104 protein-coding genes, 1 tRNA gene, 14 pseudogenes and 1 other annotated feature (2 of these 120 cut by a window edge) are annotated in these 115343 nt (G+C 61.6%); of the genes and pseudogenes, 68 read left to right on the top strand and 51 right to left on the bottom strand.

The genetic code is table 11. The features are described 5' to 3' along the window. Nucleotides 1-709: the 3' portion of a hypothetical protein gene (locus G5575_RS04420; protein WP_164533254.1), read on the top strand. Its footprint begins 101 nt before the window's first position; only the last 709 of its 810 coding nucleotides appear in the window; its start codon lies off the left edge, out of view; the stop codon is at nt 707-709. Nucleotides 710-977: 268 nt separating this feature from the next. Then, nucleotides 978-1033: a sequence feature (sul1 is cis-regulatory element that is thought to sense ions involved in sulfur or methionine metabolism; They are found in Alphaproteobacteria), on the top strand. A gap of 59 nt (nt 1034-1092) precedes the next feature. Further along, a pseudogene (locus tag G5575_RS04415) lies at nt 1093-2552 on the top strand (SulP family inorganic anion transporter). 117 nt (nt 2553-2669) lie between these two features. On the opposite strand, the gene G5575_RS04410 reads toward G5575_RS04415, so the two are convergent. Further along, nucleotides 2670-4436 carry an SLC13 family permease gene (locus tag G5575_RS04410; RefSeq protein ID WP_164533253.1) on the bottom strand — a complete coding sequence of 589 codons (1767 nt, stop codon included), beginning with the start codon at nt 4434-4436 and terminating at the stop codon, nt 2670-2672. Nucleotides 4437-4604: 168 nt separating this feature from the next. Here G5575_RS04410 and G5575_RS04405 point away from each other — a divergent pair, with 168 nt between their 5' ends. Further along, on the top strand, nt 4605-5291 hold the full coding sequence (locus tag G5575_RS04405) for a DUF2270 domain-containing protein (protein ID WP_164533252.1): 687 nt from the start codon (nt 4605-4607) through the stop codon (nt 5289-5291). A gap of 187 nt (nt 5292-5478) precedes the next feature. Further along, entirely contained in the window at nt 5479-5655 is a 177-nt protein-coding gene (locus G5575_RS04400) for a hypothetical protein (protein ID WP_164533251.1), read from the top strand. 8 nt (nt 5656-5663) lie between these two features. Here the strand turns inward: G5575_RS04400 and G5575_RS04395 are convergent, their stop codons facing one another. Both G5575_RS04395 and G5575_RS04390 read right to left on the bottom strand, forming a co-directional pair. Further along, the gene (locus G5575_RS04395; RefSeq protein ID WP_164533250.1) at nt 5664-6029 is read right to left on the bottom strand and encodes a hypothetical protein; all 366 of its coding nucleotides are present in this window, start codon (nt 6027-6029) and stop codon (nt 5664-5666) included. A gap of 213 nt (nt 6030-6242) precedes the next feature. Continuing rightward, nucleotides 6243-6515, bottom strand: a complete 273-nt coding sequence (locus G5575_RS04390) for a hypothetical protein (RefSeq protein WP_164533249.1) — start codon at nt 6513-6515, stop codon at nt 6243-6245. Nucleotides 6516-6711: 196 nt separating this feature from the next. On the opposite strand from G5575_RS04390, the pseudogene G5575_RS04385 reads away from it, so the two are divergent. From G5575_RS04385 to G5575_RS04375, 3 genes and pseudogenes are all read left to right on the top strand, one after another. Beyond that, nucleotides 6712-7339, top strand: a pseudogene (locus tag G5575_RS04385) (tyrosine-type recombinase/integrase). 308 nt (nt 7340-7647) lie between these two features. Continuing rightward, a complete protein-coding gene (locus G5575_RS04380) occupies nt 7648-8646 on the top strand; it encodes a GntR family transcriptional regulator (protein WP_268904373.1) in 999 nt (332 codons plus the stop codon). Nucleotides 8647-8656: 10 nt separating this feature from the next. Continuing rightward, nucleotides 8657-9814 (top strand): ABC transporter substrate-binding protein, encoded by a 1158-nt coding sequence (locus tag G5575_RS04375; RefSeq protein WP_164533247.1) that lies wholly within the window; start codon nt 8657-8659, stop codon nt 9812-9814. A gap of 73 nt (nt 9815-9887) precedes the next feature. On the opposite strand, the gene G5575_RS04370 is transcribed toward G5575_RS04375, so the two are convergent. From G5575_RS04370 to G5575_RS19240, 3 genes and pseudogenes are all read right to left on the bottom strand, one after another. After that, entirely contained in the window at nt 9888-11675 is a 1788-nt protein-coding gene (locus G5575_RS04370; RefSeq protein ID WP_164533246.1) for a hydantoinase B/oxoprolinase family protein, read from the bottom strand. Next, nucleotides 11672-12235: a hydantoinase/oxoprolinase family protein gene (locus G5575_RS21465; RefSeq protein WP_328765831.1), complete on the bottom strand. Its 564-nt coding sequence runs from the start codon at nt 12233-12235 to the stop codon at nt 11672-11674. The genes G5575_RS04370 and G5575_RS21465 overlap by 4 nt, the downstream gene beginning before the upstream one ends. Nucleotides 12236-12330: 95 nt before the next feature. Continuing rightward, a pseudogene (locus G5575_RS19240) lies at nt 12331-13748 on the bottom strand (hydantoinase/oxoprolinase family protein); the annotation flags it as partial. A gap of 330 nt (nt 13749-14078) precedes the next feature. On the opposite strand from G5575_RS19240, the gene G5575_RS04360 reads away from it, so the two are divergent. From G5575_RS04360 to G5575_RS04310, 12 genes and pseudogenes are all read left to right on the top strand, one after another. Beyond that, a complete protein-coding gene (locus G5575_RS04360) occupies nt 14079-14609 on the top strand; it encodes a type 1 periplasmic-binding domain-containing protein (RefSeq protein ID WP_164533245.1) in 531 nt (176 codons plus the stop codon). Further along, complete coding sequence (locus G5575_RS04355) at nt 14602-15177, top strand: sugar ABC transporter substrate-binding protein (RefSeq protein WP_164533244.1); 576 nt, start codon at nt 14602-14604, stop codon at nt 15175-15177. Before G5575_RS04360 ends, G5575_RS04355 begins: the two co-directional genes overlap by 8 nt. Before the next feature lie 95 nt (nt 15178-15272). Beyond that, nucleotides 15273-16229, top strand: a complete 957-nt coding sequence (locus tag G5575_RS19235) for an ATP-binding cassette domain-containing protein (RefSeq protein WP_207632987.1) — start codon at nt 15273-15275, stop codon at nt 16227-16229. A 234-nt stretch (nt 16230-16463) separates the two neighbouring features. Continuing rightward, nucleotides 16464-16760, top strand: a complete 297-nt coding sequence (locus G5575_RS19230) for a hypothetical protein (RefSeq protein WP_207632986.1) — start codon at nt 16464-16466, stop codon at nt 16758-16760. Continuing rightward, entirely contained in the window at nt 16757-17749 is a 993-nt protein-coding gene (locus G5575_RS04345) for an ABC transporter permease (protein WP_164533243.1), read from the top strand. Before G5575_RS19230 ends, G5575_RS04345 begins: the two co-directional genes overlap by 4 nt. After that, a complete protein-coding gene (locus tag G5575_RS04340) occupies nt 17746-18981 on the top strand; it encodes a hydantoinase/carbamoylase family amidase (protein WP_328765830.1) in 1236 nt (411 codons plus the stop codon). The genes G5575_RS04345 and G5575_RS04340 overlap by 4 nt, the downstream gene beginning before the upstream one ends. A 153-nt stretch (nt 18982-19134) precedes the next feature. Further along, the gene (locus G5575_RS04335) at nt 19135-20004 is read left to right on the top strand and encodes an NmrA family NAD(P)-binding protein (RefSeq protein WP_164533242.1); all 870 of its coding nucleotides are present in this window, start codon (nt 19135-19137) and stop codon (nt 20002-20004) included. A 270-nt stretch (nt 20005-20274) separates the two neighbouring features. Further along, entirely contained in the window at nt 20275-21111 is an 837-nt protein-coding gene (locus tag G5575_RS04330) for a MurR/RpiR family transcriptional regulator (RefSeq protein WP_164533241.1), read from the top strand. A gap of 123 nt (nt 21112-21234) precedes the next feature. Next, on the top strand, nt 21235-22359 hold the full coding sequence (locus tag G5575_RS04325; protein WP_164533240.1) for an ABC transporter substrate-binding protein: 1125 nt from the start codon (nt 21235-21237) through the stop codon (nt 22357-22359). 51 nt (nt 22360-22410) lie between these two features. Beyond that, a pseudogene (locus G5575_RS21460) lies at nt 22411-24157 on the top strand (ABC transporter permease). Nucleotides 24158-24166: 9 nt separating this feature from the next. Continuing rightward, nucleotides 24167-25201 (top strand): ABC transporter ATP-binding protein, encoded by a 1035-nt coding sequence (locus G5575_RS04315; RefSeq protein WP_164533239.1) that lies wholly within the window; start codon nt 24167-24169, stop codon nt 25199-25201. After that, the gene (locus G5575_RS04310; protein WP_164533238.1) at nt 25198-25800 is read left to right on the top strand and encodes a histidine phosphatase family protein; all 603 of its coding nucleotides are present in this window, start codon (nt 25198-25200) and stop codon (nt 25798-25800) included. Before G5575_RS04315 ends, G5575_RS04310 begins: the two co-directional genes overlap by 4 nt. 218 nt (nt 25801-26018) lie before the next feature. On the opposite strand, the gene G5575_RS04305 is transcribed toward G5575_RS04310, so the two are convergent. Then, on the bottom strand, nt 26019-26576 hold the full coding sequence (locus tag G5575_RS04305) for a TetR/AcrR family transcriptional regulator (RefSeq protein ID WP_164533237.1): 558 nt from the start codon (nt 26574-26576) through the stop codon (nt 26019-26021). A 79-nt stretch (nt 26577-26655) separates the two neighbouring features. On the opposite strand from G5575_RS04305, the pseudogene G5575_RS22095 reads away from it, so the two are divergent. Continuing rightward, nucleotides 26656-27794 (top strand): annotated as a pseudogene (locus G5575_RS22095) (FAD-dependent oxidoreductase). 248 nt (nt 27795-28042) lie between these two features. Here G5575_RS22095 and G5575_RS04295 read toward each other — a convergent pair. The 17 genes and pseudogenes from G5575_RS04295 to G5575_RS04215 all read right to left on the bottom strand — a co-directional run bounded on the left by G5575_RS04295 (nt 28043) and on the right by G5575_RS04215 (nt 41536). Further along, nucleotides 28043-28723 (bottom strand): TMEM175 family protein, encoded by a 681-nt coding sequence (locus tag G5575_RS04295; RefSeq protein ID WP_164533236.1) that lies wholly within the window; start codon nt 28721-28723, stop codon nt 28043-28045. A gap of 30 nt (nt 28724-28753) precedes the next feature. Then, nucleotides 28754-29554, bottom strand: a pseudogene (locus G5575_RS04290) (aldo/keto reductase). 88 nt (nt 29555-29642) lie between these two features. Next, nucleotides 29643-30209: a type 1 glutamine amidotransferase domain-containing protein gene (locus G5575_RS04285; protein WP_164533235.1), complete on the bottom strand. Its 567-nt coding sequence runs from the start codon at nt 30207-30209 to the stop codon at nt 29643-29645. A gap of 38 nt (nt 30210-30247) precedes the next feature. Continuing rightward, nucleotides 30248-30550, bottom strand: coding sequence for a putative quinol monooxygenase (locus G5575_RS04280; protein WP_164533234.1), 303 nt, complete (start codon nt 30548-30550; stop codon nt 30248-30250). 70 nt (nt 30551-30620) lie between these two features. Further along, nucleotides 30621-30956 (bottom strand): zinc ribbon domain-containing protein, encoded by a 336-nt coding sequence (locus tag G5575_RS04275; RefSeq protein ID WP_164533233.1) that lies wholly within the window; start codon nt 30954-30956, stop codon nt 30621-30623. Nucleotides 30957-31019: 63 nt separating this feature from the next. After that, on the bottom strand, nt 31020-32174 hold the full coding sequence (locus G5575_RS04270; RefSeq protein WP_164533232.1) for a glutathione-independent formaldehyde dehydrogenase: 1155 nt from the start codon (nt 32172-32174) through the stop codon (nt 31020-31022). A gap of 475 nt (nt 32175-32649) precedes the next feature. Next, complete coding sequence (locus G5575_RS04265) at nt 32650-33813, bottom strand: zinc-dependent alcohol dehydrogenase (RefSeq protein WP_164533231.1); 1164 nt, start codon at nt 33811-33813, stop codon at nt 32650-32652. 11 nt (nt 33814-33824) lie between these two features. Beyond that, a complete protein-coding gene (locus G5575_RS04260; RefSeq protein WP_164533230.1) occupies nt 33825-34340 on the bottom strand; it encodes an SRPBCC family protein in 516 nt (171 codons plus the stop codon). A gap of 433 nt (nt 34341-34773) precedes the next feature. After that, nucleotides 34774-35181 carry a VOC family protein gene (locus tag G5575_RS04255; RefSeq protein ID WP_164533229.1) on the bottom strand — a complete coding sequence of 136 codons (408 nt, stop codon included), beginning with the start codon at nt 35179-35181 and terminating at the stop codon, nt 34774-34776. Nucleotides 35182-35332: 151 nt separating this feature from the next. After that, nucleotides 35333-36534 (bottom strand): annotated as a pseudogene (gene pcaF, locus G5575_RS04250) (3-oxoadipyl-CoA thiolase). Nucleotide 36535: 1 nt separating this feature from the next. Next, nucleotides 36536-37208 (bottom strand): annotated as a pseudogene (locus G5575_RS04245) (3-oxoacid CoA-transferase subunit B). Beyond that, complete coding sequence (locus G5575_RS04240; protein WP_164533228.1) at nt 37205-37927, bottom strand: 3-oxoacid CoA-transferase subunit A; 723 nt, start codon at nt 37925-37927, stop codon at nt 37205-37207. The pseudogene G5575_RS04245 and the gene G5575_RS04240 overlap by 4 nt, the downstream one beginning before the upstream one ends. Continuing rightward, a complete protein-coding gene (locus G5575_RS04235; protein ID WP_164533227.1) occupies nt 37920-38972 on the bottom strand; it encodes a 3-carboxy-cis,cis-muconate cycloisomerase in 1053 nt (350 codons plus the stop codon). The genes G5575_RS04240 and G5575_RS04235 overlap by 8 nt, the downstream gene beginning before the upstream one ends. A 159-nt stretch (nt 38973-39131) precedes the next feature. Further along, nucleotides 39132-39740, bottom strand: a complete 609-nt coding sequence (gene pcaG / locus G5575_RS04230) for a protocatechuate 3,4-dioxygenase subunit alpha (RefSeq protein ID WP_164533226.1) — start codon at nt 39738-39740, stop codon at nt 39132-39134. After that, nucleotides 39740-40486 carry a protocatechuate 3,4-dioxygenase subunit beta gene (pcaH, locus tag G5575_RS04225; RefSeq protein WP_164533225.1) on the bottom strand — a complete coding sequence of 249 codons (747 nt, stop codon included), beginning with the start codon at nt 40484-40486 and terminating at the stop codon, nt 39740-39742. The genes pcaG and pcaH overlap by 1 nt, the downstream gene beginning before the upstream one ends. Next, on the bottom strand, nt 40483-40869 hold the full coding sequence (gene pcaC, locus G5575_RS04220) for a 4-carboxymuconolactone decarboxylase (RefSeq protein WP_164533224.1): 387 nt from the start codon (nt 40867-40869) through the stop codon (nt 40483-40485). The genes pcaH and pcaC overlap by 4 nt, the downstream gene beginning before the upstream one ends. After that, complete coding sequence (locus G5575_RS04215; RefSeq protein WP_328765829.1) at nt 40862-41536, bottom strand: alpha/beta fold hydrolase; 675 nt, start codon at nt 41534-41536, stop codon at nt 40862-40864. Before G5575_RS04215 ends, pcaC begins: the two co-directional genes overlap by 8 nt. A 210-nt stretch (nt 41537-41746) precedes the next feature. On the opposite strand from G5575_RS04215, the pseudogene G5575_RS22090 reads away from it, so the two are divergent. Together G5575_RS22090 and G5575_RS04210 are read left to right on the top strand one after the other, a co-directional pair. Continuing rightward, nucleotides 41747-41875 (top strand): annotated as a pseudogene (locus G5575_RS22090) (LysR family transcriptional regulator); the annotation flags it as partial. 22 nt (nt 41876-41897) lie between these two features. Then, on the top strand, nt 41898-42677 hold the full coding sequence (locus G5575_RS04210; RefSeq protein WP_407924838.1) for a LysR substrate-binding domain-containing protein: 780 nt from the start codon (nt 41898-41900) through the stop codon (nt 42675-42677). A 27-nt stretch (nt 42678-42704) separates the two neighbouring features. Here G5575_RS04210 and G5575_RS04205 read toward each other — a convergent pair whose 3' ends face one another. The 4 genes from G5575_RS04205 to dctP form a co-directional block, all read right to left on the bottom strand. Next, complete coding sequence (locus G5575_RS04205; RefSeq protein ID WP_164533223.1) at nt 42705-43145, bottom strand: type II 3-dehydroquinate dehydratase; 441 nt, start codon at nt 43143-43145, stop codon at nt 42705-42707. A 10-nt stretch (nt 43146-43155) separates the two neighbouring features. Beyond that, the gene (locus tag G5575_RS04200) at nt 43156-44457 is read right to left on the bottom strand and encodes a TRAP transporter large permease (RefSeq protein WP_164533222.1); all 1302 of its coding nucleotides are present in this window, start codon (nt 44455-44457) and stop codon (nt 43156-43158) included. Next, a complete protein-coding gene (locus tag G5575_RS04195) occupies nt 44454-44972 on the bottom strand; it encodes a TRAP transporter small permease (RefSeq protein WP_164533221.1) in 519 nt (172 codons plus the stop codon). The genes G5575_RS04200 and G5575_RS04195 overlap by 4 nt, the downstream gene beginning before the upstream one ends. A 63-nt stretch (nt 44973-45035) precedes the next feature. Then, nucleotides 45036-46022, bottom strand: coding sequence for a TRAP transporter substrate-binding protein DctP (gene dctP / locus G5575_RS04190; RefSeq protein ID WP_164533220.1), 987 nt, complete (start codon nt 46020-46022; stop codon nt 45036-45038). Between the two features lie 227 nt (nt 46023-46249). Here dctP and G5575_RS04185 point away from each other — a divergent pair, with 227 nt between their 5' ends. After that, entirely contained in the window at nt 46250-46930 is a 681-nt protein-coding gene (locus tag G5575_RS04185; protein WP_164533219.1) for a GntR family transcriptional regulator, read from the top strand. On the opposite strand, the gene G5575_RS04180 is transcribed toward G5575_RS04185, so the two are convergent. Next, on the bottom strand, nt 46927-47796 hold the full coding sequence (locus G5575_RS04180; protein WP_328765904.1) for a shikimate dehydrogenase: 870 nt from the start codon (nt 47794-47796) through the stop codon (nt 46927-46929). The genes G5575_RS04185 and G5575_RS04180 overlap by 4 nt on opposite strands. 197 nt (nt 47797-47993) lie before the next feature. On the opposite strand from G5575_RS04180, the gene G5575_RS04175 reads away from it, so the two are divergent. The 3 genes from G5575_RS04175 (at nt 47994) to G5575_RS04165 (ending at nt 52660) form a co-directional block, all read left to right on the top strand. Then, nucleotides 47994-48665 carry a TetR/AcrR family transcriptional regulator gene (locus tag G5575_RS04175; protein ID WP_328765828.1) on the top strand — a complete coding sequence of 224 codons (672 nt, stop codon included), beginning with the start codon at nt 47994-47996 and terminating at the stop codon, nt 48663-48665. Nucleotides 48666-48751: 86 nt separating this feature from the next. Continuing rightward, nucleotides 48752-50623, top strand: a complete 1872-nt coding sequence (locus G5575_RS04170; RefSeq protein WP_164533217.1) for a bifunctional sugar phosphate isomerase/epimerase/4-hydroxyphenylpyruvate dioxygenase family protein — start codon at nt 48752-48754, stop codon at nt 50621-50623. 360 nt (nt 50624-50983) lie between these two features. Continuing rightward, nucleotides 50984-52660: a carboxylesterase/lipase family protein gene (locus G5575_RS04165; RefSeq protein WP_164533216.1), complete on the top strand. Its 1677-nt coding sequence runs from the start codon at nt 50984-50986 to the stop codon at nt 52658-52660. A gap of 250 nt (nt 52661-52910) precedes the next feature. Here G5575_RS04165 and G5575_RS04160 read toward each other — a convergent pair whose 3' ends face one another. Genes G5575_RS04160 through G5575_RS04135 form a run of 7 tightly spaced genes read right to left on the bottom strand, consistent with a single transcriptional unit; the run spans nt 52911 to nt 60288 of the window. Next, complete coding sequence (locus G5575_RS04160) at nt 52911-54272, bottom strand: M24 family metallopeptidase (RefSeq protein WP_164533215.1); 1362 nt, start codon at nt 54270-54272, stop codon at nt 52911-52913. Then, a complete protein-coding gene (locus tag G5575_RS04155) occupies nt 54269-55399 on the bottom strand; it encodes a GMC oxidoreductase (protein WP_207632985.1) in 1131 nt (376 codons plus the stop codon). The genes G5575_RS04160 and G5575_RS04155 overlap by 4 nt, the downstream gene beginning before the upstream one ends. Continuing rightward, the gene (locus G5575_RS19225) at nt 55342-55968 is read right to left on the bottom strand and encodes a GMC family oxidoreductase (RefSeq protein ID WP_207632984.1); all 627 of its coding nucleotides are present in this window, start codon (nt 55966-55968) and stop codon (nt 55342-55344) included. Before G5575_RS19225 ends, G5575_RS04155 begins: the two co-directional genes overlap by 58 nt. After that, nucleotides 55956-56345: a hypothetical protein gene (locus G5575_RS04150; RefSeq protein ID WP_164533214.1), complete on the bottom strand. Its 390-nt coding sequence runs from the start codon at nt 56343-56345 to the stop codon at nt 55956-55958. Before G5575_RS04150 ends, G5575_RS19225 begins: the two co-directional genes overlap by 13 nt. A gap of 3 nt (nt 56346-56348) precedes the next feature. Next, nucleotides 56349-57434 (bottom strand): ABC transporter ATP-binding protein, encoded by a 1086-nt coding sequence (locus tag G5575_RS04145; RefSeq protein ID WP_164533213.1) that lies wholly within the window; start codon nt 57432-57434, stop codon nt 56349-56351. Nucleotides 57435-57461: 27 nt separating this feature from the next. Beyond that, nucleotides 57462-58955 (bottom strand): M81 family metallopeptidase, encoded by a 1494-nt coding sequence (locus tag G5575_RS04140; RefSeq protein WP_164533212.1) that lies wholly within the window; start codon nt 58953-58955, stop codon nt 57462-57464. A gap of 31 nt (nt 58956-58986) precedes the next feature. After that, nucleotides 58987-60288, bottom strand: coding sequence for an ROK family transcriptional regulator (locus G5575_RS04135; RefSeq protein WP_164533211.1), 1302 nt, complete (start codon nt 60286-60288; stop codon nt 58987-58989). Between the two features lie 121 nt (nt 60289-60409). Here G5575_RS04135 and G5575_RS04130 point away from each other — a divergent pair, with 121 nt between their 5' ends. The 4 genes from G5575_RS04130 to G5575_RS04115 all read left to right on the top strand — a co-directional run bounded on the left by G5575_RS04130 (nt 60410) and on the right by G5575_RS04115 (nt 64883). Beyond that, nucleotides 60410-61678 (top strand): ABC transporter substrate-binding protein, encoded by a 1269-nt coding sequence (locus tag G5575_RS04130; RefSeq protein ID WP_164533210.1) that lies wholly within the window; start codon nt 60410-60412, stop codon nt 61676-61678. A gap of 70 nt (nt 61679-61748) precedes the next feature. Further along, nucleotides 61749-62654, top strand: a complete 906-nt coding sequence (locus tag G5575_RS04125; protein ID WP_164533209.1) for a carbohydrate ABC transporter permease — start codon at nt 61749-61751, stop codon at nt 62652-62654. After that, nucleotides 62654-63475: a carbohydrate ABC transporter permease gene (locus G5575_RS04120; RefSeq protein WP_164533208.1), complete on the top strand. Its 822-nt coding sequence runs from the start codon at nt 62654-62656 to the stop codon at nt 63473-63475. Before G5575_RS04125 ends, G5575_RS04120 begins: the two co-directional genes overlap by 1 nt. Nucleotides 63476-63773: 298 nt before the next feature. Further along, nucleotides 63774-64883 (top strand): MFS transporter, encoded by a 1110-nt coding sequence (locus G5575_RS04115; RefSeq protein ID WP_235935557.1) that lies wholly within the window; start codon nt 63774-63776, stop codon nt 64881-64883. Between the two features lie 170 nt (nt 64884-65053). Here the strand turns inward: G5575_RS04115 and G5575_RS04110 are convergent, their stop codons facing one another. Continuing rightward, on the bottom strand, nt 65054-65803 hold the full coding sequence (locus tag G5575_RS04110) for a helix-turn-helix transcriptional regulator (protein WP_164533206.1): 750 nt from the start codon (nt 65801-65803) through the stop codon (nt 65054-65056). A 197-nt stretch (nt 65804-66000) separates the two neighbouring features. Between G5575_RS04110 and G5575_RS04105 the strand changes: the two genes are divergently transcribed. Then, nucleotides 66001-66954 (top strand): epoxide hydrolase family protein, encoded by a 954-nt coding sequence (locus G5575_RS04105; RefSeq protein ID WP_207632983.1) that lies wholly within the window; start codon nt 66001-66003, stop codon nt 66952-66954. 515 nt (nt 66955-67469) lie between these two features. Beyond that, nucleotides 67470-68432, top strand: a complete 963-nt coding sequence (locus tag G5575_RS04100) for an ABC transporter permease (RefSeq protein ID WP_328765826.1) — start codon at nt 67470-67472, stop codon at nt 68430-68432. A 5-nt stretch (nt 68433-68437) separates the two neighbouring features. On the opposite strand, the gene G5575_RS04095 is transcribed toward G5575_RS04100, so the two are convergent. After that, on the bottom strand, nt 68438-69454 hold the full coding sequence (locus tag G5575_RS04095; RefSeq protein WP_164533205.1) for an ABC transporter ATP-binding protein: 1017 nt from the start codon (nt 69452-69454) through the stop codon (nt 68438-68440). A 64-nt stretch (nt 69455-69518) separates the two neighbouring features. Continuing rightward, on the bottom strand, nt 69519-69989 hold the full coding sequence (locus G5575_RS04090; RefSeq protein WP_164533204.1) for a CYTH domain-containing protein: 471 nt from the start codon (nt 69987-69989) through the stop codon (nt 69519-69521). A gap of 95 nt (nt 69990-70084) precedes the next feature. Between G5575_RS04090 and G5575_RS04085 the strand changes: the two genes are divergently transcribed. The 4 genes and pseudogenes from G5575_RS04085 to G5575_RS04070 all read left to right on the top strand — a co-directional run bounded on the left by G5575_RS04085 (nt 70085) and on the right by G5575_RS04070 (nt 73762). Then, nucleotides 70085-70753: a TetR family transcriptional regulator gene (locus tag G5575_RS04085; RefSeq protein ID WP_164533203.1), complete on the top strand. Its 669-nt coding sequence runs from the start codon at nt 70085-70087 to the stop codon at nt 70751-70753. A gap of 43 nt (nt 70754-70796) precedes the next feature. Beyond that, nucleotides 70797-71651 carry a metallophosphoesterase gene (locus tag G5575_RS04080; RefSeq protein WP_164533202.1) on the top strand — a complete coding sequence of 285 codons (855 nt, stop codon included), beginning with the start codon at nt 70797-70799 and terminating at the stop codon, nt 71649-71651. Nucleotides 71652-71675: 24 nt separating this feature from the next. After that, a complete protein-coding gene (locus G5575_RS04075) occupies nt 71676-72974 on the top strand; it encodes an ABC transporter substrate-binding protein (protein ID WP_164533201.1) in 1299 nt (432 codons plus the stop codon). A gap of 54 nt (nt 72975-73028) precedes the next feature. Next, a pseudogene (locus tag G5575_RS04070) lies at nt 73029-73762 on the top strand (tyrosine-protein phosphatase). Here G5575_RS04070 and G5575_RS04060 read toward each other — a convergent pair. After that, entirely contained in the window at nt 73759-74328 is a 570-nt protein-coding gene (locus tag G5575_RS04060) for a TetR/AcrR family transcriptional regulator (protein WP_164533198.1), read from the bottom strand. The pseudogene G5575_RS04070 and the gene G5575_RS04060 sit on opposite strands and share 4 nt — an antisense overlap. Nucleotides 74329-74473: 145 nt before the next feature. Between G5575_RS04060 and G5575_RS04055 the strand changes: the two genes are divergently transcribed. Genes G5575_RS04055 through G5575_RS04030 form a run of 6 tightly spaced genes read left to right on the top strand, consistent with a single transcriptional unit; the run spans nt 74474 to nt 80348 of the window. Further along, nucleotides 74474-75352 (top strand): metallophosphoesterase, encoded by an 879-nt coding sequence (locus tag G5575_RS04055; RefSeq protein WP_164533197.1) that lies wholly within the window; start codon nt 74474-74476, stop codon nt 75350-75352. An 11-nt stretch (nt 75353-75363) separates the two neighbouring features. Continuing rightward, nucleotides 75364-76653 (top strand): ABC transporter substrate-binding protein, encoded by a 1290-nt coding sequence (locus G5575_RS04050; RefSeq protein ID WP_164533196.1) that lies wholly within the window; start codon nt 75364-75366, stop codon nt 76651-76653. A 51-nt stretch (nt 76654-76704) separates the two neighbouring features. Beyond that, nucleotides 76705-77625, top strand: a complete 921-nt coding sequence (locus G5575_RS04045) for a carbohydrate ABC transporter permease (RefSeq protein ID WP_164533195.1) — start codon at nt 76705-76707, stop codon at nt 77623-77625. Beyond that, entirely contained in the window at nt 77615-78490 is an 876-nt protein-coding gene (locus G5575_RS04040; protein ID WP_164533194.1) for a carbohydrate ABC transporter permease, read from the top strand. The genes G5575_RS04045 and G5575_RS04040 overlap by 11 nt, the downstream gene beginning before the upstream one ends. Next, entirely contained in the window at nt 78490-79227 is a 738-nt protein-coding gene (locus G5575_RS04035; protein WP_164533193.1) for a tyrosine-protein phosphatase, read from the top strand. The genes G5575_RS04040 and G5575_RS04035 overlap by 1 nt, the downstream gene beginning before the upstream one ends. Then, nucleotides 79227-80348: an ABC transporter ATP-binding protein gene (locus G5575_RS04030; RefSeq protein WP_164533192.1), complete on the top strand. Its 1122-nt coding sequence runs from the start codon at nt 79227-79229 to the stop codon at nt 80346-80348. Before G5575_RS04035 ends, G5575_RS04030 begins: the two co-directional genes overlap by 1 nt. Before the next feature lie 93 nt (nt 80349-80441). Here the strand turns inward: G5575_RS04030 and G5575_RS04025 are convergent, their stop codons facing one another. Next, the gene (locus G5575_RS04025) at nt 80442-82667 is read right to left on the bottom strand and encodes a methyl-accepting chemotaxis protein (RefSeq protein ID WP_164533191.1); all 2226 of its coding nucleotides are present in this window, start codon (nt 82665-82667) and stop codon (nt 80442-80444) included. Nucleotides 82668-82981: 314 nt separating this feature from the next. Here G5575_RS04025 and G5575_RS04020 point away from each other — a divergent pair, with 314 nt between their 5' ends. Then, entirely contained in the window at nt 82982-83614 is a 633-nt protein-coding gene (locus tag G5575_RS04020; protein ID WP_164533190.1) for a tyrosine-type recombinase/integrase, read from the top strand. Here the strand turns inward: G5575_RS04020 and G5575_RS22085 are convergent. Together G5575_RS22085 and G5575_RS04015 are read right to left on the bottom strand one after the other, a co-directional pair. Next, the gene (locus G5575_RS22085) at nt 83564-83701 is read right to left on the bottom strand and encodes a DUF6538 domain-containing protein (RefSeq protein WP_407924849.1); all 138 of its coding nucleotides are present in this window, start codon (nt 83699-83701) and stop codon (nt 83564-83566) included. The two genes, G5575_RS04020 and G5575_RS22085, sit on opposite strands and share 51 nt — an antisense overlap. Nucleotides 83702-83816: 115 nt before the next feature. After that, nucleotides 83817-83906, bottom strand: a tRNA-Ser gene (locus G5575_RS04015). A 237-nt stretch (nt 83907-84143) separates the two neighbouring features. On the opposite strand from G5575_RS04015, the gene G5575_RS04010 reads away from it, so the two are divergent. The 3 genes from G5575_RS04010 to G5575_RS04000 all read left to right on the top strand — a co-directional run bounded on the left by G5575_RS04010 (nt 84144) and on the right by G5575_RS04000 (nt 85614). Continuing rightward, a complete protein-coding gene (locus G5575_RS04010) occupies nt 84144-84467 on the top strand; it encodes a hypothetical protein (protein ID WP_164533189.1) in 324 nt (107 codons plus the stop codon). A 53-nt stretch (nt 84468-84520) separates the two neighbouring features. Further along, nucleotides 84521-85177 (top strand): peptide-methionine (S)-S-oxide reductase MsrA, encoded by a 657-nt coding sequence (gene msrA, locus G5575_RS04005; protein ID WP_164533188.1) that lies wholly within the window; start codon nt 84521-84523, stop codon nt 85175-85177. 77 nt (nt 85178-85254) lie between these two features. Next, a complete protein-coding gene (locus G5575_RS04000) occupies nt 85255-85614 on the top strand; it encodes an MmcQ/YjbR family DNA-binding protein (protein ID WP_164533187.1) in 360 nt (119 codons plus the stop codon). On the opposite strand, the gene G5575_RS03995 is transcribed toward G5575_RS04000, so the two are convergent. After that, on the bottom strand, nt 85596-87071 hold the full coding sequence (locus G5575_RS03995) for a hypothetical protein (RefSeq protein ID WP_164533186.1): 1476 nt from the start codon (nt 87069-87071) through the stop codon (nt 85596-85598). The two genes, G5575_RS04000 and G5575_RS03995, sit on opposite strands and share 19 nt — an antisense overlap. Before the next feature lie 107 nt (nt 87072-87178). Here G5575_RS03995 and G5575_RS03990 point away from each other — a divergent pair, with 107 nt between their 5' ends. After that, nucleotides 87179-87370 carry a hypothetical protein gene (locus G5575_RS03990; RefSeq protein WP_164533185.1) on the top strand — a complete coding sequence of 64 codons (192 nt, stop codon included), beginning with the start codon at nt 87179-87181 and terminating at the stop codon, nt 87368-87370. 91 nt (nt 87371-87461) lie between these two features. Here G5575_RS03990 and G5575_RS03985 read toward each other — a convergent pair whose 3' ends face one another. Then, the gene (locus G5575_RS03985) at nt 87462-88139 is read right to left on the bottom strand and encodes a TetR family transcriptional regulator C-terminal domain-containing protein (protein ID WP_328765825.1); all 678 of its coding nucleotides are present in this window, start codon (nt 88137-88139) and stop codon (nt 87462-87464) included. Nucleotides 88140-88314: 175 nt separating this feature from the next. Between G5575_RS03985 and G5575_RS03980 the strand changes: the two genes are divergently transcribed. The 11 genes and pseudogenes from G5575_RS03980 (at nt 88315) to G5575_RS03930 (ending at nt 100738) form a co-directional block, all read left to right on the top strand. Beyond that, nucleotides 88315-89595, top strand: a complete 1281-nt coding sequence (locus tag G5575_RS03980; protein ID WP_164533730.1) for an aspartate aminotransferase family protein — start codon at nt 88315-88317, stop codon at nt 89593-89595. Further along, nucleotides 89595-91091 (top strand): CoA-acylating methylmalonate-semialdehyde dehydrogenase, encoded by a 1497-nt coding sequence (locus G5575_RS03975; RefSeq protein WP_164533183.1) that lies wholly within the window; start codon nt 89595-89597, stop codon nt 91089-91091. Before G5575_RS03980 ends, G5575_RS03975 begins: the two co-directional genes overlap by 1 nt. Nucleotides 91092-91104: 13 nt before the next feature. Then, a pseudogene (locus tag G5575_RS03970) lies at nt 91105-92357 on the top strand (Zn-dependent hydrolase). Beyond that, complete coding sequence (locus G5575_RS19970) at nt 92354-92851, top strand: endonuclease domain-containing protein (protein WP_328765824.1); 498 nt, start codon at nt 92354-92356, stop codon at nt 92849-92851. Before G5575_RS03970 ends, G5575_RS19970 begins: the two are co-directional and overlap by 4 nt. Continuing rightward, on the top strand, nt 92851-94302 hold the full coding sequence (hydA, locus tag G5575_RS03960; protein WP_164533182.1) for a dihydropyrimidinase: 1452 nt from the start codon (nt 92851-92853) through the stop codon (nt 94300-94302). The genes G5575_RS19970 and hydA overlap by 1 nt, the downstream gene beginning before the upstream one ends. 3 nt (nt 94303-94305) lie before the next feature. Then, nucleotides 94306-95103, top strand: a complete 798-nt coding sequence (locus G5575_RS03955; protein WP_164533181.1) for an ABC transporter ATP-binding protein — start codon at nt 94306-94308, stop codon at nt 95101-95103. 196 nt (nt 95104-95299) lie between these two features. Beyond that, the gene (locus G5575_RS03950; RefSeq protein ID WP_164533180.1) at nt 95300-96166 is read left to right on the top strand and encodes an ABC transporter permease; all 867 of its coding nucleotides are present in this window, start codon (nt 95300-95302) and stop codon (nt 96164-96166) included. Nucleotides 96167-96402: 236 nt separating this feature from the next. Next, entirely contained in the window at nt 96403-97272 is an 870-nt protein-coding gene (locus G5575_RS03945) for an ABC transporter permease (protein WP_407924848.1), read from the top strand. A gap of 16 nt (nt 97273-97288) precedes the next feature. Continuing rightward, nucleotides 97289-98266 carry an ABC transporter substrate-binding protein gene (locus G5575_RS03940; RefSeq protein ID WP_164533178.1) on the top strand — a complete coding sequence of 326 codons (978 nt, stop codon included), beginning with the start codon at nt 97289-97291 and terminating at the stop codon, nt 98264-98266. A 243-nt stretch (nt 98267-98509) separates the two neighbouring features. Beyond that, nucleotides 98510-99406 carry a tellurite resistance TerB family protein gene (locus tag G5575_RS03935; RefSeq protein WP_164533177.1) on the top strand — a complete coding sequence of 299 codons (897 nt, stop codon included), beginning with the start codon at nt 98510-98512 and terminating at the stop codon, nt 99404-99406. Nucleotides 99407-99625: 219 nt separating this feature from the next. Beyond that, nucleotides 99626-100738, top strand: a complete 1113-nt coding sequence (locus G5575_RS03930) for a Gfo/Idh/MocA family protein (protein WP_164533176.1) — start codon at nt 99626-99628, stop codon at nt 100736-100738. Here the strand turns inward: G5575_RS03930 and G5575_RS03925 are convergent, their stop codons facing one another. Further along, nucleotides 100739-101344 carry a hypothetical protein gene (locus G5575_RS03925; RefSeq protein WP_164533175.1) on the bottom strand — a complete coding sequence of 202 codons (606 nt, stop codon included), beginning with the start codon at nt 101342-101344 and terminating at the stop codon, nt 100739-100741. Nucleotides 101345-101438: 94 nt separating this feature from the next. Between G5575_RS03925 and G5575_RS03920 the strand changes: the two genes are divergently transcribed. Then, on the top strand, nt 101439-101876 hold the full coding sequence (locus G5575_RS03920) for an Rrf2 family transcriptional regulator (protein ID WP_164533174.1): 438 nt from the start codon (nt 101439-101441) through the stop codon (nt 101874-101876). 72 nt (nt 101877-101948) lie between these two features. Further along, complete coding sequence (locus G5575_RS03915; RefSeq protein WP_164533173.1) at nt 101949-102839, top strand: NAD(P)/FAD-dependent oxidoreductase; 891 nt, start codon at nt 101949-101951, stop codon at nt 102837-102839. 133 nt (nt 102840-102972) lie between these two features. Here G5575_RS03915 and G5575_RS03910 read toward each other — a convergent pair. Continuing rightward, nucleotides 102973-104008: pseudogene (locus tag G5575_RS03910) on the bottom strand (aldo/keto reductase). A 71-nt stretch (nt 104009-104079) separates the two neighbouring features. Here G5575_RS03910 and trhO point away from each other — a divergent pair. Beyond that, on the top strand, nt 104080-105117 hold the full coding sequence (gene trhO / locus G5575_RS03905) for an oxygen-dependent tRNA uridine(34) hydroxylase TrhO (RefSeq protein WP_164533172.1): 1038 nt from the start codon (nt 104080-104082) through the stop codon (nt 105115-105117). An 8-nt stretch (nt 105118-105125) separates the two neighbouring features. Here trhO and G5575_RS03900 read toward each other — a convergent pair whose 3' ends face one another. Then, nucleotides 105126-105704, bottom strand: a complete 579-nt coding sequence (locus G5575_RS03900) for a ferritin-like domain-containing protein (RefSeq protein ID WP_164533171.1) — start codon at nt 105702-105704, stop codon at nt 105126-105128. 147 nt (nt 105705-105851) lie between these two features. Here G5575_RS03900 and G5575_RS03895 point away from each other — a divergent pair, with 147 nt between their 5' ends. Genes G5575_RS03895 through G5575_RS03885 form a run of 3 tightly spaced genes read left to right on the top strand, consistent with a single transcriptional unit; the run spans nt 105852 to nt 107311 of the window. Then, a complete protein-coding gene (locus G5575_RS03895; RefSeq protein WP_164533170.1) occupies nt 105852-106220 on the top strand; it encodes a hypothetical protein in 369 nt (122 codons plus the stop codon). 37 nt (nt 106221-106257) lie between these two features. After that, nucleotides 106258-106722, top strand: coding sequence for a copper chaperone PCu(A)C (locus tag G5575_RS03890; RefSeq protein ID WP_235935553.1), 465 nt, complete (start codon nt 106258-106260; stop codon nt 106720-106722). A 1-nt stretch (nt 106723) separates the two neighbouring features. Further along, nucleotides 106724-107311 carry an SCO family protein gene (locus tag G5575_RS03885; RefSeq protein WP_164533168.1) on the top strand — a complete coding sequence of 196 codons (588 nt, stop codon included), beginning with the start codon at nt 106724-106726 and terminating at the stop codon, nt 107309-107311. A gap of 40 nt (nt 107312-107351) precedes the next feature. Here the strand turns inward: G5575_RS03885 and G5575_RS03880 are convergent. Then, nucleotides 107352-108604 (bottom strand): annotated as a pseudogene (locus G5575_RS03880) (NAD(P)/FAD-dependent oxidoreductase). 187 nt (nt 108605-108791) lie between these two features. Here G5575_RS03880 and G5575_RS03875 point away from each other — a divergent pair. Beyond that, entirely contained in the window at nt 108792-110111 is a 1320-nt protein-coding gene (locus tag G5575_RS03875) for a hypothetical protein (protein ID WP_164533167.1), read from the top strand. Nucleotides 110112-110293: 182 nt separating this feature from the next. Beyond that, a complete protein-coding gene (locus G5575_RS19220; protein WP_207632981.1) occupies nt 110294-111535 on the top strand; it encodes a hypothetical protein in 1242 nt (413 codons plus the stop codon). A 64-nt stretch (nt 111536-111599) separates the two neighbouring features. Here the strand turns inward: G5575_RS19220 and G5575_RS03865 are convergent, their stop codons facing one another. Continuing rightward, nucleotides 111600-112520, bottom strand: a complete 921-nt coding sequence (locus G5575_RS03865; RefSeq protein WP_164533166.1) for a LysR substrate-binding domain-containing protein — start codon at nt 112518-112520, stop codon at nt 111600-111602. Between the two features lie 94 nt (nt 112521-112614). Here G5575_RS03865 and G5575_RS20960 point away from each other — a divergent pair, with 94 nt between their 5' ends. After that, the gene (locus G5575_RS20960; protein WP_268904371.1) at nt 112615-112737 is read left to right on the top strand and encodes a hypothetical protein; all 123 of its coding nucleotides are present in this window, start codon (nt 112615-112617) and stop codon (nt 112735-112737) included. Nucleotides 112738-112782: 45 nt separating this feature from the next. On the opposite strand, the gene G5575_RS03860 is transcribed toward G5575_RS20960, so the two are convergent. Then, complete coding sequence (locus tag G5575_RS03860) at nt 112783-113634, bottom strand: extensin-like domain-containing protein (protein WP_164533165.1); 852 nt, start codon at nt 113632-113634, stop codon at nt 112783-112785. A 91-nt stretch (nt 113635-113725) separates the two neighbouring features. On the opposite strand from G5575_RS03860, the pseudogene lepA reads away from it, so the two are divergent. Beyond that, nucleotides 113726-115343, top strand: a pseudogene (gene lepA / locus G5575_RS20955) (translation elongation factor 4); it runs 186 nt beyond the window's last position.

Below are 115343 nucleotides of genomic sequence, written 5' to 3'. Positions count from 1 at the left end.
CGGCCTCGCCGTCTTCTTCGCCATCTGGCAGGGACCCGGCATTGTTGACGACTGGATGATCGCTCAAGATCCGGTCATCGTCGAAGACGCCCTGATCACCAATGGCGAATGCAGCATCAGCCGTGCCGTCTTCGTCGATTGCTCTGCCCATGTCAGCTATGAAGTTAAAGGCAAGGAGATCGAAAAAGACATCGAACTGATGTTCCTCGATTTCGGCTCCGGAGACTACGCTGTGGACGTCGTTCGCTCGGAAGCGCAGCCAGCCAAGGCTACGCTGTCGCTGGGCCTCGGCATGCTTTGGAACCGCACCATTACGGTCGCTGTCATCGTCGGTCTGCTTGCCGTTTTCGGCTTGGCGCTTTTTCGCTCAGGCCTCATCCAGGATCGCAATCGCCGCCTGGCGCGCCGCCCGTCCCGTTTGACGCCTGTTGCCGTGCCGGTGACGCAGATCAACAAGGTCGTGGGCGGCAGCGTGGTGCAGTATCAATATGGATTGGGCAAGAAACAGCAGCCGCTTTTGACCACCTCGCGCTTCCGCAAGAATGAAGGTCCTCTATGGCTGGGCAACGACGGCATGACGGCGCTGGCCGTCTTGCCGACAAATGCCAGCGTGCCGATCTTGCTCGACAATGATCTCGAGCGGCTCGACCTCTCCGCAAGCGAACGCGCCGAGGTTCAAGCCCGTCTCACGCCCCGTGAACCGGCCTAAAGTCCGCAACGAAGTGGAGAAAACTCGTGAGCCATAAGCGGTGTACAACTACCAGACCGTCATGGATGCGTCGGCTGTTCATAGCTGCGACTTCAGTCACTATAGGTCTCAGTGTAAGCGACGCGACTTCGGACCCAAATCGGGTCAGTAAGAGACGGACGTCTACATCTCGCCAAATGCTAGCATGACAGTACCACACTCGTAGCTGGGCATCGGGATCCTTCCCGGTTGATCAGATCAAGTCGCACGTTTATAGGTCGCTTACTCGACAGGACCCGGTGGAACTCCGGGTGGCTATTCCGGCCGCCAATCCGCCGGACCGCGCAAGGCTGTACGCGACAACGTGACCTCACAGGCACTGCGTGCACCGCGAGATTCCACATATGCAACTTTCCTCCCTGCGGCGCGACTGGGCCAGCAATCCTACACGCGAACTTCTGGCTGGCGCTGTCGCAACCTTTGCGCTGATCCCTGAAGTCATAGCCTTCTCCTTCGTGGCTGGCGTTGACCCGCAAGTCGGGCTCTTTGCGTCGTTCATCATCGGCATCACCATCGCTTTTGCCGGGGTCGACCGGCCATGATTTCCGCCGCCGCCGGATCGGTCGCATTGGTCGCGACTCCACTGGTCCATAGCCATGGCCTGCCCTACCTACTGGCGGCAGGCCTACTGGCTGGGTTGATCCAGGTGCTCTTCGGCATATTGCGCCTCGGGGTCCTGCTGCGTTTCGTTTCAAAGTCCGTGCGCACGGGCTTTGTTAACGCGCTGGCGATCCTGATCTTCGGGGCTCAGATGCCTCATATTCTTGGCGGCTCCTGGATGACTTACGTCGTGCTCGCAGCCGGCTTGGCCATCATCTACCTTGTCCCACGCTTAACGACGGCCATTCCCTCACCGCTGATCTGCATCCTTGTGCTGACTCTTATCTGCAGCGCACTGCAACTGCCGGTCGAGACGGTTGCCGACCTCGGCCACCTGCCGGATGGTCTACCTTGGTTCAACTGGCCTGCCGTGCCTCTAACCCTCGACACACTGCTGATCATCGGCGCACCGGCGCTTGCCATTGCTATGGTTGGGTTGCTCGAATCCATGATGACGGCCAGCGTCGTTGACGATTTGACCGACACGACGAGTTCGAAAAATCGCGAAAGCGCCGGGCTTGGCCTTGCCAATATCGCCTCGAGCCTGTTCGGCGGCATCGCCGGCTGCGGCATGATCGGTCAGACGGTTAGCAATGTGAAGTATGGTGGGCGTGGACGCCTGTCGACTTTGTTCGCCGGCGTTTTCCTGCTGGTCTTGATGGTGGCACTCAAGCCCTGGGTGTCACAGGTCCCGGTGGCAGCTCTGGTCGCAATAATGATCATGGTCTCCGTCGACACCTTCGACTGGTCATCGCTCCGCAGCGTGGTGATCCACCCAAAAATGAGCAGCGCCGTCATGGTAGTGACGGTTCTGGTGACCGTGTTCACCTCCAACCTGGCGCTAGGCGTCGCTGTCGGCGTGCTGCTGAGCGGCGTCTTCTTTGCTTCCAAAGTGTCACGTTTGATGAGGGTGGACTTGCATCGCGATGATGCTGAGGGCCGCATGGCCTATCGGGTCACCGGTCAGGTGTTTTTTGCTTCGGCAGATGCCTTCGTCGATGCTTTCGATATCGCCGCAGCCGATACATATTCGGTCGAGATCGACGTGTCCCACGCGCACTTCTGGGACATCACGGCAGTTGGCGCACTGGAGAAGGTGCTTCAGCGCTATCGGGCGCACGACATCATGGTGTTGGTCACGGGCTTGAACGCGGCGAGCTCGACGCTGATCGATCAGCTGGAAGCAACCGAACGGGTCGCCTGATAAGACTTGGTTTTCGGCGTGCTGCTGTACCGGCCAGGGCCGGCATGGCGAAGCCGGATGTCTGCTTTCGGCGAAAACCTGCACAGCGCAGACCTGTCATCGGACACCCTTCTGGAGCTACATCGGCCAGATCAACATCAGCATTGGAACGGCCACGAGCACCACCAAGATCGACAACGGCAGACCGAGCCGCCAGTAATCACCAAACCGATAGCCGCCTGGTCCCATCACCAGCGTGTTGCACTGATGGCCTATCGGGGTCAGAAAATCCGAGCCGGCTCCGATCGCCACCGCCATCAGGAAGGCTTCGGGCTGATAGCCCAGTCCAGACGCAAAGGTTGCGGCAATGGGCGCCATGACCAGAACAGTCGCTGCATTGTTGAGAAATGGCGTGACCGCCATGGCGGCGACCATGATCAGGGCCAATGCGCCATAGGCCGGCAGAACGCTTGCGGTACTGGAAAGCCAATCGGCAATTAGGTCCGTGGCGCCGGTCGTGCGCAGCGAGTCGCTGACCGGGATAAGGGCGGCAAGCATGATCAGGATGGGCGCGTCGAGGTGAGAATAGACCTCACGGATAGGGACGGTTCGAGTCAGCACCATGGCGACTGCTGCCGCAAAGAACGCGAGCGGCACTGGCACTAAACCCAACGCAGTGCTTCCCATGGCGATCGCGAGGATAACGACCGGCACCAAGCGATTGCGGAAGCTGCCGAGTTTGAGATTACGCTCGACCAACGGCAAGCAGTCCCACTGCCGCAGCAGTTCCGGCAGCTCGGCAAGATCGCCGCGAAGGACGATCACGTCGCCATTCCGGAATTTGATTTCGCCAAGCCGCTCGGTGAAGCGGCTGTCGCGCCGGCTTACGGCAAGCAGGTTCAGCCCTGTCATGTCGAACAAACTGAGTTCGCGTGCGCTGCGACCGATCAGGCTTGAATGTTCGCCAACGATCGCCTCGACCACGCCCGTTTCGACGGCCGCCGCCTCGGCATCTCGCCGTTCCGAGAAGGCCAAGCCACCTTGCGCAACGATCTGATCGAGCGCATCTGGTTCACCCTCGATCAGCAGCGTCTCGCCTTCCTTGATCGTGGCATCTGGGAGAGACAGGCGGCGTTTCCCCGCTTCCGACAGAATGCCGATGATCATGGCCTGTCCGCCACCAAGCTGCTGCACTTCGGCAACGGTTTTTCCAATGCTGCCCGACCCGGCAGGCACATGAACTTCTGTGGTGTAGTTCTTGATTTCGATGGCGCGATCCATCGAGCTCGTCTCTTGTGCACGCTCGGGCAGCAATCTGTAGCAAAGGGCCAGAAAGACGATTCCCACTGCCGCCAGTGCAGCCCCCACGGGAGTGAAGTCGAACATGGTGAACGGCACGCCGGTCAGTTCTTCGCGGACACGGGAAACAATGATGTTCGGCGACGTGCCTATCTGCGTCATCAGGCCACCCAGCAGCGACCCGAAGGACATGGGCATCAGGAACAGCGAAGGCGAAACGCCGGAGCGGCGTGCCATCTGGAAGGCGATCGGGATCATGATTGCGAGCGCGCCGATATTCTTGATGAAGGCCGAGAGGACGGTCACGACCAGGACAAGCAAGATGAGCTGCGCCCGCGGCGTGCTGATGTTGGGCGCAAAGCGCCGAACCGCCACCTCCATCACACCTGATCGTGCCACGCCTGCACTGACCACCAGGGCACTGCCGACGATGACGACGATGTCGTCTGAAAGTCCGGAGAAGGCGTCTTCCGGAGCCACAACGCCCGCAGCGACCGCGGCGAGCAGGGCCCCTGCTGCGACAAGATCATACCGCCATCGACCCCACACAAAAGCGATCATCATCAACAAGATAATGCCAAAGGCGAGTAGCTGTGGGGTGGTCATAAAGGGCTCCAGATCATCCACGCAACGTTGCTGGAGACCAAAAAGCTACCGGCCGTCTTGCCATTATTTTTGGATGTTTAAAGGTGATGAGCAACCTTCATTCAGATCGCGACTTCGACAGATGAGTTTGGCTGACATGCTCAGCAAATCCGAGCCGCCGAGTGCACCATGTCCGATGTCATACTGCCCGTAGCCACCCCGTCGCTGCCGACCAATTCGGTCGAGGCGACCAATGTCATGATCCACTACTATCGCGCCGAGATGACGCGGATGAACGCGTGGCGGGCACGTCTTGATCTCACCAGCAATTGGGCAATCACCGTGGTTGCCGGTCTCCTGTCAGTCACTCTGTCGAACCCGAGCGCCCACCATGGCCTCACCCTCTTTGCCATGGTGATCATCTTGCTGATGCTTTATGTCGAAGCGCGGCGTTACAGGTTCTATGATGTCTATCGGATGCGCGTCCGCCAGTTCGAACGCCACTATTTTGGACAGTTCTTCCAGGCAGATCCGCAAGGCGGGCCGGAACCCTGGCTCATGATGTTGGCGCAGGATCTGCGGCACCCAAAGTTCCGGATTACCCTGGCGCTCGCCTTACGCCGGCGGCTGCGGCGCAACTATGTCTGGATGTTCCTCATCCTGCTGCTTGCCTGGTTCTTAAAACTTGCCTCCCCGGATCTGCAGGACGGTGCACCGCTCGATCCTTCGAGATCACTTCAGACCATCGTCGACCACGCCGCCATTGGCCCTGTCCCAGGCTGGGCAGTGCTCGCCGGGGTCGTCGCCATCTACATTGGTTTCGCGATCGCCTGCTTCCGCATCAAGGACCGGAGTGCCGACGAAGTGCATGTTTAACTGGCTGCCGTGTTCGGGTGGGAAGCAGAGAGACCTCTTTTAGGGTACGTTTGCCGTAAGCGGACGGTTTGTTGACGACTAAGGATAACCGGAAACCAAGGTGCGTGGGACATACACAGCCACATTTCCCGATGGCCCGCTGACCGTGCAATTGGCACGTTTTGTTACAGGGGGCCGAGTTCCATTTATGACGGTGGGCACCTTTGCGACGCTCAGCGAAGCGAGTTCGGCAGGTCTTGCAGCCTTGAAGGCTATCATCGATCAGCCAGAAGCTGCAGGCTTCCTCCTTTTAGACGAGCGTGGCTGGGAGGTGGGCAACTGGACCTACTGGGATCAAGTTGCAATTGAGCTACTAGGCGATTGATCATGTCGTCAGCGAGGACGCCACCAATCGGCGGCTTCAGCAACCGACTGGAAGGGTAGTTCCCCTGCAGATACTGAGATGAGACCTCCATCCTGATAGGCAACGAGCAGGAAGGATGCCAAGCTGGCTCCACTCTCAACGTCACGGACTGCGCATTCAATTTGCTGCGCTAGTTGAGGTGCTGTATCAGCGACGACAAGATAGTGCTCCAGCACATCGCCATACAGCAGTTCAGACTGCGTCATCATATCCTCAGCTTCACCCGTTGCCGAGGTAACGTGCTGCACGCTGTCAACCGTGACTTTCCAGACTTGTAGGCGACTGGCTTCGATATGTTCAATTATTCCCGTAACAGCCCGGTGTAGGTATCGCATGGTTTAATTCCTGCCCAGTTCGAAACATCATGGCATACTGCTACAACCATTGACGGCTGCTACCTCGGGTTGCTGCACGCCTATTGCAATTGGCAACGTGCCTGAATGTAGAGCTTCCGCAATGGGGTAGGCAGGAGACCAGCGGCTTCGGGGTGGGATGCAGTCGGGCGTATCAGCTAAATATTGGCCGAAGCACTCTTTAAGCCGAAGCTATTATTGTAGGTACTTGCGTTTCCGGAAGAACCGCTCCTCAGCTTCCTTCTCCTTGCGCCTACTCCAGAACAAAAACGCCGAAATTCCAGCCATGAAGGCGCCCAGGCCGAAAAACGCCAGTATGGTAACGCCGAACCATAACGGCTTCTCCGAGCGTAGAATGAGTTCCCGAGAGTAGCGCTTGAGAGCGAAAACTTCGTCCGAGAGCAAGCCATGTACCGCATATCCGAATAGCAAAATGGCCATGCCTAAGAACAACAAGCCGCCACGCATGACGTCTCCTCGGTCACTGTCTCAACAATTAACGAACGGGTACTCTATCGCAATCACCAGCGAGCGATTGTGTTAATGACCGCTTTCGACCGTACGGAACAATAGGTTTAACGTCCGAAATGGGGTCGGCATCTGCCGCTGTTGAGCCTGCCATATTCGTTTCCTTCCCGGCCGCTTCGGCCGACGGAGAAATGTAATGGGTATCTCACAATACGACCCTGCTGCTACAGGGAGACCTGCTTGGAATGCCGGCAGGCAAATCGGCGCCAAACGCGCATTGAAGATCAGACAAATCTGGTCAGTCCGCTTCTTCCTCGACCGAGAGGGAAGGATGAGGGACAGAGCACTTTTTGACCTTGCGATCGACAGCAAGCTTCGAGGCTGCGATCTGGTGAAGATCAAGATCGGCACACTCGTGGCTGGACCTGATATTCGCTCGCGATCGATGCTGATCCAGCAGAAGACAGGCAGACCCGTACAGTTCGAGATCACTGCTGACACAAGGGCCAGTCTGCTTGCCTGGCTCGAGCGACGCGGCGGCACTATCGACGACTTTGCCTTCCCCAGCCTGCCCGATGGCCACTTGAGCACCCGCCAAATATGCAAGGCTGGTGGACGAGTGGGTCACGGCTATCGGATTGGCACCTGAGGAGTACGGCACCCATTTTCTGCGCCGAACCAAGGCGTCGCTCATCTATAAGGCGACAGGCAACCTTCGAGCCATTCAGATACTGCTTGGCCATAGCAAGATCGAGAACACAGTTCGTTACCTTGGCGTGGATGTTGACGACGCTTTGTCGTTGTCAGAGGCAACAGAAATCTGAGCAAAGAGACTTCGCCGGCAGCCGTTCGTGGTCCGTCGGCGAAGCGCCACATTACTGCTGGTTTGGCCCTCGTGGCGGTTCCTGAAAGCTGCCATCTCCAGCCGGTCCACCGAGGTAGGCTCGTCAAAGCCGCGTCTCGACATACGTTTTCACAAGTTTGAGGTTTCACTTGGCGGCAAGACGTGTGCGAAACATAGGTTGCCTTAATTGATCCTGCCTTTGCACGGAGCATTTAAGTGCGACGGTCCCAGTCATAGGATGATATGGCTGGGTCATATCGTTAAAGTGCTGCAGTCAGCTCCAAGTTCATGTCCAAAGCAAAACCTGCCGCCAGCAGATCCTACTACCAAATTGTCAGTGAGGCATTGCAAGCAAACATCGAAAGCGGCAATTTGCCTGCCGGTACGCGCTTGCTGGTCTCAGCAGTTGCCGACCGATTGCGGGTCAGCCGCCCACCCGTCAAGCGTGCTCTCGATCTTCTTGCCGCAGAAGGGCTGATCGCTCCCTTGAGCTCACAAGGGTATGTGGTCGGCGCCGCGAACGCACAGAGCGACCCGGTTAGGACTAACCTCCACGGTCTCTTGCTTCAACTACCTCCGGAGCTCGGTAGCAACCAAGGGCAGGTTAGCTGGGAGCGCATCTTTGCGGCCGTCGAGTCAGATATTCTGAATTGCATTCCCTTCGGTACATTCCAAATTTCCGAAGCCGGCATCGGCGACTATTTCGACGTCAGCCGCACGGTCGTGCGCGATGTGCTCTCGCGCCTCGATGCGCGCGGCCTGATCGGCAAGGACCGCAGTTCGCATTGGATCGCCGGCCCCTTCGGCGCCCGCATGCTGGATAATGCCCACGAAGTCCGCCGGCTGCTTGAGCCGGGCGCGCTGGTGGCCGCCCAACCGCAACTTGAGACCGCCATGCTGATCGAGGCGCGAGCGGCCATCGATGCCGTGCTTACCGGCAACGCAGCCCTCTCGTCGAAAACCCTTGAAGAGCTCGAAACCGATCTGCATGTCACTGCCCTGCGCACCCAGCGCAACAACTACCTTCAGCTAGCGGTGCAGCTCACCCAGATTTCGCTCGTGATCAACCGTCTATTCGACAACTATATCGGCATCCACCAGAGCGACGACATGCTGCGCGAGCACGCTTTGGTCTTCGATCATCTGCTGCTCGGAGATGGCGCAGGTGCCGCGGTTGCCCTCGGCCATCATCTGGACGCCGAACACGTAAGGACCCGTGCCAGGCTCAAGGTGCTTTCGGTTTTCGATGCCGCCGAAATCGCCCCCTACCTCACCCGCATTCACTAGCGAGCCGCACGTGTCCCAGCCTCTCAAGCTTCGCGTCATTGCCCGCAGCGAAGTCGTACCCCGCGCCGTCATGGAACAGGCAGCACACGATCTTCCGTTCGAGATCGAGTTCGAGTTGATCGATAGCGTCGCTGGCCTGCAGCGCGTCGTTACCAGCCCTCACACCTTCGATGTCTACCATCAGTGGCACACCGCCGATCTGATCTGGACTGCCCGCGCCATCCAGGCCATCGATCTGAGCCGCATCGAAAATGGCCAACTCCTGAAGCAACAGGCCCTTGCTCGCCGTGCAGATTCGCGCGCCTTTGGCTCGGTGTTCAACCAGCTGTTCGTGCAGCCCTCCGGCGCCCTGGGCCCCGTGCCCACCGAGCAAATCGTGATGCTGCCGCTTCAGCACGGCGTCGACACATTCGCCTTCCTGCCCTCCGCACTCAAGGAGTGGCCCGCCGGCACACCGCACAGCTGGGGCTGGATGCTGGACAGGCGCCTCCATGGCCGCGTCGCTATAATGAGCGAGCCGGTGCTCGGCATGATCGAAGCCGCACTTGCCGTGGAAGCCTCCGAAGGCATGACCTTTGCCGATGTCGGCAATCTCTCGATCGAGGAGATCGACATCGTCGCCGACATCCTCCTGCGCAAGAAGAAATTGGGTCACTTCAAGACCATCTGGAGCAATCACCACGAAGCAGCGCGCTCCATGCAGCGCGGAACGGTGCTCCAGTCGATGTTCTCCCCCGCCATCGCAACACTGCGCAGCCAGGGCCTGCCGGTCGTGCTTGCCGTGCCCCAAGAAGGCTACCGCGGCTGGCACGTCGATCTCTGCATCTCCTTCGCCGCGCAGGGCGAACAGCTGGAAGCCGCGTACGCTTATCTCAACTGGTGGATGAACGGCAAAGGCGGCGCCATCACCACAAGGCAAGGCTATTATTTCGTCTCGCCCGAACTGGTGCGCCCTCATCTCAGCACTGCCGAATGGGACTATTGGTACGCTGGGAAGCCCGCTGCCGAAATCCTCAACAGCCCTGCCGGCGAACCCAGCGTTGCCGTTGGCGAGATCCGCGAAGGTGGCTCCTACCTTGAGCGTATGTCCCGCGTCCGTGTGTGGAACGTCTTTATGGACGAGCACACTTATCTGGTGCGCCGCTGGCGCGAGTTCCTCGAAGCCTGAAAAAGCGGCGACAGCCGGCTGGAAGCCAACGGTCGCCGCCAGTGATCGCCTGTGGATAGAGGGGGTCAGTGCCTCAGGCGGAACGTAACTGGGCCGTGCGTGCCGCATCGACCTGACCAGCGGAAATCGCCACGCCGTAGTCTTTTTCCGCAGCCTCAGAGGACACCAAACCTTCAAGCACATCGAACAGCACAGATGCTGGATCGCGCTCGCGTGGATTGCCATAGCCACCGCCGCTCGGCCCGCGCGAAACCAGATGATCGCCAGCCTTGATCTTGTGATACGGCACCTTGGACACGAGATCTGTCTCCCCGCCCGCCTTGTGCAGCAATTTCAGCGACGCCGTATGGCCGTCCTCGCCGCCGTCATATCCCCAGGGCCGGTATTTGTGCCCGTCCCCTTCCACCGAAAATGCACCATCGGCGAGAAAGGTGAATTCGCGCACCGTACCGATGCCGCCACGATTGCGCCCTGCCGCCGTCGCGTCATTGCGCAGCTCGTAGCGGTCCACGCGGATCGGCAAGTGCGACTCAATATCCTCGATCGGATTGTTGCGGGTGTTGGCGAACAGGGTATCCACCGCATCCATTCCGTCCGAGCCATAGCGACCGCCATAGCTGCCTTCGAGAATTTCCATATGCACCCACTGCTTGCCCTCTTCCATGCCGGAAAAGGCCACGACCCGCAGGTTTCCGATACCCGCCGAAACCTGCTGCGGCACTGCCTGTGACAACGCTTTCATCACCGTGTCGGCCAAGGCATTGCCGGGGCAGAAACGGGCGATAACCGGCGCCGGGAAGATCGGGTTGGCAAGCGTGCCGCGCGGCGCGACAATGGTAATTGGCCGTATCAGTCCCTCGTTTTGCGGAATGCTGCCATAGGTCACGCTATCAAGAAGGATCGAGCGCAGCGTCAGCCAGATTGAAATATCGACCGTACCCACCAGTGGCATGTTGATCGGACGATCCGGGATCTGCGGCGCCGTCCCGGTCAGATCGACGGTAATGCTATCACCCGCAACCTTGAGCGTCACCGCGATCGGCAGGTCCTTACGCGCCGCATCCGCATCGTCGAGGAAGCCGTCGATAAAGGTCCTGGCCGCGTATTCGCCATCCGGCAGCGCCGCGATGGCGTCGCGCATCAGCCGTTCGGAGTAATCGAGCAGATCCTCAAAGGCGTCCATCACTGTCTTAAGGCTGTACTGGTTGACCAGCGCCAGGAACCGCTCCGCGCCGATCTGGGCCGTCTGCACCTGCGCTTCCATGTCGCCCACGACCAGCGCCGAGGCGCGGATATTGTCACGCAGGATCGACCATACCGCCTCGTTGCGCCTGCCGGCATCGACCACTTTGATGGCCTTGAATTGCAGGCCCTCGGCATAGGCGTCGACCGCATCGACGATGCCGGTACTCCCCGGCGTCGACGCGCCGATATCGAGGTGGTGCGCCGTGGTAACGGAAAACCCGATCAGCTCCTCGCCCAGAAATACCGGTACCGCGAAGCCCACGTCAGGGCCATGGCTGGCGCCACCATAGGGGTCGTTGTGCATGATGACATCGCCGGGCCGCAGCGTTTCGCCGCGCGTTTCCATCTGCTTCAAAATCCCGCGCACATAGCCCGGAATTGGACCCGATTGCAGCGGCGTCGACATCTTGCATTCGCACATCTGCCTTCCGGTGGCATCGGTCAGCGCCGTACCGAAATCCTCGCTTTCGCGGATGATCGAGGAATAGCTCATGCGCATGAGTTTGTGGCCCATTTCGATGGCAATATTTTCGAGCGCGCCTTGGATTACGGCGCCGGTAACGGGATCGACGCGGGTCGGTGCTGCAGCAGCAGTTGCGGTCAGGTTCTGGCTCATGCGACCTCTCCCAAGGTGATGATGATGCTTCCCGATGCGTCGACCACGGCGCTGGTGGCTGGCGGCATGACGGTGGTGGAGTCCTTTTGAAGAATGATGGCAGGTCCGACAAAAGCTTCGCCAACCGGCAGCGCCGTGCGGCGATACACCGGTGTCTCGAAGGTCTTGAGCTCGCCCCCGACCCGGAAAACGCTAGGTCCGGTACGCACCAGCGCCTCGGCCAGCGTCCCGCCCTTCGGCGCCTGCAGCTTGTCGATCTTGGGCATGCGGCCGATGCCGCTCACCCGCAGATTGACGATTTCGATCGGGCTAGCCTTGAATGCATGACCATACTCGGCGGCATGCGCCCGGTGGAACGCCTCGAACGTCTCCTGCATCCCCGCCTCGGTGACCTCGCCCTCGGGAAAGACGATGTTGAGCTCGTAGCCCTGCCCCACATAACGCAGGTCGCCGATCCGCTGGAACGACACGTCCTCGTCCGCGATCTTGTCGGCCGCAAACTGGGCGGAAAGCTCCGTTTCCATTGCTGCGATGTCGCTGTTGAGACGCCCGAGGTCCACCCCCCCGACACCTGGAACTGTGTTCGGGTCAGGTCGTATTTGAGATCGGTGGTCAAAAGCCCCATGGCCGATGTGATGCCAGGGAATGGCGGCACGATCACCGTCGGAATGTCGAGCATGCGGGCCACTTCCACTCCGTGCAACGGCCCGGCCCCACCAAACGCCACCAGCGCAAAGCTGCGCGGATCGATGCCCTTCTGCACCGTGCGAGAGCGGATGGCATTGGCCATATTGGCATTGATGATAGTTAAAATACCTTCGGCCGTCTCGTTGACCGGCATGCCCAACCGCTCGGCCAACCCGCGCACCACCGTGTCCGACGCTTGTTTGTCGAGCGTCATGCCACCGCCCAAAAGTCCTGCGCCGCCAGACGGCCAAGCACCAGATTGGCGTCCGTCACGGTCGGCTCGGTGCCGCCTCGCCCATAGGCCGCGGGCCCCGGCACAGCGCCAGCCGATTGCGGACCGACGCGGAAGGCGCCACCGCGGTCGATATGGGCGATCGATCCGCCACCTGCGCCGATGGTGTGGATATCGATCATCGGCGTCAGCAGCGGAAAACCGGCGATCGAGGTCGAACGCGCATCGGTTTCGGCAAAAACGCCATCGACGATGATGCCGATATCCGCGCTGGTGCCGCCAATGTCGAAAGTGATGAGACGGTTGAAATTGGTGAGGTCGCCGATCCACTTGCCGCCTAGAACGCCAGCGGCAAGGCCGCTCAAAAGCGTCAGCGTCGGCTTTTCAACCACCATCTTCGTGGTCGCGACGCCGCCATTAGAGGCCATTATGCGCAGGTCTCCCTGGACACCGATCTCGCGCAAGGCATTATCGAGATTGTCGATATAGCGATCGACCTTGGGCCCGATAAATGCCGCCAAAGCTGCGGTCGTAAAGCGCTCGAACTCGCGAAATTGCGGCGCGATGAACGAGGACGTGGTGACGAAAGCGTCGGGCATCACCTCCTGCACGATCGCCTTGGCCTCAAGCTCATGCGCCGGGTTGAGGTATGAAAAGAGGAAGCAGATCGCCACGGATTCAACGCCTTCGGCCCGCAGCTCTTCTGCAGCCCGACGCACCCCGTCGCGATCCAGCGGCTCGTGCTCTGCCCCGGTTGGCGGCACCAGGCGCCCACCGACAGTCTTGCGGAACTGACGGCGCACCAGCGGACGATGCTGCCAGGGCAGTTCCTGGATGATCGAATAATGCTCGACGCGCTGGTGACGGCCGATATGGATAATATCGCGGAAGCCTTCATTGGTGATGAGGCCGGCCTTGGCGCCTTTGTTCTCAAGCACCGAATTGGTCGCAGTCGTCGTGCCGTGAAACACATAATCGATGCTGGACGGGGCGACATTGTTGGCCGCACAGAGCTCGGTAATGCCCGTCATCACCCCGCGCGAGGGGTCGTCGGGCGTCGTAGACACCTTGTGGATGGCGATATCGCCACTGGTCATGTCGCAATAGACCAGGTCGGTAAATGTGCCGCCGACATCGACGCCGATGGTTTTCATCAAAGCTCTCCGCAACCCAATTTTGCCCAAGCGTTACGGTACTATGGATTCATAGTCCATATTTATGATGTGAGATTTTTAGAAGTTAGGCTTGCCGATTTTGCCAGAGTTACCCGTACACCATCGTCCAGTTCATGCTGCTTGGAAATGCGTCTAAGTCTGCCGCTATTATAAGCTCTGTGGACACAACCTGGGCAAGGTGGCGGATTAGGCGAACATTCCGTCGCGAACCTGGAAAAACACAGTTGACGCGCCGCAGGAAAGACGCTGTGAATTGTGGAATATGTATACCAGTGGCGGAAGCTTCTGGTTTGGAAGGGAACGAGGACAATGGGAAAAATTACAAAGCTCGCGGGTGCCACATTGGCACTGGGCCTGATGACGGCAGGCGCCGCTCACGCACAGGACGCCCTTGCGGCGGCACAGGCAGATCTCGAGAAATATACCGGTATTCCAACATTTACCGCGCCGGGCGAGTCATTCGACGCCAAGGCCTGTATGGCCGACAAGCGCATCCTTTCGGTGCCCGCATCAAGCGCTGTTCCCTTTGTCGCCACTATCGCCAACGCCATGTCGGCCATCGCGAAGGATGTCGGCTTTGAGTTCCAGATCTGGGAAAACCAGGGTCAGCCGACCCAGTGGGTGCAGGGCATCGAATACGGTGTCACCAACAAGTTCGACCTGATCGACCTTCTGGCGGGCGCCGATCCGCGCGTCCTCACCACCCAGATCAAGAGTGCCCGTGACGCTGGCGCCATCGTCACTGCATCTCACCTCACCGGCTTCGAGCAGGATGTTCCGGGCGGCCTCACCGCCTCGATCCCGATCGACTACAAGCAGGCTGGCAAGCTTTTTGGCTGAATGGGCCATCACCAAGACCGAGGGTAAGGCCAACGCTCTGGTACTGGTTACCAATGAAGTGCTTTCCACCGACTCCATGATGGCCGGCATCGAAGAAGTCTTTGCCGAACATCCCGAAAGCAAGTTCACCACCGTCAACGTCTCCATTCCTGACTGGGCCACCAAAATCCAGTCCAATGTGCAGTCCGCGATCATCGCCGATCCCACCATCAACTACATCCTGCCCATCTATGACGGCATGAACCAGTTCGTGGTCCCCGCCCTTACCATCACCGGCGCGTCCGATCGCGTGAAGATCGCCACCTTTAACGGCACCCCGTTCGTGCTCGATATGATCCAGAACGGTCAGGTCGAAATGGATGTCGGCGAAAACCTCGACTGGATTGCCTACGGTATGCTCGACGCGCAGATGCGCCTGGTATGCGACCTTGCACCAGTGACCGATCCAAAGATCCCCCTCTTGGTCTTTGATGCCGAAAACGCTGCCACGGCCGGCACCCCGGCTGAAACCTCCAAGGGTTACGGCGATGCCTATGTTGCCGGCTACAAGGAGCTGTGGCAGCTTTGACGCTTCCCTCCCCCACACCGAGCGGGTCGCCTCACGGCGGCCCGGACAGCGCTGTACGTGTTGAAGGCCTATCCAAACACTTCGGAACCACGCGCGTGCTGTCCGACGTCACCTTGGATGTCGCGCGCGGAGAGGTGCATGGCCTGCTTGGTCAAAACGGTTCGGGCAAGTCTACGCTGATCAAGATCCTTGCCGGCTTCCACGCGCCCGACACGGGCGCCCGCCTCTTCGTCGGTGGCCAACCGGTGACCCTGCCGCTGCCAGCCGGCGAATTCCGCAAGCTCGGCATTGCCTTCGTGCACCAGCACCTCGGCCTTATTCCCTCCATGACGGTGCTCGAAAACCTGCTCGTTGGTGAACACGCGACCGAGTCGCGCTGGCGCATCGATTGGCGCGGTCAGGCCCGGCGTGCGAAAGGCTTGTTCGCGCGCTTTGGCCTGTCCCTTGATCCCGCCGCGCCCGTCGAACAGCTGAGTTCGGTGGAACGCGCTCTTCTTGCCATCCTGCGCGCCTTCGATCAGCTCGAACAGGCACAGGGCACACTGACCAATCTGCTGATCCTCGACGAGCCTACCCCCTTCCTGCCAGCCAAGGATGTCGGTCGGCTGTTTGATCTCGTCCGCGCCATCGTCGCGCAGGGCGCAAGCGTCATCTTCGTCTCCCATGATATCGACGAAGTCAGCGAAATCACCGATCGCGTCACCGTGCTGCGCGATGGTCAAGTGGCCGGTTCGCTTGATACCCGCTCCGCAGCAAAATCTCAGATCATCGAACTGATTGTCGGCCGTTCCGTGGATCTCGCGGCGATGCGCCCGCCGGCTCGCACGTTTGGTGATGAAGTCGCCATCATCACCGGCCTGCGCGGCGGTGCTGTCAAAGACTTTTCCCTGCGCGTCCGTGCTGGTGAAGTCGTTGGCCTCACCGGCCTCATTGGCTCGGGCTATGACGATGTGGTCAGCCTCTGCTTTGGGGCCGAACAGGCTCAGGCCGGCTTTCTCACCCTTTCCGGCACCGAGCGCGATCTGAGTCAGGCCACCCCCACCAGTCTGTAAAAGACGGCATTGTCTTCATCCCGGGCGATAGGCTCGCAGCCGGCGTCGTGCCGACTCTCAGCGTCGCCGACAACGCAACGCTCCCCATTCTCTCACAATTCGGCGGCGGCCGGCTGATGTCGCGCCGCGCCATGCGCGATCATGCGGCAAAGCTCAACACAGCCTTCGACGTCCGTCCCGCCGACCCCACAGCATTGATGAGCGCGCCTCTCCGGCGGCAACCAGCAAAAGGTGGTGCTCGCCAAGTGGTTTCAGCTCGATCCCAAACTGGTGCTGCTCGAAGAGCCGACGCAAGGTGTCGATATCGGCGCGCGTGAGCAGGTCTTCGGCGAAATCCGCCGCATGGCCGACCAGGGCGCCGCGATTATCTGCGCCAGCTCCGATCATGAGCAGCTGGCCGCCATCTGCAACCGCGTCGTCGTCCTCGGCCGTGGCCGGCAGGTCGCCGAACTCGAGGGCGCTGCCATTTCCAAATCGGCCATCGCCGAAAGCTGTTACATAACCGAAAAAGCCGGAGCCACGCTGTCATGACCCAAATCTCAGCGCCTCCCGCTGCCGGCCAGAAAAAGCAATGGGTCGAATGGGGCGAGCGCTATGGCCTTGTCATCGCCTGGCTCGTCGTCATCGTCTTCTTCAGCATCCTGCGGCCAACGACATTCTTCAGCTGGGCCAATTTTTCGACCATCTTTGGCTCCCAGGCCGTCCTGGTCGTCCTGACACTCGGTCTCATCGTCCCGCTCACTGCCGGCGACTATGACCTTTCCATTGCCGGCAACTTGACGCTGAGCGCCATGGTCATCGCCGTCCTCAACGTCTATTTCGGCTGGCCCATCGCCGCAGCCGCGCTCGCCGCGGTGGCTACCGGTATCGTCATTGGCGCGGTGAACGCGGCGATCGTCCTCTATTTCCGCATCAATTCGTTGATCGTGACCCTTGGCATGGGCACCTTCCTCCACGGCATCACGCTTTGGATTTCTAATTCCAACACCATCAGCGGCATCGACTTCGCCATCACCAATGCGGTGATCGTCACCCGCCTCTTCGGCATCCCCCTCGCCTTCTACTACGCCTTGGTGATTGCCGCGATCATCTGGTACGTCTTCACCTTCACGGCCGCGGGGCAGCGCCTGCTGTTTGTTGGCCGTGGCCGCGAAGTTGCGCGCCTATCCGGCATCCGCGTCGATCAAGTGCGGGCTGCGACCTTTCTGGTGTCGGGTGGGCTTGGCGGCGTCGCCGGCGTCCTCGCCGTCGGCTCGCTCGGCGCCGCCGACCCCAATTCCGGCCTGACCTACCTGCTCCCCGCCTTCGCCGCGGCCTTCCTCGGCGCCACCAGCATCACGCCCGGCCGCTTCAACCCGGTCGGCTCGGTGATAGCCGTCTATTTCCTCGTCACCGGCATTACCGGCCTCTCGATCCTCGGCATCAGCACCTTTGTGCAGGACCTCTTCTACGGCGGCGCGCTGGTGATCGCCGTCTGTCTCTCCCAACTCGTGCGCGGCCGCCAGGAGCAGCAATCGTGACCTCCATTACCATCGACCTGGCTCTCGTTGAATCCATGATCATGGAAATGGGTGCCATCGGCGCCCATAGCGGCACCGGCGTCTGGCGCACCGTCTATTCGCCGGAATGGGTTGAGGCCAACGACCTTTATGCCCGATGGCTGGAAGACGCAGGACTCACGGTCAGCCGCGACGCGGTGGGCAATGTCTGGGGCAAGCTCGAAGGCACCGCAGGCGGTGCCTCCATCGTCTCCGGCTCCCACATCGATACGCAATGCCCCGGCGGCCGTTATGACGGCACTTTGGGCGCCCTAAGCGCCCTCATCGCTCTGCGGGTATTGAAAGCCCAGTTCGGCCAACCTAAGCGCACGCTCGAAGCCGTTTCGCTCTGCGAAGAAGAAGGCAGCCGTTTCCCTACCGCCAACTTTTGGGGCTCACGCGCTATCACCGGCGCCATCCAGCAGGGCGACGCCGACAACACCCTCGGCTTTGACGGCACCTCCATCGCCCAAGCCATGCGCGACGTCGGCCTAGACCCCAGCATTGTTGCCTCTGCCCAACGCCACGACATCGAAAGCTTCGTCGAACTGCATATTGAGCAGGGCCCGATCCTAGAGCACGCCGACCTGCCGGTCGCGGTTGTCAGCGCCATTACCGGCCTGCGCCACTACCGCGTCAAACTGACCGGCGAGCAGAACCATGCCGGCGCTTTCCCAATGGATCTGCGCCGCGATCCGATGGCCGGCTTTCTCGAAATCGGCAGCGGCGTCATCAACACCGCCCACCGTCTCGGCCGTCCCGCCGTCACCACCATTGGCCGCGCAGAAGTCTTCCCCAATGGCGCGGCCGTCGTGCCACGCGAAGTCCACTTCACCATTGACGTCCGTCATCCCGATCCAAAACAGGGCGAAGAGCTTTATAAGCTCCATGAAAAGCTGATGCGCGAAGTCGCCTCTCGCCGTGGCCTCGAGATCGAATGGGAAATCGGCATCGACAAGGTCCCCTGCCTCAGCGACCCCAGTCTCGTCGCAACCTTCCGCGACGCCGCCGCCGATCAGGGTGTGCCAACCCTCACGATGGCCAGCGGGGCTGGGCATGACACCCAGCAGATGGCCAAGATTGCGAAGACGGTAATGATCTTCGTGCGCTCGGAAAAAGGCCGCAGCCACACGCCTGAAGAATTCTCGACTGTCGACGACATTGTCGCTGGTATCAAAGTACTCGCGGCTGGCCTTCACAAGCTTGCTTACTGATCCTTCAAGGACCGCCTCTATCTTTGGCCTTACACCAACAAGGCTGCACTGCCTTGAAAGCAGACGCTGAAATGGGCAGTTGTTCGGCAACGGCGAGAATGTTCTGAGCTGTCGGGCAACGCATTTCTTCAGGCAATCGGTGGGGTTGTTATCGTGATCAATGGAAGCGGGCAGATCATCGCCCTGGCCGGTGCTACAGGGGATCTAGGGCGCCGGATAGCCAATGCACTTACTGCACGGGGTGCGACAGTGCGCGCCTTGCTGCGCACCGGTACTCCCGAAGGCAAACTAGCGGCGGTACGTCGAAGCGGAGCTACGCCCGTTGTGGTAGACTTCGACAACTCCACCGCTCTTCAAGAAGCCTGCACTGGCGCCGCCTGCGTCGTTTCGGTGCTCAACGGCCTAGAACCGGTCATTATTGGCGTACAGACACAGTTGTTGCAAGCAGCGGTTTCGGCCGGTGTGCCGCGCTTCATGCCGTCAGATTTTTCGCTAGATTTCACCAAGACGCGTCCCGGCGACAATCGCAACATGGACCTGCGCCGCGCCTTTCAGGGCAGGATCGACGCCGCTCCCATAAAGGCTCAATCGGTTCTCAACGGCATGTTTACCGATCTCATCACCGGACAAGCGCCGATCATCATGCACAAGCAGCGTCGCGTGCTCTACTGGGGAGATGTTGACCAAAAGCTGGACCTAACAACAAAGGACGACGTAGCTGACTTTGCCGCTGATGTAGCGCTTGACGCCCAGGCACCGAGGTTCTCACGCATCGCCGGCAGCGCGGTCAGCACACGCGAGCTCGCGGCGATCATGACGCGGCTTACAGGTACGCCTTACAAGCCGTTCCGACCGGGTGGTCTTACCATGTTCAGCGCAGTGATTGCGCTGGTGCGCACCCTGACGCCTCGGAGTGACGATGCCTTCCCAGCCTGGCAGGGCATGCAATATATGCGCGATATGCTCAGCGGTCGCGGCAAGCTCTCTCCGCTCGATAACAATCGCTATGGCAAGACCGATTGAATTTCAGTTGAGGACATCCTCGCTAGCGCCATTTCTAAGCGCTAATTGCGATCCAGCAATATCCGACCTGATCATGTGCCGGGAGCTATGAAAGGCTTCCGGCACAAAGCGTCCGAGGGGCGTCCATCGCAGACGATCGACGATTTTCCAGATCGCCCCGAAAGCAGGCGCAGCACGAAGCGTGCTTTAGATGTTGCAGAAAAACTTGCATTGACTATTTACCTTGCAATATATCTTGCATGATGTAAGCTGTGGACATTGGAGGAACCCATGTCCGTTCTAGAACGCGTCAAGGAGGCAGCGGAAACGCTGACGCCCGCAGAGCAGCAGCTGATCAAGCAGGTGATTGCCAGCCCGCGCGATATTGCGCTGGGTACGGCAAGTGGCCTAGCACAGCGCATTGGCGTGCATGAGGCGACGGCCTCCCGGCTGGCCAAGAAGCTCGGCTATGCGAACTATGCCGAATTCCGTGCCGCGATCCAGGAAGAATTTATCGTTCGCACTGATCCGGCCACCCGTGTCCGCAACACATTGCAGCAGACCAGCGAAGCCGGGCTGATCACCGATCTGGTGAGCCGGGAGATTGAGGCGCTGGCTGGGCTGCAGCGCTATGTCGACGACGCAAAATTGCATGCCGCCGCCCAGGCCCTACTCAAGGCGCGTCGCATCTATGTCTTTGCCCGCGGCAATGCCGAAGCGCTTGCCGTGCTGATTGATCGGCGCCTGCGCCGCATGGGCCGCGACACCATCATGCTGGCCGGCGAGGGCCGCGACCTCGCCGAACAGGTGCTGGGCATGGACGGCGATGACGCCATCGTCGCCTTCGCCTTCCGCCGCCAGCCCACCCACTATGCCGCGCTGCTCAACCACGCCCGCGCCAAACAGGCGACTTCGGTGGTTATCTCGGGCAGCGTGGGTCCATCTCTGGTACCGGCGGCCGAGCACCTGCTCTTCGCCCCGCGCACCGGTTCGCAGGATGCGTTCCAGACGCTCACCGTTCCCATGGCCATCTGCAATGCGCTGGTGCTGGCCATGGCCACGCAAGATCCCGACGCTTCTCTGCAATATCTTGAAACCTTGGGACAGCTCATCGACGCTTTCAACTGACAGGCGTGCAGGGGAGAAAATACGCACGCCTTGTTTCTGCAAGTTCACATGCATGTCGCATCCATCGTGCAAACGCATGTGCATCCATAAGGCGCATGAGGCGCCGTTCCTGAGGAGGATTTGATGGACAAAAAGACTTTGCTGCTCTCTACGGCCCTTGTGGCCATGGCTTTTCCGGCCCTGGCGCAGGACCAGGACCTCAATGCGCTGACCGCCGAGGAACTGCTGCCGCTGGCGCAGGCCGAAGGCACCGTGACGGTCTACGCCTTCACCAGCCGCATCGCCGCTGTCGAGACGGCCTTCGAGGCGGCCTATCCGGGCATCGACATGGTCAGCCACGACATGTCCTCGACCGAGCAGATCACCCGTATCAAGGCCGAAGCCAGCGCCGGCATCGCCAGTGCCGACGTCGTCTACATCTCCGACGCCCCGGTGGTCTTCGACGAGCTGCTCGGCCCCGGCCTTATTACCCACTATGTACCGCCGCGCGTCGCCGACCTGCTCGACCAGAACGAGAAGGAACCGCTTCTCGCCCAGCGCCTGTCGACAAAAGTGCTGATGTATAACGAGGAAGCCAATCCCGATGGTGCCCCGGTCAGCAATTTCTGGGAGCTCACCACACCCGATTGGACCGGCCGCGTCATCATGGTCGATCCGCTGCAGCGTGGCGACTATCTCGATCTGATGACCGAAATCGTGCTGCGCTCGGACGAAATGGCCAGCGCCTACGATGCCCAGTTCGGCGAGCCGATCGCACTCGACGACGGCATCGAGAACGCCGGCCAGCAGTTCATCGTCGACCTTTTCGAAAACGACCTGATCCTCGTCTCCTCGACCGACGACGTGAACGCCGCTGTCGGCGCGCTCGGTCAGGACAACCCGCCGGTCGGTTTCACCTCCTATTCGGATCGTCGCGACAACGAAGATGAGGGCTGGGCCTTGCAGGTTGCCAATGACGTGACCCCGTCCAACGGCATCATCTTCCCGGCCGTGCTCGCCGTGTCATCCACTGCGACCCACCCAGCTGCCGCGCGCCTCGTCATCGACTTTCTGATGGGCGACGACAGTGAAACCGGTGGTGAAGGCTTCGCGCCGTTCTACGTAGCGGGTGATTATGCCACCCGCAGCGACATAGTCAGCCACCCCGATGCCGTACCGCTCGATGAATTCGCCGCCTGGTCGATAGACCCGGCCGCGACCGCCGAAATCCGCCAGGATGTCGGCGACCTCGTGCTCTCGCTGCAATAACCTTCTCCCACGGCTCCCGGCCTTGCGCCGGGAGCTTAGAGGAATTTCATCATGTCCCTTGCTTCAGCCCGCCCCCTGGTGCGGCCCTTCCGGCTCGATGGCCGGTTGGCGCTAAAACTCTTCGTGCTGGCCATTCTCGGCTTCCTCATCGCCGCGCCGTTGCTGCGCATCCTGTTCGAAACGCTCGCCCCCGATGCCATCGTGGCTTGGAGTGACGTCACCTCCGGCCGCCTGTCGAAGAACCTGCTCTGGTTGCCACTCGGCAACACGCTGATCCTCGGCGTCGGCGTTGCCTGCGGTTGCGTGCTGATCGGCGGGTTCCTCGCCTGGCTCGTGGTCATGACCGACGTGCCGTTCCGGCGCACCATCGGGCTGATGGCGACGTTGCCATTCATGATCCCGAGTTTTGCGACCGCGCTGGCCTGGGGCTCTCTGTTCCGCAATTCCCGTGTCGGCGGCCAGACCGGTTTCCTTGAAGGCCTGGGTCTTGCCGTGCCCGATTGGCTGGCCTGGGGCATGGCGCCGACGCTGATCGTGCTCATCGCCCACTATAATTCGCTGGCCTTCACCGTAATTGCCGCGGCCCTCGCCACCGTCAATTCCGACCTTGTCGAGGCCGCACAAATGGCCGGCGCAAAGCCCGGGCGCATCCTTATGGGCATCGTGCTCCCGGTCGCCCTGCCGGCGGTGATCGCCGGGGCTTCACTGACGTTTGCCGGGGCCGTGTCCAACTTTGCTGCTCCCGCTTTGCTTGGCCTGCCGGTGCGCATGCAGACAATGGCGACACGCCTCTATGGCCTCATCGAAGTCGGCCAGACCGCCCGCGGCTATGTCATCGCCATTCTCCTGATCGTTGTATCGGCACTGTTCCTATGGTTGGGCAACAAGGTCATTTCCGGCCGCCGTTCCTACGCCACCATCACCGGCAAGTTCGGCCGCGCCAAGCGGTTCGACCTTGGCGCCGCCCGCCTGCCGCTCTTTGCTGCGGCTGCCGTGATCTGTCTTCTGACGACGGTCGTTCCGGTCGCGATCCTCATCGCCTCCTCGCTGGCCCCGTCGTCCTCGGCGCTCTTTTTCCAACTGGACGCTGCACTACTGGACCGGCGCCTCCGATCCCTCCATCGCCCAGGGCCAGGCCGGCATCTTCTCCAACCCGTTCATCGTCTCGGCCACAGGCCTCACGATGGGCCTTGGCGTCGCCGTGGCGATCACCACGACCATTATCGGCCTCATCGTCGCCTTCGTTCTGGCGCGCGACGGCAAAGGACCGCTGGCCGGGATTATAAACCAAGTCAGCTTCCTGCCGCTGCTGGTGCCTGGCATCGCCTTCGGCGCTGCCTATATAGCGCTCTTCGGCTCACCCATCGGTCCGTTCCCGGCGCTTTACGGAACCTTCGCGCTACTGCTCATTGCCGGCACGGCTTATCTTCTGCCATTCTCTGTGCAGACAGGCCGCGCCGTCATCCAGCAGGTCTCCGGCGATCTCGATGAAAGCGCTCGGATGACCGGCGCCGGTTTCCTCCGCCGCCTAACCGCCATCACCGTGCCGCTGGCGAGCCGCGGCCTCGCCGCCGGCGGGCTGATCGTGTTCGTGAAGATCATGCGCGACCTTTCGCTGGTGGTGCTCCTCTTTACCCCGACCATGCCCGTGCTGTCGGTCCTCGCCTACCGCTATGCCTCCGAGGGCTTCACCCAGTTCGCCAATGCCATCACCGTCGTGATCCTCGTGATCTCGATTGCTGCGACCCTGCTTGCCAACCAGTTGCAGGCCAAGTCCCAGCCCTGGCTCAAAACGTAAGTACCCGCCATGATCAGCATCCGAAATCTCGTCAAATCCTTCGGCGCGGCCAACGCCGTCGACGACATCTCCTTCGCCGTGCCGGAGGGCGCCTTTCTCGTGCTGGTCGGCCCCTCGGGCTGCGGCAAGTCCACCATGCTGCGCATGCTGGCCGGGCTCGAGCAGCCCAGCGGCGGAAAGGTACAATTCGGCGACAAGGTCGTCTCTGACGGCGCGAAAGGCTGGACGATCGATCCAGCCCAACGCGATACTGGTCTGGTCTTTCAGTCCTATGCCCTCTGGCCGCACATGACCGTCGCCGGCAACGTCGATTGGCCGTTAAAGGTCGCTGGCCTCAGTAAGCCCGACCGGCAGGCTCGCGTCAGCGAGGTGTTGAAGATGCTCGGCATCGAAGCCCTCGGTGCCCGTTATCCGAACGAGATCTCTGGCGGCCAGCAGCAGCGCGTCGCCATCGCCCGCATGATCGCGCCGCGTCCCTCGATCCTGTTGTTCGACGAGCCGCTCTCCAATCTCGATGCCAAGTTGCGCGTCGAGATGCGCACCGAGCTTCTCCGCGTCCACCGCGCCACGGGCGCAACTTCGGTTTACGTAACCCACGACCAGGTGGAAGCTATGACCATGGCTACCCATGTGGCTGTGCTTAACCACGGGAAGGTCGAACAGTTCGGCACGCCCGAGGCACTGGTGCAGAACCCGGCCACCGGCTTTGTCGCCACGTTTGTCGGGACGCCGCCGGCTAATCTCGTGCCGGTATCGGCCCTACCGCCGACACTGGCCTTCGACCTGCCGCCCGGCGCCTCGGCCATGTACCGGCCTGAAGACCTGTCTGTCACCGGGATACCTGTCGAAAACAGCCTCGCCTTCGATTTTGCCGAAGCCAGCCCGGTCGCCGGCCGCACCATGCTGACAGGCACGCAGGGCGCGCTCCGCATCACCGCCGTCGTCGACGCCGCGCCGCGTTTCACCGTGGGCGATAAGGCGCATTTCGTGCTGCCACAAAGGCCCGCCGCTCTGTTCGGTGCCAACGGGGAGCGCCTGTCATGAAGCGTCTGCTCCTGGTTCGTCACGGCGAGTCCGAATGGAACGCGGTGCGCCGCCTGCAGGGCCAGGCCGATATCGGTCTCTCCGAAAAAGGCAAGGCCCAGGCTCGCGCGCTCGCTGCCACGGTCGAACAGCTCGCCCCCGATCGGGTCATCACCTCCGACCTGCGACGCGCTCGTCAAACCGCCGAGCTTCTGGGTTTCCCCGAAGCGACACATGAGCCCGGGCTGCGCGAGGTCGATGTCGGTGACTGGACCGGGCTCGAAATCGCCCACATCATCGCCGACGAGCCCGAAGCCTATCGGGGCTGGCGCGCCGGCACTTTTGCGCCGCCAGGCGGCGAGATCTGGGCAGATTTTGCCGTCCGCACCGCGGCGGCAACCCGCGCTGCCACCGCTAAAGCCGATCGGCTGCTGGTCGTATGCCACGGCGGCGTCATTCGCGCCCTGCTGCAGACCCTGCTGGGGCTCGAGCCGCGGCGCATCATTCCGGTCGGCCCGGGCAGCCTCACCATCCTCGCCAACAAGCCGAACGAAAAGGACATGCGTCTTGAAGTGTTCAATTTCGCGCCGGGAGGTCCAGTGCTTGATGCTCCAGATTAGGATCGGCATTCGGCCTGCAATCCCGTTCTGCTCAGCGCCCCATTCCGGCCATTCAACCTGTCCTTCCGGTTTGCTGAAAGCCGAAATCGAATGCCCGTTCATCGGATCGCTGGATTGACGTGAAGAGCTGCCGGTTTCTTTGTTATAGGGTTAAAGTGCTCTGTAACTTTACCAGGGTCGCGAAGGTGCAGCCCTAGAATGTGTATCACCCAGAGAGATTAAGCTGCGAGCGGCGCGAACAGGTAGCGCTGGATTGTTTCTCCGATCATGCGATGCGTTGACGCCCGCGTCAGCTCGTTCGATTTCAAGCTCAGCACATAGCGGCAATAGGCCAGCCCCAGCACCTGCGTTGCCACAAGGCTGGCCCGTTGCGCCGCTTCCCCATCGCCCGCCAGCATGGCCACCAGCGGCCGTACCTGGCTGTCAAATATGTCGGCAACGCGCGCCGCTGCCGCCGGATGGGTCGCTGCCGTCCGCACCAGCACGCGCAGCAGGTCGTCTGCTGGCTCGCCTTCCCAGCGGCGAAAGAAGTGCTCCACTAGGCGCGCCCCGATCTGCTCCTGCGGCACTGCGCTGAGATCGGGCAGTTGCAGGTCGATCGCCACCGCTCGCGCAAAAAGGTCTTCCTTGCCACCGAAATAGCGGCTGATCAGGGCGACATTAACCCCCGCATCATCGGCGATCTCGCGGACCGTGGTCAGCTCGAAACCCTGGTCGGCAAAGCGGCGGCGCGCCGCCAGCAACAACCGCTCTTGAGTCGCTATCGCGTCCCGCATCATAGCCTCCATGTAAACCCCTGTTGACTTATGAGCCGCGGTAAATGTAATCAAGCGTTTACATGCGGAGGGTGAAGCCATGACCGAGCAAACGGATGTATTGATTGTCGGCGCCGGTCCCGCAGGCCTTGCCACGGCTCTAGGCCTTGCCCAGGCAGGGGTGGCATTTCGCATCGTCGATGCCTTGCCAGCAGCGCAGAACACCTCCCGCGCCGCCGTTATCCATGCGGCAACCCTCCAAACGCTTGGCCGCCTTGGCGTCGCCGACAGCCTGATCGCGCAGGGCATAAAGGCACCTGATTTCCGTGTCCGCGACGGCGATCGGGTGGTGCTGGAAGTCAACTTTTCCGTCCTCGGTGGCGGAAGTCCCTTTGCCCTGATGATCCCCCAGGACGAAACTGAAGCCATCCTCGCCGCGCGGTTGCAGGAGATGGGCCACGACATCCTAAGGCCCGCCCGTCTCACGCAGCTGGATCAGCGCGCTGACGGCGTACTAGCCACTCTCGACCAGCTAGGCGAGCAACACAGCCTTCTGGCACGCTTCGTCGTTGGTGCCGACGGCGAAAAAGCTTTGTCCGTGCCCAAGCGGGCATTACCTTTCCGGGCTCCACCTACGGCTCCTTCATGCTGGCTGACGTCCACATGGATTGGCCCATCGGCCAGCACGAGATAGGTCTTTTCTTTGCCGCCCAAGGCACCCTGGTCGTCGCCCCGATGAGCCGCCAGCGGTACCGGGTGGTCGCCCAACTGGCCGATGCGCCATCCACTCCCACCGTTGCCGACGTCCAGCGCGTCATCGACCAGCGTGGCCCCACCAGTGGCGCCCGCGTGAATAAGGTGCTGTGGGGGTCGCGCTTCCAGGTCCACCACAAGCTGGCCGACCGCTTCCACGCCGGACCCTTTCTCTTGGTCGGCGACGCCGCCCACGTGCACAGCCCGGCCGGTGGTCAGGGCATGAACCTGGGCCTGCGCGACGCCGAAGCCTTGGCCACAGCGCTGGCAGCTTGCCTCAACGGCAACAAGGACGCGCTGGACGCCTACGCTATGGAACGGCGCGCCGTTGCCAAACAGGTGCTGGAGCGAACCGACCGGCTTACTCGTATCGCTACGCTTCGCTCGCCCGCGCTGCATTGGCTCCGTGACACCATTCTTTCCACAGTCGGCCACGCTCCCGCTGTCCGTAAGCGCATCGCCATGATGCTAGCCGGCTTTAGCTAAGCGTTTGTTCGTCGGCAACGCGCCCAGTCCAGCCGCTCAGACCGCATTTTGCATTGCCCGAGAGCTGCCGGTCAGCTTAGGTCGCCGCTACGTCAAAAACGGGGTGGAAAGCGGATCGTCGGCTTTCCCTGCTGAGCTCGTCGAAAAGCGGACCATACAATTAGCTCGGGCTAAATTGAGGCAGCTCGTGCGTGCCCGTTGACTGCACAAAGGCGCCGATCGGAGCAAACATTCTGTAGCTACTCTTCTTAGGTCGTAGCTGCATTTGGCTCCCGCCCTGGTCTGTAGCGAGGTTTGGGCTGCGGCAGGAGGAACCATGCCCCGCACAGGAGACAGAGAGCAACGCCGACGCGTGGCGCTACGGCAGTCACTGGAATGGAAGCAATTTGGATCAGCGTTGCAAAGCCATAGCGACGCATCATCTGCTTGAGGAAACCTGGGTCCAGCCGTTGGTCCATAACCCGTCGTCCGCCGGACATTCCATAGAACCACTTGATCATCCAGGTACACGCGGTCAGGGCCAGGCCGCTAACGAGGATCACCGAGGCACTGGACTCAAATTCGGTGCCGATGTGAAAACACCAAATGCGGATCGGATACGGCACAACGACGATTGCCAGCAGGAACAGGAGATTGGCCGCGCTCAAGCCGTGATCACTTTTGGCAAAGATTCTGCCGGAGTAGTGGTGCTGCAGCCAGTAGGCGCCGATAACGCCGTAACAAACAAAGAGAGCGAGATGCTCGCGCCATTGCTCTGCTATCGCATCAGTTAAGCTTGCAAAACTTGCAGGCCCCTCTGGTGACCCTGGAACCTTGATCTCGACGATCAGCAAGGTCAACGCAATTGCAAAGACTGCATCGCTAAACCCTTCAAAGCGGCCAAGCCCGCGTTCTGCGCCAAGGGTTTTTCCGCTAGAGTGCTCAGCCATTTCATTGTCCTCCGATTGCTGGTCATTGGCCTAAAGCATCGGCAGCTGACGCGGCGTGGGACCAATTGGGAAAGCGGCGTCAATCCGATCGAGTTCTGCGCCTGTTAGTTGCAGGGCACATGCACCAGCATTGTCGGCAGCGTGTTCAGGGCTGGACGCCTTTGGGATTGCAAAAGGGGCTCGCGTCGCGTGAGGAACCGTAGCGCTACCTGGCGCGCGGTGGCGCCATGGTTTTCGGCGATCTCCGTCAGGACGCGACCACCCAGCGTGTGCGGGCCTGGGAAGCGGCCATGGCCGAGAGGGCTATAGGCGACGACTGCGACGTCTCGCTCTTCGCACCAAGGCAGCACGGCGTGCTCTATGGCCCGCTCGCCCAGATGGTAGAGAACCTGGTTACAGGCAATCTTCCCATCGCCGCCGGCATTCCATGCGTCCTCGAGATCAGGCACATCAAAATTGCTTACGCCCAGGAAAGGATCTTGCCCGCCTCGCGCAGCCGCTCGAAGCTCTCAAAGGTCTCTTCAAGGGGTAAGACCCGCGCCAGTGGAGAAGATAGCAATCGAGCCTGTCGGTCCCGAGTCGCTTGAGCGAACGCTCGCAGGCAATAACCGTCCCCTCTCGCGATGCATTGCTGGGCAAAACCTTCGACACGAGGAAAACCTCGTCACGCCGTCCCCTGATCGCTTCTCCCACCACGATCTCGGCATCGCCATACATCTCAGCAGTGTCGATATGGCTCATGCCAAGATCGAGGCCGCGGCGGAGCGCGGCAACCGCGGAGGGCCGATGGGCGTCATCGATATACCAGGTCCCCTGCCCGATGACTGACACCCCGCGCGGTGCAGCTCCGAAAGGCCGCTTTCCATTCGATCAGATTGGGAGACCGATGTCGGCCTGGGTGCTGAATTGTCGTCGGTTCTCATTCGGTCGCCGCCTGTCTGGATGACCCACCGGTGCTCAGCACCTTGATGAATTCGCGGTTGAAGGCTGGGATATCGTCGGGTTTGCGGCTTGTAACGAGTACCCCATCAACGACGGCTTCCTCATCGACCCAGTCCGCCCCCGCATTCTTCAGATCGGTCTTGAGCGATGGCCAGGACGTCAGGCGCCGACCGCCGGCAGCGCCCGCTTCGATCAGTGTCCAGGGACCGTGGCATATGGAGGCGACCGGTTTGCCGGCATCGAAGAAGGCTTTAACGAAAGCGACCGCTTGCTGGTCAATTCTCAGCTCATCCGGATTGATGACACCGCCCGGCAATAAAAGCGCATCGAACTGATCGGGCTTTGCTCCGTCGAGCGGTATGTCGACAGGCAACTGGTCGCCCCATTCCGTGAACTTCCAGCCGCGCACCTGCTTGTCCTTGGGTGAGACGATAAATGTCTCAGCCCCCGCATCGTCGAGTGCCTTGCGCGGCTCGGTCAGTTCGACCTGTTCGAACCCATCGGTCACGAGGATAGCGATCTTCAACCCGTTGAGGTCAGTCATAGTTATGCTCCTTTAATCGGAAAGAGTTTGATCGACCGCTATCCGGGGAGTTTGGCAGCCAGGACGTCGATTTTCTCGATGGCTGGCGGCTCCGAAAACAGCTCGGACGCCTTCTCCTTGAGGGCCTTTGCGACGTCGCCGGCGAGGTGCGCCTGCCGACCCGTTTCGTCGGGAAAGGCATCGAAAATGCCGAAGGTCGACGGGCCCATGCGGATGGCGAACCAGGCTGTCGTGGCCGGCTCCTGATCGACTATGGGCAGGCCGCCGCGCAGGAAACTTTCGACATCGCCTTCCCGGCCCGGCTTAGCTTGAAAACGGACGTACAGCGCCTTGGTTACCATGGTAGGTCTCCTTGCATCGTAATGACATTCGGTTTGAACCCCTGGCGTTTCTCGCAACCCCTGGCGGCACTCATCGTCCGCTAGGAGCACGCGGACCGCTTGACGCGAAAACCCGGCCTGAGTTTGCCAAGGCACCGGGGAGGGGCGCGCGACGCGCACAACACCCGCAACCGGCTGGATGAGCCGCTTTCGGGGAGCCTTGGCCGATGATGTCGATCCCAGCAAAGGCAGCGGGTCGCTGGACACCACTCAGGCCAGCTATCGCCGGCGCCCTGCCGAAGGTTCGGGACGCTGCTGCGCCACAGTCAGGGCAGGCTATTGGCGCCAGGAACTCTGCCATTGCGCGCATCGCGGTAAATGGACCGCAGTCTGAACAGGCGTAATCAATTGGGCATGTTTTCTCCATGAGTGGGTAAAGTTCAGGAGGGGCGGGATCACGCCGAAGACGGCGCCTCACCCGCCAGCTTGGTTAATGGGCGGTCTTGAGGACCACCTTGGTCCACCCGTCATCGCGCGCATCGAAGTGCTGGTACGCGTCGGGCGCCTCGTTCAGCGACAGCTCATGGGACACAATGAAGGACGGCTTCGCTCGGCCATTGGAAATGAGGTCGCGCAGCTGACGGTTGTACGCTTTGACATTGCATTGACCGGTGCCGATGCTTTGGCCTTTGAACCAGAACAGTCCGTGGTCAAAAGCGATCTGCCCCTCCTGGTAGAGCGGGTCCTGAGCTCCCGGGTCCTGCGGCACGTAAACCCCCACAACCCCAATGCCACCCGTGAACTTCACCGACTTCACCAAGTCGTTCATGGTCATATCCGGATGTTCTTCGCCATCAGGGTCATGGGCTTGGTATCCGACACATTCGCAGCCCCGGTCCGCGCCGACGCCCATTGTGAGTTCCATCACCTGATCCACTGGCGAAGCCTTGGAGTCGTCAATGGTCACAGCCCCGATCGAGGCGGCCAGCTTTAGTCGATCCGGATGGCGATCCACCACCATGACTTGGCTGGCGCCCTTGATCATTGCTGAATGGGCGGCCATCAGACCCACCGGCCCCGCTCCATAGATGACCACCGATTCCCCAGGCCGGAGACCCGCAAGTTCGGTACAGTGCCAGCCTGTCGGGAAAATATCTGCCAGCATGACATAGTCGTTCTGCCGCTCCTCGGCATCGGGCGGCAGTTTTAGGCAGTTGTAGTCCCCATAGGGCACCCGCAGCAGATCCGCCTGCCCACCGCGATACGGCCCCATGTCAGCAAATCCGTAAGCGGCGCCTGCCATGTTCGGCATGACGCTCTTATCGGCGGTCGTAAGGCAATATGCGCTGAGACCGCGCTCGCAGTTCTTGCAGAACCCGCAACCGATATTGAAAGGGATCGCGACCCAGTCGCCGACCTCGATCCGGTCCACTGCGTTGCCCACCTCGACGACCTGTCCGAGATTCTCGTGTCCAAACACGCTACCGGGTTTGAAGTCGGTTCGCCCCTCGTACATGTGTAGGTCGGAGCCACAAATGTTGGTACTCGTGATCTTGACCAGCACGTCGGTCGGCTTCTCGATTGTCGCGTCGGTCACATTTTGTACCGCCACGTCGCGGGGGCCGTTGTAGACAACTGCTCTCATAATGGTCTCCTCGACTAGAGTTAGGATGCGTTGGACCGGGCGCCGCTGCATCTTCCATCCCATTCTCAATGCGTTAATGAGACAGGGCTATGCGGGCGATACCTAGGTAACTTTACGTGCTGGAAGGGCATTGCACCGGGTCTGCTAAGGTCAACGGTATATCGCTGTGTCGCCAGAGCCTTCAGAACCGCCCAACATGGGCGACAACGCTGCTGCTATCTTCAACATAGTGGATACGGAAGGCGAGACCTGGGTGACCCCACGGGAGATCATCGTAAGTCGCTCGAGTGAAGATACTGAAGCCATTCATCCGCTTCGCAGAGTGATGCGACCGATCGCCTTCCAACTACTTTTGTGTTCTCGGCGTGCCAAGGCAACTTTGGGTAGAGCTGCCAACAACGTGAATGGCCGGTAGGTGGGTTGCTGACGGGCGGTTTTCGCCCGCTTGGCATCTCAAAGGGTGTTGGTCATATTGCTACGGCACAAAGACTGACCTGAGGCAGCCATCCTCCTTGTGCTTGAACATGTGGTACCCCTTCGGACTGTCCTCTAGCGAAAAGCGATGGGTGGCCAGGGCTGCTGGGGTGAGCTCGCCGCGTTGCGTGTATTCCAGCAGGCGGTCCACATAAGCCTGCCCGTGCTGCTGGGCCGTCCGCACCGTGATGCCCTTGTTCATGATCAAACCGAGCGGGAATTTATCCATCACACCGTAGACACCAAGGATTGACAGTGTCCCACCCTTGCGTACCGCCAGCATGGCCTGTCGCAGCGCTGCCCCACGATCGGTCTCCAGGTGCAGTGCTTGCTTCACTCCATCATAGACCTTCTGAACGCCGGTGCCGTCCGCCTCCATTCCCACAGCATCAATGCATGCATCGGGACCACGGCCTCCCGTGAGTTCTTGCAAGGCTTCAATGACATCGACCTTGGTGAAGTCGAGCGGAATGGCGCCGAATGCCTCGGCCTGGGCAAGGCGTTCGGGATATTTGTCGATGGCAATCACGCGCTCTGCGCCTAGGATCATGGCGCCCTGCTGCGCCATCAAGCCGACGCCGCCGCAGCCCCACACCGCGATGACGTCGCCCTGATGAATGTTGCAAAAATCTGCGCCCATGAAACCAGTTGGCGCCGCGTCGGAAATGAACAGGGCTGCGTCGTCCGCCACTCCATCCGGGACCAGGAAGCAATCCGTATCGGCAAAGGGCACGCGCACATACTCGGCATGCGCACCGGAATAGCCTCCGAAGGCGTGTGAGTAGGCATAGATGCCTGCCGTCGGGTAGCCCAGCAGCGGCTCCTGCAATTCCGGCTTTGGATGGGTGGTATCGCATAGCGAATAGAGGTCGTGTTGGCAGTACCAACACTTCCCGCAGGAGATAAAGGAGGGCACCACGACCCGATCGCCTCGCTTGACCTTCGTCACCTCACGTCCGACGTCGACAATTTCGCCCATGAATTCATGACCCAAGACGTCGCCCTCGCGCATCGTGGGTATCAGCCCATCGATCAGATGCAGGTCCGAACCGCAGGTTGTCGACAGCCGAACCTTGAGGATCACGTCGCTTGGGTTGATGATTTCCGGATCGGACACGGTCTCGACGCGAAGGTCGTTGACCCCATTCCAGCACAATGCTCGCATTTGATTTTCTCCTAATGGTCCGTTCCGCCATTGCGGCCGGCAGGTTGGGGGTCTGTGCGGGCAATCTCGCCGGTGAGTGCCAAGGCGCGAAAGCGGTACAAGGCGGTGCGGACAATCTCGCGGGGGACGATGTGAAACATCTTGCTGATAGCCTTGCCAACGATCCCGCCGGGAGGGTCGAACCGGACATCGAGATAAAGCTCCGTCCCGCGATCTCCCGGCGCCGGCCGCATCGTCAGCACGCCCTGGTTTGCCACGTCGGCCTTATCGAGGGTCGACCAGCTGAGCTCGTTGGGGCTGTTCGCCTTCGTCAGCGTCTGCCATCGGTACTCGCCTCCAGCCGGACCCTTGGCGACCCACTCGGCCGTTCGGTCACCTACCACCCTGACGTCAGCAAAGTGCGCCCAGATGCGGCTCTGGGTTTCGGGGCGCAGCCACAGGGCGTGCAGGTCCGCAGCCGGTTTACCGATCGTGATGGACGCATGGGCGTCGGCTTCCAAGTTTGCGTCAGATTCAACGTCGCTCATCTGCAGTCTCCGTTGGCTGGTCATCACCCCTGTGCGACAGGCTTCAGGGTTGCCGCAGCGGCAGCTCTCCTGGGTTTACGCAAACCCTCTTACCGGGAACGGCACTGCCGTTTGCACCCGGATGATGCGTAAGGAACTTCACGAGGGAAAAGGTCACCAACAGATCGGCACATCAGTTGAGCGTAAAATTACGCCATTTTCCGCAACTATGACCATTGGACGGACTGGGTCGGAGCTGCGGCCGTTCGCCTGGCGGCAGCGCTTAAGCCGGCCGAGCGCCGACCAATACCCGTTAACCGGCATGGCAACAGTGATAGAACCTAGGCGGCCAAGAAGGAGTTCATCGTTAGTGGATGATGGCAGATTCCAGTAGGGTCCGCACTGAGCTGTAATGGCCACTGTTGGGTCGGAAGACGCTCAGTACTGTGGGCAACTACTTTGTTGAACCATTGTCCGCAACTGGTCCGATCAGGTCCCATCGGTTGCTGTAAAGGTCCTCAAATACAGCAACCGTACCGTATGCCTCATGTCGGGGCTCTTCAACAAAGCGCACCCCTCTTTCGCGGTAAGATGCGTAATCGCGCTCAAAATCATCGGTTTCAAGGAAAAGGAATACTTGGCCTCCGCTTTGCTCACCAATGGCAGCCTTCTGCCGACCATTAGCGGCTTTGGCTAGAAGGAGCCCAGTGGAAGTGCTTGAAGGCGTCACTACAACCCAACGCTTTTCATCCGAGATCCGGATATCTTGCTCGAGTGTGAAGCCAAGCAGATCTACATAAAAGCGAATTGCTTCATCGTAGTCAGCTACGAGTAGAGCGGTTAGGGTGAGGCGTCGGTTCATTCTGTAGCTGAGCTGAGGTACTGATCCCTCACTCTATGGATGCTTTCGGCCATGCTGAAACAAGCCTTCATTGATAATGAACGGTCGGCTGCTGACCGGCACCTTGGGGGTGGGAAGCGGACTGGAAGCTATGGAGCCTCAGCCCCCGAGTTCACACCCTCTCCAAGGCCATCGCGATCCCCTGCCCCACGCCGATACACATGGTCGAGAGGGAGCGCTTGCCGCCGGTCAAAGACAGCTCCAGTGCGGCGGTACCCGTAATTCGGGCGCCTGACATGCCAAGAGGATGACCCAAAGCAATCGCGCCGCCGTTGCGGTTAACGCGCGCATCTTCGTCGGCAATGCCGAGTCGGCGGAGTGTGGCGAGACCCTGGCTAGCGAACGCTTCGTTTAGTTCGATGACGTCGAAATCGGCTTCAGTCAAACCCAGCCGCGCCAAGAGCTTTTGCGTTGCCGGCGCCGGGCCCATGCCCATGATGCGCGGCGGCACGCCGGCAGTGGCGCCGCCAAGAATGCGGGCAATCGGGGTCAGCCCATGGCGCCTGGCGGCGGCTTCGGAAGCGATGATCAGCGCCGCAGCGCCGTCGTTGACGCCCGAAGCATTGCCCGCCGTCACCGTGCCGTTCGGAAACAGCGGTTTAAGTTTTGCCAGCGTTTCCACCGTCGTGCCGGCGCGCGGATGCTCGTCCCTGTCGACGATGATCGCATCGCCCTTGCGCTGCGCGATGCTGACTGGCGTGATTTCGCGCGCCAGCCGGCCATTCACTTGCGCGGCGACGGCCTTCTCCCGGCTGCGCACGGCAAAGGCGTCCTGCGCTTCGCGGCTGATGCCATAGTCCTGCGCCACGTTTTCACCGGTCTGCGGCATGGAATCGGTGCCGTGGAGCTTGTCCATCAGCGGATTGACGAAGCGCCAGCCAATGGTGGTGTCGTGAATTTCGGCATGGCGCGAGAACGCCGTTTCCGCCTTTGGCATGACGAAGGGTGCACGCGACATGGACTCCGTGCCCCCGCGAGCATCAGATCCGCCTCGCCCGACCGGATCGCCCGCGTGGCGGTGATCACCGAATCCATGCCCGAGCCGCAAAGCCGGTTGATCGTCATGCCCGTTACCCCGACCGGCAGACCCGCCAGAAGCGCGCTCATGCGCGCCACATTACGGTTGTCCTCGCCAGCCTGGTTGGCGCAGCCAAAGATCACGTCGTCCACCGCTTCCCAATCCACCCCGCCATTGCGCGCCATCAGCGCCCTGAGCGCTATGGCGCCAAGATCATCCGGTCGCACGGAACTCAATGCCCCGCCGAAGCGGCCGATGGGGGTGCGTATATAATCGCAGATGAAAACCTCGGTCATCTCAAACCTCCGGGGCGACCAGGTCGCCGATTTGATCAGGCAATACCAGTTCTGCCCCGGTCACCGCCTGCAATTGCTCGACGCTCATCGATGGCAGTTTTTCGCGCAGCACGAAGCGTCCACCTTCGATGTCGAGCACGGCAAGGCTGGTATAGACCCGCGTCACGCAAGCTACCCCGGTCAACGGCAGCGAACAGCGCTTGACCAGTTTGGGCTTGCCGTCCTTGGTCACATGATCGGTGATAACGGCGACGCGCTTGGCGCCATGCACCAGATCCATCGCCCCGCCCACCGCCGGCACGCCCTTCGGCCCGGTCGACCAATTGGCGAGATCGCCGGTCTCGGCCACTTCATAGGTGCCAAGGATCGCCACATCGAGATGCCCGCCGCGCACCATGGCAAAAGCTATCGGCATGGTGGAAAAATGCGGCGCCCGGCTTGAGGGTGATCGCCTTCTTGCCGGCATTGATGAGGTCCCAGTCCTCCTCGCCCGCCGGCGGCGCCTCGCCGAAATTGAGCACGCCGTTTTCGGTGTGAAAGATCGCCTGCCGACCCGGCGGCTGGAACTTTGCCACCATTTCGGGAAAGCCGATCCCTAGGTTCACATAGGCGCCGTCCTCGATATCCTGCGCCGCGCGCCAGGCGATCTGCGCGTTGGAGAGTTTCTCGCTCATGCGTAGGCCACCCCGTCGCGCATCAGCGCCTCTTCCTGTTTCGCATCGGCAACCTCGACGACGCGGTTGACGAAAATACCCGGCGTCACCACCTGTTCGGGATCGATCTCCCCCGGCTCCACAATGCGCGCAGCCTGCACGATGGTGAGCTTGGCCGCCGCCGCCATCAGGGGCGAAAAATTGCGCGCCGCCTTGCGATAGGTGCAATTGCCCATGGTGTCCGCCAGCTCTGCCTTGAGCAGCGCCGCATCGGCCTTGAGCCAGCGCTCCTGCACGTAATGGCGGCCCTCAAACTCGGCTACCGGCTTGCCTGCGGCAACATCGGTGCCATAGCTCGCCGGCGTATAGAATGCCGGGATCCCCGCCCCACCGGCCCGGATACGCTCGGCCAGCGTGCCCTGCGGCACCAGTTCGAGCGCGATCTCGCCGGCAAGGTACTTTTCGGTGAAGGCCCGCGGATCGGCCGAGCGCGGAAACGAGCACACCATCTTGGCGACCATGCCGGCATCGATCATCGCGGCAATGCCGATGCGGCCATTGCCGGCATTGTTGTTGACCACGGTCAGGTTTTTCGGGCCGCCCGTCGCCTTGAAACGGTCGATCAAGGCATGGATGAGCTCGATCGGCGCGCCGGAGCCGCCAAATCCGCCCACCATCAGCACCATGCCGTCCTCGATCCCGGCCACCGCGGCCGCCAGACCGGACACTGTCTTATCCATCGGACTTGTCCTTTGTTTCGCCCAGCCGCAGCTGCGCAAGCAGCCGGTCGGCGAGAATCAAACTTGCGCCGGTCGCCACCAGCATCTGTGGCAGCACCAGCCATTCCAGCGTCCAGGCCGCGCCCGATCGCTCGTTTTCATGCACCAACGCCTGAGCCAGCGTGCCTGACAGCCCGGCATTGAGCCGTGCCAGCGCCACCAGCACCTCGGCATTGACCGGGTTGGACTTGTGCGCCATGGCCGAGGATCCGCCGCCGCCCATGAGGAGCAGCGCGCCCACTTCGTTCTGCGCCAAAAGCGTTACGTCCGCGCCGATCTTGCCCAGCGAGCCGCCGATCAGCGCCAGCAGGCCGCCCAGGGCCACGATCGGATCGCGCGTCGCCTGCCAGGGCTCCGCCACGCCGAGATCGAGCCGTCGCGCCATGCCCGCAGCGATCGCATCGCCATGCCCCTCGAAACTGGCGCGGTCGCCCACCGGCCCGCCCAGCTGCACCACCAGCAGGCCCTGTCGCATCGCCAGGAGGCTGCGCAGATGGCGCTTCAGCGGCTCCGCCCAACTCATCAGCTTGGCGTTCCATGTCGTGGGCAGCGCCACCTGCATCCGGGTATGCGCCATGAGCGGCACGCCTGCCCAATCGCGGCGCAGGGTTTCGAGCCGGTCGAGCAGCGCCCCGAGACGGCGTTCGTAAAGGTCGAAGGTCTGCGCGAGCTGCAACATTAGCGCGGTATCGATGACGTCCTGGCTGGTGGCGCCGCGATGCAGCGCCGCCCGATGCGGCTCGGCAACTGCTGCCCGCAATTGCCTGACCAGCGTCGGCACCACGACGCCATCCTGCGCCATGCCCGCCTCGAGCGCGGCCCAGTCCGGCTCGAAACCATCCAGCGCCACGCCGATCGCGGTGGCGGCTTCTTGGGAAATCCAGCCCGCCTCGGCACTGGCCTCAGCCAGCGCCCGCTCGAACTGGAGCATTCCGCCCAGCTGCGCCGCGTCGGAAAGCACGGCCTCGATTTCGGAATCGCCGGTGAGGGCGGAGAGAAGGGTCATTGGTCGTCCATTTTTAAAACACCAACCGGCTACGGCTCCCTCCCCCATGAGGGGAGGGGTTGGGGGTGGGGGTCCATCGGTGGCCCACTCAACCACCCCACCCTCGGTCCCTCCCCTCAAGGGGGAGGGAGGCGCATACCTCATCGTCAGTGACAGCACTCAAATATCGAAAAACACCGTTTCGCCTTCGCCCTGCAGCACGATGTCCATCACATAGCGTCCGCCCTCGTCCTTGCGGGCGATCAGGGTTTCGCGTCGGCGCGGATCCATGATCTTGTTGAGGACGAAATCGGTGGCGTTGGCTTCTGCTTCGTCGGCGAAATAAAGCCGGGTCTGGAGGCCGATATTAATGCCGCGCGCCACGATCCAGAGCGACACATGCGGCGCCTGTTTGCGGCCGTTGGGCCCGTCGACCGGACCCGGCTTGACGGTATCGAAACGGTAGGTGCCGTCCGGCTGCGTCGGCTGGCGACCCCAGCCGGTGAAACCATGTCCCTGCTCGCGCGTCCGGGGCCCGGCGAAGGTTCCATCCGACTGCGCCTGCCAGATTTCGATCACGGCATCGCCCACCGGCGATCCGGCGCCGTCGATCACGCGACCGGTCAGCGTGATCCGTTCGCCCGCCGTATCGTCGGCCAGCATGGTCAGCCCCAGATCGACATCGCAGACGCCGGTGATTTCACAAAAGTTCGGCGTCATGCCGATATGGACGTATGGGCCCGCCGTCTGCGACGGGGTTTCCTTGAGGGTCGGGGTCGGGTGCAGCATCAGTTCCCCTCCAGCTTGTTTTCGAACATGGTCGAGCGGCGGCCACGCAACACGATATCGAAGCGATAGGTCAGCGCATCCATCGGCACCGTATTGTGGCGATCGAGCCGCGCCGTGAGCTGGTCGATGGCGGCCTTGTCGGGGATGGTCGCGACGATCGGGCATTGCCAGATCATCGGGTCGCCCTCGAAATACATCTGGGTGATCAGCCGCTGCGCGAAGGCATGGCCGAACACGGAAAAATGGATATGGGCCGGCCGCCAGTCATTGCCGCCATTGGGCCAGGGATAGGCGCCGGGCTTGACGGTGCGGAACGAATAGAACCCGTTTTTGTCGGTCAGCGAACGCCCGAAACCACCAAAGTTCGGATCAAGCGCGGCCAGATAGCCTTCCTTTTTGTGGCGATAGCGGCCACCGGCATTGGCCTGCCAGTATTCCACCAGTGTATTGGTTACCGGCCGGGCGTTTTCATCCAGCACCTGCCCATAAACCACCATGCGCTGCCCGATGGCGTCGGTGCCGTCCTGGCTGTAGTTGCGGATCAGGTCGTTATCGAGCGGGCCGAAGGTTTCGTGCCCGAAGGTGGGCCCGCTCATTTCGGACCTGGTCGGCCCCAGCGCCAGAAGACTGTGCCTCGGGGCGCGAAAGGTGGTCGATTTATAGCCCGGCGTATCCGCGGCCGGATGCCAGGCGCGATCGCGCTGGAACAGCTGCCCATCGGCGCCGGGAAGAATGATGCCGCTCATTGCCCAGCCTCCTCGCGCCTGGCCAGTTCCTGCCTGGCGATCCGAAACGCGCCATTGGCCGCCGGCACCCCGGCATAGACGGCCACATGCAGCAGCAATTCCTTGATGTCCTCGGCGGTGGCCCCGGTATTGGCGGTGGCGCGCACATGCATGGCAAATTCTTCCTCGTGACCCAGGGCGGCGAGCAGCGCCAGGGTCAGCATGGAGCGTTCGCGCTTGCTCAGGCCCGGCCGCGACCAGACTGAGCCCCAGGCGCCCTGGGTGATAAAGGTCTGGAAGTCCTCGTCGAACGCGGTCTTGCGCGCGGTGGCGGCATCGACATGAGCGTCGCCCAGCACCGAGCGGCGCGTCGCCATTCCGGTTTCAAACAAAGTCTCAGCCATGAGCGGCCCTTTCGATTAAGCCATCGATCAACCCGGCCAATCGCTCCGGCTGCTCGATTGATGGGATATGACCCACGCCCTCGAGCACTTCGAGACGCGCGCCGGCAATTGCCAGGCAATTGCGCACCAGATCAAGCGGCGCCGCCCTGTCCTCGCTTCCGGCAACCACCAGGGTCGGCGCCTCTATGCTGGCGATGGCCGTGGAGAGATCGGCATCCCGCAAGGTGGCGCAGGTGGCGGCATAGCCCTCGGGATCGGTGTGCTGGAACAGGTTGCGCCAGCCGGCCAGCGCGTCGGGCTGCTCCTGCCGGAAGGCGGGGCTGAACCAGCGCTCCATGATACCATTAGCCATTGGCTTGAGCCCCTCGCGCCGCGCCGTTTCGATCCGGGCGCTCCAGAGCGCCGCACCGCCCATTCGTGGCGCGGTGCAGCACAGGACGAGCCCCGCCACCCGTTCGGGCGCGCGCAGGGCGAAACCCTGGGCGATCAGGCCCCCGACGGAGACCCCGACCAGCACCATGCGCTCGATGCCCGCATGGTCGAGCAGGCCGGCAAGATCGTCGAGATGATCGTCGAGGGCATATTCTCCCGCTGGCGCATCGCTAAGGCCATGACCGCGCTTGTCATAGCTCAGGCATCGGTAACGGTTATCGAAACGCTCGACCACCCCTCCCAAATCCGGGCATCGGTCCCAAGCGAATTGACAAACACCAAAGCCGGCGCGCCGTTGGGGCCGCTCAGGCGATAATGCAGCACATTGCCATTGATCCGCGCAAAATTCATGCCTGGATTTTAGGGTGCTGGCGGGGTGGCTGTAAAATGATATGTCCATGGACAATTATAACCGTCAAGTTATAGGACAAGGCACCACGTCTCCATGACCCGCATCATCGATCCTCGCATCCGTCTCCGTCACATCGCCTGTTTCCTGGAAGTCGCCCGCCTGCGCTCCATGGCGGGTGCGGCCGCGGCGCTGAGCATCAGCCAGCCCGCCGCGACCAAGACGGTGCAGGAGCTTGAGCTGCTGCTTGGCAATCAGCTGTTCGACCGCTCCCGGCGCCGGCTGGCTGCTGACCCCGTTCGGCGAGACGTTTTTCCGCTATGCCTCGACCAGTCTTGCCGCCCTGCGCCAGGGGATCGATGCGGCACGCGGAGCCAAGGAAACCGCCATCGTGCGCGTCGGCGCCCTGCCCACCGTGTCGGCCCGCATCCTGCCCGAAGCGGTGCGCGACTTCACCGCCGAGGCAACCGGCGCTACCACCCGCATCATCACCGGCCCCAACGGCTATCTGCTGTCACTGCTGCGAACCGGCGATGTCGACATCGTCCTCGGCCGCATGGCCGAACCGGAGGCCATGCTGGGGCTTTCGTTTGAACACCTTTATTCGGAGCGCATCGTTCTGGCGGTGCGCCCCAACCACCCGATCCTTGCCCGGACCGGCTTCAACCTGCCCATGATCGAGGCCTATCAGCTGCTGGTGCCGACACCCGATTCCGTCATTTATCCGGTGGTGCAGCGCATCTTCTTTGCCAGTGGCGTTTCAGAGCTGCGCGACGAGATCGAAACCGTGTCCAACGCCTTTGGTCACGCCTATATTCGCCAGACCGACGCCATCTGGATCATTTCCGAAGGCGTGGTCAGCAACGAGGTCGCCGAGGGACGCCTCGTGCTGCTGCCGGTCGATACCAGCCAAACCCTGGGCCCGGTGGGGCTCACCACCCGCACCGACACGACGCCAAGCCTTGCCACTACCACCTTCATGCAGGCGGTGCGGCAGGTGGCGGTGCAAAGCCAGGCTCGTCAATAACGGTTCATGGCCACGGAAAGCAGGGGATCAGGCCTGCCGCTGTTCCACAAGGTCCAGCAGCGCCCGCACGGCCGTCGCGTAGCCTTTGGCGCCAAGACCGGCCATGACCACATCGGCGCGCATCGACACATAGGAGCGATGATAGATCGGCTCGCGCTTATGGATATTGGAGATGTGAAACTCGATCACCGGGCCTTCGAACATCTTGAGGGAATCAAGCAGTGCAAGCGAGGTGAAAGTGAAGGCTGCGGGATTGATGATGATCCCGGCGCCGTCGTCGATCGCCTCATGCACCCAGTTGATCAGCTGCTCTTCGCTGTTGGTCTGGTGAAAGACGATGGAATGGTCACCAGCCGCCGACCGGCAGAGGTCCTCAACCTCCGCCAGCGTAGTAGTGCCATAGATATGGGGTTCGCGCTTTCCCAATCGGTTGAGGTTGGGACCATTGAGCACGTAGATGGGTTTCATTTTGCTGTCCTCAGCCCCCGTAGCCAAAGGTGCGCGGCAGCCAGAGCACGGTTTCGGGCACAAAGGTGAAGAGCATCAATGCCGCGAGCAACGCCAGGAGGAAGGGGAACACGTCGCGTACCAGTTCGCGCATGTTGGAACCCGATATCCGCGTCATGATGAAGAGCAGGAGACCGAAGGGCGGCGTGATCAATCCCAGCATGATGTTGACAACGACCACGACGCCGAAATGGACCATGTCGATGCCGAGCGCCTGTGCCGTGGGGATCAGGATCGGAACAATGACGAGCAGGATCGTCGTGCCTTCAAGAAGACAACCCAGGATCAGCAGCAGGATATTGGCCGCGATCAGAAAGGTCAGAGGATCGAGATCCCAGGCAACCAGAAGAACGCTGAGGCTGCGCGGAATGTTTTCGATTGTCACCACATAGTTGAGCACCAGCGCGCCGGCGATCAGCATGCCGATCGAGGCGGTGGTCTTGGCGCTGGTCAGGAGGGACGCGTAGAATTCACGCGCACTGACACTGCGATAGATGACGACGGAGACGACAAGGGCATAAAGCGCGGCAATTGCGGCGGCCTCGGTCGGGGTGGTGATGCCGCCATAGATGCCGACCATCAGCACGGCAGGCATCAGCAGCACGGGCAGCGCTTCCCAGGTCATGCGCGGGATTTTGCGCAGCGGCGTGGGTGGCTCCACCGGGAAATTCTTCATGCGGGCGGTGACGGCGATCTGCACCATCATGACGCCGGCCATCAGCAGGCCAGGCACGATGCCGGCGAGGAACAGATAGCCAATGGAAGCGTCCGAGATCAGGGCATAGAGCACCATGGGGATGGACGGCGGAATGATCGGACCGATGACCGCGGTAACCGCTGTGAGGGCGGCGGCATAGCTCGGCGTATATTTGCCGTCCTTGGTCATCATGTATTGCATCATCTTGCCCGAGCCGGCGGCATCGGCCACGGCGGAGCCGGACATGCCGGCAAAGACGATCGATTGCAGTACATTGACCTGTGCCAGCCCGCCACGGAAACGGCCGACCAGCGCATCGCACCACTTGAGCAGGCGCTCGGACAGTGAACCCGAATTCATGATTTCGGCCGCAAGGATAAAGAGCGGCACGGCCAGCATGATGTAGTTGGAATACATGCCGTTGAGCAGTTGCTCGGCGACGATGCCCATGTCCTGCCCGCGCATCAGCAGGTAAATGATGGAACCGGAAATCATGGCCAGCCCCATGGGCAGACCGAGGACAGCGAGGACAATGATGATGCCCAGGGCCAGCGAGAATGGGAGTGAAAGCATCATACGCCCGACGTTACTATGGTGGGGTCCGCATTCCTGTCGGTCTTGCCCCAAATGGCGCGACAACCGATCCAGAACTGGCGGATGATCACTGCCACGGCAAACACAGGATAGATGATATAAAGGTAGTCGAAGCGGATCTTGAGATAGGCGGTTTTCTCGACCTTCATGAAGAGGACGTAGTCGATCACCGCCGGCAGTGAGATGGCAAAGAGCGCGATGACGATGATCGCCGTCACCACTGCCATGGCTCGATAGAGCCGGGGGCCGGCCGTACCATACAGGAGGTCAAATCTGATTTCCTCGTAGTCGCGCACGACAAACGCCGTTCCGAACAGGACCAGCCACACCCATAAGATGACGCTGATTTCATGCGTCCAGCCGATCGGAAAATTGAGCAGGTAACGGAAAACGATCTGCAGGATGAAGACGGCAAACATCAGCGCCAGCATGGCAGCAAGGATGTTTTCGGCGCGACGGTGCAGCCAGGCACCGACGTCGGTCAGGCGAGCGAACATGAGGATATCTCCGGCATCGAGAACCCGGCGCACCATAGCATGGTGCGCCGGCGTCGGATCAGCCTAGAGGGCGCCGATCTGTTCGAGAATGCCTTCCGGCCAGGAGGCGGCAAGATCGGATTCGAGATACATCTGCTGCGCATTGGCGCGGAAAGCCTCGACATCTGGTTCATAGACCTTGAGTCCAGCGCTTTCGAATTGGGCAAGCAGCTCTTCTTCGCGATCGACATGGGCCTGCTGGCTGAAGTCGATGGCAGCGTCGGCTGCGGCCTGGACTTCGGTCTGCTGTTCGGGCGTCATGGCGTCCCACGCCGTCTTGGAGACGACCAGTAGATCATAGCCGACCAGATGCGAGGTCAGGACGATCTGGTCCATGACTTCGTAGAACTTCATGTTCTCGACGTTGGGCAGCGGATTGTCCTGGCCGTCGATCGCGCCGGTCTGAAGGCCGGTATAAACCTCGGCATAAGCCATGGGTGTCGGATTGGCGCCGAGCGCCGTGCCCAGGAACTGCCAGGCATCGCCACCCGGCATGCGCAGCTTGACGCCGGCCATATCGGCGGGCGTGTTGATTTCCTTGTCGCCGCGCAGACCGACCTGACGAATGCCGAAATAGGTCGGCCCCAAGATACGGACGCCGAGCTGATCTTCGGCCATCTGCTTGTACTGAGCACCGAGTTCGCTGTCGAAGAATGCACGCAGGTGCGCGGCATCACGGAACAGATAGCCCGAGGTCAAGAGAGACCATTCTGGGATCTGGTTGGAAATGTCTTGCGGAGCGATATTGCCCATTTCCAAATTACCGCGCTGCAGCGCCACAAGTTCGGTGCCCTGCTTGAAGAGATTGCCTCCAAAATAGGGCTCGACGGTGAAGTCGTCCGAGATTGCCTCGGAGAATTGCTGCATCATCTCGGCGCGGATGTCCTGCTCGGAGAACACGGCTGAAAAACGCAGCACAGGCTTGTCCTGGGCAAAGCCGGGCACGATGCCGGCCATCATCAGGGCAACGGTGCCAAGCAAAGCTGCCCGGCGGCCGAAACGGAAATTCATGGTATCCTCCTCATGGGGCGCAGCCCTCTTCGCTCGCATCGCGAGCACTCCCAAAGTCCGCGGGTCTTGTTGCCCACGCGCTTCACAACTTTGTACGAAACGGTTCGTACATGTCAACGCATGATTATGCGGGGCCCGAAGCTGACGCTAGAGTGCGGCCGCCATCTTCGTATGTCAATATAGCTTTTATCCGATGATCTCGATATCATCTGGTGAAGAGGACATAGATGACCGATCTTTATGGTGAGACCGTTGGTGAAGCGGCGTTCCGGCGCGTACGCGACGACATCGTCCAGGGCGTGCTCCGTCCGGGCGACAAGCTAACTCTTGAGCGGCTGAAACAGCAATATTCCGTGGGCGTCGGCACCCTGCGCGAAATCCTGACGCGGCTGTCCAGCGAGGCATTCGTCATTGCCGAGCCGCAACGTGGTTTCGAAGTCGCGCCCGCGACGGCCGAAGACCTGCGCGACTTGGGCGCCCTGCGGCTGCTCCTCGAAAATCACGCGCTGGCGCTGTCCTTTGCGGCGGGCGATCTCGAATGGGAAGGCCGCATCGTGTCGGCGCATCACAAGCTCGCCGCCATCGAAAAGCGGCTGCTGGTGGGCGACAGCAACCGCACGCTTGAATGGATCCGCTACGATCGCGATTTCCATGAATCGCTAATCTCGGCCTGCGGTTCGCCGGCCTTGATGAACGTGCATTCCTCGCTGTTCGATCGCTTCGTGCGCTATCACATGCTGGCCGGCAGCTTCCGCGGCAAGCCCGTCGCCGACGACCATCTGGCGCTGCTGCAGGCCGCTCTCGCGCGCGACGCGGCCGAGGGGCAGCGCCTCCTTGCCACCCACATCAACAAGGGCATCGAGCATGTGCTGGCGTCCGGACGCATCGAGCCGCGACGCGTGCTTTAAGCCGCGGCGTGGAAATGGGCCGTCATCGCCGAGCGGTCCGGCGCGATGCCGGTGAAAAGTTCGAAGGCCTTGACGGCCTGATAGACCGCCATGCCCATGCCGGCCAGCGTACGGCATCCCAGGGCCCGCGCCTGCTGCAGCAAGGCGGTTTCAGGCGGAAAATAGATGACTTCCGCCACCCAAAGGTCGGGTTGCAGCAATCGAGCGTCAAAGGGGAGGCCCGGGAATTTATCCATTCCCACGGGCGTCGTGTTGACGATGCCGGCGACACCGGCCAGCGCACCGGAGGAGTCTGTCCTAAAGGACACAATGTCGCCGAAGCGCTGGGACAACCTTTGCGCCAGCGTTTGCGCCCGATCGGCCTCGGTGTCGCAGATGGTGAGGCGTTCGACACCCAGCGTGAGCAGGGCATGGCTGACCGCGGCCCCTGCCCCGCCGGCGCCGAACTGCGCCACGTGCCCTAGATCAACGCCCGGCAGTCCTTCTCGGAAACTTTCGGCAAAGCCCCAGGCATCGGTATTGTGACCGACACGCTGCCCCTGCCCCAGGACCACCGTGTTGACGGCGCCGATCCCGTCCGCCTCCGGCGACAGATGTTCAAGCAGCGGGATGACGGCCTGCTTGAACGGATAGGTGACGTTGAGCCCGACAAAGCCGAGCGCCTGCGCCAGTTCTAGAATGTCCGGCAAGTCGCTGTCGTCGAGCCCGAGGGCATCGAAATCGATGAGTTCATATGCATAGGGGAAGCCGATCCGCTGTCCCTCGAGCTCGTGCATGCGCGGGGTGCGCGAGGCCTGAATGCCGCGACCGACCAGCCCGACGATAACCTGGCGGGTGGCGGCAGAGCCGAAGCGACGGGCTTCGATCCGGCTGGTCAGATGCCGATGCGCGCGCTCAAGCCTGCTTGCGTCCACGATGATCTCATCCCCGTAACGAAGCGCTTTATGGCGCTCACATCTTGTCATTGCCACCTGCCCGTCATTAATGGAACGGCCGCAACAGCGGATAAATGTACGAACTGGTTAGTTTAGTCAATCTCCGGGCGAAGGAGAAGGAGCGGTGCGTGGCGTCTCAGGCAGGAAAATCCGAGGGTAATGTGCGCACGCAGGATCCGGAGGGCACGCGGCAGAACATTATCGAGGTCGCAACCGAAGAATTCGCGCTCAATGGCCTGTCCGGTGCGCGAATCGACGAGATCGCCGCCCGCACCCGTGCCTCGAAGCGCATGATCTACTACTATTTCAACGACAAGGAGGGGCTTTACCTCGCCGTGCTCGAAAATGCCTATCGACTGGTGCGCGAAGGCGAAAGCAAGCTCGACGTCGATGGGCTTCCGCCCCTCGACGCGTTGAAACAGCTGGTGGAATTTACCTTCGACCATCATCACAAGCATGAGGATTTCATCCGCATGGTGATGATCGAAAACATCCACCATGCCGATTATATCGAGCGCTCCAAAGTGATCCGGCAGCTCAACGGCACCGCCATCAAAACCATCGAAGCGCTTTATGAACGCGGCGTCGACGAGGGGACGTTTCGACCGGGGCTCGACCCGCTGGAGCTGCACTGGCAGATCAGTGCGCTGTGCTTTTTCAACGTGTCCAATCGCGCAAGCTTCACCAAGCTCTTTGGTCGCGATCTAGGGACCGCGGAGGCGCAAGACTCGCTACGCCGCCATGCTGTCGACATGGTGCTTCGCCATGTGGTGCGCAGCGAAAAGCTGCCGCAGAGCTAACTCCATTCGACAACGTCTCGCTTGACCATTCAATGCGTTCGTCCACATAATGTACGAACTAGTTCGTTATCATAAGGATGATCCGGATGAGGACCTCGATCGCCACGGTTTCGATCAGCGGCGACCTCAGCGAAAAGCTCACCGCGATCGCCGCGGCGGGTTTTGACGGGGTTGAGATTTTCGAGAACGACTTCCTGACCTTTGGCGCCAGTGCCCGCGACGTCCGGCAGATGGCCGCCGATATCGGGCTCGACATTACGCTGTTCCAGCCCTTCCGCGATTTCGAGGGCTTGCCGGAGCCCCTGCGCAGCCGCGCCTTCGAGCGCGCCAAGCGCAAGTTCGCCTTGATGAACGAGCTGGGCACCGACCTGATGCTGGTGTGCTCCAACGTTTCGCCGGCGGCGCTGGGCGGCATCGACCGGGCAGCGGCCGACTTCCGGAAATTGGGCGAGCTTGCCGCGCAGTCGGGCGTCCGCGTGGGTTTTGAAGCGCTGGCATGGGGGCGTCATGTCAACGACCATCGCGACGCCTGGGAAATCGTGCGCCGGGCCGATCACCGCAGCGTCGGCATCATCCTCGACAGCTTCCACACCTTGTCGCGCAAACTCGATCCCGGCTCGATCCGCGCCATTCCGGGAGACAAGATCTTTATCGTCCAGCTTGCCGATGCGCCGCTGATCGACATGGACCTGCTCTATTGGAGCCGCCACTTCCGCAACATGCCCGGCGAGGGCGATCTGCCGGTGGTCGATTTCATGCGCGCCGTCGCGGCAACCGGTTATGCCGGGCCGCTATCGCTCGAGATCTTCAATGACCAGTTCCGGGGCGGTTCGCCGCGCGCCATTTCCGTCGATGGGCGCCGGTCGCTGGTTTATCTCATGGACCAGGTGCGGCGCCTCGAGCCCGACCTTGCCATCACGGTGCCCGAAATGCCGGAGCGCATCGAGGTCGAACGGGTCGAATTCGTGGAGTTCGCCGCCGACGAGACCGAGGCCGCCCACCTTGTCGGCATGCTGACCGCCATGGGTTTCATCCTTATAGGAAAGCATCGCTCCAAGGCCGTATCGCTTTACCGGCAGGGCCGCATCAATATCGTCATCAATACCGAAAACGACGGCCTCGCCTATTCAAGCTATGTCGCTCACGGCACCTCGGCCTATGCCATCGGCCTCAAGGTCGGAGACGCCCTTGCCACCATGGAGCGGGCCACGGCCCTTGGGGCGTCACCCTTCACCCAGCCGGTGGGAGATGGAGAACTGCAGATCCCGGCGATCCGCGGCGTAGGCGGCGGGGTGATCTATCTTCTCGACGACAGCCCGGAACTGGGTCGGGTGTGGGAGAAGGAATTCAACATCGATCCGGCAATCGCCATCCAAGGCGCCGGGCTGACGAGTGTCGACCACGTGGCGCAGACCATGAACTACGATGAGATGCTGACCTGGGTCCTGTTCTATCGATCGATCTTTGCGACGCAGAAAAGCACCCTGGTCGATGTGCCCGATCCCTCCGGCCTTGTTCGCAGCCAGGTCATCGAAGACCGGAGCGGCAATCTCCGGCTTACACTCAACGGGGCTGAAAACGGCCGCACTCTGGCGGGTCACTTCGTCAACAAGACGTTCGGCTCCAGCATCCAGCACCTGGCTTTTGCCACCGGCGACATCTTTGCCGCCTCGAAAGCCATGCAGCTCGACGTGCTCAAGGTCAGCGACACCTACTACGACGACATCGAAGCCCGCTTCGGCCTCGACGCCGATTTCCTCGAGCGGCTGAAGGCCGGCAGCATCTTTTATGATCGCGACGACGCGGGCGGCGAGTTCTTCCAGTTCTACAGCCAGGGTTTCGGCGAAGGGTTCTTTTTCGAGATCGTCGAACGCCGGGGTGGCTATAGTGGCTATGGCGCGCCCAATGCGCCATTCCGCATCGCGGCACAAAAGCAGGCACTGGTGCGAGGGCTATAGTTTCCGTGTCTAAACGTGGAGCGCCGTCGTCAGAATAGTGCGGTTCATCGGAACCACTGCGCCGGAACAGTGACCAGGTCCGGAAACAGGATCAGCAGGAACATGAAGGCGAACTGGACCAGCGGCAGCGCCTCTCCCCTGCTGGAAGCCCATCAGGGCGGCACCTGGGGGAAACGGGGATAGCCGGCTTTGCGCGGCATTGAACAGCCTCCTGGGCGTGTCAAACCGCGGACATCCGCATTTTGCCCTTGAATGTACGAAATAGTTAGTTCAGCATCGTTGAGTGGCAGGGAGGCGCCTGATTGCGGACGTAACAGCCTGAGGCCACACAATAAGGACCACAGAACGAGGAGATATTCTGTGACTTTTCAAGGTGCTAAGATTTTGAGAACGCCGGCCATCAGCCGGCTGGCCCTGGCCGTAGCGACAACGCTGGCCGTCAGCAACGTCCAGGCGCAGGTGGTTGATCCCATCGAGCCGATCAAGACCAATTCGGGCCTTGTGGCCGGTCAGGTCCTCGAGCCCGGTGTCAAAGCCTGGCTGGGCATTCCCTTCGCCAAACCACCGACACAGGACCTGCGCTGGCAGCCACCGCAGCCCATTTCCTGGGACGGCACCTGGAACGCCGACAGGCTTGGTCCTGAATGCATCCAGGACCTGCGTCCGCACAACATCAACCACTATTTTGCCGAAGAGCCAACCTCGGAAAACTGCCTCTACATGAACGTCTGGGCGCCGGAAGACGCCACCGCAACCTCCAAGCTGCCGGTCGTGGTGTTCATCTATGGCGGCGGCGGCACCGTCGGATCGAGCGGCATCGACACCTATGCCGGCCAGGAAATAGCCAAAAAAGACGCCATCTTCGTCAATTTCAACTATCGCGTCGGCATTCTGGGCTTCATGGCGCATCCGGAACTGAGCGCCGAGCAGGACGGCCATTCCGGCAATTACGCCTATCTCGACCAGAACGCTGCGCTCAAATGGATCAACGAGAACATCGAGCAGTTCGGCGGCGATCCGGAGCGCGTCGTGATTATGGGGCAGTCGGCCGGCGCGCGCGCCGTAACCGAGCAGATCTACAGCCCGCTATCGGCAGGCCTGTTCAGCGGCGCCGTCATGTCTTCGGGCTGCACCTGGGACATTGCGGGCACCTCGCTCGAAGACGGAGAAAAGACCGGCCTCGAAGTGCAGGCGGCACTCGGCGTCGATAGCCTAGAAGCCATGCGCTACGTTCCGGCCGACAAGATCCTTGCCATCCAGAACGAAACCCAGCTCGGCGTCAGCCGCTCCGGCATCCGCACCAGCGGGGTCATCGATGGCTATTTCATGCCAAAGAGCCAGGCCGAAATCCAGGACGCCGGCGAAATGAACGATGTGCCGATCATCGCCCATTTCAATCGCGACGAAGCCAGCACGCCATTCTCGGCGGCCAAGACGGTCGCGGAATACGAGGCACTGGCGAGCGAACTCTATGGAGAGAACGCCGAAGCGTTCCTTGCAACCTTCCCCGTCGCCAGCGATGACGAGGTTGCCGACCAGACGACCGCGATCGCCCTCGCCAATCGTCACGCCAAGAATGCCGTGGGCTGCGCGGAGATCCAGAGCGAGGTCAACGAGTCTCCCGCCTTCATCAGCATGTTCAGCCGCAAGCACACCTTTGGCGGCTTCGACTATGCCGATATCGACGAGTCCACGGTGGGCGCATACCACACGGCCGACATTCCGTTCTGGTTCGGCACGCTGGAGGCCTTCAACAAGTTCCACAACGGCCGCAACTGGAGCGACGACGACCGCGCCTTGTCTAACGACATGATGGACAGCCTAATCGCCTTCGCAAGCACCGGAAACCCGGCTACGGAAGCGGTGGCCTGGGAGTTATGGTCGGCCGAAAACCAGATGATGATGGAATTTGCCGACGGCGCCGAACTGGTTTCGGTCAACCCAAAAGGGATCGACTGGCTCGCGGCCAACCCCATCCCAACTGCCCCCGCCGTCCCCGCCCCGGGTCGCATAGAAGGCGTCGGCCCCCGCGACTGACAGCATGTTGGGGCTGGCCTCGGCCAGCCCCAACATGCTGTTGCTGAACGTCCGCTTTTGGCGAACAGGACAAGGGTCGCCAATGGCCGAGATGGGGTGGAAAGCAGACGGTGCGCCTGAGAGACCATTTGGCGCACGCGACCGCCTATGAAGACCTGCGGTCGCTCTTTCGGCTCCATTGATTTTGCGTACTCACACCCAAGAGATCGGAATGGACAGGGGACGAACCCCTGCCCATCTTTGAACCGATCTACGAACGCACGATCACATGATCGGATTTGAGCCAAAGTGGGGGTAGGCAGAGCTGGATGTTCGAGAGTGGCATCAGGTGCTCGCCCAAGTCCACGCCGATCGTGTTGCGGAGGAAGACGCGGCGCGCCTGGATACGGGCCCAAGTCTCCGGATGCTTGGCGGCTAGGTCCGCGCGCAGCGTTGCATCGGCAACGGCAACGGCATCTTCGCAATTGAGAGCCTTGCCCGCTGGAATGGGGCCTGGAATGACATCGACCTGGAATACCATGCCGGAGGCCAGTGCTTCGGATGACCCGGGGCGGACCGGGGAGTGGCTCCACTCATCGTAGCTGACGAGATGGCCGGGATTGAGCGCAGGTTTGAGATTGGCTTCGGCCAGTTTGTTGACCACGGCATCATGCAGGTCGCCGCCGGTCGTACCGATATTGGCAGTCTCGTACCAGGTAACGAGGGCATCGAAGTAGGACGCAGCAATGCCCACGAAGCTATCGTCAATATCGTCGAGCATGCCGGCGCGCGAACTCAGGCCGCCCCAGTAGCCGACGGCGGTGGTCACGCCATCGCCCTTGCCGAGGACGCGGGACCCGGCACTATTGAGGCCGTGGATGGCGTAGCTGGCATTTCCCGAGGCGAACATGGAATGGGCGCTGAGCGGTTCGCCGGCATAAAGGAAATTGCGGGCTGCCTCGATTTCGCGTTCGCCCGGGCGCGCCTTGGTGACCACATTCCAGACCGAAGCCGAGGCGCGGGTGGATGCCCATTCGAAAGCGGCAATCTGGTCGGCGTCGACGATTGTCCGTGACCCGTTTTGAGGATGCATGAAAATGGCTGTTTCATCGGACAGGCCATCCGGGCCGCCAATGATGCGTGCCAGAACCACAACCATGTAATGGGGCATGATGAATCCGGCACGACCATCGTCCCATTCATCGGCGCCGAGATATTTCCAGCCAACGATGCCGACCCTATCGCCGGACTTTATCCCGGCATCCCGCAGGACGGCTTCAAGATTTGGCTTTTTCGAACGGTCCTGAGCCATCAAGCTCAAGGTCTGACTAAGCATGACCTCGAGATTTGGCAAGGGCGAGATGGCGGTAAAACTCTCCGACTCATTGCCGGTGACGACGATCCGTCGGCCATTGGGGCCGAGCAGGAATACCGCTTCCTCGAAACGAGGATCAAAGCCAGTCAGGTGTAGGATATTGGCATTGTGCTCCCGGTCGGCATAGACGAAGAGCCAGGTCTTGCCTGCGCGGGCATAGACATCGTCGCAGCGGGCGGCGAGGGTCGCGGCCGGAATTTGCGGGCGGACCAGAGGGACGCCGAAATCTGGGATGGCTACGGATTGCAGATGGCTCATATATGGGTCTCCGATGCGGGCTGGTGATCCAGCCGGTTGAGCAGGTGATCGGCGCAGCGGAAGGCCAGCGCCATGATGGTCAGAGCAGGGTTGAAGGCGCCGTTTGTCGGGTGCAGCGACCCATCGGCGACATAGAGATTGCTATGGCCCCAGACACGGCCATGATAATCAGTCACCGAGTTTTTGGGGCTGGTCCCCATGCGACAGGTGCCGGCCTGATGCTGATGAGAAGACAGCCGCGGGGCAGGCGTGTAGCCCCAAATGCGCGACGCACCGGCAGCCGAGAGCCAGGCTTTTGCCTTGCCGAGAATGACGGCGGCCGTGCGGCTGGTTTCGCCATGAACGACGCCGGAAAGGCGCGCAACGGGACGGCCCCATTTGTCGGTTACGGCTGGGTCGAGCTCCACCCGGCAGGCCGGATTGGGTATTTCGTGGACCGGCCCCTTGATTGCAAGAACGTGGCGATAATGCTGGCGCATGAAATCATGCGGCGCTTGGCCCCAGCGCGGCATGTCCGGCGGCAATGCCAGTTCCCAAAAAGCAGTGGGCGTCATGATGAAATCGTCGGCCAGCATGGCGCCACCGATGACGCCGGGCAGCCCATGAGCGAAATCGGTCGTCGCGATCGTCACGCCGGGACCCTTGCCGCCATGGACCTGACGATCGAATAGTCCATAGGCAGTCGGATAGGTGTGACCTTGGAGATTGCGTCCAACTTGGTCCGTATTGTTGCCCAGTCCCTTTGGTTCGCTGGCATTGGCGGACAACAACAATAGGCGCGCCGTCTCGATGGCGCCTGCCGCAACAACGACGATATCTGCCGTGACCGTTGCGGCGTGGCGCATGCCGGCTTGGTCCCAAAGCAAGGCAACACCGGTCACGCGTCCGGCTTCTTCTGTCGTTATGCGATCGACCAGCGTTTCGGCTGAGACATGCAAGCGCCCGCTCGCCAAAGCCTTAAGGATCACTGTGTTCTGCGTGCCGTTTTTGCTGTCGCTTGGGCAGGCGAAACCGGGACAGCTCGCGCATTCGATGCAGGCATCGCGACCGTCATGGGGCTGCGAATTGATCAGCATGGGCGGCTGTGTCGTGCTGAGCCCCAGGGTGCGGGCCGCTTCGGCAAGCACCTGAGCGGCCCCATGTCGGGGCAAGGGGGCATGGGCAGGTCTACACTGCGATGCCCCTCATGCGGCAGGGTGCCGGAGGGGCCGCACACACCGATCGTTTGCTCGGCCAAGCCATACCACGGCTCGAGATCGGCATAGGTGATCGGCCAGTCTGCAAGGCTCGATCCATCCGGAATCCCATAGCGGCTCGCCATGCGAAAATCATGGGGATGGAAACGCCAGGCCTGGGCGCCATAGACCAGGGTGCCGCTTCCGATGCAGGCAGCATTATTGCCATAGGCGATGGTGTGGGGCGCCGTGGCATGTTCAACGCCATCCGGCGTGACGACGATACGCGGACCGTCATCGGCGTCGGGACCGGTATTGTGGCCATAGACTGCATTCCGGTGATTGCGCAGATGATCGCGGTGCCCACTATTGGCATAGTCGAGCCAGCTGCCGCGCTCAACCAGCAGCACGTTCCGCCCGCCAAGGGCCAGCTGGCTGGCAACGATGCCGCCCCCGGCTCCTGCGCCCACGACCACCACGTCATAATGGCGGGTAAAGTCCGGCCTCCTTACAGGGGCCACAGGTGCATTGCGAGGACCTTCCGGGCCTTCGGGGAGGCGGTGCTCATAACCAATTTCTTGCCACGACAGAGCATCGGGATTTCCCCGTTGCCCGGATCAGCATAGATGGCCTCAGCGGCCCAGCGGGCGAGGAGGGCAAACCAGTCCAAGTGCGTGATGGTCTGAAGCGCGGCATCGAGCTCGGCATCGTCCAAACTGCCAACGTCGTGCTCAGCCAGGAAGGCATCAACACCGATCGCAACGCGCTGTGCTGCGGAGGGATCGGCCGCAATTCGGCCGGCAACATAGTCCGGCACGCCCATGGCACGGCTGTTTAACACCGGATCGGGCGCGATTCGGTCTAGCATTCTCAGCAGTGCCGGATCGCCGCTCTTCATAACTTAGACCAGCACCAGGTCGGTTTCGGGATCCAGCAGATGGACACGGTTCATGTCTACCGAAAGCCTCAGTTTGGCTCCGCTGCGGATTGAGGATTGCGGCAAGAGACGCGCTACCGTGGGATCATTGCCGAGGTCGAAATGGACCAAGGTCTCCATGCCAAGAGGCTCCACCAGCCCGGCCGTGATATCGATGGCGACCGGGCCCTGGTCGAGCGCGAAATGCTCGGGACGGATGCCTAGCAGAGCAGGCTTGCCGGCGAGCTTACGGAAAAGGTCGACCCTATGCGCTGGAACGACGAGGCTTTGCCCGTCGGACAGGCGCAAGCTCAACGCCTCGCCGCTGTCCTCAATGCTGGAGGGGAAGAAATTCATGCCCGGCGAGCCGATGAATCCGGCCACGAACCGGGTTGCCGGTTTGAGATAGAGTTCCTCAGGCGGCGCGATCTGCTCGATGGCGCCCTTGTTCATGACCACGACACGGTCGGCCAGCGTCATGGCCTCCACCTGATCATGCGTCACATAAACGGTGGTAGTGGGAATGCGTGCATGCAACGCCTTGATTTCGGTACGCATCTGCACGCGAAGCTTTGCATCGAGATTGCTCAGCGGCTCGTCGAACAGGAACACGGACGGATTGCGGATCAACGCGCGCCCCATAGCGACGCGCTGGCGCTGGCCACCCGACAACTGCCGAGGCTTGCGGTCAAGCAACTCGTCGAGCCCCAGCACTTCGGCGGTGCGCTTTAAGCGCTCGGCGATGTCCGATTTGGGCACCTTGCGCAGCTTGAGACCGAAAACGATGTTTTCGGCCACGCTGAGGTGGGGATAAAGCGCATAGTTTTGGAAAACCATGGCGATATCGCGCTCGCCCGGCTGCAGGTCGTTGACACGCTTGCCATCGATGCGGATTTCGCCGCCGGTGACGGTTTCGAGCCCCGCGATCATTCGCAAAGTCGTGGATTTGCCGCAGCCCGATGGTCCCACGAGCACGATGAACTCGCCCTCGGCGATTTCGAGGTCGATGCCATGCACCGTAACAGTCTGGTTATAGGCCTTCACGACCTTGTCGAGGGTAACACCGGCCATGGCTGGTTCCTGTTCCTGATACGCGGTTTAAGATGCGTCGCCGTAGATGTTGCCTTCCGGCGTCCACTCGAAGTCACGATCGAGTGGCCATGTGGGGCGCGGCAGGCGTTTCCATTCGAGGCGGGCCATGTCGAGCTGCGAGGTGCCATCGCTCAGCAACAGGATATGGCGCGCCATGATGTCTTCGAGCCGGGGGTGCAGATAGCCCAGCTTGACGACATAGATCTTGTGGGCCACCGGATCGATGCCCATGGCCTGGAAATGCTCGGGTGTAGTGATCCCGATGGGCTGGGCGTGGAAAGTCGCGATGACATTGCCGATCCGCACTTTCGCCCAAGCCGCGTCCTTGGACCGATAGGGCTGGAACCCACCAAGGTCGAGCTCTTCGCCGCAGGCCTCGACGCGCGCAATGACCCTGCGTGCCGTCTTCGGGCGCGACAGATGTTCTTCGCCCAGGATCAGCTCGACATCAGCGCCAACCCCGGCTGCGTTGAGTTTCGCCACCGTCTCTGGCGCGGTAATGCCGGCGACAATGATGTCCTCATTGGCGCCTAGATCGAGAGCCGCCTGAAGCACCGTGGTCAGCTCACCAGCGGCGCCGGCCGTGGTGTTGTCCCCCGAATCGGAAACATAGACCGGCCGCTGCGGGCTGTTCAACGCGCGTTCTAGGCCTTCGGCGACTTCTGCAGTTTCCATGCGAAGAATGAACTGCTCATGCGCATCCCAAATGCTGCGCGCCAGCTTGACCGCCTGTTCTTGGGCCAGTTCGGCGCTGTCTTCCGAAACCGCAAAGGCTGTGCATTTGGTCCATGGCCGGTCGTTCCAGGCGAAACCGACGAGGATATTGGCTTCCATCATGCCTGGAACTGCATCGAGTTGAGGCAGGCTGCCATAAAGCTCCCGCGCGGGGCTCGCGGAGGTGACCGCGGTTTCGCCGGGAATGAGGATGGGAAGGCTGACCGCGGCCTTTTTGGGCTTGATGCCGGTACGGATCACCTTGATCAATTGCTCCGCCGCGCGGTAGCCGGTCGATTTGTCATCGCGGTGTGGCGCCGTTCGAAGCACCGAAAATACCGTTCCTGCTGCCAGGAGCTCCGGCGTCATATCGCCATGCAGGTCCAGCGCTATGCCGATCGGCATGTCAGGGCCAACCAGCTCACGGATTGCGCCGACGAAATCTGAATCCGCATCGGCATCGAGCCCCTCGACCTCCAGGGCCCCGTGGTTGACCACCAGCACGCCATCCAGCGCTTCGGTCTTGCCGATCAGCTCGAGCGTCCGGCTCTTGACCAGGTCGTAGGCCTCGGCCGTCATGATGCCACCCGGCAAGGCCGTCGCCCAGTAAAGCGGGACTGGCTCGACATCGCTGTCCTCCGCAATGCGCTGCAGCATGCCCCGCACCATCCAGACGTCGTTTTCCAGCATCTGCTTGGCATCGAAATGCTGCAGCGAGCCGGGACCCGTCACCGCTGGGGAAGACAACATGATTTCGATCGAGAGGCCAACGATGGCGATACGCATTGAGATGGTTTCCAGAAGGATGTTCGAGTTCTTAGGGCAGGATTTGCGAGCCGGCAGCGTGCGTTACGCCATCGAGCGCCAGTGCGATGCCGCTGAGGCGGGGACCGCCCACGCCGGGCTCGGCAAATTTGACGATGCCTGCCTTGTACATGGCAGGGTGTGCTAGCCGGCGCAGCGCCTTGTCCACCGCGCCCGACAGATAGGGCGCCGCGGTCGCCAGGTCTCCGCCAAGCAAAACCAGCGGCGGGTTGAAGATGTTGATGAGGCTGGAAATGGCCGAGCCCAGAACTTCACCGGCATGGTCTAGCACGTTGAGCACGATCGGGTCGCCCGCTCCGGCCATGTCTATGATGTGTTCGAAGGATGCCGGCCGGTTCTGCCCGAGCCGCGATATCTCCTCGATCAGTGCGGAGTCGCTGAGATAGGCCGAGAGGCATCCTGCCGCCCCACAGGTGCAAAAACGCCCCTGTGGCACGATCTTGATATGGCCCAGTTCGCCTGCGAGGCCTCCGGCTCCCTTATAGATGGTGCCGTCGAGGAACAGCCCGCCCCCGACACCGGACCCAGAAAACATGTAGATGAAATTTTCGAGGTCGACGCAGGCCCCGAACATGTTCTCGGCCATCGCCGTGGCCTGCCCGTCGTTACCGACATAGACCGGTGCCGTACAGGCTTGGGTCAGGCGATCGAGAATATCGACGTTGCGCCAGCCGAGGGCCGGTACGTGGACGAGTGCCCCATCCATATCCACGAGGCCGGGCAGCGACACGCCGATACCCAGCACGCGCGCCTCCGATCCGGCCATTTGAACGAGATCATCGACGCCGTGCGCGATTACTGTCTCAACCCCGGCGAGTTGACCATCGAACGGCAGCACCCGCTCAGCCAGCACGGCGCCGTCGAGGCCGCAAGCTACAAAGATGAGCTCATTGGCCTCCACCTCGACGCCGACGAGAAGCCCTGACCCGGGTGCAATGATGAGGCCTTCGGACGGCCGCCCTCGTCCCGAGGCTGAAACCTTCGCCCGTCTTTCGACCAGACCCTGCTCGATGAATTCGTTGACTATGGACGACACTGTCGACTTATCGAAGCCGGTCCGCTCGATGATTTCGCGCTGTGACACATCGGGCTGGATGCGGATGCGATGAAAAATTGCGCTGGCGTGATAACGACGCAAAAACGACCGATCCACTCCCAGCTCCCTTTTTCTATAATAGAGAAAAATAGACATGTTCTGCAAGCCCAGGTCAATGGGTGGAGTATACCTGCAGAAAGTTTTTAGTGGTGCAGGGGCATAAAACACCTTAATTTCTCTGAGTTTGGAGCTGCTCAAAAAAATCGCATGGCGAAGTTTTGCTCAAGCAGTTGACTCTATCGTTCAGCTGGTTCAGATTTTTTCTTGTTGAAAGATTATTTTCACGAGGGAAAAGGCCGTCGGCCACAAAGGTAGGGAAATGAAGAAATCCAATATGCTGGCCGCGTTCGGCCTTGCGCTGCTTGGCGCGACATCTGTGCAGGCACAGGACAATCTGGAAGTCTGGCACTACTACGCTGCCGGTTCGGAACTGGCCGGCATGAACGCGCTGATCGATGCGGCAAACACCTCAGTCGACGATGCCAACTTCACCGGCGTGGTCATCCCGGGCAATGTCGTAGAACTGCGCCGCCAGTTGCAGACCGCCTTTCTCGGCGGCCGTCCGCCAGCAGCCTACCAAAGCTCAATGGCCTATGAGCTAAAGACCTTTGCAGATGGCGGTCAGCTTCATCCACTGACCGACGCCTGGGCCGCCATCGATGGCGATGCGATCTTTCCCGAAGGCGTGCAGCGCGTCGTTAAGGTCGATGGCGTGCCCTACGGTATCCCGTTTGATCTGTCGTTGATCAACAACGTGTTCTACAACAAGGAAGCCTTTCAAAAGGCCGGTGTTGCCGTACCGACCGACTGGGACAGCTTCACAGCGGCCTGCGACGCCCTGCGGGACGCTGGCTACCAGCCCCTCGGCAATGCCGGCGGCACCTTCTGGAGCCTCTACAACTTCTACGCCGCCCTGGTCTCGGTCGTCGGCGAAGACGGCTACTACCAGATCGCCCGCGGCGAGCTTGGGTTCGACAGCCCCGAATTTGCCGAAGCGCTCGATCTTTACCGTGACCGCATGGTCTCCTGCTATGCCCAGAACTGGAGCGGCAAGACCTGGACGCAGACCGCCGACGACCTGATCAACGGCAATACCGGCATGTTCATGATGGGCATCTGGGCTGCCGGCTACATGGATACCGCCGGCTTTAAGGCCGGTGAAGGGTTCGACATGTTCCAGGCCCCCGGCACCGTCGGCAAGTCGATCTTCCAGATGGACGTCCTGGCTGTTCCCGAAGGTCCCTCGGTTGCTGCTGCCGACGAGTTCATCAAGGCCATTACCACTACGGACGGCCAGGCTGCCTTTGCCACCCTTAAGGGGTCGCTGGCACCCAACATTAATGTCGACCCTGCGGTCTACGGCTATGCCGGCGCCACCTTCTCGCGCCAGTTCTCGGAAGCTTCGGCCAACAATGCCGTGCTGCCAAACCTGTTCTTCCTGCTGCCAACCGATCTCGGCACCGAATTCGGCGTACAGATCGAGCGCTTCGCAATCGATCCCTCTGACACTGTAAAGGCAGAGCTGATCTCCACCCTTGAAGGCCTGCGCCAGGAAGCCCTAGCAGAAAGCGCCTTCATCGCCTGGTAAGCTCAGCCTCACGAGGGGCGGCGCTCTCCCGACGCCGCCCCTTTTCGTTGCCGTCCCGCGAGCAAAGCCGATGAATCTGTCTCCACACCGTCTCTCCCGAACCGACTGGACGCACATCGCCTTTTTGGCTTTGCCGACGCTGCTGTTCGTCACCTTCTACGTCTACCCGGTTATCTCAAGCATCCACCTGTCGCTCCATGACTGGAACGGCTTTGCGCCCAAGATGCGCTTCGTAGGTCTCCAAAATTACCAGGTGCTGATCGGCCAGCCACGCTTCCTTCATGCGGCTCTCAACAACATCATCTGGGTCGCCTTCATGCTGATCGTGCCCACCGGGCTCGGCCTGCTGCTGGCAGCTATCCTTGATCGCGGCATTCGCGGCGAACAGGTCTTTCGCATCATCTTCTTTTTGCCCTTCACCATTCCGGCCGTTGCAGTCGGCGCCATTTGGCGCTGGATGTACGAGCCCGACAATGGGTTGATCACCACTGTTCTCAAGCTGCTCGGGCTCGGGAGCTTTGCCCAGAACTGGCTTGGTGACCCAAATGTAGTCAACCTGTCGCTGATGGGCTCGGTGGCCTGGTGGACTACGGGCTTTGCGTTCCTAGTTTTCTTTGCCGGCCTGCGCAATATTCCTACCGAATGCATCGAAGCGGCGCGCATCGAAGGCGCGACGCCCTGGCAGGTGTTCTGGAAGGTCAGCTTTCCGTTGCTCTGGCCTTCCACCATCATAGTGCTCGGCATGTCGGCCATTGACGCCATGCGCCTATTCGACGTGGTCTGGGCAATGACCAAGGGCGGCCCTGCCTATTCTTCAGAAGTGCTGGCCGTGCAGATGTACGATCTTGCCTTCGGCCGCTTCGACATGGGGCGTGCTGCCGCTGTTGCGGTCTATCTCTTCATCATCGCCGGCGTGATCATCATGCCCTACATCATCTATATGTCCCGGCGGGTCCAGGACAGCGAGGCCGATTGATGAGCAGTTCCATCGAGCAGCGCCAGACCATCCTGACGCGCACCGTCCTCATCGGCATGTCCATCGTCTTCGTGACGCCGTTGATCGTCGCTTTCCTCACCTCGTTCAAATCACCCGCCGAAATCACGCGCGTGATGACGCTGCCGACGCAGATTTACTGGGAGAACTACGCCATAGCCTTCGGTCGAGCCGGCCGCACTTTCCTCAATTCGTTGCTGATCACCGCCCCGGCCGTTGTCCTGTCGCTGCTGATCGGCGCCGTCGCCGGCTATCCCCTCGCCTATATGCGTGGCACCGGCGGCAAGCTGGTTTATTTCATCCTTTTGACCGGCATGCTGGTGCCGTTCCAGATCGTGCAGATCCCGCTCTTCTTCCTCGTGCAGCGGCTGGGCCTCTACGACACAATCCCCGGCATGTGGCTGGTCCACACCGCCTACGCCGTTCCGTTCTGCACCTTCTTCATGCGCAACTTCTTCGCGTCGGTGCCCCGCTCGATGTATGAGGCGGCGCTGATCGATGGTTGTGGTCCGGCAACTTATTTCTGGAAATTGCTGCTTCCCGCATCGGGCTCTGGCCTTGCCGCGCTGGCCATCATTCAGAGCCGCGCTATCTGGAACGACCTGCTTTTCGCTATCACTCTGACGACCAGCGACAATGCCCGCCCGGCAACCGTAGCGATTGCCGGCTTTGCCAGCAGCCTCCAGGTTGAATACGGCCCGCTCATGGCATCGACCATAGTGTCGGTCCTGCCGGTTATGGCCGCCTATCTACTGTTCCAGAAGTCCTTCGTCCGCGGCCTGCTCGGGGGCGCGGGAAAATGATCGAGACCAAGCAGTTATCGACATATGGGCGGCAGCATTGCGAAGCCACGTCGTGATGGCCGTCGTGTGCCGAGAGCGTCAATGCCGTTCTGTTGACCAGGACCCACCGAACGGACCCGGCAGGGGTGAACGGAACGGGAGAAATTGGCTCCGGACGCGGATGGGAAAATCCGGGCCACGTCTGATGACTGCAGCCCATTTGCCTGTAGGCTAGGGTCAGGGACGAGGGAGACATGTGGGATTGCGATTGCTCACGAGGCTCGACCGGGCAAGATCATCCCCAGCCATGGCGACGCGCATGATCTTCCTGCTCGCTGGCATCGGCCTGGCCAGCTGGGCACCGCTGGTACCCTATGCCAAACAGCGACTGGGGGTGGACGACGCCCAATTGGGTCTGATCCTGCTCTTTCTGGGGCTAGGGTCGATTATCGCCATGCCGATGGCCGGAACACTGGCAGGCCGCCACGGCTGTCGCAAAGTCATCGTAACCGCCGCCTTGATAGTTGCCGCCACGCTGCCTTGTCTGGCCTTATCGGATTCCTTTGCGGTATTGGCTGTGGCTCTGGCGGTCTTTGGCGCCAGCATCGGCTCAGTCGATGTGGCGATGAATATCCAGGGCGCCAATGTGGAACGGGACATGGACCTCAATCTCATGTCCGGCTTCCACGGCCTGTTCACGCTTGGTAGCATCATCGGCGCCGGGGGTATGAGCCTCGCTCTCTACGCCGGCGCATCGGCCCTGCTGGCGACATTTGCGATCAGCGCCATACTGGTCGCGCTCCTAGCTTTGGCGGCGCCTCAGCTCTCCGTCGAAGCGGGTGGTGACAAAGCACCCATGGTCGTGATGCCCAGAGGGCAAATTGTGGTCATAGGCTTCTTGTGCTTTGTGATGTTTCTTGCCGAAGGTGTCGTCCTCGACTGGGGTGCGCTGTTCCTGATCCGCACCCACAATGTCGCCGTCGCACAGGCGGGTATTGGTTATTCTGTTTTTGCCATCGCCATGACGATCGGCCGGCTCACCGGCGACGCCACCGTGAGTCGGCTGGGCGGTACGCCCACCCTGGTGATCGGTAGTCTTCTGGCTGCCGGTGGATTTGCCCTCACAGTCATCGCCCCGTCAGAATGGTTGGTCCTCGCCGGCTTTGCTGCAGTGGGACTAGGCGCGGCCAACATTGTCCCCGTTCTGTTTTCTGCCGCCGCTCGCAATGGTGATATGCCTGCTAACCTCGCGATCTCTGCTGCCGCCACGCTGGGCTATGCCGGAATACTGGTCGGTCCAGCAGTCATAGGGCCGCTCGCCAGCCAGGTCGGACTGTCTGGTGCCATACTGATGGTGGCGGTTCTAGTTTGCCTTGTTGGCCTGCTCGGCCCAAACGCCGCAAACGAACGGGGCGGCTTCTCCAAATAGGTCTATCTGGCAAGCCCTGCTATTCGTGCGGGCGTTCCGGACTATCTTTATCGCCGGCAGGCGAATGCCGGCGATGGAGATCAAAACCAGCAATGAATCGACTGCCGCTCAGCGGCTTCGGGGTGGGAAGCGGAAAGGCAGCTTTTGGGAGAAGCAGAGTTGAAGCGGACTCAATCCGCCTTGGGCGTGTCCGTACGCAATAGCTGCATAAGTTCTCGCTGTGACCGTACATCCAGACGCTTGTAAATGGCCTTCTGGTGGGTCGCGACGGTTTGGACCGAATTGCCGAGCCTTTGCGATATGGCGTCGCGATCCAGTCCTTCCCCCAAAAGGACGGCCACCTCCCGCTGGCGGCTCGTCAAACCAGATAATTCAAATTTCTGTCGACCTAAGCTTTCGAGGAACCAAACGCGTTGCTCCAGTACCCGAAATGCGTAAAAGCAAAGCGCTCGCAGTCGGTCTATCCGTGGTTGCACCGCAGCCTCAAAGGCAGGCCCTGCCATGCTTGATCCAAGGTTGAAACCGCCGAAATCGCGGTGACGTTTAGTCTGAACAGGGATGGCAATGCCCGACCGCCAACCGGCCTGTGCGGTAAGTTCAACGAAAGCGTTTTCTTCGCGGGTCAACACTGCTCGCCGCAGGGAGAAGTCCGCGCCAGCAAGCGTTACGCCCATCGTATTGCAGCAGTATTTGAGGAATGGATCGTGCTCCGCACCGGCATAAAACTCTGCTGGCAAGTTGGAGCGATGCAAGTTGGAGCGATGGAAGAGTGGCGTGCCCGGACGTTGCCAAAGAAAAATATAAAAATCCAAGCCTTCCGTGCTGATGATGTCTTTGAACGTGCGCCAGAACATCCTCTCGGTACGGGAATGATCAAGACGGTCGAAATCGGTGCTCGCTGCCATGACCGTTCGCACCATCCAACTACTCCCGATGTGAAGAAACCTATCCCATCTGTGGTATTTCAAGCGCTTTTTAGCAACGGTTATTTGCGATCCCGCTTCTGGAGTAAATACCCCGCCGCACCGGCGCCATCAACTTGCTGAATGCAAACCCTTATCGTGCGCGAAGCCACGCCGAATACCAACCGCGACGCGAACAATCGGGAGAATATGCCTTGCCTGAGATCAAGCCATTCAAGATCAGTATCCCGCAGCGCGACATCGACGATCTCACTGCCCGGATCGCGCATGTACGGCTCCCTTCTGCACTGCCCGGCGATGAATTGCAGACCGGCCTGCCCGTCTCCGAAGTCGCACGCCTCCTCGATCTTTGGTCACAACATGATTGGAGAGCAACTGAGACGCGGCTCAATAAAATTCCTCAGTTCCTTGCTGAAATTGATGGGCAGGACATCCACTTTTTCCATGTGAAGTCTGCCCATGCCGGCGCCACGCCGTTGATGCTCATTCATGGCTGGCCAGGTTCGGTTCTGGAATTCGAGCACCTTATCGGTCCCCTGACCGACCCGACCAAGCATGGCGGCAGCAGCGAGGATGCCTTCGATCTCGTGATTCCTGCTCTGCCTGGTTTCGGGTTTTCGACGCCTCTAAACAGCGAGGGGTGGACCACTACACGCATCGCAACCGTATTTGCCGACTTGATGAACAGCCTGGGCTACGAAAGCTATATGGTTCAAGGAGGCGATATCGGTGCAGGCGTAGCGCCGGAAATGGGCCGCGTTGCACTGGAGCATGTTATTGCCGTCCATGTGAACGGAGCCTTGGGCGGCTTCGTTTCGGAGGTCGACGAGAAGCAGAAGGCCAAACTGACCCCGTTTGAACAGGACCGGCTGCGCCGTGTTGGCGAATTCATGCAAAAAGAATTTGGCTACATCTCCTTGCAAAGCACCCGTCCGGGCCTTGTCGGCGAAATGCTTGTTGATAGTCCGGCCGCCCAATTTGCGTGGATCTACGACAAGCTGCAGGCGTGGAGTTGGCCAGAAGAAAAACCCGCAGCCGAAATTCTTGGCAGCGAGTTTGTTTTCGCCAATGCCTCGCTCTACTGGTTCACCAAAAGTGCAGGTTCGGCAGCTTACGTCGGATATGCGCAACAAGGACTGGCAGGCTGAAAAGCCAAGGAATTCTGGTGTTCCCACAGCGGCCATCCAGTTTGCCCACGACATCGGACTGCGCTTCGCGGCCGAGGAAGAAAACACCATCGTCCGATGGATCGATATCCAAGATCGTGGGGGCACTTTGCGGCGCTCGAAGAGCCGCAGACATTAATTGACGATCTAAGGGCGTTTCGCGCCGAAATTGCTAATTAGCTTGGTGGGGCTTGGCGGCGGTTTTGCCAGACGTGATTTGTTGACAAGGGCAGTGACGATCAGCCGGCCAAGCGGCAGTGCGGCCAGGCAGTCGACCGCGATCAAGACCACCCGAGCGCCTTCTAGTTACATTAGCGTTTCTGCGCCACGGCAGCTTTTGGGTAGAGCTGCCAACACCGTGAATGGCCGCTTTTGGGGTCGTCTGACATCGAAACATCTACCGAATTCCATGGAACGTTCGCTGTCAGGTGTTACGAGTTAATAGCGGAGATCTGCTTCCACATCGCTATCCTTGTTTCCATGTCGAGAAAGGTGGCGTGGCGCTCCAGAATGGCTTGCCGCAGATGGCCATGCTGTCGCTGATCATCGCCACCATCGCGCTGGCCGGGATCGCAACGCAGTCTCTCGCCGCCAGCCGCACCGACCAGCCGATCACGACCGGGATGCCGGCGCGCTTCCAGCTCAGACCTTGGTCCTGGCCCGTCGGATTGTTCGCCCTGGCGCTGATCGGGACGCTCACGGTCCTGCCGCTCCTGGCTCTGGTCACGACCTCGCTGGTTCCAGCCTATGGCGTCCGGCTCAGCCTGACGACGCTGACGCTCGACAACTATGCGGAGGTTCTGTTCCGCCAGGCATCGACGATCCGTGCCTTCGTCAATTCTTTCTACCTGTCAGCCCTAGCAGCGCTGGTGCTTGCAATATTGGCCATCCCCGTGGGCCTCAGCCTCCGCAGCTTGCCCTTCCGCCTGCGCCAGGCACTGAATGGCTTGATCGATCTCCCCTACGCACTGCCCGGCATCGTCCTCGCCGTTGCCTGCATTCTCCTGTTCCTGCGGCCGCTGCCGCTGATTGGCAGCCTATACAACACGCCCTGGATCATTCTTATCGCCTATCTCATGCGGTTCGCCGCGCTAGCCCTGCGCCCTGTCGATGCCGCCCTTGGCAATATCCCGCCGCAGATGACCGAGGCAGCTGCAGCTGCCGGCGTCGGCTCGTTCCGGCGTCTTGTCACCATAACCCTGCCGCTTGCGGCACCAGCGGCGACGGCAGGCGCCTTGCTGGTCTTTATGAGCGCCTACAACGAGCTGACGGTTTCAGCCCTCCTCTGGTCCAACCGCAACGAAACCCTTGGCGTCATACTGTTTTCGCTTGAAGAAGCGGGCCTTTCGACGCAGGCCTCCGCCATCGCTGTCATCACGGTAGCGGTTGTCGTGGCCCTACTGCTGCTGCTCGACCGCCTGAAGGACAGACTGCCCGCCAATGTCTTGCCCTGGCGGTAACCCGCCTAGCGTGGCACGATCCAGGCGTCGTCGATCGCAATGCTGATGGCGGAGCCGATCTCTACCCTCTCCGCGAGATCAGCGATCAGCATGGCGCCGTCGTCGAGGCGCAGCATCGTCTCGTAACCGGTTCCACTATAGCGCCGGCGCTCCACCCGCACCGGCAAGCCATCGGATGTGGTCCGTATCGCGTGCGGCCGGACCAGAAGCTGTTGCCTTCCCTCACCGACGCCACGTACGGAAAAATCTATCGGCCCCAGCCTTGCCATCCCGCCGCGAACATCGGCCTCAATCACCCTACCATCGCCGACGAAGCCGGCTACCATCGCATTTGCGGGCTCTGCATAGATCGTTTCGGGGCGCCCAGACTGCTGGATGCGCCCACCGTCGAGCACCACCACCGTGTCCGCCAAGGCCAGGGCCTCGGACTGGTCGTGCGTCACAAAGACGATAGTGGCGCCGGTGCGCTGGTGAATATCGGCAAACACATCGAGCATCGAAGCGCGCAAATGCACGTCGAGATTAGCAAGCGGTTCATCAAGGAGGATGAGCTTGGTGCCATTGACCAGGCATCGTGCCAGGGCAACGCGCTGCCGCTGTCCACCCGACAGCGAATCCACATGCTGATCGCCAAAGCCACGAAGCGCGACCATGGCCAGGGCCTCGTCTACACGGGCGCGGATCGTCTCCCGCGAAAGCCCCAGACCCTTGAGTGGATACGCGACATTGCCGGCGACACTCATATGCGGCCAGAGCGCATAGGACTGAAAGACGATCCCCACAGACCGCTTCTCTGGCGGCACCGAGTGCTTCCCATCCGCCATCGTCACGCCGTCGAACACCACGGCGCCGGTGCTGGGTTGCTCGAACCCGGCAATCAGCCGCAAAAGCGTCGTCTTTCCGCAGCCTGAAGGACCAAGCAAAGCGGTGAACGAGCCGGTCGCGAGAGAGAGCGAAATGTCGTTGAGCACAAGGCTGTCGCCGAAGCTTTTGCTCACGGCCTTAAGTTTAACGGCGGTCATTTGCCGCCATTAGGTCGTCAACATGACTCTTTGGCGACAAAGCTGTCACCTGCGCCCAAATTGCTCAGCGCTGCTCCTCGGCAAGCTTGGCTGCAAGGGTGCTCGAGCTATAAGTGCGATCCAGCGTGATCTCGCGATCCACCCACGAAGGCAAAACAAGCTCGTGCTGTTCGCTGGGCAGTTCCACATCGGCAGTCACCAGCCCGCTCAGCGAGCCGCCAAACTCATCTACCTGCCAGACAAGACCATTTGCCTCCACCTCGTGTCGCCGCTTCTGCAAGGGTGGCGCCATCGAGAACTCGGCGATCATCGCTTCGGCCTCGTCCTGCGAGAGATCGATATGGTATTCGCTACGCGAAATCCCCTTGCGCTGTCCCTTGAAAGTCAAAGTCGCGGCATTGTTGCACATCCGGATGCGAGCCTTGCCCATTTCGAAACGAGCGATCAGATGATCGGTGATCGCCAGCGTCGTCCGTGCCTGCCCGCGCCAGCCGTCGCCAACCACCAGAAACTTGCGTTCGATCTCCAGGGCCACGATCTACCTCTTGAAACACTCGATTCAGATGCGGCCGGAACCTATAACAAGGGCGCAGCTCTCGCACCCGCCGGACCGGAGCGGTAAAAGATCGCATGAATAAGACCAACACCGCCGAAAGACTGAAAATTGCCTGCGAAGAGCTGCTGCGAGCATCTGCGCGTCCGGAAGCCGTCACGGTGCGCAGCATTGCGCAGCTTGCCGGCACCAATGTCGGCGCCATCAGCTATCACTTCGGCAGCGTTGAACAGCTGATCTACTCGGTAGCGGAACGGGTCTACCTCCGCCTCAACGCCGAACGCCTCGCCCTTCTCCACACTGCGGTGCAACGCAGCCACCCTGGACCGGCGAGGGTCGAGCACCTGATTACCGCCCTTGTCGGACCTTCGATCCGCTGGAGCCTTGATCCGCAATCGGATTATGCGGTCCTTCGCCACATCACCACCATTGCGCAAGCCAGCGACAACCCTGAAATCTTCCGCTCGATGATCGAGGATATCGATCATCATCGCGTCTTCATCCCTCACTTTGCCCGCATTGCGCCATGGCTGAGCGATGTGGAGATCGGCTTTCGCATGTCCTGCCTCCTGGGCATCCGCTCGCAGATGACTCGCAACAGGAGCCGCACCGAGCAGCTGACCAACCATCAGCTTGACCTCGGCAATGCGGATGTCGTGCTAGCCCAGGTGATCGCGGCCGCGGCGCCGATGTTTACGACGCCGCCCGGCAATTCAAACGCTGTTCCAAACTCGTCACGCGGCTGAGACGCGAGCGGCATAGGCATGGCTCCAGCAACGGAGCATGCCCATGGCCGAGACCACTTTCATTCACCTGACCGATCTTCACGTCGGCAATCCAGCCGTGCCGGACGATCACCTCTTCAGCGACACGTCGGCCACCCTCGCTCGCGTGCTCGAGATGATCGCGACCATGGATCAGGTCCCGAGCTTTATCGTCGCCAGCGGCGACCTCACCAATCGCGGCGACGCCGATAGTTATCGCCAGCTCAAGGCGCTGATGAGCGCATCGGGCCTGCCGGTGATCTACGCGCTGGGCAACCACGACACGCGCGCCGGCTTTTATGAGGGTATGCTGGGACGCACCAGCGATCTCGACACGCCTTATGACCACCAGCAGGTGATGGATGGCGTCCACATCATCACGCTCGACACCTCGACGCCCGGACAGATCGGCGGCACGCTGACAGCGGAACAGTTCGCCTGGCTTGAAGAGACGCTCGATAGCCACCCCGAGCTGCCCAAGCTGATCGTTGCGCATCATGCGCCGGCGCTGGGCGATGCGCCGCCCTGGGACCATTGGCGCACGATCGAGTTCGGCCAATCCCAGCAGCTGGCCGCCCAGCTCAAGGGCCGCAACATCCTCGCTATCCTGTCCGGACATATCCACCACGACCGCTTCTCCGTCTGGCATGGCATTCCGGTGATCGTCGGCATGGGCCAGCATGCGGCCACTGACATCCTCACCAGCGGCGTCCTGCGCATGGTCGAAGGCGCGTCCTTCGGCATCTGCACCGTTCGCCGTTCCGGCCTCACCATGGCGCTTGTGCCGCTGCCGCAAACCCGCACCGAACTCAACCGCTACGACCTCTCGCTCCTGCGCCAGAAGCAGGAAGCGGCCCTGGCCGAAGCGACCGCCGGTTAATCGCTCTCCCCAAGGATCCAGATCATGATCAGACGCAATCTCCTAAAGCTCCTGGCCGCCACGAGCCTCGGCTTCACCGCCCTTTCGGGGCTTGCCTTCGCTCAGATGGCTGACGCCATCACCGAGCCGGTGACCATCACCTTCTACAACTACAACCTCGCAACCGCGAGCGCCGGCGCCGATGCCACGCGCGAGCTCATTGCCAAGTTCGAAGAAGAAAACCCCAATATCAAGGTCGAGACCGTCGGCGTTCCGTCCAATGAGATCGTCACGCGCCTCCAGGCTGACATGGCCGCCGGCCAGCAGCCAGACGTGGCGCAACTCGTGTTCCGCGACCTTTACTACATCGCCAGCGACTTGGGCGCCAACGCGCTCGAAGACATGGCTGGCCCAGAGGGCTATGCCGAACTCACTGATGGCATGATCCCGCGCGGGCTAGACCTGGGCAAGATCGACGACAAGACCTATGGCCTTGCCTATACCTTCTCGACCCCCGTCCTGTTCTATAACGCGGATCTCTTCCGCGCCGCGGGTCTCGATGCCGAAAACCCGCCCAAGACCTGGGAAGAGGTCAAGGCCGCAGCCGAAGCCATCGTCGAAAAGACCGATGCCGAAGGCTTCTTCCCCGGCGCCTATGGTCCGGCCGATGGCACCTTCGTTTATCAGGCGATCCTGATGTCCAATGGCGGCACGGTGCGCGACGGCAACACGCTGAGCTTTGCCAATGCCGAAGGCGTCGAAGCCGTGCAGATGCTGCGCGACATGGTCGATAGCGGCGCCCATGCCCGCCTCGACCCGCAGAACCCGAGCGAGGCCATGGCGGCGGGCCAGCTCGGCATGTTCCTTTACACGAGCGCCGTGCAGAACACGCTTTCGACTGCTTCCGAAGGCAATTGGGAACTGCGCGTCGCCGCCATGCCGGGCTTTGGCGACAAGCCGACCGCGCCCACCAATTCCGGCTCGGCGCTCTATAGCTTCTCCAAGGACCCGATCAAGCAGCGCGCTTCCTACGAGCTGATGAAGTTCCTGACGTCCAAATACGGCTACACGATCATCACGAGCAAGATCGGCTACCTACCGCTGCGTCTCGACATCGTCGATGACCCTGAATTTCTCGGTTCGTGGACGGCAGAGCACCCGCTGATCCGCCCGAACCTCGAACAGCTGTCGCGCCTCACGCCAAACGTCGCCTTCCCTGGCCCGAACTATCGCCAGGCGGAGTCGATGATGAAGGATGCCGTGACCGAAGCCGTGCTCGGCACCGGCGACGTCACCGAAGTGCTGATTGCCGCCCAGGACAATGCCCAGAGCCTGATGCCCTGATCTTTCGGGCGCGGCTTCGGCTGCGCCCTTTTTCCCTATTCGACGGAGGCAGCCATGACCGTGGCAGCGACGCGGCATTGGACCTTGCCGGACACCCACAATATTCGCGACCTCGGCGGCTATCCCCGGGCCAGTGGCGGTACGACGCGCTGGAACCGCATCCTGCGCGGCGAGGCCCTGCATCACCTGAGCGCCCAAAGCGTTGAGACGGTGATCGATCGCGGCCTCGCCCTCGTAATCGACCTGCGCGGCCCGCACGAGACCAGCACGACCGTCCATCCTTTCGCCGATCATCCGCAGGTTGCCTATCGCAATATCGCGCTCTTTAATGCGCTCTCCCCGATTGCCTTGAGCGAAACGCCCTTCGACATGGCGCAGCGCTACCGAGATGCGCTCGACCGCTGTGGCGAGCGGATGGCTGACGTCCTGCGCGCGGTCATCACCGCACCCGATGGCATCGTTCTTATCCATTGCACGGCCGGCAAGGACCGCACCGGCATTGTCGCCGCCCTGCTGCTGGCCGTGGCCGGCGTTCCCCCGAAGCGATCGCCGAGGACTATGCGCTGACCGCCTCTGCCCAAGGCATGATCCGCCATCTGCGCGAACGGGCGCTGGCTGCCGGAGCTCCGGCCGAGCACATCGACCGCGTTCTCGCCAGCGACGCCTCGACCATGCTCTCGATGCTCGAGCATCTCAACAATGAGCACGGCGGCATCCACGCCTATCTCGACAAGTTCGGCCTCACCCACAATGAACTGCAGACGCTGGTTGCCCGGTTATGCAGCTAAGCGCTGATCGCAGCCCAGCACATCCCCGCGACCAGGTCCCGGTCCTCTGCGGTAAGAGGTTCCTGCGAGAACCGGCGGCGCTTGAGCGTATTGCGGATCGAGCCGCGCACGAAGCTCATGATCAGGGTCGCCGATCCGGCTCGAACCGCCGCGGCCTTCTGCGCGGCCTCGATCATCTCGATGCCGTGCTGCATGAACGGGCCAAAGAGGGTGATAGCGTCGCCCATGGTGATCAGCGGCGTGTTGTCGAGATAATCGAAGAGCTTGGCCCGCTGCGCATCGGACCAGATGAAGTCGATATAGTCCTCGATATAACGCCGCACCCTTTCACCCGGCTCAACATCGGGATCGATCGCCGTCACCAGAGCCGCCGTCATCTCCTCGGTCATGCGCGAGTAAACGCCCAATACCAGCGCTTCCTTGGAGGCAAAATAATTGTAGAGCGAGCCGGTTGCGACGCTCGCCTCCTCGGCAATTGCCGCCATCGAGCATTGCAGCCCGTTGCGCACGATCAGCCGTCCGGCCGCGGCAAGAATGCGCTCACGCTTGTCGAGAACCAAATCCATAAACTGAATGAACCTTCATTCACCTGTCATGGACGGACGTTAGCTTTGCCCTCGTCGCTGCACAAGCGGGATCTGAAACACCGCAGGCGAAACCGTTAAGCGCCGCTTCTGGCGGCTTGTTCGCTCCAGAGCAGGGAGAATGCTCATGACCGAAAACCTCACCTTCGTGCACCTCACCGACCTTCATGTCGGCAATCCGGCCGTCGAGGACAGCCACCTCTACTCCGATACCTCGACGACGCTCCGCCGCATCCTGGCCGAGATCAAGACCCTGCAGCCGCAGCCTAAATTCATCGTCGCCAGTGGTGACCTGACCAATCAGGGCGACGCGGGCAGCTACGAGAACCTAAAGGCCATCATCGCCGAAGCCGGCCTCGACATGCCCGTGCTTTACGCCCTGGGCAACCACGACCGCCGCGATGGCTTCTACCCCACGATGCTCGGCCGCACCGGCAATGTGACCGCCCCTTACGACCATGCCGAAGTGATCGCCGGCATCCACGTGATCGTCCTCGACACCAGCGTTCCCAACAAGATCGGCGGCGCCTTCGAGCCCGGCCAGCTCGAATGGCTGACGCGCGAACTCGACCAGCATGCCGAACTGCCCAAGCTCCTCGTCATGCACCACGCACCGGCACTCGACACCCACAACAAGGACATGGAGTGGGAATCGCTCTCCTATGCCGACACCGAAGCGCTGCGTCAGGCCGTTTCGGGCAAAAACGTCATTGGCATCCTTTCTGGCCATATTCACTACGACCGTGTTTCCAACTGGTACGGCATCCCGACCGTAGTCGGCATCGGTCAGCACGCGGCCACCGACGTTCTTTGGCTGCATGAAGGCCTGCGCATGCTCGAAGGCGCCGCATTCGCCATCGGCACCCTGCGCCCCTCCGGTCTTTCCATCACCTTTGCACCCCAAGCCGCGACCCGTCGCGAACTTCATAGCTTCACCTGGGTCGGCATGACCGAGGCGCTCAAGAAGTACGAAGCCGACACCGCCGCAATGGCCGCCGCCGAATAGGAACAGAACACATGATCCGCACAACCATTCTCGCCAGCCTTCTGGCGCTCTCCACTGCCGTTCCCGTCTTGGCCCAGACCATGGCACCATCGGTCGATCAGCCGGTGACCATCACCTTCTACAACTACAACCTCGCCACTGCCGGTCTTGGCGCCGAGGCCACGCAGAAGCTGATCAATGAATTCATGGAAGCCAATCCCAACGTCACCGTGACGGGCGTCGGCTATTCTAGCGCCGACTCGAGCCGCATCCAGGCCGACCTCGCCGCCGGCCAGCCGGTCGACCTGGTGCAGACAGTGTTTTCCGATCTCGACTTCTCGGTCACCAACTTCAATGCGCAAGCACTTGAAGACATCGCCCCAGCCGAAGAGATCGCCGCCCATTTCGAGGGCATGCACCCCAATGGCGTCAAGCTCGGCGTGCTCAACAACAAGACCTATGGCCTCGCCTATACCTTCTCGACGCCGGTCCTCTTCTACAATGCCGACCTCTTCCGCGAGGCGGGCCTCGACCCCGACGCGGCGCCCGCCACCTGGGCTGAAATCAAGACCGCAGCGCAGGCCATCGAAGACAAGACCGACGCCGAAGGCTTTGCCGCCGGCATCACTGGCGCCGGCGCCGTCGACTGGCTGTTCCAGGGCGTCGTCCGGTCCAACGGCGGCGAAGTAATCTCCCGCGATCGCACGACTCTCAAGTTCGCCGAACCCGAAGCCATTGAAGCCGTCGCCATGCTGCGCGACCTCTACGATACCGGCGTCTACGAGAATTATGACACCGCCGGCCAGCTCGACGGCATGGCTTCCGGCACGCTCGGCATGTACCTCAACACCAGCGCCATCCAGGGCGCCCTGGTGACCGGTGCGACCGGCAATTACGAGCTGCGCTCCGCCGCCATGCCCCGCTTCGGCGACAAGCCGACTCGTCCCAACAATTCGGGTTCGGCGCTGACCATCCACACCACCGATCCGGTAAAGCAACGCGCCGCCTGGGAGCTGATGAAGTTCCTGACCTCCGAGCACGGCTACACCGTGATCACCTCGGAAATCGGCTACCTGCCCTTGCGTCCCGCCATCGTCACCGACCCAGCCTACCTCGCGGGCTGGATCGAAGAGCACCCGCTGGTCGCCCCCAACCTCGAGCAGCTCGACCGTCTCGAACCGTGGGATCCGATGCCGGGCCCGAACTACCGCCAGATCGTCAAGACCATGATGGATGCCGTCGAAATGTCGGTCTTCGGCGGCGCCGATGTCGAGTCCACCTTGGTCGACGCCCAGGCCAATGCCCAGGCCCTGATGCCCTAAGCCCTTTGGCCCGCCACCCGGCGGGCCGTCCCACTCTCCAAGGAGCGCGACATGGCCATTGCTTCCGCCGCCCAAACAAGACTGCGCCGAAAGAGCGAGCAGCGCCTGTCGCCCTGGCTCTACCTAGCGCCAGCGTTGATCACCCTCGTGCTCTGGATCTACTGGCCGCTGGTCGACGCGGTGCGCCTGAGCTTTTACCAGTGGAACATGCTGCCCACCTCGCCGCAGACCTTTGTCGGCTGGGAGAACTACACGCGCATTTTCGCACTGCCCAAATTCTGGCAGGCTCTGCGCAACACCGGGATCTATATCGTCGGGCTCCTGCCGCTGGCCGTGCTGATCCCGCTGGCCATCGCCATCTATACACACGATCTGCCGGAGCACTCGCGCAACATCTACCGCGCCATCATCTTCGTGCCGATGATCATTGCTCCTGTCGTCGCCGCCGCCGTTTGGCGCTGGCTACTCGACCCCGGCTACGGCCTCGCCAACCAGATGATCAAGGGCATGGGGCTCGATCCGGTCAAATTCCTCTCCGACCCCAATGTCGCGATCTGGACTGTTATCGTCATCACCGGTTGGAAGCTCATGGGCTTTTCGACGCTGATCCTCTCCGCCGCCAATGCCAATATCAATCCCTCGCTGATCGAAGCCGCGCGCATGGATGGCTCGAGCAAGTGGCAGATCATCCGCGACATCCGCCTGCCGCTCCTCAGCTCCACCGTGCTGTTCCTCGTCGTGATGACCATCCTGCTCGGGGCGCAATGGAGCTTTACCTACATCAACGTGCTCACCGGCGGCGGTCCGCTCGGCGCCACCACCAACATTTACTACCTCCTGTGGGACTTCGGCTTCTCCACCATGTCTGTGGGCTGGGGCTCGGCCTCGGCGGTCATCCTTTTCCTCGGCTTCGGCGCCATAGCCTTCGTGCTGTTCCGCCTGATCGACAGGTATTCCTTCCATGACAACTGATGCTATCGCCACGCCCGTCTTCAGCAAGCCTGTTGCTTTGCGACGCATCTCCGACCGGTCGGGCCTCAACTCGGCTGCAGGGCACCTGCTGATGGTCTTGCTGTCGATCTTCTGCCTTTTCCCAGTCTACTGGATGCTGGTGAGCTCGTTCCGGCCCGCCAACACCATGTTCGAGACGTCGCTCTGGCCGACGCAACCCTCGCTCGACAATTACACGCGTGCCATCGATGCGATCCCGATCGCCCGCATGCTGATCAACACGTTGGTCTTTTCTGCCGTCTCGACCGTGCTGCAGCTCCTGACCGGCATCCTGGCCGCCTTCGCCTTTGCGCGCTGGAAGTTTCCCGGCGACAGGCTGATTTATACCGGCGTCGCCCTCACCTGGCTCGTGCCCTTCCAGGTGGTGATGATACCCAACTACCTCCTCGTCGCCCACATGGGCCTGCTCGACAGCGTCCTGGCCCTGATCCTGCCCAACATCGCAGCGGCTCTCGCCATCATGCTCTTGGCGCAGGCCATGCGCGGCTTCCCGCGCGAAGTCATCGAAGCGGCGCGCATGGATGGGGCCAACAACTGGCGCATCCTTTGGGAAGTGCTGGTGCCCAATCTGCGCGGCACGATCGCGTCGCTCGCCATCCTCATCTTCATCTCGACCTGGAACGAATATTTCTGGCCGCTGCTTCTGAGCCGCACCGCCGAGAACAGCGTCATCCAGATCGGCATCCAGATGTTCATGACCGCCGAAGGCAATCAGTGGGGCCCGCTCATGGCCGCCTCCACGCTGGCCAGCCTGCCGGTCCTTGTCATCTATGTCGTCCTGCAGCGCCAGGTCGTCCAATCCTTCATGAAATCGGGAATTCGCTGATGCAGCCCGCACCTACACGCCACCTGCCGATCGAAGGCACCTACAATGTTCGCGATCTTGGCGGCTATGCCGCTTCCGGTGGTCAAACCCAGTGGCGTCGCATCCTGCGCGCCGATGCCCTCCATCGCCTCGATGAACAGGGCGTCGACCGCATGCTGGAATCTGGGGTCACCACCGTGATCGACCTGCGTCACGCCGACGAATTGGCCCACCAGCCAAACCCGTTTTCCGGCCATCCCGGCGTCGCCTACCACAATGTCTCGCTACTGGACGGGCTTGCGCCTGACCTCATGACCGAAGGCGACCTGCTGCTCGAACTTTATAAGCTTGCCTTGACACAGCGGCAGCCCGCCCTTGCACAGGTGCTGCGCCTCATCGCCGATGCCCCGCCTGGTGCCGTGCTGTTCCACTGCACCGCCGGCAAGGACCGCACCGGCATCGTCGCCGCGCTGTTGCTCGGCGTGGCGGGCGTCGAAGCCGCCCTCATCGTCGAGGACTACTCCCAGACCGCCGCGCTGATCGCGCCCATCATTGCCGATATCACCGCCGGAGCCGTCTCGCGCGGCGCTGACCCTGCCGCCTTTCAGCGCCTCCTCGCCTCGGAACCCGAGACCATGGTCGCAACCCTTGCCTTCATCGAAGCCGAGTTCGGCTCGGTCGACGAATACCTCGGCGCCATCGGCCTTGATGACCAAACCATAGACCACCTGCGCAACCGCCTTCTGGGAGACCTCTGATGACCGATCTGCAAATCTCTGGCGTCAAGAAGACCTATGACGGCAAGCCCGTGCTGCATGGCATCGACGCCACCATTCCCGACGGCCACTTCGTCGTCATCGTCGGACCCTCCGGCTGCGGCAAGTCCACGCTCTTGCGCATGATCGCGGGCCTCGAAGACATCTCCGCCGGCACCATCGCCATCGGCGGCACGGTGATGAACGACATCGAGCCCGCCGATCGCGGCTGCGCCATGGTGTTCCAGAACTACGCCCTTTACCCGCATATGACGGTCCGCCAGAACATCGCCTACCCGCTGCGCATCGCCAAGCTCCCCAAAGCCGAGCAGGACCGTCGCGTGCTCGAGGCGGCAAAGATCCTCAACCTCACCGATTATCTCGACCGCCGCCCGGCCCAGCTTTCAGGCGGCCAGCGCCAGCGCGTCGCCATGGGCCGCGCCATCGTCCGCGAGCCCGACGTCTTCCTCTTCGACGAGCCGCTCAGCAACCTTGACGCCCTGCTCCGCGTACAGATGCGCATCGAGATCAAGCGCCTCCACAAGCGCCTCAACGCCACCTCGATCTTCGTCACCCATGACCAGGTCGAGGCCATGACCCTGGCCGACACGCTGATCGTCATGAATGGCGGCCGCGTCGAGCAGATCGGTCCGCCCTCGGACGTCTATCGCAAGCCTGCTTCGGTTTTCGTCGCCGGTTTCATGGGCGCTCCGGCCATGAACCTCCTCCCGGCAACCGTCGGTCAAGATGGCGATGTCATGCTTGATCTCTCCGGCAAGCATGTTGCAGTGGCCCAGTCCGCCCTGCCTCAAGGCAAAAGGGTGATAGTCGGCATTCGCCCGGAAAACGTCGTCCTTTCCGCCAAGAGCGGCGCAGGTCTCCCCGCCACGGTTGATCTGGTGGAAGAACTCGGCGGTTCCCGCGTCGCCTACTGCAACTTCGCCAACTGCGAAGTCGCCGTTGTTCTCCCAGCCGGTGAGGACGACATCGAAGGCTCGACCGTGTGGATCAACTTGCCGACGGCAGCGTTGCACCTCTACGACCAGCTCACAGGTCTTCGCATCGAAACGCCTGCCGCGCCTAAGCTGTCGTCCCTTACCCGTGACGCCAAGGTGGTGTCATAAGCTGACAACCGAGGCTCCTAGGAACCGCAGCCTGCATGCCTGCTTTCCGATATGGGGTCCACTACAGACCAGCGCTATTAGGGTGGGTATCCGTCAGGATGCGCCAACACTAAGCCGTGTCGCGTTTCGGAAGGCATTAGCTGGAGCGTGCGTTATCATTCTCGGGCGCGAAGGATCCGAATAAGCGCCGACAATGGCATCGAGTTCACTGGCTTGGGCCTGGCTCTGCTCGATAGCGGCATTGGTTTCTTCTACTAGGGCCGCATTGTCCTGGGCCACCTCATCCATCTGCCTCATGGCGTCAACAACCACAGACACGGCGCGGGACTGCGCCTGACTGGAGGTGGCGATGGCCTGCATCCGTGTGCTGTTGGCGTCGACAGCCTGGCTGATGGCGGCGAGAGTTCGGGCGGCATCTTCGGACAATCGTGAACCGATCTGTACGGCGGTCGCAGCCTCGGCAACGAGGTTTTTGATGTCGGCTGATGCTTGGGCGGTGGATTGTGCGAGGCGGCGAACTTCCACCGCGACCACGGCAAAGCCTTTGCCGGCGTCACCGGCCCGTGCCGCTTCGACCGAAGCATTGAGCGCCAGTAGATTGGTCTGGAAAGCGATGTCCTCAATGAGACGGGTGACGGTGGCAATGCGGGCGGAGGCGTCAGCAATGCCGGTCATAGCATGGGTCATGTGGCCCATCACCTCGCCACCGCAACGAGCCAGTTCGGCGGATTCATGGGCGCTGGCCGCGACTTGGTCAGCCAGCGCCGCGTTGGAGATGATATCGCCGGACAAGGACTTGATAGCCTTTGAAGTTGTATTGATGGCGGTGATTTGGCGGCTGGTTCGAGCCGAGAGGTCATTGGCGCCATGGAGAATATTATCGGTGGCCCGGCGCAGCATGCCCGAGGAGGCCGCGAGACGCGTCATGGTGTGGGAGAGACCTTCTGCTAGGGCATTAGTGTCGATCTGAAGGCGCCCGAATGCGCCCTCATAAACGCCAAGCATGCGTCGGTTGAGATCGGCGCTGGCGAGTGCTTCCAGCACTGTTCCGGCCTCTCCAAGGCCGCCGGCGACAGTTTCGAGCAAAATATTGACGTGTTCAGCAAGACCGTCGAGTTCGGGCATACTGTAGGTGCGATTGAGGCGCCTAGTGAAGTCGCCCCTGGTGGCAGCGGCGACGACGGCTTGGAGGTCGTCCTGTAGGGCTTCGCGGCGGGCAGCAATGGTTGCGGCTTGGCGCATGTCGCTGTCGCGTCGTGCGGTGTCATTGCGGAGCTGCCGCCCGTTGGCGCCAAAGACCTCAAGGGCTGTGGCTATGCTGGCCAACTCGCCGATGCGATCAGCCTCACGAAGGTTGGCGTCGAAATCACCCTTCGCCATCGCCTGCATGGATTGAGCGACGCAACGAATGGCGCGGGATAGCCAGCGTGCGGTGACAACTGCCAACGCTATGCCGGCGACAAGGGCGATACTGCCCGCGACAAGAGCCGAAAGGCTAAGCTGGGTGCTCTGCACCGACGCTGCCTTGTTGAGTTCTGCCTGGCGAGCGGCGGCATTGGCAGCGTCATCGCCGAAGCTGCTAGCCAGTTCGGCGTCGATCTTCGTGAGGATTTCGCCAAGGCTCTGGCGTTCGAGCAGGCGATCATAGACCTGGTCGGCAGCGGCAGCGAAGGCATCTAGTTCGGCAAGCGCGGTATCGACGGCGGCCAAGTCGCCGGTTTTGAAGAAGGTGGCCCTTAAGTCGGCCAAGGTGGTGCGGCTTGCACCGGCAAGGGCTCCAACAGCAGCGTGCGCCTCCTCGGTGGGTAAAGCCAGCATGGCGGTGAGAGCGATGCGCATCTGCAGCAGGTTCTGCATGGCGAGGCCGGAAATGGCCGCGGCCTTGGCATTAAGTCCGGATGATTGGCTCGCCTGCTGGATCAGGGCAGCCAATGTGTCCGTAGCGTTGAGGCCGGCCAGCTCCATTGCGCCGCGGAGAGTTTGCACGTCGCCATCGAGGGCGATCATCGACCGAATAGCGGCGCGATATTGCTCGGCGCCGTCGCCGGGCACGGCGTCGACTAAGAAAAGGGCCGCATCAGCGCTTGGCGTATCAGGCTGACGCTGGTACGCGGCGACAGCAAGACGTGCATCCGATAGGGCGCTGGCATGCAGCCAGGCGGCGCCAGCCTGGCCGCTAGCGGCGCGGAAGTTATTCAAATTTGTCGCGCCCAGATGAACGCTGCCTAAGGCGAGTGCTACGATCAGCACCATGAGGGTGATCAGGCCGCCGAAGGCAAGATAGATACGACCAGCAATACTGAGACGCGACAGGTTCATTATGCGAGCCCTTGGTGTGACGTCTCCTCCCTGCTAGCCCGGTAACCGTGCGCGCGTTAAGCGAAGGTCAATACATTCGTCATGCGACTTTCATAGAAGCCTGAGAGCCGCGGAATGGCTGGTTTTTCATAGAAAAAGTTTTTGCGGCTCCCTGGGATTGTGATCATCCTCGGGTCTGGCACTAAGCACTACAATGTCCGCTTTCCAGACGCTCCGCGATAAAAGCGAACGACCGTAATGGGGTCGGCATCTGCCGCTGTTGAGCCTGCCATATTGGTTTCCTTCCCGGCCGCTTTGGCCAGAGGAGAAATGTAATGGGTATCTCAAAGTACGACCCTGCTGCTGCAGGAAGACCTGCCTGGAATGCCGGCAGGCAAATCGGCGCCAAACGCGCATTGAAGATCAGACAAATCTGGTCAGTCCGCTTTTTCCTCGACCGAGAGGGAAGGATGAGGGACCGAGCACTTTTTGACCTTGCGATCGACAGCAAGCTTCGAGGCTGCGATCTGGTGAAGATCAAGATCGGCACACTTGTGGCTGGACCTGCCATCCGCGCGCGGTCGATGGTGATCCAGCAGAAGACAGGCAGACCCGTACAGTTCGAGATCACTGCTGACACAAGGGCCAGTCTGCTTGCCTGGCTTGAGCGACGCGGCGGCACGATCGATGACTTTGCTTTCCCCAGCCTGCCCGATGGCCACTTGAGCACCCGCCAATATGCAAGGCTGGTGGACGAGTGGGTCACTGCAATCGGGCTGACGCCTGAGGAGTACGGCACCCATTTTCTGCGCCGTACCAAGGCGTCGCATATCTACAAAGCCACGGGAATGCCGAGCGTGCGCCGGGCGAAAGCCCCTCGGCATGCAGCACTGCAAATGCGTCCTCGACCAGCAAGATCAGTGTCCACGCCCTTTGCCAAGCCAACCGCCATTGCATGTGCGCAATGATCTGCGGATGTCCGAACTGCCAAGGCGATCGATCAGGTTCACTGGCACCGTCTTGCGAAACCAGAAGACCGGAACTCGCCGGTACACCAAGGATGATGTGGAACTAAGCAAGGAACAAACACTCCGTCGCTGTGACGGGATGCTGTGACAGAGTCCGCATTTTAATTCGGATTCTGCTATAGCAATATCAATGGCTTAGGTATGGCGGAGAGAAAGGGATTCGAACCCTTGAGACGGTTCCCCGCCTACACACTTTCCAGGCGTGCGCCTTCGACCACTCGGCCATCTCTCCGCGTCGCCCTGCCCAGCCTGGAAACCGGTGCGGCCTCGAAAGCCCGCGCGAGCGTGGCGCACTATACTCAGGATCGCTTCGGGCGCAAGGGATCATCCGAAGGCGCTAACGGATTGTTTGTCCCATGGCCTTATCTTGTGAGAGCCCTCCTTTGCATGGCAAAAGAAGCGCGGGGCTCAGGGTGGAACAAAGACGGGCTGGCGGACTTTTCGTCGCCATGGGGCACGGGGATATCGGATGCGGCTGGTCTTGAGAATTTTGGGCACCTGGCTGATCGGCCTGGCGCTGATCCTGCTTGTGATCGATGGCACCAAGTCGCTTGCCGCCAACGAGCTCGTCTTCACCGTTTTCGGCGAAGCCTGGGCACAGGTGCATCGTCCCAGCCAGGAAGCGGTCTCGAGCTTTTTCGAGAGCCGGTTCTTTGCCGATCTCCTGCGCGTCGTGTTCCAGAACATTTTGACCTACCCGGCCTTTGCCGTCCTTGGCGTGCCCGGCATTGTGCTGGCGCTGATGGGCCGGAGGCCGCGGCGCGAGCGGTTTTTGCGCCAGGAACAGATCTAGCGGCGTAACTTTTGGCCTCTCTCAAGCGTATAACAGGCTGAAAGGAGCATCCTATGTTCTTCCGTCAAAAACCGATGACCATTCCTTCCGCCGCCGAGGCTCTGCCCGGCCGTGACCAGGAATTGGCAATTGCTGCCAATCACTATGTCAATGGCGCATCCCTCAAGGGTCCCTATCCCGAAGGCGCCGAGACCATCTATTTCGGGCTCGGTTGTTTCTGGGGCGCCGAGCGGCTGTTCTGGCAATTGCCGGGCGTCCTCGTCACCGCCGTCGGCTACCAGGGCGGCCACACGCCCAATGCTTCCTATGAGGAAGTGTGCTCGGGCCGCACCGGCCATACCGAAAGCGTCAAGGTCGTCTACGATCCCAAGGTGATCAGCCTCGAAAAGCTGCTCAAGACCTTCTGGGAAGAGCATGATCCAACCCAGGGCATGCGCCAGGGCAATGACATGGGCACCCAGTATCGCTCGGCCATCTATACAACGACGCCGGAGCAGGCCGAAATCGTCGAGCAGAGCCGCGCGTCCTACCAGAATGCCCTGCGCCAGCGCGGGCTGGGACCGATCACCACCCAAATCGGCGAGGCAGGTCCCTTCTATTATGCCGAGACCTACCACCAGCAATATCTGGCCAAGAACCCCAATGGCTATTGCGGGCTGGCCGGGACCGGCGTCAGCTGCCCCATCGGGGTTGGCGTCGCCGCCGAGTAAACGACAGGGCGCCGGAAGACTTTCCGGCGCCCTTTTCTTTGGAGCCGTTGATCTTGAACGTCTCACATCCCCCCATCATGCACCGATCCGAGTTCGAGGCCTTTGTCCTCACCCTCCCAGCAGCCACCCTGGTGCGGCAATGGCGAGACGATTCGGTTGCCAAGGTCGGCGGCAAGATCTTCTGCCTGCTGGATCGCGATCCCGGCGACATCTGGCTCAAGGTTTTGCCGATCAGTTTTGACCTGATGATCGAAACGCCCGGCATCCGCCCCGCGCCCTATTTTGCGCGTGCCGGCTGGGTCGCGATTTCTGCCGCGAGCCCGCTCGGGGACCACGAGATCCGCGCCTATATTGCCGAGGCGCATCGGCTGATTGCCGCCAAGCTCAGCAAAAAGCTGCGGGCAACACTTGGGCTCGATCAGGGCGCAATCGCATAGATCTTGAGCGGTCCGCCGAGCGACACATCTTCAAGCCATGGGGGCGGCGTGCCCGCAGCCAGAAGGCTTAGCACCGTATCCGGCTCACGAAGCCCGATGGCCTGCATTTCGGGCATGGCGTTGCAGGTGACGAAAAGGCTGAGCCCGCGCTTTCGGGCAATCTCGTGCGCTTCGGCGGAGGGGCGGCTGAGGAAGCGGAAGGCGTCGAGCACGCCATCCTCGTTGCGGTGATAGGGCGCGGCAACCACTTCGTGCGGCGTTTCGAGCAGGATATGGGCGCCAAGATCGATTGGGGACATGATCCGCGCCGGCGGCAATCCGCGGAGATCTGCAAAGCTGTCGGAGGCGAGGCATGGCAGTTTGCTGGCAAGAGCGGTCTCGACAGTCTGGGCGCGGCCTTCGGGGAAAAGCTGGAGCACGCCAGCAACCGCAAAGGAGATGACGATGCCGGCAAAAGCCAGCCAGGAGGAGACAAGGCCAAGTGCCGGCACCAGCCGTGGCTTTTTGAGATAGACCATTCGCGCCTGGAGGATCAGCCAGGCGGCGGCCGGCGTAACGGTCAGAACCGCGAGGCGCGCGCCCCGGATTTGCGCCAGCATGATCACGGCCGTGGTGATGATGAAGGTCAGAACAACCAGCCATTCCAGCCGCCGCGGCGGTTCACGCCACAGGGCAATCGCCGCGGTCACCAGGCCGAGCAGCACCGGTATGCCGACGGCCAGCGTATAGATGGGAAGATCGAAGAGCGACTGATGCCAGGGCTTGGCCTCGACGATGCCGGCGATCCAGTTGCGCTGCAGCCAAGGGTCGAGGGCTGCATAGGGACCGCCAAGGCATTGCGGATAGATGGCGATGACGAGACCGACGCTCAAAGCCCCTGCAACCGCGAGAACCAGAAGCCGCTGCCAGGCATGCCGCGCTGGCGGTGCAAGCCCAATCAGCAAGTAGGCACCGCCGACGGCCAGAGCCGCCAGCACATAGACCGGCGAAATCATGTCGCAGGCAGCTTCCAGCCAGCGCCCGGGCGGTCGCGCCAGCATCAGATGCAGAGCCATGCCGATGGCAAAGCCGAGCCCGAAGCGGCGCAGGGCGTCCTTGCGATTGCCATCGACGACATAGGCGAGACCAAAGGCGAGAATGGCGGCAGCGGCGACCGGCAGCGCCTCCACGGCCACGGCAAGCGCGGTCGCCGACAAAAGGCCCGCCAACCATGCGCCGAGCGGTCGGCGCAGCGCCACGAGGCTGGCGAAAAGCACGGCAAGCGTCAGCACGATGATGACATTGTGGTGGTCGACGCGGCCTGGATTGAACTCGGCCAGGATCGCCGGGCTTAGCACCGGCAGAACCAGCGCCGGCAACAACCCGCCTCGCTCAACCACTTCAAGCGTGATACGCGCCGAAAGCCAGAGCAGCACTGCCAGCAAAGCAAGCGGCCACACCGTGCCCGCGATGAGCATCGCCTGGGTGGGCGAAACAAACAGTTGCGCCAGTCCAAGCAGGATGGCGAGCGGCAGGTCGACGAGGCGCGACCAGTGGATTTCAGCGCCATAGGGGTGTTGAGCCGATGCTGGACCAGATCGTACCAGCCTTGCCCATTCAGGAAATCGCGCACCATAACCATGCGCATGGCGTCGTCGGTATCGCCGAAGAAGGCGGCGCCATCCTTGCTCATCTGGGCCCGAACAACGATCGTCAAAGCCGCAACGGCAAAGATGGCCAAGAGCCAAAGCCAGTCGCGACGGGTGAAATTAGATGACGGCGAAACGTGCAAGAAAGGCTCCCGCCCTGTTTGACGTCGATCTTAGCGCGACCGCATTAAAGAGGAGTGGAACCGCGGAGTCCTGCCTTTAAGCCTTGCCGGCGCTCCGCGCCTTCGGCGTCAGCCCGTGCATGAAGAGCTGTTCGAGATAGCGGGCGGCGTCTTCGAAGCGGCCCTCACCGTTGCGGTCCTTGCCAAGCACGGCGCGCACCTGAACGTCGAAATCGGCATAGTGCTGCGTCGTCGCCCAGATCGAAAAGATCAGGTGATAGGGATCGGTTCGGGCGAGGCGCCCCTGTTCCATCCAGGTCAGCAGCACCTTGGCTTTTTCATCCACGAGGTTTTTAAGATCAACCTCGATCATCTCGCTGACGCGCGGCGCGCCCTGTAGCATTTCGTTGGCGAAAAGCCGCGACTCGCGCGGAAAATCGCGCGCCATTTCAAGCTTGCGGCGGATGTAGGAACGGATCTCGGTAAAAGGGTCGCCGTCTTCGTCGAACTCGGCGAGGGGCGCCAGCCAAGTCACCAGCAGTTCGGAAATCAGCCGCCGGTGGATCTCATCCTTCTTGGGAAAATAATAGAGCAGGTTGGGCTTGCTCATGCCCGCCTGCGCCGCGATCTGGTCGATGGTGGCGCCGCGAAAACCGTGCAGCGAAAACACCTCGAGCGCCGCTTCGAGGATGATGTCCTGCTTTTCCTTCTGGATGCGCGTCAGCGGCCGCGGCTTGGCGTCGACAGTGTCAGCTGCGGCGGTTTTCTTGCTCACCATTTTCGCCTTGCGGGAATGGATAGGGATGCTAACATTTTTCCAACTGGTCAAAATTTCTTGGGTTCAGGCGCCAACGTCAAGGCCCAAAACAAAAGCCGGTCCAAACATCGGGAGCGAGATCGCAGTGCCCACATCATCCAACGTTGCGCCGAACGACCTCAGCGCTTTCTGGATGCCCTTCACGGCAAACCGGCAGTTCAAGAAGAGCCCGCGCATGTTCGTCGCGGCCAAGGACATGCATTATACGACCTCGGACGGCCGCAGCGTGCTCGATGGCACGGCAGGCCTCTGGTGCGTCAATGCCGGCCATGCTCGCCCAAAAATCGTCGAAGCCATCGCCAAGCAAGCAGCCGAGCTCGATTACGCGCCCGCATTCCAGATGGGCCACCCCAAGGCTTTCGAGCTCGCCAACCGCATCGTCGACATCGCGCCCGAAGGGCTCGATCATGTGCTGTTCACCAATTCTGGCTCCGAGTCGGTCGAAACGGCGCTCAAGGTCGCCCTTGCCTATCATCGCGTGAAGGGCAACGGTTCCAAGACGCGGCTGATCGGGCGTGAGCGCGGCTATCATGGCGTCAATTTTGGCGGCATCTCGGTCGGTGGCATCGTCACCAATCGCAAGATGTTCGGCACGCTCCTGACTGGCGTCGACCACCTCCCGCATACGCACAATCTGTCCAAGAACGCTTTTTCGCGCGGCCTGCCCGAGCATGGCGTCGACCTTGCCGAAGAGCTCGAGCGCATCGTCACGCTTCATGATGCCTCGACAATCGCAGCGGTCATCGTCGAGCCGGTGGCCGGTTCGACCGGCGTCCTGATCCCGCCGGCCGGCTATCTGCAGCGCCTGCGCGACATCACCAAAAAGCACGGCATCCTTCTGATCTTTGACGAGGTCATCACCGGCTATGGCCGCCTCGGAACCCCATTCGGCGCTGACTATTTTGGCGTCACTCCGGACATCATGGTCACGGCCAAGGGCCTCACCAATGGCGTGATCCCGATGGGCGCGGTGCTGGTCTCGGCCGAAATCCACGATGCCTTCATGGATGGGCCCGAACACGTCATCGAGTTCTTCCACGGCTATACCTATTCGGGCAATCCGGTGGCGTCGGCCGCGGGGCTCGCAACGCTTGAAACCTATAAGGAAGAGGGTCTTCTCACCCGCGGCGCCGAGCTCGCCAAGGTGTTCGAAGATGCGCTCCACTCGCTCAAGGGCGAGCCGCATGTCATCGACGTGCGCAATATCGGTCTCGTGGGCGCGGTCGAACTCGAACCCATTGCCGGCTCGCCCACCAAACGCGCCTTCTCGGCTTTCCTCAAATGCTTCGAGGACGGTTATCTGATCCGTACCACCGGCGACATCATCGCCATGTCCCCACCGCTGATCATTTCCGAAGCGCAGATCGGCGAGTTGATCGACGGCGTCCGCAGCGCCTTGCGGAGCATCGAATAATGAACGTCATCGAGAACGCCGTCGCCGGCAAGCGCTACGTTTCCGCCTCCACCCGCCGCGTGCCGGTGTTCAATCCGGCGACGGGCGAGCAATCGGCGGAGCTGCCGCTGTCGACCCTGGACGAGCTCAACGCCGCGGTCGCCTCCGCCGTCAAGGCGCAGGTCGCCTGGGGCGCGACGCCGCCGATGAAGCGCGCCCGCGTCATGTTCAAGTTCAAAGCGCTGCTCGATCAATATGCCGACGATCTGGCCCGCGAGATCTCCAAGGAACACGGCAAGGTGCATGACGATGCCCTGGGCGAAGTTGCCCGCGGCATCGACTGCGTCGACTTTGCCTGCGGTATTCCGCACCTGCTCAAGGGCGAATTCTCGCGCAATGTCGGCCCGTCGATCGACAGCTATTCCGATCGTCAGCCGCTCGGCGTCGTTGCCGGCATCACGCCGTTTAACTTCCCGGCCATGGTGCCGATGTGGATGTATCCGGCGGCAATCGCTTGCGGCAACGCCTTTATCCTCAAGCCTTCCGAGCGCGATCCGTCGGCGCCCATGCTGGCCTGGAACCTCTTCATGGAGGCCGGACTGCCCGAGGGCATCCTCAACGTCGTCCATGGTGACAAGGAAATGGTCGACGGTATTTTGGACCATCCCGACATCAAGGCCGTGAGCTTCGTCGGCTCTACGCCGATTGCCGAATATGTCTACCAGCGCGGCACCCAGGCCGGTAAGCGCGTCCAAGCTTTGGGCGGCGCCAAGAACCACATGATCATCATGCCCGATGCCGATCTCGACCAGGCGGCGGACGCTCTGATGGGGGCAGGCTACGGTTCGGCCGGCGAGCGCTGCATGGCGATTTCGGTGGCCGTTCCCGTGGGCAAGGCAACGGCGGATGCCTTGGTCGAAAAGCTGAGGCCGCGCGTAGAATCGCTCAAGATCGGTCCGGCCACCGACAAGGACGCCGAAATGGGTCCGGTGGTCACCAAGATGCACCGTGACAAGATCCTGAGCTATATCGACTCCGGCGTCGAAGAAGGCGCCAAGCTCATTGTCGACGGCCGCGGCTTCAAGCTCCAGGGCTATGAAAACGGCTATTATGTCGGCGGCACGCTGTTCGACGACGTCGAGCCGGACATGAAAATCTACAAGGAAGAGATTTTCGGACCGGTGCTCTCGGTCGTCCGCCGCGACAGTTTCAAGGACGCGGTCGACCTGATCCATGGCCATGAATATGCCAATGGCACGGCGATCTTTACCCGCGACGGTGATGCCGCGCGCGAGTTCGCCGACAAGATCGAAGTCGGCATGGTGGGCATCAACGTGCCGATCCCCGTGCCGGTCGCCTACCACAGCTTCGGCGGCTGGAAGCGGTCGCTGTTTGGCGATCACTCGATCTATGGGCCCGAAGGCATCCACTTCTATACGCGCCTAAAAACCGTCACCACCCGCTGGCCAGCCGGCATCAAGGGTGGCGCGGAATTCTCGTTCCCGACCAACAAGTAGGACCTTTGCCCATATGTCTGCCCCAGGAGAAAACCTTCGCATCAATGGTGATCGGCTCTGGGACAGCCTCATGGACATGGCCAAGATTGGCCCCGGCATTGCCGGGGGCAATAACCGCCAGACCCTGACCGACGCCGACAAGGAAGGGCGCGAACTCTTCCAGCGCTGGTGCGAGGACGCCGGCCTCAGCATGGGTGTCGACAAGATGGGCACAATGTTCATGACCCGCCCGGGCACCGATCCGGATGCCCTGCCGGTGTATGTCGGATCGCATCTCGATACGCAGCCGACGGGCGGCAAGTATGACGGTGTGCTCGGCGTGTTGGCCGGGCTCGAAGTCGTTCGCTCGATGAACGACCTCGGCATCAAGACGCGCCACCCCATTGTCGTTACCAACTGGACAAATGAAGAAGGCGCCCGCTTTGCCCCCGCCATGGTGGCCTCGGGCGTTTTTGCCGGCGTCATCCCACTCGAGCATGCCTATGGAAGGCAGGATCAGGACGGCAAGAAGTTCGGCGACGAACTCGAGCGCATCGGCTGGGTCGGCGACGAGCAAGTCGGCGCCCGCAAGATGCATGCCTATTTCGAATACCATATCGAGCAAGGCCCGATCCTCGAGGCCGAAGACAAGCAGATCGGCGTCGTCACCCATTGCCAGGGCCTTTGGTGGCTCGAATTCACGCTGACTGGCAAGGAAGCCCATACCGGCTCGACCCCAATGACCATGCGCGTCAATGCCGGCCTCGCCATGGCCCGCATGATCGAAATGGTGCAGGAAGTCGCCATGGCCGCCCAGCCCGGTGCCGTCGGCGGCGTCGGCCAGGTCAAGTTTTCCCCCAACTCCCGCAACGTGCTCCCGGGCACGGTCGTCTTCACCGTTGACATCCGCTCGCCCGACCAGGCCAAGCTCGATGGCATGCGCACGACGATCGAGGCGCGGGCCGCCGAAATCGCTGCCGAACTCGGCGTCGGCTGCTCCGTGGAAGCCGTTGGACATTTCGATCCCGTCACCTTCGACCCCACCCTCGTCAGCCGCGTCCGCTCCGCCGCCGAAAAGCTCGGCTACAGCCACATGCCAATCATTTCCGGCGCCGGCCACGACGCCTGCTGGGCCGCCAAAGTCGCCCCCCCGCCACCATGATCATGTGCCCCTGCGTGGGTGGGCTAAGCCACAACGAGGCGGAAGAAATTTCCAAAGACTGGGCAGCGGCGGGGGCCGATGTTCTGTTCCACGCAGTCGTCGAAACGGCGGAGATTGTGGAGTGAGCGAAGACGGCAACGCCGTTCTTACCTCGCCCCTCCGGGGAGAGGTCGGCCCGCAGGGCCGGGTGAGGGGCTCAAAGCCCTCTAAGAGCGCTGTCGGTCGTGCAAGGACCCTTCGCCGCAACGAAACCAACGCAGAGCACGTGCTTTGGCAAATGCTGCGCAATCGCCAAATCGATGGCAGGAAGTTTGTCCGCCAGTATCCGATCGAGCCATATTTCGCCGATTTTGCTTGTCGCGAGGCAATGCTCGTTATTGAACTGGATGGTGGTCAGCACGAAAGCGCGGCTGACATAATCCGCACGGCGCACCTAAACGCATGTGGTTATTCTGTCCTGCGCTTCTGGAACAATGAAGTTCTGGGCAACCGCGAGGGTTGCTGGCACGCCATCCACGCAGCGCTGAAAGGCAACCCCTCACCCGACCTCCGCTTCGCTCCGGCCACCCTCTCCCCGGAGGGGCGAGGGACGCTGCCCGACATTTTGGGAGAAAAATAATGACCAAAGTCATCAAGAACGGCACCGTCGTCACCGCCGATCTCAGCTACAAGGCCGACGTCCTCATCGACGGCGAGACCATTGTCGAAATCGGGCAGAACCTTTCAGGCGACGAGGTTTTCGACGCCACCGGCTGCTATGTCATGCCCGGCGGCATCGATCCGCATACCCATCTCGAAATGCCCTTCATGGGGACCTATTCCGCCGACGACTTTGAGTCCGGCACCCGTGCGGGCCTGGCCGGCGGCACCACGATGGTGGTCGATTTCTGCCTTCCCAATCCCGATCAGTCGCTGCTTGAAGCCCTCCAGATGTGGGACAACAAGACCGGCAAAGCTTCGGCGGATTACTCCTTCCACATGGCCGTTACCTGGTGGGGCGAGCAGGTGTTCGAGGAGATGGCGGAGGTCGTCGATCGCGGCATCACGAGCTTCAAGCACTTCATGGCCTATAAGGGCTCGCTGATGGTCAACGACGACGAAATGTTCGCCTCGTTCCAGCGCTGCGCGGACCTTGGCGCCCTGCCCCTCGTCCATGCCGAAAACGGCGACATCGTCGCCGCCATGACGCAGAAGCTTCTGGCCGAAGGCAATAACGGCCCCGAAGGCCACGCCTATTCGCGCCCGCCGGAAGTCGAAGGCGAAGCCACCAATCGCGCCATCATGCTGGCCGATATGGCGGGCGTCCCCCTCTATGTCGTCCATGTCTCCTGCGAGCAGGCGCATGAAGCCATCCGCCGCGCGCGGCAGAAGGGCATGCGCGTTTATGGCGAACCGCTGGTCCAGCACCTGACGCTCGACGAAAGCGAATATTTCAACCCCGATTGGGACCATGCAGCACGGCGCGTGATGTCGCCGCCGTTCCGCAACAAGCAGCATCAGGATTCGCTCTGGGCTGGCCTCCAGTCAGGCTCGCTTTCCTGCGTCGCTACCGACCACTGCGCCTTTACGACCGAACAGAAGCGCAACGGGGTCGGCAATTTCGCGAAAATCCCCAATGGCACGGGCGGCCTCGAAGATCGCCTGCCGGTGCTTTGGACGGCTGGCGTCAATACTGGCCGCCTCACGCCCAATGAATTCGTCGCGGTTACCTCCACCAACATCGCCAAGATCCTCAACATGTACCCCAAAAAGGGTGCGGTCATGGTGGGTGCGGATGCCGACCTCATCGTCTGGGACCCGGCGCGCAAGAAGACCATCTCGGCCAAGGCGCAGCAGTCGGTGATCGACTACAATGTGTTCGAGGGCTTCGAGGTCACCGGCCTACCCCGCTACGTTCTTTCCCGCGGCAAGGTGTCGATCGTCGAAAACGAGATCCGCACCGAGCCGGGCCATGGCAAGTTCGTTGCCCGCGAAGCGAAGAACCCTGTGAACAGGGCGCTATCGCAGTGGAAAGAGATCGTCGCACCGCGCAAGGTCGAGCGGGCCGGCATTCCGGCGACGGGGGTCTAGGGTTTGGACGGCAGGACGACCGCAGTTGTGGAGGCCAGCAGTCTGGGCCTCACCTTTCCCGCCGGCGACGGCGATATCGTGGCGCTGAGCGACGTCAATCTCACCATCGACAAGGGCGAGTTCGTTTCTTTTATCGGCCCCTCCGGCTGCGGCAAGACCACGTTTCTTCGCGCCATTGCCGACCTTGAAAAGCCGACTTCGGGCACCTTGACCGTCAACGGCCAGACGCCGGAAAATGCGCGCAAGGACCGCGCCTACGGCTATGTGTTCCAGGCTGCCGCGCTTTATCCCTGGCGCACGATCGAAGACAATGTGGCCCTGCCCCTCGAAATCATGGGCTATGGCAGCGCGGATCGGGCCGAACGCGTCCGCCGCACGCTGGCGCTGGTCAACCTGTCGGGCTTCGAGAAAAAATACCCTTGGCAGCTTTCGGGCGGCATGCAGCAGCGTGCCTCGATCGCCCGCGCCTTGAGCTTTGACGCCGATCTGCTCCTCATGGACGAGCCCTTCGGCGCGCTCGACGAGATCGTCCGGGACCACCTCAATTCCGAGCTTCTGAAACTCTGGGCGCGCACCGAAAAGACCATCTGCTTCGTCACCCACTCGATCCCCGAGGCGGTCTATCTGTCCACCAAGATCGTCGTCATGTCGCCCCGCCCCGGCCGGGTGACGGATGTCATCGTCTCCACCCTGCCGCGCGAACGGCCGCTCGATATTCGCGAAACACCGGAATTCCTCGAGATCGCGGCGCGCGTGCGCGATGGCTTGCGGGCCGGGCATTCCTATGAGGAAGTGGTTTGATGGGGTGCGTGGCCACCCCTGATGCCCTCCCTCCCCTTGAGGGGGAGGGTAGCGTCGCTTGGGCCTTTAGGGCCCTAGCAGAGCTTGGTGGGGTGGAGCCACACGCTGCGGCGTCATTTGCCCCACCCCACCCTCATTCCCTCCCCCTCAAGGGGAGGGAGGCGCAGGAGCCTCTGCTTCTGTGCAGGGCCGCATCATGAACCGCATCCTTCCCGTCCTCACTATCCTCCTTGCCATCATCGCCATCTGGTACGCTGCATCGGTCTGGATGAACGCGCCCTGGCAGACCCGCCTCAACGAGCGCGCCGACCTCGCCAACGTCCCTTTTACGGAATTCGTCGCTCAGACCTGGGCACAGGACAAGCCGGTGCTTCCCTCGCCGCACCAGGTGGCGGGCGAAATCTGGAACGCCACGATCGCCCTCGAGCCCACCTCGAAACGCTCGCTCGCCTACCATGGCTGGATCACCCTTTCCGCCACCCTGCTCGGCTTTGCCTTCGGCACGAGCCTCGGCGTGCTTCTCGCCGTTGCCATCATCCACAATGACGCGTCCGATCGTTCGCTGATGCCCTGGATCATTGCCAGCCAGACCGTGCCGATCGTTGCCGTCGCGCCCATGCTTGTGGTCGGGCTCAACGCCGTGGGGCTGACCGGGCTTGTGCCCAAGGCTTTGATCTCGATGTATCTGTCCTTCTTTCCCGTGGTCGTCGGCATGGTCAAAGGCCTCCGGTCGCCCGAAGGCATCCAGCTCGACCTCTTGCGCACCTATGACGCAACGCCTTGGCAGGCGTTCTGGAAGCTGCGCTGGCCGGCGGCAATGCCGTTTCTCTTCGCCTCGATGAAGGTCGGTATCGCCATTTCGCTGATCGGCGCCATCGTCGCCGAACTTTCCAACACTGCCGGTGGCGGGCTCGGCGTGCGGCTCCTCACCGGGTCGGTCAATGGACAAACCGTCCAGATCTGGGCAGCGCTCTTTATCGCAGCAGGGCTCGCCGCCGTCCTCGTTGCCGTCGTCGGCCGCGCCGAGCACATGGTCAATCGCCGCATGGGGGTTCGGGCATGAGCCGGACGCTTTCCATGCTGCAGCTTTACCTGGCGCTGATCGCCGGCGGCTGCGGGCTTCTTGGTCTTGCCGCCAGCCTGCCGACGATTGGCGCGGCGCCGCTGATGCTCATCTTCTTTGCCGTGAGCGCGCTGTCGCTCCTGCGCCTCGTGCTGCCCTGGTCATTCTGGCTCGACGGAGTGCTGGCCGTCCTTGGCGCCTGGGCCTTGATTGCGTCGCTGCCCGCTGAGGGCCTCATGCCCTTGCATCACTGGCTGGCCTTGATCGCCTCCTGGGCTTTTGCCTGGTTGTTCGTCGAGCGCCTCGCCGCAGCCATAAGGGCTGGAAAACTGCCGGAAACCGGCACGGGCCTCGTCATTCCGCTGATCTTTGGCCTCGCGCTTATCGTCATCTGGGAAGTCGTCACCCGCGGCGCGAGCGTTTCGCCGGTGCTTCTGCCGGCCCCTTCGGCCATTGCTACGCGCTTTGCCGCCTCGACCGGCATCCTCTGGGCCGATTTCGTCCAGACCTTCATCAAGTCGGTGATCCCCGGCTACGTCATCGGTTGCGTTGCCGGGCTCCTCGTCGCCATTGCCGTCGATCGCTCGCCATTCCTCAAGGCCGGCATCATGCCGATCGGCAATTTCATGTCGGCTCTGCCCATTATCGGCATCGCCCCGATCATGGTCATGTGGTTCGGCTTCGACTGGCAGAGCAAGGCCGCCGTCGTCGTCGCCATGACTTTCTTTCCCATGCTGGTCAACACGGTCGCCGGGCTCAATGCCGCTTCGACCATTGAACGCGACCTCATGTCCACCTATGCCGCCTCCTATCGGCAGACCCTAATGAAGCTTCGGCTCCCCGCTGCGGGCCCCTTCATATTCAACGCCCTCAAGATCAACTCGACTCTTGCCTTGATCGGCGCAATCGTAGCGGAATTCTTCGGGACGCCTGTTGTGGGAATGGGCTTCCGGATTTCGACCGGGGTGGGGCGTTTAGCCATCGACCTGGTCTGGGCGGAGATCGCTGTTGCTGCGATCGCGGGGTCCGCCTTCTATGGGGTGATCGCTTTGATCGAGCGGGGCGTCACCTTCTGGCATCCGTCTGTCCGTGGTGGGCGGACGTAAACACAAGGGAACGGGAATGAAAAAGCTTATTGGCGGACTTATGGCGGGCGCCCTGGCGCTTTCGGCCAGCTCTGCTTTCGCACAGGACGCGCTGACGCTGCAGCTCAAATGGGTCACCCAGGCGCAGTTTGCCGGCTATCTCGTGGCGGAATCCAAGGGGTTTTATGACGAGGAAAACCTCGACATCACCATCCTTCCGGGCGGCCCGAACATCGCGCCCGAACAGGTCATCGCCGGCGGCGGTGCCGATATCATCGTCGCCTGGATGGCGGCGGCCATGTCGGCTCGCGAAGCGGGCGTGCCACTGGTCAACATCGCCCAGCCGTTCAAGCGAAGCGGCCTGATGATGATCTGCCCGACCGAGTCGGAAGTCACCGAAGTGGCCGATTTCCCGGGCAAGACCCTGGGCGTCTGGTTTTTCGGCAACGAATATCCGTTTTTTGCCTGGATGAACAAGGAAGGCATTCCGACCGATGGTTCGGAAGGCGGCGTCACGGTTCTCCAGCAGAGCTTCGACATCCAGCCGATGATCCAGGGCCAGGCCGATTGCATTTCGGTCATGACCTATAATGAATATGGCCAAGCCCTCGACGCCGGCTACGGCCCGGACAACCTCACCATCTTCAACTATACCGAGATGGGTAATGACCTCCTCGAAGACGGCCTCTATGTCATGGAGGACACGCTTTCCGACCCGGCCAAGGTCGACGCCTATACTCGCTTCGTCCGCGCTTCGATGAAGGGCTGGCAGTATGCGCTCGACAATCCCGATGAAGCCGCGCAGATCGTCGTCGACATGGACGATACCGGCGCAGCCGAACTGGCGCACCAGCGCTACATGGTCGAGGAAGTCTCCAAGCTCGTCGATCCGTCCGATCCGGCACTCGATGAGGCCACCTATGATCGCACCGTCAAGGCGCTGATGGACCAGGCCATTATCAAGGCAGAGCCGGAAGGCGCCTTCACCACTGCCGTCACCGACGCTACAAACTAATCTAAAGCTTACAATAGGTTAACAGCAGGCCGGGAGCGATCCCGGCCTGCTGCTTTTTGCGCATCGGTCCCCAGACCATCGGAACGATTCGCGCTCCCGCATAGTTGATCGGTCTCTGCGTCAACCTTGAGAGGGCTTCTCCAATGAACAGCATCATCTATATCGTCGGTCTCATCGTCATCGTCATGGCAATCCTGTCCTTCATCGGCCTCGCTTGAGCATCAAGTCCAGGAGGATAACGACATGACTATTGAAGCACCTGGCGGCATTGCTGTCGTCGAAACCGCAACTGGCTCCCAGCGCGACACATCGAGCTATGTCGATTGGGCGTCGATCATCGCCGGCATAATCTTTGCCTCGGCGGTCTCTCTCGTTCTGATAACTTTTGGCTCGGCCATCGGCCTCAACCTCGTTGATTTCGATGCCCGCGAAGGCGCATCGCCGATCCTGGTTGCCATTGCCGCTGCCAGCTGGTTCCTCTGGGTTCAGATTTCGAGCTTCATGGCTGGTGGCTACCTAGCCGGCCGTCTCCGCCGCCGTCACTTCGACGCATCGGAAGACGAAAGCGACGTGCGCGACGGCGCCCATGGCCTTCTGGTCTGGGGCGGCTCGATGATCGTTGGTGCCGTGCTTGCCGTCTCCGGCATCGGTGCTGCCGCGACAACCGTGGGTAATGTGGTTTCAACCGCAACCAATGCAGCGTCCAACGCTGCCGAGGGTTCGCTCGACGCCGTTGATCCGAACGCCTACTTCATCGACACCTTGTTCCGTGGCAACACGGCTCCGGATGCCGAGGGTTCGCGCGCTGAAGCCGGCCGCATCTTTGCCCAGGCCGCGCTTGGCGACGGCACCGTTGCCGAAGCAGACCGCACCTATCTAGCTCAGGTCGTTGCCGCCAATACCGGTCTTTCGCCGGAAGAAGCACAGGCCCGCGTCGATCAGGTCAGCACCAGCATCGAACAGGCCCGTCAGGACACGATCGAAGCTGCCCGCATTGCCCGCAACACGGCAATCATCGCAGCCTTCCTCCTCGCCGCCTCTTCGCTGGCCGCTGCGGTCGGTGCCTATTGGGCTGCTCAGAAGGGTGGCAACCACCGCGACAAGGAAACCGTCTTCTCCGACGTGTTCCGCCGCTTCTAAGCGAACCAGGAAAGGAAAACCTATGCTTAAAGGTCTTGGTCTCTGGCTCCTAGGCGTTCCGATCTGGCTGATCATCATTCTGGCCATCGTGTTCTAAATTCTCGAAGCGGGGCGAAAGCCCCGCTTTTCATTTATGCCATGGCGATCCTGCACTTTGACCCTTCCGCCACTCGGATCGTGCCGCTAGTTTGACGCACGTACCTCTGGGAGGAGTGTTTCATGAGCGGCAAGCGCCTGGGTGTCGGGTTCATCGGCACCGGCAATATTTCTTCGGCCTATTTGAAGGCCATTCTGGGCAAGGACGGGATGCCGGGCTTTGCGGTACTCGACATCAAGGCCCTTTCCGATATGCGCGACGAAGCCGCTTCGGCCCGCGCCGCCGAGTTCGGACTGCGTTCACTGACCGTCGAGCAGATGCTGGCCGATCCCGAGATCGATCTCGTGGTCAACCTCACCATCCCGCGCGCCCATGTGGAGGTCGGCCTTCGCGCCTTGGCCGCCGGCAAGCATGTTTATTCCGAAAAGCCGCTGGGCATAACCTTCGCCGAAGGCCGCAAGCTGCTCGATGCTGCCAATGCAGCCGGCCTGCGCATCGGCTCGGCACCCGACACTTTCCTCAGCGGCTCGCACCAAGAGGCACGCGCCGTGGTCGATAGCGGCGTGCTTGGCCAGATCGTTGGCGGCACCGCATTCTTCCAGTGCCCAGGCCATGAAAGCTGGCATCCCGATCCAGCCTTCTATTACGACCTCGGCGGCGGCCCCATGCTCGACATGGGCCCGTACTACATCACCGACCTCGTCAACCTCCTGGGCCCGGTCGCCCGCGTCTCGGCCATGGCCTCCCGGCTCAGGAGCGAACGGACCATTACCTCCGACCCCAAGCGCGGTCAGACCATGCAAGTCAAGGTCGACACCCATGTCACCGGCTCGCTCGGCTTTGCCAATGGCGCCATCGTCCAGATCGGCATGAGCTTTGACGTGGCCGCCCACAAGCATGTGCCGCTTGAACTTTATGGCACCGAGCAGACGCTGATCGTGCCCGATCCCAATTTCTTCGGCGGCGTGGTAGAAACCCGCAAGCGCGGCCGCGAGGAACAATGGACGCCGGTCGAGGTCACGCGGCCCTATGCCAACGGCAACTACCGTTCGCTCGGCGTTGCCGACATGGCCAGCGCCATCATCGAAAACCGTCCGCATCGCGCCAATGGCGATCTGGCGCTCCACGTCCTTGAGGTCATGGAAGCCTTCGAACACGCCGCTCGCGAGGGCCGGACGATCGAGATCAAGACCCCGGTCGAACGCCCGGCACCGCTCGACGGATCGCTGAGCTAGCTACCAGTACCAGCCCAGATCCGCCGCCGTCGCCTCGTCGAAATGGAGGGTGACGGTGGCATCGTTGGCCGGATCGGTCTCCCCATCCTCATATTGGCGCTGCAGCAGCATCACCGTCTGCGCTTCCTCGTCGACTGCTTCGAACACATAATCGAAGCAGTCGAACTCCTGCTGCACCGTCGTGAACTGCTCGATCTCGAGCTTGAGCGTCGCCAATTCACGGCCGCCGATCACATAGCCGGTGCCGCGCTCATAGGCGCGTACCGAGGGGATCCAGTCATAACCCGTGCCGCAGATGAAGCGATTGTCCTTGAGCGCGCCGCGATTGATGTAGCTGATGTCAATGAGATCGTTCCAGGGATGCGACATCTCGAACTCGACGTCGTTGCCGCCGATCGAAAGATAGATGTCGGACCAGGCACACTCGTTTTCGCGCTGGTTGTAGCACCACATCTTTGCCCCCTGCATCAGTTCGGTCACCTGTGCAATCGGCACCGCCTTGCCGCGCTTCAGGCCGTCGATGGCGGCTTGGCTGGCGTCATCGAACGCTAATCCAGGCATCACACCGAGCAGGCTCAAGGCAAAAACGGCAGCAAAGCGGATCATGCGGACCTCCCGGGACGTGCGATCCTACCCCAGCAGAGGAGTTTCGCGAAACGCACTCTTGACGAGAGAGCTAATATGTAACACATAAAGTTACATGAAACGCTCGAGCCGCCTTTCCATAGCTCTGCACGCCCTGGTCCACCTCCAGGCACAACCGGGCAAATCGCTGACCTCGGCCGCCTTGGCCACCTGCCTCATGACCAATCCGGTCGTGGTACGACGCGTGCTGGGCGAGCTTCGCGACGCCGATATTGTGGACGCCAGCAAAGGCCCTAATGGCGGCTGGACCCTCAGCCGTCCGGCCGAGGAGATTACCTTGCGACAAGTTTACGAAGCCATGGGCGAGCGCCTCCTTGTCCGAACCGAAAGCGATCCGGGCGACAAGGCATGTTCCATCGTCCGCCATGTCGATCGGGTCATGACCGAATTTTTGAACGACGCCGAGGCATTGCTCGCCGCCCGCCTTGCGCGAACCCGGCTCAGCGACATTGCCGGCGAAGCCCTCAGCCACGGCTTTCCCCACCTCGGCTGAACCAATCACACCGGAGTGCATTCGGCTTGTGCCCGGCGCCCGACCGCTTGCGCTCGCCCATAGGAGAGAAAAATGGACGACGTCCTCATTATTGGCGGCAGCTTTGCCGGCCTCACCGCCGCCATGCAGCTGGGCCGCGCGCGCCGCCAGGTTACGGTGCTCGACACCGGCCTCAATCGTAATCGCTACGCCCAGTCGGCGCATAATATCTTCGGCCATGACGGCACGCCGCCCAGCGATCTCCTCGCCACTGCGCGCCAGCAGCTGACCACTTACCCGACTGTCAAGCTCGCCCACGGCCGAGCCGAAACCGTCTCCGGCGAACCCGACGAATTCACCGTCCAGACCGCCGAGGGCCAAAGCTTTTCCGCCAAGCGGCTGATCCTCGCCTATGGCATCGTGGACGAGTTTCCCCCGATCCCGGGCTTTGCCGAAAGCTGGGGCAAGACAGTGATCCACTGCCCCTTCTGCCACGGCTATGAAGTGGCCGGGAAACCCTGGGGTCTCCTCTATTCCTCACCCATGTCGCTCCATGGCCCGGTGCTCTACAGCAACTGGACCGACGACATCACGCTTATCCTCGACGGCCATGAGATCATCGAAGCCGAGCGCCACAAGCTCGAACAGCGCAACGTGCGCATCCTCGACGGCAAGCTCCGATCGATCGAGCAGAACAATGGCCAGGTCCGCGGCGTCACCATGGAAGACGGCACGCAGGTCGCGCTCGCCGCGCTCTACGCCCATCCCCAAAACCACCCGTCCGCGAGCCTTCACGAGCAACTCGGGCTCGAAACCAAGTCGACGCCCACCGGCAGCATGATCGTGGTCGGCGACATGCAGGCAACGTCCAAACCCGGCATCTTTGCTGCCGGCGACCTTTCCATGCCCATGCATTCGGTCACCTTCGCTACAAATTCCGGCTCCCTGGCCGCCATGGGCGCCCTGCAGTCGATGATGGTTTGAGGCAACTGGCGTTCGGCTCCCCTCCCCTTGAGGGGAGGGGCAGGGGGTGGGGGTCCATCAGTAGACCACTGCACCACCCCCACCCTCGATCCCTCCCCTCAAGGGGAGGGAAGGTCGACTTGGAACCTTGTGGCTACCGCAACCACCCCTGCGGCCGTGGATGAAGCTCCATCTGCCCTTCCGCCGTCGCCGCGTCGATTGCCGCGATCTCTTCGTCGCTGAGATCGAGATTGTTCAGCACGCCAAGATTGTCCTTTAGCTGCTCGAGCGTGCGCACGCCGATCAGCGCGGAGGTCATTTCCTTGCGCCGCAGCACCCAGCTGAGCGCCAGCTGCACCATGGATTGACCGCGCGACCGGGCGATCTCACCGACCTTGTCCACTGCGGCGAGCACACGCGGTTCGATATGGCTGGCGCGCAGCGAGCCGTTGGGGTTTTCGCCCCGCGTGCCTTCCGTCCGGCCGGAATTGTATTTGCCCGAAAGGACGCCCTGCGCCAGTGGCGAAAAGGCGATGACGCCGATGCCGAGTTCGCCACAGGCATCGATGGTGTGGTCGTTCTCGATCCAGCGGTTGATCATCGAATAGCTCGGCTGGAATGGTCGTCGCCACGCCCATTTCCTTGAGCAGGCGATGGGCCTCGCGGGTTTCCTTTTCGGGATAGGAAGAGATGCCGACATAAAGCGCCTTGCCGGATCGGACCGCATGGGCGAGTGCGCCCATGGTTTCCTCGATCGGCGTTTCGGGGTCGAAGCGGTGCGAATAGAAGATGTCGACATAGTCGAGGCCGAGGCGCCCCAGCGACTGATCGAGGCTCGCCAGCACATATTTGCGACTCCCCCACTCGCCATAGGGGCCCGGCCACATATTGTAGCCGGCCTTGGTCGAAATGATCATCTCGTCGCGATAGGGACGGAAATCGCGAGCCATGACCTGACCGAAGAGCTCTTCCGACGAGCCTGCCGGCGGTCCGTAATTGTTGGCAAGATCGAAATGGGTCACGCCCTGGTCGAAGGCATAGCCGAGGATTTCCATGGCGCTCGGATAGTCTCGCGTGCCGCCGAAATTCTGCCAGAGCCCAAGGCTCACCACGGGCAGTTTTAGCCCGGAATGGCCGGAGCGACGGTATTGCATAGTGTCATAGCGTGCCGGATCGGCCCGATAGGTCATAAATCTCTCTCCCGAAATCTTGGCTGCGGCCGCTCGTGACGCCGGGCTGGCCAGGTGATAAGAGCGGCGCAATGACTGCGATCCACTCGAATGCTTCCGCCACTCTGCCCCAGGCCAATCATCCATACAAGGTGATGGCGCTCTACAAATTCGCGTCCCTGCCGGATGCGGAGGCGCTGAAGACCCCGCTGGCGCAGTTCTGCTGCAATCGCGGCATCAAGGGCACGCTGATTCTGGCGCCCGAAGGCATCAACGGCACCGTGGCAGGCTCGACGGAGGCCATCGATGCCTTAGCCGACTACCTTTTCGCCACCGGCCCTTTCGGCACGCGCCTTCAGGGCGCCGAGGTGAAATATTCCTTCGCCGACACGGCCCCCTTTTTGCGCATGAAGGTTCGGCTCAAGCCCGAGATCGTGACCCTGCGCGCGCCGGAAGCGGACCCCTCGAAGGCCGTCGGCACCTATGTCGAGCCGGGAGACTGGAACAGCCTCATCGACCAGAACGACGTTGTTCTCGTCGATACGCGCAACGATTATGAAGTGGGCCTCGGCACCTTCCAACGGGCGCTCGATCCGGCAACGGCGAACTTTACCGAGTTCAAGGACTATGTTGCGCAGAACCTCGATCCTGCGCGCGACAAGAAAGTCGCCATGTTCTGCACCGGTGGCATCCGCTGCGAGAAGGCCTCGTCCTACCTTCTGAGCCAGGGGTTTGAGGAAGTCTTCCACCTCAAGGGCGGCATTCTGAAATATCTCGAAGTGGTCCCGCCCGAGCAGAGCCGTTTCCAGGGCGAATGCTTCGTCTTCGACGAACGCGTCTCGGTCGGCCATGGGCTCGAGCTTGGAAACGCCACGCTCTGCCGCGCCTGCCGCCACCCCTTGACCGATGCCGACCGCCAGCATCCCGACTACCAGGAAGGCACCTCCTGCCCCTTCTGCGCCGGCGACGAGGCCAAGCACCAGGCTGCGGCGGAACGCCAGCGCCAAATGGACCTCGCCCGCCAGCGCGGCACGATGCACCTCGGCGACGAAGCGGCCACTGCTGCCAAAAAGGCCAAGGCCCGCAAAGTCATGCAAGCCGAACAATCGCGCGAGCGAAATCGGGGCTAGGCTACAACCTAGAGCAAGCCAATCAAGATGCCGGCGGCGAACACCAGAGCGCCGCCGAGCGCCGCCACGTTCAACAGCCAGCGCTGACGCCTCTTGGCGTCGGCGCTGCCCACAGTGTCGCCTAGCTGCTTAGCCCACATGGCGTGAGCTTTTTCTTCTGCCGCAAGGTCACAGAAGAGCTTCTGGACGCTTGCCTCGGTCGCTTGCGTCGCCGCCGCCAGATAGAAGCGTGAGGCGCTTTCTTCCAACTTGAGAACTTCCTGCTTCGCCCGGTCCAGGCCGAAATCCTGCATCAGCCAGATCGACTTCCGCGGCAGAAAACCCCGCACATGCTCGCGCCGGATCGGCACCAGGCGCCGGCCAAAGCGATTGACATAAAGATCGAGCAGCCGCCGTCGCTGCTCGTCTTCCGCCGCTGCCATGCCCTCGAACAGGGCAACGCATTGGGGAAACGCGTCACCCAGCCGCGCCGCCAACTCCGAATAGAGACGCCCGTCTTCTTCCTCAGCTGCAATAGCCAGCGACAGGATTTCACGGTCCGACAGGGTGGCGAATTCCCGCCGTAAATCAGGCCATAGGGACAGCATCGGAGGCCTCATAGATTAGAATTATTCTAAAGCAGATTAGAACTGTTCCAAACTTGGCGCAAGCCTGCGGCGTTCCGCCCGAGCATCCCGCTTGAGCCGGACGGCGTGTCGCGCTATGGCTCGCCCATGGCTCCTTCGGCACGCAAAATGACGCGCGAGATCGGCACTGCTCTGGCGGTGCTGGCAATCTATGTGCTGACCCTGCTCCTGCCGCTCCATCAGGCTGCCGCGCAGCAGCGCGATCTTTCCGATCTCGGCTATGCGACGCTTTCGAGCTGGTCTTTCTGCGCCCAGCTGGCGCAGGACGAACAAGGCGCACCGCGCGAGGCGGCAGCCCTTTCCTGCCCGGCGCTCGGCATTGCCAAGCATCAGCTGGCCGCCGTAGTCCCACCTGCGCCCAGCTTCGCGCCGGCTCTCACCACCACGTTGGTGCAATATGCGGCGCCGACGCAGTCCCTCACATCGACGCCACCCGACCATGTCGGCCAATCGCGAGCGCCTCCAGCCTCGGTCTGACACCCATTCTCAGACCCTTTCACACTGGAGATCACGCATGATCCGCACGCTTTTTGCCGTTCTGGCCCTGTCTTTCGCCGCCCCCGCCTTCGCCCATGACATTACGTTTGGCGACCTCCAACTCAATGGCCCCTTCGCCCGCGCCACCCTGCCCAACGCTCCGGTGGCTGGTGGTTTCGTGACCATCGTCAATACCGGCAGCGAGGATGACCGCCTCGTGTCCGCCACCGCTGAAATCGCCAAGGATACCCAGATCCATGAAATGGCGATGGAAGGCGATGTCATGAAGATGCGTCCGCTCGCCGATGGCATCGTCATCCCCGCCGGCGAAAGCGTCGTGCTCGAGCCCGGTGGCTATCATCTGATGCTGATGGGGCTCTCCGGTCCGCTGGTCGAAGGCGAAACCGTCCCTGTCGTCCTCACCTTCGAAAAGGCCGGCACGGTGACGCTCGACCTTCATATAGGCGCTGCGGCAGCCGATGCTCCGGCGCACGAGCACTAAGATGCTGAAAAACCTTCGCATCGTCCTCTGGACGCTGGTGGCGGTTGCCGCCATCGGCGCCACCGGGCTTTATGCCTACACAACCATGATGCGGCCGGCCCAGCAGGCAAGCCTTGGCGATGGCGACTACCAGTTGCGCACCGCCGCGGGCGAACCTTTTACCCGTGCGAGCCTTAATGGCAGCCCGTCCATGGTGTTTTTTGGCTTCACCCACTGCCCCGAAGTCTGCCCGACATCGCTCGCCGAAATGACCGCCTGGTACGAAACGCTCGGCGATGAAGCTAAGGACCTCAAGGCCTATTTCATCACCGTCGACCCCGAACGCGACACCGAAGCCGTGATCGGCGACTATGTCGCCTGGACCAACCACGTCACCGGCATCACCGGTGACGTGGCGGAAATCGAGAAGGCCACCAAAGCTTGGGCCGTTTATGCCGAAAAGGTTCCGCTCGAGGGCGGTGACTACACCATGGACCACACGGCCTCGGTGTTTCTGCTCAACGACCAGGGCGAGTTCGAAGGCACCATCGCCTATCGCGAAGACAGCGCCACTGCCGTCGCCAAGCTGAAAAAGCTGATCGAAAGCTAAGCTTATCCCCTTCTCCCCGTGCGGGAGAAGGGGTTTGGCCTTAAGCCCCCAGGAACCGCTCCATGCGGAACGGCTTGATGTCGATCGCCGTCGCCTCGCCCGTCATCTGCTGCGCCAGGAGTTCGCCCGTTGCGGGCCCCAGCGTGAAGCCATGGTGGGCGTGGCCGATGCCGACGAAAAGCCCCGCATGTTTCGGTGCCTTGCCGATGATCGGCATCATGTCGGGCGTGCAGGGCCGCGCGCCCTTCCAAGGCTGCGGATCGAGCCGCTCGCCCAGCGGGAACAGTTCCCGCGCCGCTTTTTCCGCCTTGCCGAGCTGGATCGGCGTCGGTGCCGCGTCGCGCAGGGCGAACTCGGCGCCCGTCGTGATGCGGATACCGCGCGCCATCGGCGCCATGGCATAGCCCACTTCGGGATCGAGCAGCAGTTGCTTGAGCTCCACGCCTTCAGGCGCCTCATAATGCATATGGTAGCCGCGCTTGACGAAAAGCGGCAGGCGATAGCCGAGCGGCTCGAGCACATCCGGCGCCCAGGGTCCGAGCGCGATCACCGCCTGCTTGGCCCGGATTTGCTGGCCATCGACCCGCGTCGACCAGCCATCCGCCTCGGGTTTCAGCCCATCAGCGGCGCCGCGCACGAAAGTGCCGCCCAGCGTTTCGAACAGCCGGAAGTAAAGCGCCACCAGCGCCCCCGGATCGCGCACCGTCCAGGGATCGGTCCAGTGGATGGCACCGGCCAGGCCGCCGATCAGGCCCGGCTCTGCCGCCTTGAGCTTTGCCCAGTCCATGAGTTCATAGCCGATGCCGAAGCGTTCATGATCCTGGCGCGCCTTCTTCTCCTCGGCTTGGAGCTTGTCCTGACTGCGGAAGGCAAGGTGCCAGCCATAGCGCGAAATCAACGCCTCGGCCTCCGGCCCCACGGCCATGATCAGGTCGGAATGGGTGATGATCGAGCGCCCGATCAGCGGCGCATAATTTTCGACGACGCGGCGATAATGCTCGGGCGAGCTCTCCCACCAATAGCGCAATAGCGGTGGCGCCAGCCTGGGAAGCGCGAGCGGCTCGTATCGGGCGGCTGTGGACAGATGCAGCCCCACCTGCATCAGCGTATGCAAATCGCGGGGAAAGGCGTGCGGCCGGACGCCTTCGCGCTGGATGATGCCGGCATTGCCGAAACTGGTTTCCCGTCCGGGCTCGCTCTTGTCCACCAGCGTCACGCTGCGACCGCGCCGCAAAGGTAAATGCCGGTGGCAATGCCAACGATACCGGCCCCAAGAATAACTACATCGTCCATAAACGCCGCCTTTTTCTGGGAAGCTAATGCACATCGGCGGCATGCGCCACTCCTTGCGACAGCTTCAACCCGTGCAATTGGTGCATAGGCGTTAACCACCCCTTTGCCGTGCAGCCACCTGTGTTGGACCCGCGGCTAAATGACCTGCGTTGGCAGCCCACGGATAAACCAAAAGGAGGCTCGTGCCATGCGCACATCGTGCCAAATCTCTGCGGTTGCCCTTGCTGCCGCACTCATTTCCATTCCCCAGGCCGCCCAGGCCCAGCTTAATCTCGGCGTCAGTGTTGGCGGCGGATCCGGAGGCGGACTCGGCGTTGGTGTCGATGTCGGCGTCGGCAGCACCAATGTCGGTGCCGGCGCTAGCGTCGGCGGCTCCAGCGTCGTCGATGCTGGTGCCAGCGTCAGCACCGGTGGCGGCACATCGGTCAATGCCGGCGCCACAATTGGTGGCGGCAGTGGCGTTGATGCAAATATCGGCGTCTCCACGCCACGCTCGTCGTCGGGCTCCAACACCGCACCCATCATTGACCTCAACGCTTTCCCCACCACGCAACCGATCATCGACGTCAATGCCGTCGGCACCAATGTCACCGTTGGCGCGCCACGCAGCGATGGCGGCGCAGCGGCGCCCGCGCCAGCCCCGGCGCCTGCCCCCGCGCCATCCGAACCGCTGGTCGGCCTGCGCATCTCTGCCCTTGGCGATACTGGACGGCTGGATGCGCTCAACGATTTCGTCGCAGCGCCCAATCTTGGCGGCATCGACCTCGATGAGGTCATCGACGACCGCGCCGTAAGCATCGTCACCACGGCCGAACTTTTCGGCGACGACAACCTCGCCGAGGTCAATGCGCTCGTCGAAAGCAGCGGCGCCGGCCGTGGAGAACTTCTGGCCGCGATCGATGCAAGTGCGGAGCTGGGCAGCATCCTTGATCGCGAGGGTGTCGCCGTCGAAGACGTCTTGGCCCTTTATATCGGCACCGGCGGTGACGCCGAACTCGTGGTCGTCGATGCCGCGGTTGATCTTGCCGAAACGCCGACCTCGGGCGGCACCCTCCTCGATGGCGACCTTGCCGATCTCGACATCGACCTCCTGACCGATGAAGAGCTTGCCGAAATCGACCTCGCCCTCCTGCCCGGCCAGGAGCAGCGCGTCGATGCCGTGATCCGCATTCTTGGTCAGGACAATACGACGCCAACGCCGAGCCCGATCGGTTCGGTCGACGTCATCGACCTCGGCTCGCTGCTCGACCCTGCATCCCTGGCGGACGTCAATGCCGTGCTCGGGGATGACGAGGGCGATCTTGTTCTCAGTGCCGATTTGCTCAACGTGCTCACGACGAACGGGGCCTCTCGCCCGAAGCCGTCGTCGCCATCCGCAATGACGACGAGGGCAATACGCAGCTCTTTGTCGACCTCGGTCTTGGCGAGACGGCTTCGACCGGCGGCGGCAATGGCACTGGCGGCCTCATCGACGAGGACCTCGCCAATGTCGACATCGACCTGCTGACCGATGAAGAACTGGCCGAAATCGATCTGGCGCTTCTGCCCGACCAGGAGCAGCGCCTCGACGCGGTTATTCGTCTCCTCGAAAACGGCAATGGCACCCCGAGCGGCGGCAGCATCGGCCAGGTCGACATCATCGATCTCGATGCACTTCTCGACGACACTTCGCTGGCAGAAGTCGACATTGTGCTGGGCGAGCGCAATGACGATCCGGTCTTGAGCGCGGACCTCCTCGACATCCTCGACGAGCAGGGCCTCTCGCCCGAAGCCGTGGTCGCCGTGCGCAATGACGAGCAGGGCAATACCCAGCTCTTTGTCGATCTTGGCCTCGGCGATGTTGCTCCGGGCGGCGATACGCCCTCCGGCGACAGCATTCTTGGTCAAGACCTGGCCGATCTCGACATCGATCTTTTGACCGATGACGAATTGGCCGAAGTCGATCTCGCCCTTCTGCCCGATGAGGACCAGCGCCTCGATGCCATCATTCGCATTCTCGGCAATAACCCTGGCACGGGCACTGGCGGCACCGGATCCGGCACGGGACCGATCCAGATCATCGATGTCGATGCGCTGCTTGGCGACGACTCGCTTGCCGAACTCGATGCCGTGCTCGGCACCGATCAGGGCGACGATCTTCTGATTACCGCTGACGTGCTCGATCTTCTCGAGGATCAGGGCCTTTCACCCGACGCGGTGATCGGCATCCGCCCGACCACCAATGGCGGCACCCAGGTCTTCATCGACGGCGGACTGGGCAATACCCAGGTTGCAGACGTCACGCTCGATCTTGGTGGCGGCACCGCGACCGATGGCACCGATACCGGTGGGAACACTGGTGGTGGCAACACTGGTGGTAATACGGGTGGCAACACCGGCGGCAACACTGGTGGAAATACCGGTGGCAACACCGGTGGTAGCACGGGTGGCAACACTGGTGGGAATACTGGTGGCAACACCGGCGGTAGCACGGGTGGTAACACCGGCGGCAATGGCGGGAACACTGGTGGCAATGCTGGCGGGAATACCGGTGGCAACACCGGCAGCAATGGTGGCAATGGTGGCGGAAGCGGTTCTGCAGGCGTGGGGATCACCGGCAGCACCGGCGACCTGGTCAATCCGAACGGCGCCCTGACCGCACCTCTCCCGGCAGCCCTGATCGACATCGATCTCGTCGTCGCCGAAGTCAGCTGCGATGTCGGCCTTGCCGCACTTGGTGCCGGTACGCCGATCGAGCCCCAGGACGTCAACCGCGTCCGCACGGTCCAGCTTGTTCGCATCGCCGACTGCGTCCAGACGCTCAGCCAGGAACAGGTCGAAGTCTTGCGCGCGGCAAAGTCGCGGCGAGTGCATCGCTGCGTCAGGGCGTCGTGGAAGCCGGACTTGCCCTCGACCAGATCATCGGCGGCGCTATCGAAGGGTCAAACCTGACCCTTTATTTCGAAGTCGAGGCAGACGCCGCATAATCGTCTACCACCGCCTCTCAGCCGTCGCCTCAGGGCGGCGGCTTTTTTGCGTTCAGCTGCGCTACATAGCCATTAGCACTGGCAGGGACTTCGGCAGCCAGCCAATCGCGGAACGTTCGCAGCGCCCTGGTCTCGCGCCTTCCCTTGGCTGTCGCGAGAAAATAGCCGCTCGGGCCTTCCACCGCATATTCAAAGGGGCGGACGAGCCGGCCATCGCTCACCGCATCGGCGCTCATCATGTCGGCTGCCAAGAGCAGGCCTTGACCGGAAATCGCGGCATCAAAGGCGAGCGAGGCATCCGAATAGACCGGCCCGCTGAACTTGGTTTGGGGATCGAGCTCCATCGCGTTCAGCCAAAGCGGCCAGTCGAGCATCGATGTCCGGTCCTCGATCACCGGCATGCGGCCGAGATCGACCCCCTCGAACTTCGCGAGCAGGTCCGGCGCCGCCACTGGCTGGAAGTCGCGTCCGCCGATTAGCGTCGTCTCGACCCCCGGCCAGTCGCCATGGCCATAGCGGATGCCGCAGTCGATGTCGGCGCGACCCAGGTCCAGCATGGCGCCGGTCACCGTGAGCCGCACTTCGATGCCGCTAAGCGCCGTAAACTTGTGCACCCGCCAGATCAGCCAGCGCGAGGCAAAGACGCTGCCCACCGTGACATTGAGCACGCTTTCATCGGCCGCCCGCAATGCCTTGAGCCCATCCGCAAGCGCCGTAAAGCCCGAGCTCAGCTGCGGCAGCACCTGCTGCAATGCGGGCAGCGGCCGCAGGCCCAACGGCGTGCGCTCGAAAAGTTCGACGCCCAGCCGCTCCTCGGCCCGGCGCAGATGTTGGCTGACCGCACCAACCGTCACACCCAGCTCTTCCGCCGCCGGCGCCAGCGCGCCTCGCCGCGCCACGATCTCGATCGCACGCAGGGCATTGAGCGGAATGGGAAACGGACTAGCCATATAGATTATCTATAACGAGACGCAGACCTTGTCTATTGGCGCGCCAGCACTGGCCTCTCATAGTTGAGTGGCCCACTTATTGGAGACATACAAAATGTCTATCCTGAGCCGGATCATCGCCAGACTTTTCGCCAGCAAGCCACATGACCTTCAGCCCGATTGCCTCCCCTTGCGCGACTGGGCCGACCTCCCCGCCTACCACCCGCGCTGCGACTAAAAGTGAGACCTCATGGTGAGCCTGTCGAACCACGAGGTCGGGCAGCTATTCGCAGATCTGCGCCGTGCAGGTCTGGCCGTGACAGCCGAGATCGAGATGAAGATGATCGCGGTGGTCCGCATTGGCCTCCGGTCCGAGCACCGTGGTAAAGCGCCCGCAGGCTGCGCCATGCGCCTGTCGCAGCAACCGTCCGGCAAATTCGCCATCCGCGGGCCAGTCGCCCTCGACTGTCACCGTCGATCCATCCGCCAGCGTGAAGCCGACGATGTCGAGCGCGTTGGCAAAGCCGTGTTCCGACGTAAATGCCTCGCCACCGCCTACCCGGTCGCGGCACATCAGCGACGTGCCGGTCGTGACCGTCTCGATGGGATTGTCGAGCGCCGTGGCATAGCTATCCACCTCGCGGACCCAATCGGCAAAGGCGCCGGCCATCTCGCAGTTTGTGGTCATCGGGCTCGATAGTCCGATCTCGCGCCCATTGACCCGCACCGCCGTCACCGACAGCGGCGACCGCTCCCCGCAAATGCCTTCGGCGATCGGCGGCAGCATCTCGCCCACCACGATGCCACTGAGCAAAGCCGGACACGCTGTCTGATACACCCGCTCCGGCTCGGGCTCCAAAACCTCCGGCTCCGGCTCTTCAGCCACCACTTCCGGCGCTTCCTCCGGCTCCTCCACCGCATCCGCCTCCTCCGGCCTCGGCCGGGGCAAGGGCGGTGGCTCTTCCGCCGGTGGCGCGACCTCGGGCGGGCGCGGCGTCGTGCGGGGCGCGGGCCTCGGCTGTTCGCGTGGCGCCAATTGCTCCACGAAATCGCCCAGGGGCTTCAGAAAATCCTGCGCCGCGACGGGTACGGCGGCAAGAACGAGGGCAGCGATCGGCAGGCTGAGGACGCGCATGCCCCTTAACGCGCCAAAACACGGCGTTGTTGCCCGTTAACCCCACGGAAACCATCTTTCTCGCACACCGCGCTTCTGCTAGGAGCAGCCCATGACCACGCCCCTCGACCACATCCGCAATTTCTCCATCGTCGCCCATATCGACCATGGCAAATCGACCCTCGCCGATCGCCTGATCCAGACCACTGGCGGTCTCGAGGCGCGCGAGATGAAGGAGCAGGTGCTTGATTCGATGGATATCGAGCGCGAGCGCGGCATCACCATCAAGGCGCAGACCGTGCGCCTCAACTACAAGGCCCAGGACGGGAAACCTATGTCCTCAACCTGATCGACACGCCCGGCCACGTCGACTTCGCCTATGAGGTGAGCCGCTCCATGGCCGCCGTTGAGGGGTCGCTGCTCGTGGTCGATGCCTCCCAGGGCGTCGAGGCGCAGACGCTGGCCAATGTCTACCACGCGCTCGATGCCAATCACGAGATCGTCCCGGTCCTCAACAAGGTCGATCTGCCCGCCGCCGATATCCCGCGCGTCAAGGCGCAGATCGAGGACGTCATCGGCATCGACGCCTCCGACGCGGTCGAAATCTCCGCCAAGACCGGCCTCAATATCGAGGGCGTCCTGGAAGCCATCGTCACCCGCCTCCCCGCTCCCAAGGGCAATCCGGATGCCCCGCTCAAGGCGCTGCTCGTCGACAGCTGGTACGACACCTATCTGGGCGTCGTCGTTCTCGTCCGCATCATTGACGGCACCATGCGCAAGGGCCAGCGCATCCGCATGATGGCCTCGGGCGCCGTCTACGAGCTCGATCGCGTCGCCGTGCAGACGCCCAAACTCATCGAAGTCCAGGCGCTCACCCCGGCGAGCTCGGCGTCTTCACGGCATCGATCAAGGAAGTCGCCGATACCAATGTCGGCGATACCATCACCGATGACCGCAAGCCCACCGCCGAAGCCCTGCCCGGCTTTAGGCCCGCGCAGCCGGTCGTGTTCTGCGGCCTCTTTCCGGTCGATGCCTCCGATTTCGACGAGTTGCGCGCCGCCATGGGCAAGCTCCGCCTCAACGACGCGAGCTTTTCCTTCGAGATGGAAACCTCGGCCGCGCTCGGCTTTGGCTTCCGCTGCGGCTTCTTGGGTCTCTTGCATCTTGAAATCATTCAGGAGCGCTTGAGCCGCGAATTCGATCTCGATCTCATCGCCACCGCCCCTTCGGTGGTCTACGAGGTCGCGCTCACCGATGGCGAAACCATTGCCCTCCACAATCCGGCCGATCTGCCGGACGTGATGAAGATCGAGGAAATCCGCGAGCCCTGGATCAAGGCGACCATTCTCACCCCCGACGAATATTTGGGCGCGATCCTAAAACTCTGCCAGGATCGCCGCGGCATCCAGAACAACCTGTCCTATGTCGGCTCGCGCGCCATGGTGGAATACGATCTGCCGCTTAATGAAGTCGTGTTCGATTTCTATGACCGGCTGAAGTCCATTTCCAAGGGCTATGCGAGCTTTGACTACAAGCTCGATACCCATCGCGTGGGCGATCTGGTGAAACTCACCGTCCTCGTCAATGCCGAACCCGTCGACGCCCTGGCCATGCTGGTGCACCGGACGGTGGCAGAATCGCGCGGCCGCCAGATGTGCGAAAAACTCAAGGAGCTGATCCCGCCGCATCTTTTCGTCATCCCGATCCAGGCTGCCATCGGCGGCAAGATC

Origin of the sequence: Devosia aurantiaca, assembly GCF_011058215.1 — a bacterium.
Lineage (GTDB): Bacteria > Pseudomonadota > Alphaproteobacteria > Rhizobiales > Devosiaceae > Devosia > Devosia aurantiaca.
This window is presented reverse-complemented; position numbering and strand designations above follow the sequence as displayed.

Coding starts and splice junctions, on each gene's coding strand:
- G5575_RS04410 (WP_164533253.1), bottom strand. CDS start 4,436: ATGACCACCCCACAGCTACTCGCCTTTGGCATTATCTTGTTGATGATG.
- G5575_RS04405 (WP_164533252.1), top strand. CDS start 4,605: ATGTCCGATGTCATACTGCCCGTAGCCACCCCGTCGCTGCCGACCAAT.
- G5575_RS04400 (WP_164533251.1), top strand. CDS start 5,479: ATGACGGTGGGCACCTTTGCGACGCTCAGCGAAGCGAGTTCGGCAGGT.
- G5575_RS04395 (WP_164533250.1), bottom strand. CDS start 6,029: ATGCGATACCTACACCGGGCTGTTACGGGAATAATTGAACATATCGAA.
- G5575_RS04390 (WP_164533249.1), bottom strand. CDS start 6,515: ATGCGTGGCGGCTTGTTGTTCTTAGGCATGGCCATTTTGCTATTCGGA.
- G5575_RS04380 (WP_268904373.1), top strand. CDS start 7,648: ATGTCCAAAGCAAAACCTGCCGCCAGCAGATCCTACTACCAAATTGTC.
- G5575_RS04370 (WP_164533246.1), bottom strand. CDS start 11,675: ATGAGCCAGAACCTGACCGCAACTGCTGCTGCAGCACCGACCCGCGTC.
- G5575_RS04360 (WP_164533245.1), top strand. CDS start 14,079: ATGGGAAAAATTACAAAGCTCGCGGGTGCCACATTGGCACTGGGCCTG.
- G5575_RS04345 (WP_164533243.1), top strand. CDS start 16,757: ATGACCCAAATCTCAGCGCCTCCCGCTGCCGGCCAGAAAAAGCAATGG.
- G5575_RS04330 (WP_164533241.1), top strand. CDS start 20,275: ATGTCCGTTCTAGAACGCGTCAAGGAGGCAGCGGAAACGCTGACGCCC.
- G5575_RS04325 (WP_164533240.1), top strand. CDS start 21,235: ATGGACAAAAAGACTTTGCTGCTCTCTACGGCCCTTGTGGCCATGGCT.
- G5575_RS04315 (WP_164533239.1), top strand. CDS start 24,167: ATGATCAGCATCCGAAATCTCGTCAAATCCTTCGGCGCGGCCAACGCC.
- G5575_RS04310 (WP_164533238.1), top strand. CDS start 25,198: ATGAAGCGTCTGCTCCTGGTTCGTCACGGCGAGTCCGAATGGAACGCG.
- G5575_RS04305 (WP_164533237.1), bottom strand. CDS start 26,576: ATGCGGGACGCGATAGCGACTCAAGAGCGGTTGTTGCTGGCGGCGCGC.
- G5575_RS04295 (WP_164533236.1), bottom strand. CDS start 28,723: ATGGCTGAGCACTCTAGCGGAAAAACCCTTGGCGCAGAACGCGGGCTT.
- G5575_RS04285 (WP_164533235.1), bottom strand. CDS start 30,209: ATGACTGACCTCAACGGGTTGAAGATCGCTATCCTCGTGACCGATGGG.
- G5575_RS04280 (WP_164533234.1), bottom strand. CDS start 30,550: ATGGTAACCAAGGCGCTGTACGTCCGTTTTCAAGCTAAGCCGGGCCGG.
- G5575_RS04275 (WP_164533233.1), bottom strand. CDS start 30,956: ATGGAGAAAACATGCCCAATTGATTACGCCTGTTCAGACTGCGGTCCA.
- G5575_RS04270 (WP_164533232.1), bottom strand. CDS start 32,174: ATGAGAGCAGTTGTCTACAACGGCCCCCGCGACGTGGCGGTACAAAAT.
- G5575_RS04265 (WP_164533231.1), bottom strand. CDS start 33,813: ATGCGAGCATTGTGCTGGAATGGGGTCAACGACCTTCGCGTCGAGACC.
- G5575_RS04260 (WP_164533230.1), bottom strand. CDS start 34,340: ATGAGCGACGTTGAATCTGACGCAAACTTGGAAGCCGACGCCCATGCG.
- G5575_RS04255 (WP_164533229.1), bottom strand. CDS start 35,181: ATGAACCGACGCCTCACCCTAACCGCTCTACTCGTAGCTGACTACGAT.
- G5575_RS04240 (WP_164533228.1), bottom strand. CDS start 37,927: ATGGATAAGACAGTGTCCGGTCTGGCGGCCGCGGTGGCCGGGATCGAG.
- G5575_RS04235 (WP_164533227.1), bottom strand. CDS start 38,972: ATGACCCTTCTCTCCGCCCTCACCGGCGATTCCGAAATCGAGGCCGTG.
- pcaG (WP_164533226.1), bottom strand. CDS start 39,740: ATGCTGCACCCGACCCCGACCCTCAAGGAAACCCCGTCGCAGACGGCG.
- pcaH (WP_164533225.1), bottom strand. CDS start 40,486: ATGAGCGGCATCATTCTTCCCGGCGCCGATGGGCAGCTGTTCCAGCGC.
- pcaC (WP_164533224.1), bottom strand. CDS start 40,869: ATGGCTGAGACTTTGTTTGAAACCGGAATGGCGACGCGCCGCTCGGTG.
- G5575_RS04205 (WP_164533223.1), bottom strand. CDS start 43,145: ATGAAACCCATCTACGTGCTCAATGGTCCCAACCTCAACCGATTGGGA.
- G5575_RS04200 (WP_164533222.1), bottom strand. CDS start 44,457: ATGATGCTTTCACTCCCATTCTCGCTGGCCCTGGGCATCATCATTGTC.
- G5575_RS04195 (WP_164533221.1), bottom strand. CDS start 44,972: ATGTTCGCTCGCCTGACCGACGTCGGTGCCTGGCTGCACCGTCGCGCC.
- dctP (WP_164533220.1), bottom strand. CDS start 46,022: ATGAATTTCCGTTTCGGCCGCCGGGCAGCTTTGCTTGGCACCGTTGCC.
- G5575_RS04185 (WP_164533219.1), top strand. CDS start 46,250: ATGACCGATCTTTATGGTGAGACCGTTGGTGAAGCGGCGTTCCGGCGC.
- G5575_RS04170 (WP_164533217.1), top strand. CDS start 48,752: ATGAGGACCTCGATCGCCACGGTTTCGATCAGCGGCGACCTCAGCGAA.
- G5575_RS04160 (WP_164533215.1), bottom strand. CDS start 54,272: ATGAGCCATCTGCAATCCGTAGCCATCCCAGATTTCGGCGTCCCTCTG.
- G5575_RS04150 (WP_164533214.1), bottom strand. CDS start 56,345: ATGAAGAGCGGCGATCCGGCACTGCTGAGAATGCTAGACCGAATCGCG.
- G5575_RS04145 (WP_164533213.1), bottom strand. CDS start 57,434: ATGGCCGGTGTTACCCTCGACAAGGTCGTGAAGGCCTATAACCAGACT.
- G5575_RS04140 (WP_164533212.1), bottom strand. CDS start 58,955: ATGCGTATCGCCATCGTTGGCCTCTCGATCGAAATCATGTTGTCTTCC.
- G5575_RS04130 (WP_164533210.1), top strand. CDS start 60,410: ATGAAGAAATCCAATATGCTGGCCGCGTTCGGCCTTGCGCTGCTTGGC.
- G5575_RS04125 (WP_164533209.1), top strand. CDS start 61,749: ATGAATCTGTCTCCACACCGTCTCTCCCGAACCGACTGGACGCACATC.
- G5575_RS04120 (WP_164533208.1), top strand. CDS start 62,654: ATGAGCAGTTCCATCGAGCAGCGCCAGACCATCCTGACGCGCACCGTC.
- G5575_RS04115 (WP_235935557.1), top strand. CDS start 63,774: ATGATCTTCCTGCTCGCTGGCATCGGCCTGGCCAGCTGGGCACCGCTG.
- G5575_RS04110 (WP_164533206.1), bottom strand. CDS start 65,803: ATGGTGCGAACGGTCATGGCAGCGAGCACCGATTTCGACCGTCTTGAT.
- G5575_RS04095 (WP_164533205.1), bottom strand. CDS start 69,454: ATGACCGCCGTTAAACTTAAGGCCGTGAGCAAAAGCTTCGGCGACAGC.
- G5575_RS04085 (WP_164533203.1), top strand. CDS start 70,085: ATGAATAAGACCAACACCGCCGAAAGACTGAAAATTGCCTGCGAAGAG.
- G5575_RS04080 (WP_164533202.1), top strand. CDS start 70,797: ATGGCCGAGACCACTTTCATTCACCTGACCGATCTTCACGTCGGCAAT.
- G5575_RS04075 (WP_164533201.1), top strand. CDS start 71,676: ATGATCAGACGCAATCTCCTAAAGCTCCTGGCCGCCACGAGCCTCGGC.
- G5575_RS04060 (WP_164533198.1), bottom strand. CDS start 74,328: ATGGATTTGGTTCTCGACAAGCGTGAGCGCATTCTTGCCGCGGCCGGA.
- G5575_RS04055 (WP_164533197.1), top strand. CDS start 74,474: ATGACCGAAAACCTCACCTTCGTGCACCTCACCGACCTTCATGTCGGC.
- G5575_RS04050 (WP_164533196.1), top strand. CDS start 75,364: ATGATCCGCACAACCATTCTCGCCAGCCTTCTGGCGCTCTCCACTGCC.
- G5575_RS04045 (WP_164533195.1), top strand. CDS start 76,705: ATGGCCATTGCTTCCGCCGCCCAAACAAGACTGCGCCGAAAGAGCGAG.
- G5575_RS04040 (WP_164533194.1), top strand. CDS start 77,615: ATGACAACTGATGCTATCGCCACGCCCGTCTTCAGCAAGCCTGTTGCT.
- G5575_RS04035 (WP_164533193.1), top strand. CDS start 78,490: ATGCAGCCCGCACCTACACGCCACCTGCCGATCGAAGGCACCTACAAT.
- G5575_RS04030 (WP_164533192.1), top strand. CDS start 79,227: ATGACCGATCTGCAAATCTCTGGCGTCAAGAAGACCTATGACGGCAAG.
- G5575_RS04025 (WP_164533191.1), bottom strand. CDS start 82,667: ATGAACCTGTCGCGTCTCAGTATTGCTGGTCGTATCTATCTTGCCTTC.
- G5575_RS04020 (WP_164533190.1), top strand. CDS start 82,982: ATGGGTATCTCAAAGTACGACCCTGCTGCTGCAGGAAGACCTGCCTGG.
- G5575_RS04010 (WP_164533189.1), top strand. CDS start 84,144: ATGCGGCTGGTCTTGAGAATTTTGGGCACCTGGCTGATCGGCCTGGCG.
- msrA (WP_164533188.1), top strand. CDS start 84,521: ATGTTCTTCCGTCAAAAACCGATGACCATTCCTTCCGCCGCCGAGGCT.
- G5575_RS04000 (WP_164533187.1), top strand. CDS start 85,255: ATGCACCGATCCGAGTTCGAGGCCTTTGTCCTCACCCTCCCAGCAGCC.
- G5575_RS03995 (WP_164533186.1), bottom strand. CDS start 87,071: ATGCTCATCGCGGGCACGGTGTGGCCGCTTGCTTTGCTGGCAGTGCTG.
- G5575_RS03990 (WP_164533185.1), top strand. CDS start 87,179: ATGCTGGACCAGATCGTACCAGCCTTGCCCATTCAGGAAATCGCGCAC.
- G5575_RS03980 (WP_164533730.1), top strand. CDS start 88,315: ATGCCCTTCACGGCAAACCGGCAGTTCAAGAAGAGCCCGCGCATGTTC.
- G5575_RS03975 (WP_164533183.1), top strand. CDS start 89,595: ATGAACGTCATCGAGAACGCCGTCGCCGGCAAGCGCTACGTTTCCGCC.
- hydA (WP_164533182.1), top strand. CDS start 92,851: ATGACCAAAGTCATCAAGAACGGCACCGTCGTCACCGCCGATCTCAGC.
- G5575_RS03950 (WP_164533180.1), top strand. CDS start 95,300: ATGAACCGCATCCTTCCCGTCCTCACTATCCTCCTTGCCATCATCGCC.
- G5575_RS03945 (WP_407924848.1), top strand. CDS start 96,403: ATGCCCTTGCATCACTGGCTGGCCTTGATCGCCTCCTGGGCTTTTGCC.
- G5575_RS03940 (WP_164533178.1), top strand. CDS start 97,289: ATGAAAAAGCTTATTGGCGGACTTATGGCGGGCGCCCTGGCGCTTTCG.
- G5575_RS03935 (WP_164533177.1), top strand. CDS start 98,510: ATGACTATTGAAGCACCTGGCGGCATTGCTGTCGTCGAAACCGCAACT.
- G5575_RS03930 (WP_164533176.1), top strand. CDS start 99,626: ATGAGCGGCAAGCGCCTGGGTGTCGGGTTCATCGGCACCGGCAATATT.
- G5575_RS03925 (WP_164533175.1), bottom strand. CDS start 101,344: ATGATCCGCTTTGCTGCCGTTTTTGCCTTGAGCCTGCTCGGTGTGATG.
- G5575_RS03920 (WP_164533174.1), top strand. CDS start 101,439: ATGAAACGCTCGAGCCGCCTTTCCATAGCTCTGCACGCCCTGGTCCAC.
- G5575_RS03915 (WP_164533173.1), top strand. CDS start 101,949: ATGGACGACGTCCTCATTATTGGCGGCAGCTTTGCCGGCCTCACCGCC.
- trhO (WP_164533172.1), top strand. CDS start 104,080: ATGACTGCGATCCACTCGAATGCTTCCGCCACTCTGCCCCAGGCCAAT.
- G5575_RS03900 (WP_164533171.1), bottom strand. CDS start 105,704: ATGCTGTCCCTATGGCCTGATTTACGGCGGGAATTCGCCACCCTGTCG.
- G5575_RS03895 (WP_164533170.1), top strand. CDS start 105,852: ATGACGCGCGAGATCGGCACTGCTCTGGCGGTGCTGGCAATCTATGTG.
- G5575_RS03890 (WP_235935553.1), top strand. CDS start 106,258: ATGATCCGCACGCTTTTTGCCGTTCTGGCCCTGTCTTTCGCCGCCCCC.
- G5575_RS03885 (WP_164533168.1), top strand. CDS start 106,724: ATGCTGAAAAACCTTCGCATCGTCCTCTGGACGCTGGTGGCGGTTGCC.
- G5575_RS03875 (WP_164533167.1), top strand. CDS start 108,792: ATGCGCACATCGTGCCAAATCTCTGCGGTTGCCCTTGCTGCCGCACTC.
- G5575_RS03865 (WP_164533166.1), bottom strand. CDS start 112,520: ATGGCTAGTCCGTTTCCCATTCCGCTCAATGCCCTGCGTGCGATCGAG.
- G5575_RS20960 (WP_268904371.1), top strand. CDS start 112,615: ATGTCTATCCTGAGCCGGATCATCGCCAGACTTTTCGCCAGCAAGCCA.
- G5575_RS03860 (WP_164533165.1), bottom strand. CDS start 113,634: ATGCGCGTCCTCAGCCTGCCGATCGCTGCCCTCGTTCTTGCCGCCGTA.